The 113,053-nt window shown below is 64.3% G+C and carries 116 protein-coding genes (2 of these 116 cut by a window edge); 48 read left to right on the plus strand and 68 right to left on the minus strand.

Translation table 11 applies throughout. The features are described from left to right. The 3 genes in view from P9A17_RS28345 to P9A17_RS28355 are tightly spaced (at most 32 nt apart) and all read left to right on the plus strand, a layout consistent with a single transcriptional unit that may run on beyond the window. Positions 1-1,201, plus strand: the 3' portion of a protein-coding gene (locus P9A17_RS28345) for an acyl-CoA dehydrogenase family protein (RefSeq protein ID WP_278042105.1). Its footprint begins 98 nt before the window's first position; only the last 1,201 of its 1,299 coding nucleotides appear in the window; its start codon lies beyond the left edge, outside the window; the stop codon is at positions 1,199-1,201. A 32-nt stretch (positions 1,202-1,233) separates the two neighbouring features. Next, positions 1,234-2,217, plus strand: a complete 984-nt coding sequence (locus P9A17_RS28350) for a phosphotransferase family protein (RefSeq protein ID WP_278042272.1) — start codon at positions 1,234-1,236, stop codon at positions 2,215-2,217. A gap of 5 nt (positions 2,218-2,222) precedes the next feature. Continuing rightward, positions 2,223-3,188: an NADPH:quinone oxidoreductase family protein gene (locus P9A17_RS28355; RefSeq protein ID WP_278042273.1), complete on the plus strand. Its 966-nt coding sequence runs from the start codon at positions 2,223-2,225 to the stop codon at positions 3,186-3,188. A 6-nt stretch (positions 3,189-3,194) separates the two neighbouring features. Here the strand turns inward: P9A17_RS28355 and P9A17_RS28360 are convergent, their stop codons facing one another. Further along, positions 3,195-3,698, minus strand: a complete 504-nt coding sequence (locus tag P9A17_RS28360; protein WP_278042106.1) for a hypothetical protein — start codon at positions 3,696-3,698, stop codon at positions 3,195-3,197. Then, a complete protein-coding gene (locus P9A17_RS28365; RefSeq protein ID WP_278042107.1) occupies positions 3,695-4,336 on the minus strand; it encodes a TetR/AcrR family transcriptional regulator in 642 nt (213 codons plus the stop codon). The genes P9A17_RS28360 and P9A17_RS28365 overlap by 4 nt, the downstream gene beginning before the upstream one ends. 208 nt (positions 4,337-4,544) lie before the next feature. Here P9A17_RS28365 and P9A17_RS28370 point away from each other — a divergent pair, with 208 nt between their 5' ends. Beyond that, a complete protein-coding gene (locus P9A17_RS28370; RefSeq protein WP_278042108.1) occupies positions 4,545-5,456 on the plus strand; it encodes a phytanoyl-CoA dioxygenase family protein in 912 nt (303 codons plus the stop codon). Between the two features lie 5 nt (positions 5,457-5,461). Here the strand turns inward: P9A17_RS28370 and P9A17_RS28375 are convergent, their stop codons facing one another. The 7 genes from P9A17_RS28375 to P9A17_RS28405 are packed head-to-tail and all read right to left on the minus strand — an operon-like array spanning position 5,462 to position 13,066. Further along, on the minus strand, positions 5,462-6,610 hold the full coding sequence (locus P9A17_RS28375) for an acyl-CoA dehydrogenase family protein (protein ID WP_278042109.1): 1,149 nt from the start codon (positions 6,608-6,610) through the stop codon (positions 5,462-5,464). Between the two features lie 8 nt (positions 6,611-6,618). Further along, positions 6,619-7,764, minus strand: a complete 1,146-nt coding sequence (locus P9A17_RS28380) for a thiolase family protein (protein WP_278042110.1) — start codon at positions 7,762-7,764, stop codon at positions 6,619-6,621. 5 nt (positions 7,765-7,769) lie between these two features. Beyond that, positions 7,770-8,564, minus strand: coding sequence for an enoyl-CoA hydratase-related protein (locus tag P9A17_RS28385; protein WP_278042111.1), 795 nt, complete (start codon positions 8,562-8,564; stop codon positions 7,770-7,772). Next, entirely contained in the window at positions 8,557-9,789 is a 1,233-nt protein-coding gene (locus P9A17_RS28390; protein WP_278042112.1) for a CaiB/BaiF CoA-transferase family protein, read from the minus strand. Before P9A17_RS28390 ends, P9A17_RS28385 begins: the two co-directional genes overlap by 8 nt. Before the next feature lie 4 nt (positions 9,790-9,793). After that, positions 9,794-10,549 carry an SDR family NAD(P)-dependent oxidoreductase gene (locus P9A17_RS28395; RefSeq protein ID WP_278042113.1) on the minus strand — a complete coding sequence of 252 codons (756 nt, stop codon included), beginning with the start codon at positions 10,547-10,549 and terminating at the stop codon, positions 9,794-9,796. 2 nt (positions 10,550-10,551) lie between these two features. Further along, on the minus strand, positions 10,552-11,730 hold the full coding sequence (locus P9A17_RS28400; RefSeq protein WP_278042114.1) for an acyl-CoA dehydrogenase family protein: 1,179 nt from the start codon (positions 11,728-11,730) through the stop codon (positions 10,552-10,554). 40 nt (positions 11,731-11,770) lie between these two features. Continuing rightward, complete coding sequence (locus tag P9A17_RS28405; RefSeq protein WP_278042115.1) at positions 11,771-13,066, minus strand: amidohydrolase family protein; 1,296 nt, start codon at positions 13,064-13,066, stop codon at positions 11,771-11,773. 263 nt (positions 13,067-13,329) lie between these two features. Between P9A17_RS28405 and P9A17_RS28410 the strand changes: the two genes are divergently transcribed. Genes P9A17_RS28410 through P9A17_RS28440 form a run of 7 tightly spaced genes read left to right on the plus strand, consistent with a single transcriptional unit; the run spans position 13,330 to position 19,129 of the window. Further along, entirely contained in the window at positions 13,330-13,872 is a 543-nt protein-coding gene (locus P9A17_RS28410; RefSeq protein ID WP_278042274.1) for a carboxymuconolactone decarboxylase family protein, read from the plus strand. Positions 13,873-13,877: 5 nt separating this feature from the next. Beyond that, positions 13,878-15,221, plus strand: a complete 1,344-nt coding sequence (locus tag P9A17_RS28415) for an aromatic ring-hydroxylating dioxygenase subunit alpha (RefSeq protein ID WP_278042116.1) — start codon at positions 13,878-13,880, stop codon at positions 15,219-15,221. Next, the gene (locus P9A17_RS28420; RefSeq protein WP_278042117.1) at positions 15,214-15,543 is read left to right on the plus strand and encodes a hypothetical protein; all 330 of its coding nucleotides are present in this window, start codon (positions 15,214-15,216) and stop codon (positions 15,541-15,543) included. The genes P9A17_RS28415 and P9A17_RS28420 overlap by 8 nt, the downstream gene beginning before the upstream one ends. 2 nt (positions 15,544-15,545) lie before the next feature. Further along, positions 15,546-16,793 (plus strand): amidohydrolase family protein, encoded by a 1,248-nt coding sequence (locus P9A17_RS28425; RefSeq protein ID WP_278042118.1) that lies wholly within the window; start codon positions 15,546-15,548, stop codon positions 16,791-16,793. Further along, positions 16,774-17,205 (plus strand): nuclear transport factor 2 family protein, encoded by a 432-nt coding sequence (locus P9A17_RS28430; protein ID WP_278042119.1) that lies wholly within the window; start codon positions 16,774-16,776, stop codon positions 17,203-17,205. The genes P9A17_RS28425 and P9A17_RS28430 overlap by 20 nt, the downstream gene beginning before the upstream one ends. Continuing rightward, entirely contained in the window at positions 17,202-18,326 is a 1,125-nt protein-coding gene (locus P9A17_RS28435) for an acyl-CoA dehydrogenase family protein (protein ID WP_278042120.1), read from the plus strand. The genes P9A17_RS28430 and P9A17_RS28435 overlap by 4 nt, the downstream gene beginning before the upstream one ends. 2 nt (positions 18,327-18,328) lie before the next feature. Continuing rightward, the gene (locus P9A17_RS28440; RefSeq protein WP_278042121.1) at positions 18,329-19,129 is read left to right on the plus strand and encodes an acyl-CoA dehydrogenase family protein; all 801 of its coding nucleotides are present in this window, start codon (positions 18,329-18,331) and stop codon (positions 19,127-19,129) included. Positions 19,130-19,374: 245 nt separating this feature from the next. Here the strand turns inward: P9A17_RS28440 and P9A17_RS28445 are convergent, their stop codons facing one another. Next, positions 19,375-20,157, minus strand: a complete 783-nt coding sequence (locus tag P9A17_RS28445; protein WP_278042122.1) for an enoyl-CoA hydratase — start codon at positions 20,155-20,157, stop codon at positions 19,375-19,377. A gap of 162 nt (positions 20,158-20,319) precedes the next feature. Here P9A17_RS28445 and P9A17_RS28450 point away from each other — a divergent pair, with 162 nt between their 5' ends. The 4 genes from P9A17_RS28450 (at position 20,320) to P9A17_RS28465 (ending at position 24,916) form a co-directional block, all read left to right on the plus strand. Then, positions 20,320-21,039: a TetR/AcrR family transcriptional regulator gene (locus P9A17_RS28450; protein ID WP_278042123.1), complete on the plus strand. Its 720-nt coding sequence runs from the start codon at positions 20,320-20,322 to the stop codon at positions 21,037-21,039. A gap of 236 nt (positions 21,040-21,275) precedes the next feature. After that, on the plus strand, positions 21,276-22,478 hold the full coding sequence (locus tag P9A17_RS28455) for a cytochrome P450 (RefSeq protein WP_278042124.1): 1,203 nt from the start codon (positions 21,276-21,278) through the stop codon (positions 22,476-22,478). A 73-nt stretch (positions 22,479-22,551) separates the two neighbouring features. Continuing rightward, entirely contained in the window at positions 22,552-23,388 is an 837-nt protein-coding gene (locus P9A17_RS28460) for a mycofactocin-coupled SDR family oxidoreductase (RefSeq protein WP_278042125.1), read from the plus strand. A gap of 85 nt (positions 23,389-23,473) precedes the next feature. Further along, on the plus strand, positions 23,474-24,916 hold the full coding sequence (locus P9A17_RS28465; protein ID WP_278042126.1) for a wax ester/triacylglycerol synthase family O-acyltransferase: 1,443 nt from the start codon (positions 23,474-23,476) through the stop codon (positions 24,914-24,916). Between the two features lies 1 nt (position 24,917). Here the strand turns inward: P9A17_RS28465 and fadD12 are convergent, their stop codons facing one another. Then, the gene (fadD12, locus tag P9A17_RS28470) at positions 24,918-26,540 is read right to left on the minus strand and encodes an acyl-CoA ligase FadD12 (protein WP_278042127.1); all 1,623 of its coding nucleotides are present in this window, start codon (positions 26,538-26,540) and stop codon (positions 24,918-24,920) included. A 5-nt stretch (positions 26,541-26,545) separates the two neighbouring features. Beyond that, a complete protein-coding gene (locus P9A17_RS28475; RefSeq protein ID WP_278042128.1) occupies positions 26,546-27,343 on the minus strand; it encodes a lysophospholipid acyltransferase family protein in 798 nt (265 codons plus the stop codon). Between the two features lie 62 nt (positions 27,344-27,405). Between P9A17_RS28475 and P9A17_RS28480 the strand changes: the two genes are divergently transcribed. Beyond that, positions 27,406-28,467 (plus strand): NAD(P)-dependent oxidoreductase, encoded by a 1,062-nt coding sequence (locus P9A17_RS28480; RefSeq protein ID WP_278042129.1) that lies wholly within the window; start codon positions 27,406-27,408, stop codon positions 28,465-28,467. Here the strand turns inward: P9A17_RS28480 and P9A17_RS28485 are convergent. The 19 genes from P9A17_RS28485 to P9A17_RS28575 are packed head-to-tail and all read right to left on the minus strand — an operon-like array spanning position 28,464 to position 49,063. Beyond that, positions 28,464-29,270, minus strand: coding sequence for an SDR family oxidoreductase (locus P9A17_RS28485; protein ID WP_278042130.1), 807 nt, complete (start codon positions 29,268-29,270; stop codon positions 28,464-28,466). The two genes, P9A17_RS28480 and P9A17_RS28485, sit on opposite strands and share 4 nt — an antisense overlap. Positions 29,271-29,280: 10 nt before the next feature. Further along, the gene (locus P9A17_RS28490) at positions 29,281-31,689 is read right to left on the minus strand and encodes a CoA transferase (protein WP_278042131.1); all 2,409 of its coding nucleotides are present in this window, start codon (positions 31,687-31,689) and stop codon (positions 29,281-29,283) included. Then, positions 31,690-32,649, minus strand: a complete 960-nt coding sequence (locus P9A17_RS28495; RefSeq protein WP_278042132.1) for an enoyl-CoA hydratase/isomerase family protein — start codon at positions 32,647-32,649, stop codon at positions 31,690-31,692. Then, a complete protein-coding gene (locus tag P9A17_RS28500; protein ID WP_278042133.1) occupies positions 32,642-33,787 on the minus strand; it encodes a M24 family metallopeptidase in 1,146 nt (381 codons plus the stop codon). The genes P9A17_RS28495 and P9A17_RS28500 overlap by 8 nt, the downstream gene beginning before the upstream one ends. Then, positions 33,784-35,034: a Xaa-Pro peptidase family protein gene (locus tag P9A17_RS28505; RefSeq protein ID WP_278042134.1), complete on the minus strand. Its 1,251-nt coding sequence runs from the start codon at positions 35,032-35,034 to the stop codon at positions 33,784-33,786. The genes P9A17_RS28500 and P9A17_RS28505 overlap by 4 nt, the downstream gene beginning before the upstream one ends. Then, complete coding sequence (locus P9A17_RS28510; protein ID WP_278042135.1) at positions 35,031-36,224, minus strand: amidohydrolase family protein; 1,194 nt, start codon at positions 36,222-36,224, stop codon at positions 35,031-35,033. The genes P9A17_RS28505 and P9A17_RS28510 overlap by 4 nt, the downstream gene beginning before the upstream one ends. Positions 36,225-36,265: 41 nt before the next feature. Beyond that, entirely contained in the window at positions 36,266-37,498 is a 1,233-nt protein-coding gene (locus tag P9A17_RS28515; protein WP_278042136.1) for a cytochrome P450, read from the minus strand. Position 37,499: 1 nt separating this feature from the next. Then, positions 37,500-37,694 (minus strand): ferredoxin, encoded by a 195-nt coding sequence (locus P9A17_RS28520; RefSeq protein ID WP_278042137.1) that lies wholly within the window; start codon positions 37,692-37,694, stop codon positions 37,500-37,502. Position 37,695: 1 nt separating this feature from the next. After that, entirely contained in the window at positions 37,696-38,370 is a 675-nt protein-coding gene (locus tag P9A17_RS28525) for a TetR family transcriptional regulator (RefSeq protein WP_278042138.1), read from the minus strand. A 32-nt stretch (positions 38,371-38,402) separates the two neighbouring features. Next, entirely contained in the window at positions 38,403-39,266 is an 864-nt protein-coding gene (locus P9A17_RS28530) for an SDR family oxidoreductase (protein WP_278042139.1), read from the minus strand. Then, a complete protein-coding gene (locus P9A17_RS28535; RefSeq protein ID WP_278042140.1) occupies positions 39,259-40,098 on the minus strand; it encodes an alpha/beta hydrolase in 840 nt (279 codons plus the stop codon). The genes P9A17_RS28530 and P9A17_RS28535 overlap by 8 nt, the downstream gene beginning before the upstream one ends. Continuing rightward, positions 40,095-40,685 carry an NAD(P)H-dependent oxidoreductase gene (locus P9A17_RS28540; protein ID WP_278042141.1) on the minus strand — a complete coding sequence of 197 codons (591 nt, stop codon included), beginning with the start codon at positions 40,683-40,685 and terminating at the stop codon, positions 40,095-40,097. Before P9A17_RS28540 ends, P9A17_RS28535 begins: the two co-directional genes overlap by 4 nt. A gap of 8 nt (positions 40,686-40,693) precedes the next feature. Then, positions 40,694-41,692 (minus strand): cyclase family protein, encoded by a 999-nt coding sequence (locus tag P9A17_RS28545; protein ID WP_278042142.1) that lies wholly within the window; start codon positions 41,690-41,692, stop codon positions 40,694-40,696. Then, positions 41,689-42,516 (minus strand): coniferyl-alcohol dehydrogenase, encoded by an 828-nt coding sequence (locus P9A17_RS28550; RefSeq protein ID WP_278042143.1) that lies wholly within the window; start codon positions 42,514-42,516, stop codon positions 41,689-41,691. The genes P9A17_RS28545 and P9A17_RS28550 overlap by 4 nt, the downstream gene beginning before the upstream one ends. A gap of 15 nt (positions 42,517-42,531) precedes the next feature. Further along, a complete protein-coding gene (locus P9A17_RS28555; RefSeq protein WP_278042144.1) occupies positions 42,532-43,851 on the minus strand; it encodes an LLM class flavin-dependent oxidoreductase in 1,320 nt (439 codons plus the stop codon). Beyond that, positions 43,851-45,656: an FAD-binding protein gene (locus tag P9A17_RS28560; protein WP_278042145.1), complete on the minus strand. Its 1,806-nt coding sequence runs from the start codon at positions 45,654-45,656 to the stop codon at positions 43,851-43,853. The genes P9A17_RS28555 and P9A17_RS28560 overlap by 1 nt, the downstream gene beginning before the upstream one ends. Then, entirely contained in the window at positions 45,647-46,564 is a 918-nt protein-coding gene (locus P9A17_RS28565) for a 3-carboxyethylcatechol 2,3-dioxygenase (RefSeq protein WP_278042275.1), read from the minus strand. Before P9A17_RS28565 ends, P9A17_RS28560 begins: the two co-directional genes overlap by 10 nt. Then, positions 46,512-48,200, minus strand: coding sequence for a bifunctional 3-(3-hydroxy-phenyl)propionate/3-hydroxycinnamic acid hydroxylase (locus P9A17_RS28570; protein WP_278042146.1), 1,689 nt, complete (start codon positions 48,198-48,200; stop codon positions 46,512-46,514). Before P9A17_RS28570 ends, P9A17_RS28565 begins: the two co-directional genes overlap by 53 nt. Further along, a complete protein-coding gene (locus P9A17_RS28575) occupies positions 48,197-49,063 on the minus strand; it encodes an alpha/beta hydrolase (protein ID WP_278042147.1) in 867 nt (288 codons plus the stop codon). The genes P9A17_RS28570 and P9A17_RS28575 overlap by 4 nt, the downstream gene beginning before the upstream one ends. Before the next feature lie 154 nt (positions 49,064-49,217). Between P9A17_RS28575 and P9A17_RS28580 the strand changes: the two genes are divergently transcribed. Further along, entirely contained in the window at positions 49,218-49,919 is a 702-nt protein-coding gene (locus P9A17_RS28580; protein ID WP_278042148.1) for a helix-turn-helix domain-containing protein, read from the plus strand. A gap of 20 nt (positions 49,920-49,939) precedes the next feature. Next, a complete protein-coding gene (locus tag P9A17_RS28585; protein ID WP_278042149.1) occupies positions 49,940-51,553 on the plus strand; it encodes an FAD-dependent oxidoreductase in 1,614 nt (537 codons plus the stop codon). A gap of 4 nt (positions 51,554-51,557) precedes the next feature. On the opposite strand, the gene P9A17_RS28590 is transcribed toward P9A17_RS28585, so the two are convergent. After that, positions 51,558-52,460: a GTP-binding protein gene (locus tag P9A17_RS28590; RefSeq protein ID WP_278042150.1), complete on the minus strand. Its 903-nt coding sequence runs from the start codon at positions 52,458-52,460 to the stop codon at positions 51,558-51,560. A gap of 105 nt (positions 52,461-52,565) precedes the next feature. Here P9A17_RS28590 and P9A17_RS28595 point away from each other — a divergent pair, with 105 nt between their 5' ends. Next, positions 52,566-53,330 (plus strand): SDR family NAD(P)-dependent oxidoreductase, encoded by a 765-nt coding sequence (locus P9A17_RS28595; RefSeq protein ID WP_278042151.1) that lies wholly within the window; start codon positions 52,566-52,568, stop codon positions 53,328-53,330. Continuing rightward, a complete protein-coding gene (locus P9A17_RS28600) occupies positions 53,330-54,073 on the plus strand; it encodes an SDR family oxidoreductase (RefSeq protein WP_278042276.1) in 744 nt (247 codons plus the stop codon). The genes P9A17_RS28595 and P9A17_RS28600 overlap by 1 nt, the downstream gene beginning before the upstream one ends. Before the next feature lie 162 nt (positions 54,074-54,235). Here the strand turns inward: P9A17_RS28600 and P9A17_RS28605 are convergent, their stop codons facing one another. From P9A17_RS28605 to P9A17_RS28620, 4 genes are read right to left on the minus strand one after another with little or no spacing between them, the layout of a single operon-like run. Continuing rightward, positions 54,236-55,000, minus strand: a complete 765-nt coding sequence (locus tag P9A17_RS28605; protein ID WP_278042152.1) for an enoyl-CoA hydratase/isomerase family protein — start codon at positions 54,998-55,000, stop codon at positions 54,236-54,238. Continuing rightward, on the minus strand, positions 55,000-56,091 hold the full coding sequence (locus P9A17_RS28610) for an acyl-CoA dehydrogenase family protein (protein WP_278042153.1): 1,092 nt from the start codon (positions 56,089-56,091) through the stop codon (positions 55,000-55,002). The genes P9A17_RS28605 and P9A17_RS28610 overlap by 1 nt, the downstream gene beginning before the upstream one ends. Then, complete coding sequence (locus tag P9A17_RS28615) at positions 56,078-56,893, minus strand: acyl-CoA dehydrogenase family protein (RefSeq protein ID WP_278042154.1); 816 nt, start codon at positions 56,891-56,893, stop codon at positions 56,078-56,080. Before P9A17_RS28615 ends, P9A17_RS28610 begins: the two co-directional genes overlap by 14 nt. Then, complete coding sequence (locus P9A17_RS28620) at positions 56,893-58,290, minus strand: AMP-binding protein (protein ID WP_278042155.1); 1,398 nt, start codon at positions 58,288-58,290, stop codon at positions 56,893-56,895. Before P9A17_RS28620 ends, P9A17_RS28615 begins: the two co-directional genes overlap by 1 nt. A 112-nt stretch (positions 58,291-58,402) precedes the next feature. On the opposite strand from P9A17_RS28620, the gene P9A17_RS28625 reads away from it, so the two are divergent. After that, positions 58,403-58,732, plus strand: coding sequence for a 2Fe-2S iron-sulfur cluster-binding protein (locus P9A17_RS28625; protein ID WP_278042156.1), 330 nt, complete (start codon positions 58,403-58,405; stop codon positions 58,730-58,732). Here P9A17_RS28625 and P9A17_RS28630 read toward each other — a convergent pair. The 4 genes from P9A17_RS28630 to P9A17_RS28645 are packed head-to-tail and all read right to left on the minus strand — an operon-like array spanning position 58,720 to position 62,799. Continuing rightward, on the minus strand, positions 58,720-59,781 hold the full coding sequence (locus tag P9A17_RS28630; protein ID WP_278042277.1) for a CoA transferase: 1,062 nt from the start codon (positions 59,779-59,781) through the stop codon (positions 58,720-58,722). The genes P9A17_RS28625 and P9A17_RS28630 overlap by 13 nt on opposite strands. A gap of 28 nt (positions 59,782-59,809) precedes the next feature. Next, entirely contained in the window at positions 59,810-60,766 is a 957-nt protein-coding gene (locus P9A17_RS28635) for an LLM class F420-dependent oxidoreductase (protein WP_278042279.1), read from the minus strand. 28 nt (positions 60,767-60,794) lie between these two features. Continuing rightward, positions 60,795-61,193, minus strand: a complete 399-nt coding sequence (locus P9A17_RS28640; protein WP_278042157.1) for a cobalamin B12-binding domain-containing protein — start codon at positions 61,191-61,193, stop codon at positions 60,795-60,797. Between the two features lie 16 nt (positions 61,194-61,209). Next, entirely contained in the window at positions 61,210-62,799 is a 1,590-nt protein-coding gene (locus P9A17_RS28645) for a methylmalonyl-CoA mutase family protein (protein WP_278042158.1), read from the minus strand. 133 nt (positions 62,800-62,932) lie between these two features. Here P9A17_RS28645 and P9A17_RS28650 point away from each other — a divergent pair, with 133 nt between their 5' ends. Genes P9A17_RS28650 through P9A17_RS28680 form a run of 7 tightly spaced genes read left to right on the plus strand, consistent with a single transcriptional unit; the run spans position 62,933 to position 70,592 of the window. Beyond that, a complete protein-coding gene (locus P9A17_RS28650; RefSeq protein ID WP_278042159.1) occupies positions 62,933-63,829 on the plus strand; it encodes an NAD(P)-dependent oxidoreductase in 897 nt (298 codons plus the stop codon). Further along, positions 63,826-65,325 (plus strand): fatty acid--CoA ligase family protein, encoded by a 1,500-nt coding sequence (locus tag P9A17_RS28655; RefSeq protein ID WP_278042160.1) that lies wholly within the window; start codon positions 63,826-63,828, stop codon positions 65,323-65,325. The genes P9A17_RS28650 and P9A17_RS28655 overlap by 4 nt, the downstream gene beginning before the upstream one ends. Next, the gene (locus P9A17_RS28660) at positions 65,322-65,624 is read left to right on the plus strand and encodes a hypothetical protein (protein ID WP_278042161.1); all 303 of its coding nucleotides are present in this window, start codon (positions 65,322-65,324) and stop codon (positions 65,622-65,624) included. Before P9A17_RS28655 ends, P9A17_RS28660 begins: the two co-directional genes overlap by 4 nt. A 2-nt stretch (positions 65,625-65,626) precedes the next feature. Further along, the gene (locus P9A17_RS28665; protein ID WP_278042162.1) at positions 65,627-66,934 is read left to right on the plus strand and encodes an MFS transporter; all 1,308 of its coding nucleotides are present in this window, start codon (positions 65,627-65,629) and stop codon (positions 66,932-66,934) included. Positions 66,935-66,946: 12 nt separating this feature from the next. Then, complete coding sequence (locus tag P9A17_RS28670) at positions 66,947-68,410, plus strand: adenylate/guanylate cyclase domain-containing protein (protein WP_278042163.1); 1,464 nt, start codon at positions 66,947-66,949, stop codon at positions 68,408-68,410. Between the two features lie 29 nt (positions 68,411-68,439). Further along, positions 68,440-69,276: a putative hydro-lyase gene (locus P9A17_RS28675; protein ID WP_278042280.1), complete on the plus strand. Its 837-nt coding sequence runs from the start codon at positions 68,440-68,442 to the stop codon at positions 69,274-69,276. Continuing rightward, positions 69,273-70,592, plus strand: a complete 1,320-nt coding sequence (locus tag P9A17_RS28680) for an MFS transporter (protein WP_278042164.1) — start codon at positions 69,273-69,275, stop codon at positions 70,590-70,592. The genes P9A17_RS28675 and P9A17_RS28680 overlap by 4 nt, the downstream gene beginning before the upstream one ends. On the opposite strand, the gene P9A17_RS28685 is transcribed toward P9A17_RS28680, so the two are convergent. Genes P9A17_RS28685 through P9A17_RS28695 form a run of 3 tightly spaced genes read right to left on the minus strand, consistent with a single transcriptional unit; the run spans position 70,589 to position 72,860 of the window. After that, complete coding sequence (locus P9A17_RS28685; protein WP_278042165.1) at positions 70,589-71,404, minus strand: SDR family NAD(P)-dependent oxidoreductase; 816 nt, start codon at positions 71,402-71,404, stop codon at positions 70,589-70,591. The two genes, P9A17_RS28680 and P9A17_RS28685, sit on opposite strands and share 4 nt — an antisense overlap. Further along, positions 71,401-71,814, minus strand: a complete 414-nt coding sequence (locus P9A17_RS28690; protein WP_278042166.1) for a nuclear transport factor 2 family protein — start codon at positions 71,812-71,814, stop codon at positions 71,401-71,403. Before P9A17_RS28690 ends, P9A17_RS28685 begins: the two co-directional genes overlap by 4 nt. After that, on the minus strand, positions 71,814-72,860 hold the full coding sequence (locus tag P9A17_RS28695; protein WP_278042167.1) for a zinc-binding dehydrogenase: 1,047 nt from the start codon (positions 72,858-72,860) through the stop codon (positions 71,814-71,816). Before P9A17_RS28695 ends, P9A17_RS28690 begins: the two co-directional genes overlap by 1 nt. An 88-nt stretch (positions 72,861-72,948) precedes the next feature. Between P9A17_RS28695 and P9A17_RS28700 the strand changes: the two genes are divergently transcribed. Further along, positions 72,949-73,863, plus strand: coding sequence for a helix-turn-helix domain-containing protein (locus P9A17_RS28700; RefSeq protein WP_278042168.1), 915 nt, complete (start codon positions 72,949-72,951; stop codon positions 73,861-73,863). On the opposite strand, the gene P9A17_RS28705 is transcribed toward P9A17_RS28700, so the two are convergent. The 4 genes from P9A17_RS28705 to P9A17_RS28720 are packed head-to-tail and all read right to left on the minus strand — an operon-like array spanning position 73,793 to position 78,665. Beyond that, positions 73,793-74,209: an OB-fold domain-containing protein gene (locus tag P9A17_RS28705; RefSeq protein ID WP_278042169.1), complete on the minus strand. Its 417-nt coding sequence runs from the start codon at positions 74,207-74,209 to the stop codon at positions 73,793-73,795. The genes P9A17_RS28700 and P9A17_RS28705 overlap by 71 nt on opposite strands. Positions 74,210-74,211: 2 nt before the next feature. Beyond that, the gene (locus tag P9A17_RS28710; protein ID WP_278042170.1) at positions 74,212-75,420 is read right to left on the minus strand and encodes a thiolase family protein; all 1,209 of its coding nucleotides are present in this window, start codon (positions 75,418-75,420) and stop codon (positions 74,212-74,214) included. A gap of 12 nt (positions 75,421-75,432) precedes the next feature. Further along, positions 75,433-77,655: an acyl-CoA dehydrogenase gene (locus P9A17_RS28715; protein ID WP_278042171.1), complete on the minus strand. Its 2,223-nt coding sequence runs from the start codon at positions 77,653-77,655 to the stop codon at positions 75,433-75,435. After that, the gene (locus P9A17_RS28720; protein ID WP_278042172.1) at positions 77,652-78,665 is read right to left on the minus strand and encodes an NAD-dependent epimerase/dehydratase family protein; all 1,014 of its coding nucleotides are present in this window, start codon (positions 78,663-78,665) and stop codon (positions 77,652-77,654) included. Before P9A17_RS28720 ends, P9A17_RS28715 begins: the two co-directional genes overlap by 4 nt. A 65-nt stretch (positions 78,666-78,730) precedes the next feature. Here P9A17_RS28720 and P9A17_RS28725 point away from each other — a divergent pair, with 65 nt between their 5' ends. The 3 genes from P9A17_RS28725 to P9A17_RS28735 are packed head-to-tail and all read left to right on the plus strand — an operon-like array spanning position 78,731 to position 81,604. Further along, entirely contained in the window at positions 78,731-79,342 is a 612-nt protein-coding gene (locus tag P9A17_RS28725) for a TetR/AcrR family transcriptional regulator (RefSeq protein ID WP_278042173.1), read from the plus strand. A gap of 37 nt (positions 79,343-79,379) precedes the next feature. Further along, a complete protein-coding gene (locus P9A17_RS28730) occupies positions 79,380-79,820 on the plus strand; it encodes an SRPBCC family protein (RefSeq protein WP_278042174.1) in 441 nt (146 codons plus the stop codon). Continuing rightward, positions 79,817-81,604, plus strand: coding sequence for a sulfatase-like hydrolase/transferase (locus P9A17_RS28735; RefSeq protein ID WP_278042175.1), 1,788 nt, complete (start codon positions 79,817-79,819; stop codon positions 81,602-81,604). Before P9A17_RS28730 ends, P9A17_RS28735 begins: the two co-directional genes overlap by 4 nt. 1 nt (position 81,605) lies before the next feature. On the opposite strand, the gene P9A17_RS28740 is transcribed toward P9A17_RS28735, so the two are convergent. After that, entirely contained in the window at positions 81,606-82,868 is a 1,263-nt protein-coding gene (locus tag P9A17_RS28740; RefSeq protein WP_278042176.1) for an amidohydrolase family protein, read from the minus strand. Positions 82,869-82,921: 53 nt separating this feature from the next. On the opposite strand from P9A17_RS28740, the gene P9A17_RS28745 reads away from it, so the two are divergent. Beyond that, positions 82,922-83,761, plus strand: coding sequence for a helix-turn-helix transcriptional regulator (locus P9A17_RS28745; RefSeq protein WP_278042177.1), 840 nt, complete (start codon positions 82,922-82,924; stop codon positions 83,759-83,761). A 3-nt stretch (positions 83,762-83,764) separates the two neighbouring features. Here the strand turns inward: P9A17_RS28745 and P9A17_RS28750 are convergent, their stop codons facing one another. After that, positions 83,765-84,400: a TetR/AcrR family transcriptional regulator gene (locus P9A17_RS28750; RefSeq protein ID WP_278042178.1), complete on the minus strand. Its 636-nt coding sequence runs from the start codon at positions 84,398-84,400 to the stop codon at positions 83,765-83,767. Between the two features lie 95 nt (positions 84,401-84,495). Here P9A17_RS28750 and P9A17_RS28755 point away from each other — a divergent pair, with 95 nt between their 5' ends. After that, positions 84,496-84,768, plus strand: coding sequence for a WhiB family transcriptional regulator (locus P9A17_RS28755; protein WP_278042179.1), 273 nt, complete (start codon positions 84,496-84,498; stop codon positions 84,766-84,768). A gap of 5 nt (positions 84,769-84,773) precedes the next feature. Here the strand turns inward: P9A17_RS28755 and P9A17_RS28760 are convergent, their stop codons facing one another. Beyond that, entirely contained in the window at positions 84,774-85,673 is a 900-nt protein-coding gene (locus P9A17_RS28760; RefSeq protein ID WP_278042180.1) for an alpha/beta fold hydrolase, read from the minus strand. Between the two features lie 214 nt (positions 85,674-85,887). On the opposite strand from P9A17_RS28760, the gene P9A17_RS28765 reads away from it, so the two are divergent. From P9A17_RS28765 to P9A17_RS28775, 3 genes are all read left to right on the plus strand, one after another. After that, complete coding sequence (locus P9A17_RS28765) at positions 85,888-86,139, plus strand: hypothetical protein (RefSeq protein ID WP_278042181.1); 252 nt, start codon at positions 85,888-85,890, stop codon at positions 86,137-86,139. 245 nt (positions 86,140-86,384) lie between these two features. Further along, a complete protein-coding gene (locus P9A17_RS28770) occupies positions 86,385-86,999 on the plus strand; it encodes a hypothetical protein (protein WP_278042182.1) in 615 nt (204 codons plus the stop codon). Positions 87,000-87,042: 43 nt separating this feature from the next. Continuing rightward, positions 87,043-87,453 carry a helix-turn-helix domain-containing protein gene (locus tag P9A17_RS28775; protein WP_278042183.1) on the plus strand — a complete coding sequence of 137 codons (411 nt, stop codon included), beginning with the start codon at positions 87,043-87,045 and terminating at the stop codon, positions 87,451-87,453. On the opposite strand, the gene P9A17_RS28780 is transcribed toward P9A17_RS28775, so the two are convergent. From P9A17_RS28780 to P9A17_RS28820, 9 genes are all read right to left on the minus strand, one after another. After that, positions 87,435-87,929, minus strand: coding sequence for a hypothetical protein (locus P9A17_RS28780; protein ID WP_278042185.1), 495 nt, complete (start codon positions 87,927-87,929; stop codon positions 87,435-87,437). The genes P9A17_RS28775 and P9A17_RS28780 overlap by 19 nt on opposite strands. Positions 87,930-88,172: 243 nt before the next feature. Then, positions 88,173-89,969 (minus strand): DEAD/DEAH box helicase family protein, encoded by a 1,797-nt coding sequence (locus P9A17_RS28785; protein ID WP_278042186.1) that lies wholly within the window; start codon positions 89,967-89,969, stop codon positions 88,173-88,175. 166 nt (positions 89,970-90,135) lie between these two features. Continuing rightward, the gene (locus P9A17_RS28790) at positions 90,136-90,291 is read right to left on the minus strand and encodes a hypothetical protein (protein ID WP_278042187.1); all 156 of its coding nucleotides are present in this window, start codon (positions 90,289-90,291) and stop codon (positions 90,136-90,138) included. A gap of 91 nt (positions 90,292-90,382) precedes the next feature. Beyond that, positions 90,383-91,420, minus strand: a complete 1,038-nt coding sequence (locus P9A17_RS28795) for an ImmA/IrrE family metallo-endopeptidase (protein ID WP_278042188.1) — start codon at positions 91,418-91,420, stop codon at positions 90,383-90,385. After that, a complete protein-coding gene (locus P9A17_RS28800; protein WP_278042189.1) occupies positions 91,410-92,075 on the minus strand; it encodes a hypothetical protein in 666 nt (221 codons plus the stop codon). The genes P9A17_RS28795 and P9A17_RS28800 overlap by 11 nt, the downstream gene beginning before the upstream one ends. Then, entirely contained in the window at positions 92,068-92,607 is a 540-nt protein-coding gene (locus P9A17_RS28805) for a sigma-70 family RNA polymerase sigma factor (RefSeq protein ID WP_278042190.1), read from the minus strand. The genes P9A17_RS28800 and P9A17_RS28805 overlap by 8 nt, the downstream gene beginning before the upstream one ends. Before the next feature lie 202 nt (positions 92,608-92,809). Then, positions 92,810-94,942, minus strand: coding sequence for a hypothetical protein (locus P9A17_RS28810; RefSeq protein ID WP_278042191.1), 2,133 nt, complete (start codon positions 94,940-94,942; stop codon positions 92,810-92,812). A 342-nt stretch (positions 94,943-95,284) separates the two neighbouring features. Continuing rightward, a complete protein-coding gene (locus tag P9A17_RS28815; protein ID WP_278042192.1) occupies positions 95,285-95,905 on the minus strand; it encodes a hypothetical protein in 621 nt (206 codons plus the stop codon). Further along, positions 95,902-96,861, minus strand: coding sequence for a NaeI family type II restriction endonuclease (locus tag P9A17_RS28820; RefSeq protein ID WP_278042193.1), 960 nt, complete (start codon positions 96,859-96,861; stop codon positions 95,902-95,904). Before P9A17_RS28820 ends, P9A17_RS28815 begins: the two co-directional genes overlap by 4 nt. Positions 96,862-97,094: 233 nt before the next feature. On the opposite strand from P9A17_RS28820, the gene P9A17_RS28825 reads away from it, so the two are divergent. Next, a complete protein-coding gene (locus tag P9A17_RS28825) occupies positions 97,095-97,289 on the plus strand; it encodes a YegP family protein (RefSeq protein ID WP_278042194.1) in 195 nt (64 codons plus the stop codon). Positions 97,290-97,373: 84 nt separating this feature from the next. Beyond that, positions 97,374-98,219, plus strand: coding sequence for an HNH endonuclease signature motif containing protein (locus P9A17_RS28830; RefSeq protein ID WP_278042195.1), 846 nt, complete (start codon positions 97,374-97,376; stop codon positions 98,217-98,219). Here P9A17_RS28830 and P9A17_RS28835 read toward each other — a convergent pair. Continuing rightward, the gene (locus tag P9A17_RS28835; protein WP_278042196.1) at positions 98,216-99,211 is read right to left on the minus strand and encodes a DNA cytosine methyltransferase; all 996 of its coding nucleotides are present in this window, start codon (positions 99,209-99,211) and stop codon (positions 98,216-98,218) included. The genes P9A17_RS28830 and P9A17_RS28835 overlap by 4 nt on opposite strands. Positions 99,212-99,296: 85 nt before the next feature. On the opposite strand from P9A17_RS28835, the gene P9A17_RS28840 reads away from it, so the two are divergent. The 3 genes from P9A17_RS28840 (at position 99,297) to P9A17_RS28850 (ending at position 101,267) form a co-directional block, all read left to right on the plus strand. After that, positions 99,297-99,767 (plus strand): very short patch repair endonuclease, encoded by a 471-nt coding sequence (locus P9A17_RS28840; protein WP_278042197.1) that lies wholly within the window; start codon positions 99,297-99,299, stop codon positions 99,765-99,767. A gap of 2 nt (positions 99,768-99,769) precedes the next feature. Continuing rightward, a complete protein-coding gene (locus P9A17_RS28845) occupies positions 99,770-100,846 on the plus strand; it encodes a hypothetical protein (RefSeq protein WP_278042198.1) in 1,077 nt (358 codons plus the stop codon). Positions 100,847-100,907: 61 nt separating this feature from the next. Further along, positions 100,908-101,267, plus strand: coding sequence for a hypothetical protein (locus tag P9A17_RS28850; protein WP_278042199.1), 360 nt, complete (start codon positions 100,908-100,910; stop codon positions 101,265-101,267). A 116-nt stretch (positions 101,268-101,383) separates the two neighbouring features. Here P9A17_RS28850 and P9A17_RS28855 read toward each other — a convergent pair whose 3' ends face one another. After that, the gene (locus P9A17_RS28855) at positions 101,384-102,625 is read right to left on the minus strand and encodes a hypothetical protein (RefSeq protein WP_278042200.1); all 1,242 of its coding nucleotides are present in this window, start codon (positions 102,623-102,625) and stop codon (positions 101,384-101,386) included. 521 nt (positions 102,626-103,146) lie between these two features. Between P9A17_RS28855 and P9A17_RS28860 the strand changes: the two genes are divergently transcribed. After that, a complete protein-coding gene (locus P9A17_RS28860; protein WP_278042201.1) occupies positions 103,147-105,462 on the plus strand; it encodes a hypothetical protein in 2,316 nt (771 codons plus the stop codon). Between the two features lie 704 nt (positions 105,463-106,166). Here P9A17_RS28860 and P9A17_RS28865 read toward each other — a convergent pair. The 4 genes from P9A17_RS28865 to P9A17_RS28880 all read right to left on the minus strand — a co-directional run bounded on the left by P9A17_RS28865 (position 106,167) and on the right by P9A17_RS28880 (position 108,482). Next, on the minus strand, positions 106,167-106,499 hold the full coding sequence (locus P9A17_RS28865) for a hypothetical protein (RefSeq protein ID WP_278042202.1): 333 nt from the start codon (positions 106,497-106,499) through the stop codon (positions 106,167-106,169). A 157-nt stretch (positions 106,500-106,656) separates the two neighbouring features. Further along, positions 106,657-107,439 (minus strand): hypothetical protein, encoded by a 783-nt coding sequence (locus tag P9A17_RS28870; protein ID WP_278042203.1) that lies wholly within the window; start codon positions 107,437-107,439, stop codon positions 106,657-106,659. 14 nt (positions 107,440-107,453) lie between these two features. Beyond that, on the minus strand, positions 107,454-107,699 hold the full coding sequence (locus P9A17_RS28875) for a hypothetical protein (RefSeq protein WP_278042204.1): 246 nt from the start codon (positions 107,697-107,699) through the stop codon (positions 107,454-107,456). Between the two features lie 192 nt (positions 107,700-107,891). After that, positions 107,892-108,482, minus strand: coding sequence for a hypothetical protein (locus P9A17_RS28880; protein WP_278042205.1), 591 nt, complete (start codon positions 108,480-108,482; stop codon positions 107,892-107,894). 108 nt (positions 108,483-108,590) lie between these two features. Here P9A17_RS28880 and P9A17_RS28885 point away from each other — a divergent pair, with 108 nt between their 5' ends. Then, complete coding sequence (locus tag P9A17_RS28885) at positions 108,591-108,956, plus strand: hypothetical protein (protein WP_278042206.1); 366 nt, start codon at positions 108,591-108,593, stop codon at positions 108,954-108,956. Positions 108,957-109,097: 141 nt separating this feature from the next. On the opposite strand, the gene P9A17_RS28890 is transcribed toward P9A17_RS28885, so the two are convergent. Both P9A17_RS28890 and P9A17_RS28895 read right to left on the minus strand, forming a co-directional pair. After that, positions 109,098-109,886, minus strand: a complete 789-nt coding sequence (locus P9A17_RS28890; protein ID WP_278042207.1) for a hypothetical protein — start codon at positions 109,884-109,886, stop codon at positions 109,098-109,100. Between the two features lie 186 nt (positions 109,887-110,072). Continuing rightward, positions 110,073-110,729, minus strand: a complete 657-nt coding sequence (locus tag P9A17_RS28895; RefSeq protein ID WP_278042208.1) for a hypothetical protein — start codon at positions 110,727-110,729, stop codon at positions 110,073-110,075. Between the two features lie 489 nt (positions 110,730-111,218). Here P9A17_RS28895 and P9A17_RS28900 point away from each other — a divergent pair, with 489 nt between their 5' ends. The 4 genes from P9A17_RS28900 (at position 111,219) to P9A17_RS33270 (ending at position 112,889) form a co-directional block, all read left to right on the plus strand. Next, on the plus strand, positions 111,219-111,560 hold the full coding sequence (locus P9A17_RS28900; protein ID WP_278042209.1) for a hypothetical protein: 342 nt from the start codon (positions 111,219-111,221) through the stop codon (positions 111,558-111,560). Then, a complete protein-coding gene (locus P9A17_RS28905; protein WP_278042210.1) occupies positions 111,557-111,949 on the plus strand; it encodes a DNA-binding protein in 393 nt (130 codons plus the stop codon). The genes P9A17_RS28900 and P9A17_RS28905 overlap by 4 nt, the downstream gene beginning before the upstream one ends. Positions 111,950-111,960: 11 nt before the next feature. Next, the gene (locus P9A17_RS28910; protein ID WP_278042281.1) at positions 111,961-112,158 is read left to right on the plus strand and encodes a helix-turn-helix domain-containing protein; all 198 of its coding nucleotides are present in this window, start codon (positions 111,961-111,963) and stop codon (positions 112,156-112,158) included. A 137-nt stretch (positions 112,159-112,295) separates the two neighbouring features. Beyond that, on the plus strand, positions 112,296-112,889 hold the full coding sequence (locus tag P9A17_RS33270; RefSeq protein ID WP_347403865.1) for a helix-turn-helix domain-containing protein: 594 nt from the start codon (positions 112,296-112,298) through the stop codon (positions 112,887-112,889). Positions 112,890-113,029: 140 nt separating this feature from the next. Here P9A17_RS33270 and P9A17_RS28925 read toward each other — a convergent pair whose 3' ends face one another. Further along, a protein-coding gene (locus P9A17_RS28925; RefSeq protein WP_278042211.1) for an Lsr2 family protein crosses the window boundary here: on the minus strand, positions 113,030-113,053 show its 3' portion. The gene runs 324 nt beyond the window's last position; 24 of the gene's 348 nt are visible here — the last part of the coding sequence; its start codon lies off the right edge, out of view; its stop codon occupies positions 113,030-113,032.

The raw sequence follows: 113,053 nt of genomic DNA on the forward strand, positions 1-113,053 counted from the left end.
GCATCAGCAGTTCGTGCCGCTGGAAGGCAAGAGGCGCGAGGCGATCGACCCCCTCAAGGCGGAGGTGCGGCGACGCGGACTCTGGGCCACGCATCTGGGCGCCGACCTCGGGGGTCAGGGCTATGGACAGCTCAAGCTCGCGCTGCTCAACGAGATCCTCGGCCGCTCGCAGTGGGCGCCGATCATCTTCGGCTGTCAGGCCCCCGATACCGGCAACGCCGAGATCATCGCGCACTACGGTACCGAGGAGCAGAAGCAGAAGTACCTGCGGCCACTGCTGGAGGGTGAACTGTTCTCCTGCTATTCGATGACCGAACCGCATGCCGGTGCCGACCCGACGATGTTCACCACGAGCGCGGTGCGCGACGGGGACGACTGGGTCATAAACGGGTGGAAGTTCTTCTCCTCCAACGCGGCCACCGCGTCGTTCCTCATCGTCATGGTCGTCACCAACCCCGATGTCAGTGCCTACCAAGGGATGTCGATGTTCCTGGTGCCCACAGACACGCCCGGCGTCAAGATCGAGCGCAACGTCGGACTGTACGGGGAGCGTGCCGACGAGGGCTCGCATGCACTGATCCACTACGACAACGTGCGCGTGCCTGCCGAGGCACTCCTCGGCGGTGAGGGGCAAGCGTTCGTCATCGCGCAGACCCGGCTCGGTGGCGGCCGCATCCACCACGCCATGCGTACCATCGGCATGTCACGCAAGGCTCTGGACATGATGTGCGAGCGTGCGCTGAGCCGGGAAACACAGGGCAGCCGCCTGTCGGACAAGCAGTTCGTGCAGGGATATATCGCGGACTCGTACGCTCAGCTGTTGCAGTTCCGGCTGATGGTGCTCTACACCGCGTGGGAGATCGACAAGTACAACGACTACAAGAAGGTCCGCAAGGACATTGCCGCGGTCAAGGTCGTCATGCCGACCGTCCTACACGACATCGCCTGGCGCGCAATGCAAGTACACGGAGCTCTGGGCGTCACCAACGAAGTCCCGTTCCTCGGCATGGTGACCGGGGCTGCGGTCATGGGCCTGGCCGACGGACCCACCGAGGTGCACAAGACCACCGTCGCCAAGCAGGTTCTGCGCGACTACCGGCCAGCCGAAGGCACGTGGCCATCCGAATGGATTCCGGCCAAACGCGAAGCCGCGCTGGCGAAGTACGCGGACTTTGTCGAACATGAGGTCGGCAACCTGTGAGCCAGATCGACACTGCCCGCCTCGCCGACTGGATGGACGGGGCCGGGCTCCCCGGCAAGGGTGAGCCGCTGGAGGCTCAATTCCTTTCCGGCGGCACACAAAACGTCATCTTCGATCTCAGGCGGGGCGAGCACCGGTGCGTACTGCGGATGCCGCCACCGGGAGCGCCGCCCGACCGCGACAAGGGCATCCTGCGGGAGTGGCGGATCATCGAGGCCCTCGACGGCACCGACGTCCCCCATACGGCAGCCGTCGGTGTCTGTGACGACGCCTCGGTCCTCGGCCGTCCGTTCTACCTGATGGGCTTCGTCGACGGCTGGTCGCCGATGGAAACCCACGGTCGGTGGCCGGAGCCGTTCGACAGCGATGCGTCTACCCGCCCCGGGCTGAGTTATCAACTGGCCGAGGGCATTGCGCTGCTGTCAAAGGTCGACTGGCGCGCGAAAGGACTGCAGGATCTCGGCCGCCCCGACGGCTTCCACGACCGCCAGGTCGACCGGTGGATCGGATTTCTCGAGCGCATCAAGAAGCGGGACCTACCCGGACTCGATGCGGCGACCGGCTGGCTGCAGGCCCACAAACCGCTCGACTTCATCCCCGGCCTCATGCACGGTGACTACCAGTTCGCCAACGTCATGTACAGGCACGGCGCGCCCGCGCAGATGGCCGCGATCGTCGACTGGGAGATGGGCACCGTCGGCGACCCCAAACTCGATCTGGGCTGGATGGTGCAGTCGTGGCCAGTCGGCGACGACCTCGGGGACATGACCTACGTCGACATGCGCGGTATGCCATCGCGCGACGATGTGGTCGCCCACTACGCCGACGTGTCTGGCCGTCAGGTCGACGATCTGGACTACTACCTGGTGCTGGCGAAGTGGAAGTTGGCGATCGTCCTTGAACAAGGGTTTCAGCGCGCCGGTGACGACGAGAAGCTGCTCGCGTTCGGTCCCGTGGTGACGAGCCTGATGGCCTCAGCCGCCGAACTCGCCGGGTCCACGGACTACCGGGGCTAAGCGTGGTGCGTGCTGCGGTGTGTCCGGCGTACGGGCCGCCGGATGTCGTGCGGGTCGAAGAGCAGGCCGTCCCCGCCGCCGGGCCGGGTCAGGTCGGGGTCCGGGTGGCCGCGGCGGCGGTGAACTTTCCCGATGTTCTCCTGGTGGCGGGCACCTACCAGGTGAGCGTGCCCCCGCCGTTCGTTCCGGGTAGCGAGTTCGCCGGCGTGGTCGACGAGATCGGGCCGGAGACTGTGGGTTTCGCTATCGGCGACCGAGTGACCGGGACAGGCATGGTCGGGGCGTTCGCCGAACGCGTCGTCGTCGACGCGGCCACGCTGGCACCCATTCCGGACGGCGTCGACGCGCGAGCAGCTGCCGCGTCCGGCGTCGCGCACCGCACGGCCTATCACACGTTGCGCTCGGTAGCCAGGGTCAGCGCGGGCGACGAACTCATCGTGCTCGGCGCCGGCGGCGGCGTCGGCCTCGCCGCCGTGCAACTCGGCGTCGCTCTGGGCGCGGACGTCACCGCGGTCGCCTCGTCTGCCGAGAAGCTCAGCGTGGCAGGCAAATACGGTGCGGCGCGGCTGGTCAATCACAAGGCGGGCGATCTCCGATCCGCGCTGCGCGAGACACTGCCTGACGGCGCCGACGCGGTGATCGACCCGGTGGGCGGCGACGTCAGCGAGCCGGCGTTGCGGTCACTTCGCAGGGGCGGGTGCTTCGTGACCGTCGGCTATGCATCAGGGGTCATCCCCCGGATCCCCTTGAACCTCATTCTGATCAAGGGGATCGCGGTGCTCGGATTCCAGTTCCAGGACATCGCGCCCGACGAATTCACCCGCAACGAAGGCGAACTCCGCAATCTGCTCGCCTCCGGGCGCGTCACACCGCACATCGGAGCGACCTATTCGCTCGACGAGACCGCGGCGGCGCTGCGGCACGTGGGCGAAGGCCGCGCGATCGGCAAGGTCCTGATCGACCTGAGCTGAGCCGTGTCAGCTGGCCGGGATCAGATCGGCGGCCACCGAGGCCATCATGCCGCAGCAGAACACTTCGGTCGGGCTGATGGCGTGGTCGACGGCCCCCTGAGCGGCGGCGAGGGCCTGCGCTTTGAAGGCCCGCGCCGCTGCGCTGAGGCGGTGCTCGACGGAGTCGACGCTCTTGTCCAGCTCAGCGGGCAGCGATGCACCCCACAGGGTTACCTCGGTCGCGCCTTGATCGAGAGCGCCGAGCACGCCCCGGCGAACCCGGTCGTCGCGGCCGAACAGGTCGGCGGCGACAGCCACGGTCTGGGGATGCGGACGCTCGTCCCAGGAGTCGAGCACCGATTCGAGGTCGAGGGTGTCGGCACCGAGGATCTGCAGCGGACGGACATCTTCGTCACTGCCGACGAGCACGGTGACGTCCCAGCCCGCCATGACCCGGTCATAGATCCAGCCGCCGGCGAATCGCACCGCGTCGAGCACGGTCGGAGACACGACGTCGAGGCGGTACCTCATGTCGGGTTGGACGGTGTTGCCAGATCGCGGGCCAGCGACTGCGCGTATTCCTTGAATGCTTCGGTCAGCGGGATTGAGGGATCGAGCAACCATAGTGTCTCCATTCCGTTGATGAAGGCGAGAATCTCCGTGGCCTTGGTGGCCGCGTCGAAGTCGGTGCGGTACAGACCTTTTGCCTGTCCGCGGGTGATGTTGTCCTTGAGGATGTCTGCGGCATCGCGGTAGCGCTTCTGCAGTCGATCGTGCAGGGGTGCATCGGGCGAGATGTTCTCCACCAGCAGGACGATGAACGTTCCGACCAACTCGGGCGATCGCTGGAATCGTTCGGGCACCCGGGCGAGCTCGGTGACCAGGTCCCCCGACCGGTCTGCATGCATGTCGTCGTCGAGGTCGCGCGCATCCACGACGGCGTTGAGGAGCTGCTCTTTGGACTCGAAATGGTGGAGCAGTCCCGCGGGCGTCACGCCGGCCTCCTTGGCGATCTGCGCCAGTGACGTGTTCCGCCAACCATTGCGCGCCAGAAGTCGCTCGGCCACGGCCAGGATCCGCTGTCTGCGGTCCTCACCTTTGGCGAACAACGTCGCGTACGGCCGTCTGGACGATCCCAGATCGGACCCGGTGGATTCGGGGGCTGACACTCGACTCCTCAGGGCTTACTAACCAACCTAGTGAACACACAGTAGGTAGGTTTGATCGCTGTGACAAGGGTCTCACTGAACAAATTTCGGTCAAAGTGTCACGCGGCCGCCTGACCAGCACAGAGGCCGCATCGACGAGGTGGTCTATACCGTAACTCGGCCGTGACGCCGTTTTACCTGGTCAATACATGTAGGTCGCGATACTTGGATGCCCCGACCTGGAGAGACGCTGATGCCCGAGCTGAACCACGTGCCCGCCGACACCACGCCCGAGGAGATCTCCGACCGCCTGCGCCGCGACGGTTACGTCATCGTCGACAATCTGGTGCCGACGGAACTGATGGACGCCATCGACGACGAGCTGGCGCCGTACTTCGCCGCCACACCGCTGGGATACAACGCGATGATCGGCACCAAGACCCGCCGCACCGGAGCGCTCGTCGCGCGTTCCGCCTCCTGCCGAACATTGATCCAGAACCCGACCATGATGGGCGTGTGCCGGGACTTCCTCGGCCACGCGTCGGCGTTCCAGCTGATGCTGACGCAGGTCATCTCGATCGAGCCGGGAGAATCGGCACAGTCGTTGCACCGCGACCAGAACGCGTTCGATTTCTATCCGTTCCCCGACGACTACCACGTGCAGTGCAACACCCTGTGGGCGCTGTCGGACTACACGGCCGAGATGGGGGCGACCCGTGTGGTGCCGGGCAGCCAGTTCGGCGACAAGAAGCCCACCGACTACGACGAATCACAATGCCTCCAGGCCGAGATGACCCGCGGTTCGGTGCTGATCTATTCCGGCAAGATCGTGCACAGCGGCGCGGCCAACCGGTCCGACAAGGTGCGCCGCGCCATCAACGTCAACTACTGCGTGGGCTGGGTGCGGCAGGAGGAGAACCAGTTCCTGTCGGTACCACCCGAAGTCGCACGCACGCTCGACGACGATCTGCTCAAACTGATCGGCTATCAGGAGGGCGCGTGGGCGATGGGCTACTTCCGAGATTTCGAAGATCCGCTGCGCGCCGTCCGCGGCGAGACGATCGGTTACGGCTTCGACGGCAGCAGGCTCACCGGCAACGCCGGCGCGGCGTTCGAGGACCAGCTCGCCAACAGCGAGTAAACCCCCTACAGGCCAAGCGACTTGGCGATCATCACCTTCATGACCTCGCTCGTGCCCGCGTAGATGCGCGCCACCCGGGCATCGGTGTACAGCCGGGCGATGGGGTATTCCATCATGTAGCCGTAGCCGCCGAACAGCTGCAGGCAGCGGTCGACGACCCGCTGCTGCATCTCCGTGCAGAAGAGCTTCGTCCTGGCCGCATCGGCGCCGGACAGCTCGCCCTCGACATGCAGTGAGACCGCGCGGTCGAGCATCGCCTGCGCCGCCTCCACCTCGGTCGAGCACGCGGCCAGCTCGAACTTCGTGTTCTGGAATGACGCCACCGGAGTGCCGAATGCCTTGCGGTTGCGGGTGTAGTCGATCGCAGCGGCGATTGCCGAGCGCGCCTGAGCCACCGAGCCCACCGCGACCGTCAGCCGCTCCTGCGCCAAGTTGTGTCCGAGATAGCCGAACGCCTCGTCGACCTCGCCGAGCACGTTGGCCGCGGGAACACGGACATCGACGAACGAGAGCTCCGCGGTGTCCTGCACCTTGCAGCCCATCTTCTCCAGCTCACGGCCGCGGGTGAAGCCCTCCATCCCGTCCTCGACGACGAGCAGCGTCAGACCCTTGCGCCGGTTGTCCGGGTCGGTGGACGTGCGTGTGACGACGATGACGAGGTCGGCCTGCATGCCGCCGGTGATGAAAGTCTTTGCGCCGTTGACTATGTAGTCGTCGCCGTCGCGGACGGCCGTCGTGCGCATCCCGGCGAGATCGGATCCCGTACCGGGTTCGGTCATCGCGATGGCGGTGAGCAGCTTGCCCGATGCGAGCCCGGGGAACCAGCGGTCGCGCTGTTCGGCGTTCGCATAGTGCAGGAAGTACGGCAGGATCACCTCGAGTTGCGTGCGCACCGTCGACAGCGTGACGAGCGCGCGGGCAGCCTCCTCCTGCAGCACGACGTTGTACCGGTAGTCGGGTTGGCCGCCGCCGCCGTATTCCTCGGGGATCGCGACTCCGAGGATTCCCAGGCCGCCCATCTGCTCGAAGACGCCGCGCGGCATCCTGCCACCCTTCTCCCACTCGGGATAGTGGGGCACGACCTCCTTCTCGACGAAGTCGCGGGCGAGTTCCCGGAATGCCTCGTGGTCCTCGGTGAAAAGATCTCTGCGCACGCTGTCCCCTACTTCACGAGTTCGACGAGAGTGGCATTGGCGGTGCCGCCGCCCTCGCACATGGTCTGCAGCCCGTAGCGAATCCCGTTGTCCCGCATGTGGTGGATCATCCGCGTCATGAGAACTGCACCGGATGCGCCCAGCGGGTGGCCGAGGGCGATGGCTCCACCGAGCGGGTTGAGCTTGGTTTCGTCGGCGCCGGTGTCGGCGAGCCACGCCAGCGGAACCGGCGCGAACGCCTCGTTCACCTCGTAGACGCCGACCTCGTCGAGCGTCACGCCTGCCTTGTGCAGCACCTTCTCGGTGGCCGGAATCGGGCCCGTCAGCATCAGTTTCGGATCGGCGCCGGTGACCGCACCTGCCCGGTAGCGCACCAGCGGGGTGAGCCCGAGGTTGACGGCGTTCTCGGCGGTCATCACGAGCAGCGCCGCCGCGCCGTCGGAGATCTGCGACGAGTTACCCGCGTGGATCACACCGTCGTCGGTGAACGCCGGCTTGAGTCCGGCGAGCTTCTCGACGGTCGTGCCACGCCGGATGCCTTCGTCGTCGGAAACCACACCGCCATCAGTGAAGACGGGCACGATCTGGTCTTTGAAAGCGCCGGCGTCCTGGGCGGCCGCCGCCCGCTCATGCGACTGCGCGGAGTACTCGTCGACGCGCGTGCGAGAGAAGCCCCACTGCTGGGCGATCATCTCCGCGGAAATGCCCTGATTGAACGAGAAATCGTCATAGCGGGCAAGCACTTTCGGGCCGTACGGCATTCCGGTGGCGCGGGCGGAGCCGAGCGGGACCCGGCTCATCACCTCGACGCCGCCGGCCACGACCACGTCCTGCTGGCCCGACATCACGGCCTGCACGGCGAAGTCGAGCGCCTGCTGGCTCGATCCGCACGCACGGTTCACCGTCGTTCCCGGAATGTGCTCGGGCCAGCCGGCGGCCAGGACCGAGTACCGACCGATGTTGCTCGACTGGTCCCCCACCTGGGACACGCAGCCCCACACCACGTCGTCGATGATGTCGGGATCCACGCCGGTACGATCGGCGAGCTCGTTGAGCACCAGCGCGGACAGGTCAGCCGCGTGCTGGTCGGATAATCCCCCGTTGCGCTTGCCGACAGGCGTCCGTACCGCCCCGACGATGACGGTTTCTCGCATGACCTCTACTCCTTGTCCGCGTCGTACAACGACCACGACCCGGCGAATTCCGGGTCTCTCTTGGCGGCGAACGCCGCATAAGCCTCACCGGAATCCGCTGTCGCGAAGTTGCCCGGTTGTGCGCGAGCCTCATTGGCCAGCGCCTCACGCAGCGTCGCGTTGGCGCCGTCGTTGAGAAGCGCCTTGCTCTGCGCGAGCGCGAACGGCGGCCCGGCCGCCAGCCGGCCGGCGAGATCGTCGACAAAAGCGTCGATCTCGTCGCCGGGCTTCACCCATGTGACCAGGCCGAGTGCGTGCGCCTCCGCGGCGCCGACCATATCAGCCAGCAGCACGAGGCGTTTGGCCTGTTGAAGGCCGACGATCTTCGGCAGCAGCCAGGAGCCGCCGAGGTCCACGGACAGCCCGCGCTTCGAGAAGATCTGGCAGAACTTGGATTCCGGGGTGGCGACCACCAGGTCACACCCCAGCGCCAGATTCCATCCAGCGCCGACGGCGACACCCGTCACCTTGGCGATCGTGGGTATCGCCAGTTCGTGCAGAGCCAGTGCCACGTCGGTGAGACGATCCAGTTTGTAGCGAGGGTGGATCTGCTCGCCGGTCCCGATGTCGGCTCCCGAACAGAACGCACCGCCCGCGCCGGTCAGCACCAACGCGCGAATATCGGTGTCCCGTTTCAAATCCCGCAAAGAATCAGCGAGGTCCACCCACAACTTCGCATCCAGGGCGTTCTTACGATCCGGACGGTTCAGCGTCAGCGTGCGTACACCGTCACGGTCCGACGACAGCAGGACCTCACTCATAGGCAGGCCCGATCGCGCCGTCGGCACGCAACTGCGCCAATTCCTCTGCAGTCACTCCGAATTCCGTCAGCACCGCATCGGTGTGCTCGCCGAGTCCGGGGATCGCGCCCATCGGCTGTTCGAAGTCACTGATCACCGGCGGTGGCCGCAGCGCCTGGATGTCGCCGCGCGGGGTGCCGACCGTGCGCCACCTGTCGCGGGCGGTGAGGTGCGGGTGCTCGACGACCTCGCTGGGCTTGTTGTATCGGGAGTTCCCGATCCCGGCGTCGTCGGCCTTTGTCTGGATGTCGGCGAGATCATGCTGGGCACACCAGCTTCCGATCGCCTCGTCGAGAATCTCGCGATGGGTGCAGCGCTGCGGATTGGTGGCGAACCGCGGATCGTCGGCGAGGTCGGGGCGGTCGATGATCTCGCGGGCGACCCGTTGCCACTCACGGTCATTGGTCGTGCCCAGCACGACCGTCTGCCCGTCGCGGGTCGGAAAGGCCCCGTAGGGTGCGACCGCCGGCGAGCCGACACCGAGCGGCTCCTGATCAATCCCCGAGTGCTGGGTGTAGGTGAGCGCATAGCCCATCACGTCGGTCATGACGTCGAAAAGCGACAGCTCGACGTGGGGCGCATTTCCCGGATCGGGACGCGTCGCGCGCCCGTACAGCAGAGAGACGATCGACATCGCCGCGTACAGCCCTGTGGTGAAGTCGGCCATCGCGGGCCCCGGCTTCGCCGGCATCCCCGGATATCCGGTCACCGCACACGATCCCGACTCCGCCTGCACGAGAAGGTCGTACGCGCGTTTGTGGGAGATCGGGCCGCCGGGGCCGTAGCCGTCGATCTCGACCGGGATGACGCCGGGATGGCGCGCGGCGAGATCGGCCGGGGCGATGCCGAGTCGCGCGGTGGCGCCCGGCGCGAGGTTGGAGACGAACGCGTCGGCGCGGTCCAGCAGTCGGTGCAGCACGTCCAGGCCGCCGGGCGCCTTGGTGTTCAGCGTCACCGATTCCTTGCCGCGGTTGCACCACACGAAGTGGGCGGCCAGCCCACCGGGACCGTTGACGACGTCGTCGTACGCGCGGGCGAAGTCTCCCCCGTTGGGGTTCTCCACCTTGATGATCCGCGCCCCGAAATCAGCGAGCACCCGGGTACACATCGGAGCTGCCACGGCCTGCTCCATGGCGACCACGGTCACGCCGGCGAGCGGCCCGGCACCTGGCTTTCGTCCTGTCACGTACTCACATCACCATACCGCCGTCGACCGGCAGCACCTGGCCCGTCACATACGACGAAGCGTCCGAGGCCATGAACAGAAAGGCGCCGGCGATCTCGGACGGTTCGGCCCAGCGCTTCATCGGAATGCGGTTCATCATGTTGGCCGCGAACTTCTCGTTGGTGCGGATCGTTTCGGTCATCGGCGTCGCCGCCAGTGGTGCCAGCGCGTTGACCGTGATGGCTTTGGTCGCCAACTCCCGGGCCAGTGATTTGGTGAAGCCGATGATGCTGGCCTTGGCCGCCGAATAGTTGACCTGTCCGAGCGTGCCGGTCAGTCCCGCGGCCGACGTCACGTTGACTATGCGGCCCTTGCCGTCAGTCGGGATGTAGGGCAGCGCAGCCTGGGTGACGTTGAACGCGCCCATGACGTGAATGTCGAACAGCAGCCGGAACGACTCCTGCGTCGTCTTCTCGAACATGGCCGGCTTGGTGACACCCGCATTGTTGATGACGATGTGCAGGGCCCCGTCGCCCAGCGCAGCCGCCTGGGCGGCCGCGGCGTCGGCGGAGTCACGGTCGGACACATCGAGTGCGGCGGACTCCGCCCGTCCACCGTTTGCCGAGATCTGTTCCGCCACAGCGGCGGCCGCGTCCTTGTCGAGATCGGTGACGAGGACCGTGGCCCCCGCGTCCGCCAGGGCGGCAGCCACCGCGGAGCCGATACCGCCGGCCGCTCCCGTCACGAGTGCCGAGCGGCCGGACAGGTCGAAATAGGTCATGATCAGTAGCTCCGGGGCAGGCCGAGGACGTGCTCGCCCAGGAAGTTCAGGATCATCTCCTGGCTCACCGGGGCGATCTTCATCAGACGCGACTCACGGAAGTAGCGCGACACGTGGTACTCCTCGGAGTAGCCCATGCCACCGTGCAACTGCAGCGCCCGGTCGGCGGCGCCGAACCCCGCGTCGGCGCACAAATACTTGGCCGTATTCGCTTCGCGCCCACAGGGTTTGCCGTTGTCGTAGAGCCAGGTGGCCTTGCGCAACACCAGTTCCGCGGCGTCGAGGCGTGCCAGCGAGTCGGCCAGCGGGAACTGCAGGCCCTGGTTCATGCCGATCGGCCGGTTGAACACGACACGTTCGTTGCCGTACTTGACGGCCTTCTCCAACGCGACGCGGCCGATGCCGAGAGCCTCGGCGGCGATCAGCATCCGCTCGGGGTTCAGCCCGTCGAGGATGTACTTGAAGCCCATGCCCTCTTCGCCCACGCGGTGCTCGACCGGGACCATCAGGTCGTCGATGAAGAGCTCGTTGGAGCTGACCGCGTTGCGGCCCATCTTCTTGATCGGCCGGATGTCGACGTGGTCGCGGTCGAGGTCGGTCATGAACAGCGTCATGCCGTCGGTCTTCTTGGCACCGCGCTTCGCCAGCTCGTCGGGGGTCTCGGTCCGGGTCAGCAGCAGGATCTTCTCGGACTCCAGGGCCTTGGAGATCCACACCTTGCGGCCGTTGACGCGGTAGTGGTCGCCCTCGCGCTTGGCGAAGGTCGTGATCCGCGAAGTATCCAGTCCGGCACCAGGTTCCGTCACACCGAAGCAGACGTGCAGATCACCGTCGACGATGCGCGGCAGCGTCGAGGCCTTGAGCTCGTCCGAGCCGTGCTTGACCACCGGCTGCATGCCGAAGATGGACAAGTGGATGGCGCTGGCGCCGTTCATCGCGGCTCCGGAACGCGACACCTCTTCGAGCAGCAGCGTGGCCTCGGTGATACCGAGGCCGTGGCCGCCGTACTCCTCGGGGATCGTCATGCCCAACCAGCCGCCCTTGGAGATGGCGTCGTAGAACTCCTGCGGGAATTCGTGGGCCTGGTCCTTCTCCATCCAGTAGTGGTCGTCGAACTTGCTGCACAACTCGGCGACCGACTTGCGGATCAGTTCCTGGTCCTCGGTCAGCTCAAAGCTCATGCCCGACATCGATGTCACTCCTTATGGATCTTCGCAGTTGTCAGTCTTTGTTGCCCGTGAGTTCTTTGGCGTTGGCGGCGAAGTCGGCGAACGTAGCGCCGGTCTTCTCCTTGTGGGAGAGCGCCTGGATCGAGACGTCGTGTCCTTCGGCGGCCTTGCGCAATGCCCCCACTGTCGCCTGCTCCTTGGCGATGTGGGCGAAGGGATCCCAGTTGTACCAGCGCATCGCGTTTTCGAACGTCATCTTGTTGATCTCGGCATCGGGCACATCGTTGGCCTTCAGCACCTCGTCCAACTGCTCGGGCGCACCCGGCCACATCGAATCGGAATGCGGGTAATCGGCTTCCCAGCAGATGTTGTCGATCCCGATCTGATGCCGCGTGGTGACACCGACGGGGTCGGCGATGAAGCACGTCAGGAAGTGATCCCGGAACACCTCAGACGGCAGCTTGCCCTTGAAATCCTGACCCGTCCACGTCGAATGCATCTCATAGGTCCGGTCGACGCGCTCCAGGAAGTACGGGATCCACCCGGTACCGCCCTCGGACAGGGCGATCTTCAGATCGGGGTATTCCTTGATCGGGCGTGACCACAACAGGTCCGCCGCCGCCTGGACGATGTTCATCGGCTGCAACGTGATCATCACATCCATCGGAGCATCAGGGGCGGTGATCGCCAGTCGCCCCGACGACCCGATATGCACGTTGAGAACGGTGTCGGTGTCCACCAACGCATCCCACATCGGCTTCCAGTGGTCGAAGTCGTGGAAACTCGGATACCCCATCGCCGACGGGTTCTCAGAGAACGTCAGCGAGTGCACACCACGCTCCGCGTTGCGGCGGATCTCCTTCGCGCACGCTTCGGGATCCCAGATCACCGGAAGCGTCATCGGGATGAACCGCGCCGGATACGCCCCGCACCACTCCTCGACATGCCAATCGTTGTAGGCCTGCACCAACGCCAGCGAGAACTCCGGATCCTCGGTCGCAAACAACCGACCCGCAAAGCCGGGGAACGACGGGAAACACATCGACCCCAGGATGCCGCCGGCATTCATGTCCTTGACCCGCTCATCAACCTGCCAACAGCCCGGCCGGATCTCATCAAGACCCTGCGGCTCCAAGCCGTACTCCTCCTTCGGCCGCCCCGCCACCGCATTGAGCGCCACATTCGGGATCACCACGTCGCGGAACTGCCAGGTATCCGAACCATCCTCGTTGTGCACCAGACGCGGCGCCTCATCCAGATACTTCTTCGACAGATGGTTCCTGAACATGTCCGGCGGCTCGACGATGTGATCGTCCACGCTGATCAAAATCATGTCGTCGCGATTCACGGCCACTCCTCTCGTTCACACTCCCGTGCGCAGCGGGCATGTGATTCGGGGCTGTTGTTCTCCTACTAAGGAAACTAGCTTCTCCATCAGTGAGAATCAATGTGCGCAATCTACATCTGGCCTGGCAGGCAGCGGAGATGGGGTTCACCGGCCGACGCGCTGACCGGCGGATCTGACCTCGCACGTTGACGATTGTGCGGAAAAGTGGAAATCTATTGGCGAAATATGAGAACCTGATTCTCATGAGCGAGAGGAGTCAGTCGGTGCGCGTTGCGCCACTACCGGCCGACGAGTGGGATGACACGGTCGGCAAGGCTCTCACCGGCCTCATGCCGCCCGAGCGGCACAACCCGGAAGCCACTGGGAACCTGGTCGCCACGCTGGTGCGCCATCCGAAACTCACCAGAGCGTTCCTGCGCTTCAACTTCCACCTGCTGTACGGTTCGACGCTGCCCGCACGGCTTCGCGAGCTCGCCGTCCTGCGCGTCGCACACCTGACCAAGTGTGAATACGAGTGGCAACACCACGTGGGCATGGGACGCGAAGCCGGACTCACCGACGATGTCATCGCCGGCATCGAACGCGGTGAACTCACCGACGAACTCGACCGGGCGGCGATGGCGGCCGTCGACGAACTGCAGCACCAATCCGTCGTATCCGATGCGACCTGGACAGCCCTGTCCGCCCACCTCGACGAGCGCCAGCTGATGGATCTCGTCTTCACGATCGGTTGCTATGGCTCACTGGCCATGGCCATCAACACTTTTGGCGTAGAACCCGACTCCAACATGGAAACAGAGAGGTAGAGACCGTGGCATTCTTCAAGAAGCCCGACGTCGGCAGCTGGACCGAGAACTGGCCCGAACTCGGCACGGCTCCGGTCAACTACGAGGACTCGATCGACCCGGAGCACTGGAAGCTAGAGCAGCAGGCCATCTTCCGCAAGACCTGGCTCCAGATGGGCCGCATCGAGCTCATCCCCAAGAAGGGTCGCTACATCACGCGCGAGCTTCCCTCGGTCGGGCCTGGCGTCTCCATCATCATCGTCAACGACGGCGAGGAGATCCGCGCGTTCTACAACCTGTGCCGCCATCGCGGGAACAAGCTGGTGTGGAACGACTACCCGGGCGAAGAGACTTCAGGCACCTGCCGCCAGTTCGTCTGCAAGTACCACGCCTGGCGGTACGACCTCAAGGGTGACCTGACGTTCATCCAGCAGGAGGGCGAGTTCTTCGACGTCGACAAGACCGACTACCCGCTCAAGTCGGTGCGCTGCGAAGTGTGGGAAGGCTTCATCTTCGTCAACTTCGACGACAACGCGGAATCGCTCGAGGACTATCTCGGCGACTTCGGACGGGGACTCAAGGGATACCCGTTCCACGAAATGACCGAGCACTACAGCTATCGCTCGGAGGTCAAGGCCAACTGGAAGCTGTTCATCGACGCGTTCACCGAGTTCTACCACGCGCCGATCCTGCACATGAAGCAGGCGGAGAAGGCCGAAGCCGAGAAGCTCGCCAACTTCGGGTTCGAGGCTCTGGCCTACGACATCAAGGGCGACCACTCGATGGTGTCGTCGTGGGGCGGAATGTCCCCGCCGAAGGACATCAACATGGTCAAGCCCATCGAGCAGATCCTGCACAGCGGCCTGTTCGGACCGTGGGACCGGCCCGACATCAAGGGCATCCTGCCCGACGAGCTGCCGCCGGCCATCAATCCCGGCCGCCACAAGACCTGGGGCACCGATTCTTTCGAGTTCTTCCCGAACTGGACGCTGCTGTTCTGGGCGCCGGGCTGGTACCTCACCTACAACTACTGGCCGACGGGCGTGGACAGCCACATCTTCGAGGCGGACCTCTACTTCGTGCCACCGAAGAACCTGCGTGAGCGCCTCTCGCAGGAGCTGGCCGCGGTGACGTTCAAGGAGTACGCGTTCCAGGACGCCAACACTCTGGAGGCCACGCAGACGCAGATCGGAACCCGGGCCGTGCTCGACTTCCCGCTGTGCGACCAGGAAATCCTGCTGCGCCATCTGCACATGACCGCACATCAGTACGTGGACAGGTACAAGGAGTCGCTCGCCAACGGCAACGGTTCGTCCAACGGCAAGCATGCCGCCGCCTCCTCCGAGACGAAGGATCCCGCAAATGTCTAAGCTGCCCGAGGAATTCGCAGACCTGGAACGGTTCAGCGACTGGTGCCTGCCCACCGAGGAGGAGCGCTACAGCAAGCGTCTCAACTCCACGATGGACGAGATGCAGGAGCTCTACGACGCCGGCATGGCACGGCTCGAGGACATCATGGTCTACGTCGATGCGCGCTTCCCTCTCAAGGGAATGCCCGAGGACGCCAAGGCCCTGGTGCATCTGGGACAATCGATCGTCATGGTCAGCTTCCCGATCGAGGTGTGGAAACAGCCGCGCGTCCTCGACAGCGGCGCGGCGTACATCCAGCTCATCAAGGAGCCGGTGGTCTAAGGGTGCCGCCTCCAACACCTGTCACGCTCAAGGCCGCGGGTTACGTCGACGTCGACGCCGGCGAGATCGTCCGGCCGGCAGTGATACACGTTGCCGACGGTCGCATCACCGGTATCGGCGGTGAACCGCCCGACGGATCGGAAGTTGTCGATCTGGGTGAGGCGATTCTGCTGCCCGGTCTGATGGACATGGAGGTCAACCTGCTCATGGGAGGGCGCGGGGAGAACCCGGGCCTGTCCCAGGTGCAGGACGATCCCGCGACGCGGGTGCTGCGCGCGGTGGGCAACGCCCGGCGCACGCTGCGCGCAGGCTTCACGACCGTCCGCAATCTCGGATTGTTCGTCAAGACAGGCGGATACCTGCTCGACGTGGCGCTGGGCAAGGCGATCGCCGCGGGCTGGATCGACGGTCCGCGGATCGTCCCCGCCGGTCACGCCATCACGCCGACCGGCGGCCACCTGGACCCGACGATGTTCGCCGCGTTCATGCCCGGCGCCCTTGAGCTGACGATCGAAGAAGGCATCGCCAACGGCGTCGACGAGATTCGCAAGGCGGTGCGCTACCAGATCAAGCACGGCGCCGAGCTGATCAAGGTCTGTGTGTCCGGCGGCGTCATGTCGCTGACCGGAGAAGCTGGGGCACAGCACTATTCGGACGACGAGTTGCGCGCGATCGTCGACGAGGCGCATCGGCGTGGGTTACGCGTTGCGGCACATACGCATGGTGCCGAAGCGGTCAAGCACGCGGTCGCGTGTGGCATCGACTGCATAGAACACGGCTTCCTGATGGACGACGAGGCCATCCAGATGCTGGTCGACAACGACCGGTTCCTGGTGACGACGCGCCGTCTTGCCGAGGCCATGGATGTGTCGCGAGCACCGAAAGAGTTGCAGGACAAGGCTGCCGAGATGTTCCCGAAGGCGAAGACGTCGATCAAGGCGGCCTACGAGGCGGGTGTCAAGATCGCAGTCGGGACCGACGCTCCGGCCATCCCCCATGGTAAAAACGCCGACGAGTTGGTCACGCTGGTCGACTGGGGCATGCCGGCCGCCGCGGTGTTGCGCGCAGCCACTGTTGTCGCCGCCGATCTGATCAACCGCAGCGACTCGCTCGGTCGGCTGGCCGAGGGCTACATCGCCGACATCATCGCGGTGCCCGGCGACCCGCTCGCCGACATTGGCGTTACACGGGATGTCAACTTTGTAATGAAGGACGGTAAGGTCTTCAAGAATGACACCAACACGAACTGAGGACCTGGTCGAGATCCAGCAGCTCCTCGCCAAGTATGCGGTGACGATCACCCAGGGTGACGTCGACGGGTTGGTGGAGGTTTTCACCCCCGACGGAACCTACAGCGCATTCGGCGACACCTACACGCTGAACCGATTCCCCGTGCTGGTCGACGCCGCGCCCAAGGGTTTGTTCATGACCGGAACAGCGCTTGTCGACCTCGTCGAAGGCGCCGACACTGCGAGTGGAACGCAGCCGCTGTGCTTCATCGAGCATTCCAAGCACGACATGCGAATCGGCTACTACAAGGACACCTACCTGCGCACCGAGGACGGCTGGCGGTTGAAAACCCGTGCCATGACGTTCATCCGGCGCTCCGGCGAGCACGACTCCGGACGCCCCCACGCGATCGGAAGGCCTGAAGCGGGATGACGAACCCTCTCTTCGAACCCGCAGCGTTTCGCACGGCGCTGCGGACCTGGCTCGACGAGAATGATCTGACCGCACCCGACGACCATTCGCTCGCGGGACACATCCGGCAGTTCGCACGCGTCCAGCGCGCACTGTACGACGCGGGCTGGGGCCGCTACGGCTGGCCTGAGCACGCCGGCGGTCTCGGCGGCCCGGCGATCCTGCGGGCCATCGTCGGCGAAGAGGTCGTCGGCCGACGCCTGGCCGAACCGGGTCCGTACTCGATGCTCGAGGTGCTGACGCCGACGATGATCGACTACGCGAGCCCAGAGCTTGCCGCCGAGATGGTCCCGAAGCTGCTGAGCGGCGAAGAGCAGTGGTGCCAAGGCTTTTCGGAGCCGGGCTCTGGCAGCGACCTTGCCTCGCTCACCACGCGCGCCGTCCGAAAAGGCGACAAATGGGTCATTAACGGCCAAAAGGTGTGGACGAGTTTCGCGCAGTTCTCACACCGCTGCGTACTGCTGACCCGCACCGGCGACGCGGACACCCCGAACCACAAGGCCATCACGGCGTTCTTCGTCGACGTCGACACCCCAGGCATCACCGTCCGCCCCCTGCGCACGATGCACGACGTCGACGAATTCTGCGAGGTGTACTTCGACGACGTCGAGGTCGATGACAGCCGCATGCTCGGCGAGCAGGGCGACGGCTGGCAGCTGGCCATGGATCTCCTCCCCTATGAACGGTCGACCTGCTTCTGGCAGCGCATCGCCTACCTGTACTCACGCTTCGACGCACTCGTCGACGAAGTCCGTGGGCACGGGCAGGCCATCGACTCGGACATGGGCGAGGCATATCTGGCTCTGCACACGTTGCGCTGCCGATCCCGAGCCACCCAGCATCGGCTGGCCGACGGCCAGAAGCTCGGACCGGACACGTCCATCGACAAGGTCCTGCTGGCCAGTGCCGAACAGCGCCTCTACGACACGGTGCACGATCTGCTGCCGGGCGTCATCGAGCTCGACGACACCGAATGGCGCACCGAATACCTGTACTCACGCGCGGCCACGATCTACGGCGGCACCGCCGAAGTGCAGCGCAACATCATCGCCCGCCGCCTGCTGGACCTCGGGAAGGAGTGACCATGGATCGCGAATCCCTGCAGATGCTCGAAGCGTCGCTACGTAAGACGATGCTGTCGGCGTCAGGTCCCAAGCTCGACGCGGCGCTGGCCAATCTGGGTTGGGCCGACATGCTCACCGAGGTCCCCGACCTCGCCATCCCGCTGTACTTCCGGCTGCTCGGCGAAACCGGTTCGCACGCTTCGATTCTTGTCGATGTCGTCCTGCACGCCACCGGCAACACGATCGGCGACACCGTGGAACTGCCGCTGCCGTACGCGGGCAACGCGTGGGTGGTGTGGGACCGGATCAGTCCGGAGAGCCTCGACCCCACGCTCGGCGGGCTGCCGCTGCGGCGCGAGGAGGAGGGCTACCCGATCCGCGTGGCCGAGGCGCGCGCCGCCGTCGGCTGGTGGCTTGTCGGCTGCGCGCGGGCGATGCTGACCCTGGCCCGTCAGCACGCGCTCGACCGGGTGCAGTTCGGCAAGCCCATCGCCGGGTTCCAGGCAGTACGACACCGGTTGGCCGAGACCCTGGTGGCGATCGAGGGCGCCGAGGCGACGCTAACCTTGCCGAGCGCCGACAACCCCGACTTGACGGCGCTGCTGGCCAAAGCGGCCGCGGGCAAGGCGGCGCTCACCGCAGCCAAGAATTGTCAGCAGGTGCTCGGCGGCATCGGATTCACCGAGGAGCACGATCTCCAACTTCACGTGAAGCGGGCCCTGGTCCTCGATGGATTGCTCGGCAGTTCACGGGAACTCACGCGCCGGGCAGGCGCGGGCCTGCGTGCCCGCGGCTCCGTCCCCCGCCTGGCCCAGCTGTAGAAGTTTCGTCACACCGCGAGCGCGCGTGTCTGCACGCAGACGCGCCGCGGTCGCCGGCATTTCGCGCTCTATCGTCGCACCGCGAGCGCGCGTGTCTGCACCCAAAACGCCGGTTTTCCTTGGCATTTGACGCGCACTCGCCGCACGCGAGCGCGCGTCAGGTGTCAGCATTCTCGGCGCGCCGCTGTGCAGACACGCGCGCTCGCGGTGCAAGTAATGCTCTCACCGACGCGCGGCGAGGCTACCTACTTGATGTTGGCTTTCATCTCTTCCAGGTTCACCAGCACCGGCCACCCGCCGACGCTCAACGCGTTGCCGTGGCCGGTCTGGTGCACGTCGAACACCGACTGGATCGCGGCGTAGAAGCCCTGCACATCGAGTGTCTGATTCACAGCGCGCTTGGCCTGACGCAGCGCGAACGGTGGCATCTTGGCGATCTGCTCCGCCAGCGCCCGCGTCTCCGCGTCGAGCTGATCGCGCGGCACCACCCGGTTCACCATGCCCGTGGCGGCGACCTCGTCGGCACTCATCGCCCGGCCGGTGAACAGAATCTCCTTGGCCTTACGGGGCCCGAGTTCCCAGGTGTGTCCGTGATATTCGACGCCGCCGATGCCCATCAGCACCACCGGGTCGGAGAACTGCGCATCGTCGGCCGCGATGATCAGATCGCACGGCCAGCACAGCAGCAGACCGCCGGAGATGCACCGGCCCTGCACTGCGGCAATCGATGGTTTCGGCACGTTGCGCCACCGCAGCGTGTACTCGAGGTAGCGCTTGGCCTCGTGCTGGATGATGAACTCGAGGGTGATCTTGTCCGGCACCGGACCTCCACCCCGCAGATCGTGGCCGGCAGAAAAGTGCTTGCCGTTGGCCCGCAACACAATGACCGACACCTCGTTGTCCTCGGCCGCCCGCGTCCACGCCGCGTCGAGTTCGTCGAGCAACTCGGGATTCTGCGCGTTGGCGGCCTCGGGCCGATTGAGCGTGATGGTAGCGATCCGGTCGGCGACCTCGTAGTCGATGTACACGGCGGTCCTCAATTTCGGGCGGACGGGCGGGATGCCTGGCGCGTCAGTGCCGACGAACGGCGAGATCTGGGCCTTCTGTTATCACCAAAATGAGAATACTATTCTCGTGATGAGGAAGTTACAATCTCTGACACGTTGGCCGAGAGGGGGTCGAGGACCGCTATGGCAAGGCGTTCTCCGGTACAGTCAGTTCATGTTCTCCCCAGTCGGCCTGCATCCGAGCCACCGGTGACGAATCCCAGCGAAGAACCCGCTTGGAAGCAGCGCGCGGTCGAGCGTTCGATCAAGACCGCGAAATTACGGGCAGCACAGCGCGTGCAGCGATTCCTCGACGCCGCGCAAGCCATCATCATCGAAAAGGGCAGCACCGACTTCACCGTCCAGGAAGTCGTCGATCGCTCGCGTCAGTCACTTCGCAGCTTCTACCTGCAGTTCGACGGTAAGCACGAACTTCTTCTCGCGCTGTTCGAGGATGCGCTGAGCCGGTCGGCAGACCAGATCCGCGCCGCCACCTCCGGCCAGGAAGACCCCATCGAACGCTTGAAGGTCGCGATCCAGCTGCTTTTCGAGTCGTCCCGACCGGACCCGGCCGCCAAGCGGCCGCTGTTCACCGACTTCGCACCGAGACTGCTTGTTTCGCATCCGTCCGAGGTCAAAGTGGCGCACGCTCCGCTGCTTGCCCTGCTCACCGAGCTGATGGAAGAAGCCAGCGCGGCCGGCCAACTGCGCGAAGGCATCAACCCGAAGCGGATGGCGGCGATGACGATGCAGACCGTCATGTTCGTCGCACAGTCGAGTGGCGACGCCGACGAAAACCCTGCTCACCCCATCACCGCCGACGAAGTGTGGGACTTCTGCGCTCACGGTTTCTCCGCCGAATAGCCTGAGAACCTCCCTCTCCTTGTTCTAGAATCATATTTGCGCGAATTGCTATTCGCGTTCTCGCTGCTGTCGACTTGTCGATGCTGCCCACCATTGGAGAAGGCAGTTCTCTCATTCGAGAGGCGTACTTGCACTGAGCGAGTCCGCCATTGACACTCAAGCACCGGCGATGACAAAGTTGTGAGACAAATTGCAGCCCGATGTCTTACGAAGACTGATCCAGCGAGAGGGACACCGTGACGATCAGCGCCGATGTTCATGATGCCGCCACAGCGGACGAGTTGTACTACGACCCGTACAGCGTCGAACTGAACATGAACCCCTACCCGGTGTTCGCACGCATCCGCGAGGAAGCACCGCTGTACTACAACGAGAAGCACGACTTCTACGCGCTCAGCCGATTCGACGACGTGAACAAGGCAGTCATCGATCACGAGACGTTCATCTCCGGCCGCGGTGCGTTGCTGGAAATCATCAAGTCCGGCATGGAGATCCCCCCGGGGACGCTGATCTTCGAGGATCCACCGATCCACAACATCCACCGCAATCTTCTGTCGCGGATGTTCACCCCGCGCAAGGTGCTCGCCCTGGAACCGCAGATCCGGGAGTTCACCGCGCGCTGCCTGGACCCGCTCGTCGGCACCGGACGGTTCGATTTCGTCAACGACCTCGGTGAACAGATGCCGATGCGCGTCATCGGGATGCTTCTCGGCATTCCGGAGGAGCATCAGCGCCGCGTCACCGACCACGGCGAAGCGACCCTCCAGAGCAAGGAAGTCAACCTGATGGCCACCGGCGAGGTGTTCGCCGAGTTCATCGACTACCGCACCGAACATCCGTCCGACGACATCATGACCGACCTGCTCAACGTCGAGTTCACCGACGAGACGGGTACCGTACGCCGCCTGACCCGCGATGAGCTCCTCATGTACCTGACGGTCGTCGCCACCGCCGGCTCCGAGACGACCACCAGGCTCATCGGTTGGGCCGGAAAGACATTGGCCGAGAACCCGGACCAGCGCCGCGAACTCGTGGAGAACCCGGATCTGATCCCGCAGGCGATCGAAGAGATCCTGCGCTGGGAGCCGCCGGCGTTGCAGATCGCCCGCTACGTGACACGGGACGTCGAGTACTACGGACAGACGGTTCCCGAAGGTTCGGCGATGCTGATGCTCGTGGGCGCCGCCAACCGTGATCACCGCCGCTTCCCACCCGACGGCGACGTCTTCGACATCCACCGAGAACTGCGCTCGCACATGACCTTCGGCGCCGGGACGCACTTCTGCATGGGCAATGCCCTCGCACGCCTCGAAGGGCGGATCGCGCTCGAGGAGATCCTCAAACGATTCCCCACGTGGGAGGTCGACTGGGAGAACGCGGCGCCATCGCAGACAACGGCGGTGCGCGGCTGGGATTCCATGCCGACCTTCACTTCCTGAACCCGAATACTTCCCAAACCTCCCGACACCGAACGACATCACCCACAACCCACCGACGAAGGACTGAAAAACCATGGCAGGACGTGTAGAAGGCAAAGTCGCGTTCATCACCGGCGCCGCCCGCGGGCAGGGTCGGGCGCACGCCGTTCGACTGGCCGAAGAGGGCGCCGACATCATCGCCGTCGACATCTGCAAGCAGATCGAGAGCGTGCTGATCCCGCTGTCCACTCCCGAAGACCTCGCGGAAACCGCGGACCTGGTGAAGAACGCCGGCGGCCGCATCCACACCGCCGAGGTCGACGTCCGTGACTACGACGCCCTGAAGTCCGCTGTCGACGCGGGTGTCGAGGAGTTCGGCAAGCTCGACATCATCGTTGCCAACGCCGGCATCGGCAACGGTGGCCAGACGCTCGACAAGACCAGCGAACCCGACTGGGACGACATGATCGGCGTCAACCTGTCCGGTGTGTGGAAGACCGTCAAAGCCGGTGTCCCCCATATCCTCGCCGGTGGCAACGGCGGTTCGATCATCCTGACGAGTTCGGTCGGCGGCCTGAAGGCCTACCCGCACACCGGTCACTACGTCGCCGCCAAGCACGGTGTGGTCGGCCTGATGCGCACGTTCGCCGTCGAGCTCGGCGCCCAGAACGTCCGCGTCAACTCGGTGCACCCGACGAACGTCAACACTCCCCTGTTCATGAACGAGCCGACGATGAAGCTGTTCCGGCCGGACCTGGAGAACCCGGGCCCCGACGACATGAAGGTCATCGGACAGCTGATGCACACGCTGCCGATCGGATGGGTGGAGCCCGAAGACATCGCCAACGCGGTGCTGTTCCTGGCATCCGACGAGGCGCGCTTCATCACCGGCGTCACCTTGCCGGTCGACGGTGGCAGCTGCCTGAAGTAGCGGGTCCCGAAACTCGCGCCGTCTGCGGCGACGCATTCGCTGAATCCACCGTGATCAACTGTCGCGAGTGGTTGCATGGTTGACCATGAAGCGTCTCAATGGCATGGACGCCATGCTGTTGTACAGCGAGACCCCCAACCTGCACACCCACACACTCAAAGTGGCGGTGATCGACGCCGCGCACTACGACGGCGAGTACGGATTCGACGCGTTCCGCCAGACCATCGCGCGGCGCCTGCATCTGCTTGAGCCACTGCGGTACAGGCTGATCGACATTCCGTTGCGGCTGCATCATCCGATGTGGCTGCAGGACTGCCCCGTCGACCTCGACTACCACCTGCGCCGGGTGCGGGTGCCCGCGCCCGGCGGGCGGCGCGAGCTCGACCGTGTGATCGGCGAGATCGCCAGTACGCCGCTGGACCGCGACAAGCCACTGTGGGAGTTCCACTTCGCCGAGGGCATGGCCGACGGCCGCTTCGCGCTGATCGGCAAGGTGCACCACACGCTGGCCGACGGCGTGGCCTCGGCGAACCTCCTTGCCCGCCTGATGGATTTGGTCGGAACCGCACAGGACGAGAGGGAAGAGCCGCCGGAAACGTGCGAGGAACCATCCCCCAAAGAACTGCTGTGGGAGGCGCAACTCGACCACTTCCAGAACATCGCCGAGATCCCCGTCCTGGTTGCCGACGCCGCGCGCGGAATGTCCCGACTGCGCAAGCGTGCCAAAGAGCGGGAGGGGCATCCGGATCTGGCGAAGCCGTTCAATGCCCCACCGACCTTCCTCAATCACGTGGTGTCACCGATTCGCACCTTCGCCACGGCAACGCTGTCACTGGCCGAGGTCAAGGAGACGGCGAAACACCTTGGCGTGACGTTCAACGACGTCGTGCTCGCCGTCGCCGCCGGTGGTCTTCGCGAGCTGCTGTTGCGCTATGACGGTCGCGCGGACCGCCCGATCATGGCGACGGTCCCCATTGCGACGGACAAGTCGACCGACCGGATCACCGGCAACGAGATCGGCGGCATGATGGTGTCGCTTCCGGTGCACATCGACGATCCGTTGGACCGCGTGAAGCTGACGTCTGTGGCGACCGCTCGCGCCAAGGAGAACAACGACCTCCTCGGGCCCACGCTGCAGGGCAGGCTGCTCGAGTACCTGCCTCCGCCGTTGGCACCCGCGCTGTTCAAGGCGCAGGCCAAACGCGCCGACCACAACCGATTGATGAACGTGGCGATCTCGAATGTGCCCGGACCCAAAGAGCGCGGTCACGTCGGAGGCGCGCCCGTCAGCGAGATCTATTCCGTCGGTGTGCTTTCCGCGGGCAGCGCCTTCAACATGACGGTGTGGAGTTACGTCGACCAGCTCGATATCGCGGTGCTGTCCGACGACTGCACCTTCGACGATCCCCACGAGTCGACCGATGCGATGGTGCACGCATTCGACGAGCTCCGTCAGGCGTGCGGACTGCCACCGGCCGCCACGGTGGACACCGCGATGCCACCGGCGTGGGCGGGCGGGCAGCCGTGATTCAGGTTCCGCGCAGCTCGTTGCGCAGGATCTTGCCGGTGCTGCCGCGGGGCAGTTCGTCGAGGATCGCGATATCCCGCGGCACCTTGTAATTGGCCAGATTGCCACGCACATGGGCCTTGAGGTCGTCGACGGTCGCCGCACCGCCGTCGGCCAGCACGACGAAGGCGGCAAGACGTTGACCGTATTCCGCATCGTCGACTCCGAGCACGGCCGCCTCCGCCACCTCGGGGTGAGCGACGAGTGTCTTCTCCACCTCGATCGGATAGACGTTCTCCCCGCCGGAGACGATCATCTCGTCGTCGCGACCGACGACGAACAGTCTGCCCGCCTCGTCGAGGTAGCCCATGTCACCGGAGGCCATGAAACCGTCGTGAAAATCTTTGGTGGCACCTGAGGTGTAGCCGTCGAAAAGCGTTCCGCTGCGCACGAATATCTGACCGACCTCGCCGGGGGGCACTTCGCGATGTGCCGCGTCGAGGATCCGGAGCTCGGTGCCGTCTGCCGGTTTGCCCGCGGTGTCGGGAGCCACGCGGAGGTCAGCAGGGGTCGCAGTCGCGATCATGCCGGCTTCGGTGGCGTTGTAGTTGTTGTAGATGACTTCGCCGAACTGGTCCATGAACGCCGTCACGACATCGGGGCGCATGCGCGATCCGGATGCCGTCGCGAAGCGTAAAGATCTGCCGCTGTAGCGGTTACGCACGTCGTCGGGCAGGTCCATGATCCGGTCGAACATCACGGGGACGACGGCCAGCCCGGTGGCCTGGTGGCGGTCGACCATGGCGAGCGTCGCCGCGGGGTCGAACTTGCGGCGCGTGACGATGGGGCATGCCAGCAGCGCGGCGAACAGGAGCTGGGAGAAACCCCACGCATGGAACATCGGGGCGGCGATGACGATCGGTTCTTCGGCCCGCCACGGCGTCCTGTCGAGAACCGCCTTGAGGTCGCCGGCACCACCACTGCCCGCAGAACGCTTGGCACCCTTGGGGCTTCCGGTGGTTCCCGACGTGAGCAAGATGACGTCGCTCTTGCGGGTCGCCGGCTGCGGCCGCTGGCCCAGGTGTTCGTCGATGAGGGACTCCAGGGCCGGCTCCGAGCTCTCGGAGTCGACCCATGCCAGAATCCGGACCGCACCCGGGGTGTCCTGCAGCGCCCGATCGACGGTCGCCGAGAACTCCTGGTCATAGATGACGACATCGGCGCCTTCGCGCTCGATGACTTCCGCCATCGCCGGGCCGGCGAACGACGTGTTCAGCAGCAACACGTCCGCACCGATGCGGTTGGCGCCGACGAGCGCCTCGACGAATCCCCGGTGATTGCGGCACATCACCGCCACGGTCGCCGGCGAGCCGGCAATTGAGCCCTGCGGGTTATGTTTTTGCTTCTGCAACGCGACACCGAGTGCGTCACACCGGTCATCGAGCTGCTTCCAGGTCAACGTGCCGAGCTCGTCGATGATGCCGGGGCGGTCCGGGCAGCGCTGCGCAGCGGCGGCGAACCCTACCGTCGCCGTCAGACCGGCACGACGCATCGCCAGGCCCATCCGCAGGTAGCGGTCGGGGCGCATCGGCGCGATCAGCCGCGCCCGCCAGAGTGTCGCGAGCATTCCCAGCTGATCAGCCATGGGGCTCAACCTATTACAGGGAACCGGCGCTTGCGGGAGAGTTCGTCGAGCGCCTTCTGCATCACGGATCGCACGTAATGGTCGACCTCGTCGACGTCCGGGTTCTCGCCGAACGTGGCGGTGATGTCGATCGGCTCAAGGACCCGGGTGACGATCTTGGACGGCAGCGGCAGGTTGGGTGGGAAAATCACCGAAAGGCCGAACGGGAAGCCGATGCTGACCGGCAGGATCTCCATCCGGGCCTTCGTCAGACCGATCCGGCGGGCGATCGAGTCGCCGCGCGCCAAGAACATCTGCGTCTCCTGCGCCCCGATCGACACCATCGGCACGATGGGCACACCCGCGTCGATCGCGGTGCGGACGTAGCCGGTACGGCCGGCGAAGTCGACATGGTTGGCACTGAACGTCGGCCGGTAGGAGTCGTAGTCGCCACCGGGGAACACCAGCACCACCGCACCGTCCCGCAGGGCCTTGCCCGCATTCTCGCGACTGGCCTCGATCACGCCGGTGCGGCGCAGCAGGTCACCGAGCGGTCCGATGAACACTCCGTAGTGGGCGAGTGTGTACAGCGGTCGGTCGAAGCCGAAGCGCTTGTAGAACTCCGGGGCGAAAACCAGAACGTCCGGGGTGAGCATGCCGCCGGAGTGGTTGGACACCAACAGCGCCCCGCCGGTTTCGGGCATGGAAGACAGTCCGCCCACCTCGGCACGGAAGTATCGTCTGATCCACGGACCGACCAGGTTCGTGATCTGACGGGTGAATCCGGGGTCCCACTTGGCCGTCTCGGCGCTCTCGTCGGACATGATTTCGGATATGCTACTCTCCGATTAAGAGAATGTCATATCCGCAGGTAGGAGACTTCCATATGCCGGGTACTGTGCTCGTCACCGGAGGCTTCGGCCTCGTCGGGTCAGCCACCGTGCGCAGGTTGGCCGAACTCGGCCGGGCCGTCGTCATCGCCGATCTGCACACTCCGGCCAACGAGCAGGCTTCCGGCTCCTTGCCTCCCGGCGTCAGCGTTCGCTGGGCTGACCTCACCAACGCCGAGGAGACAGCCCGACTCGTCGCCGACGTCGCCCCCTCGGTCATCATCCATCTCGCCGCGATCATCCCGCCGGCGATCTACAAGAATGCGAAACTCGCCCGTCGCGTCAACGTCGATGCGACCGCGACGTTGGTCAAGATCGCCGAAGCGCAGCCGACGCCTCCACGCTGGGTGCAGGCGTCGAGCAACGCCGTCTACGGCGCGCGCAATCCACACAAGGCCACCGGTCCTGTGACGGCGGACATGCCGATGAAGCACTCCGACCTTTACAGCGCGCACAAGGCCGAGGCCGAAGCGATCGTGCGGGCATCCTCGCTGGAGTGGGTCGTACTGCGTCTCGGGGGCGTCCTCAGTGTTGACCCCAAGGCCATTCCGTTCAACGCCGACGCCCTCTACTTCGAGAGCCTGCTGCCGACGGACTGCCGCATGCACAGCGTCGATGTCCGCGACGTCGCGTGGGCGTTCGCCGCGGCCACCACCGCCGACGTTGCGGGCGAGATCCTGCTGATAGCAGGTGACGACTCTCATCGGCAGGAGTACGGCGACATCACCCCGGCGCTCGCAGGCGCCCGGGGCCTCAAGGGCGGCCTTGCGCCGGGCCGCAAAGGGAACCCCGACGACGATGACGCGTGGTTCGTCACCGATTGGATGGACACCACCCGTGCGCAGGAAGCCCTGCAGTTCCAGCACTATTCGTGGCAGGACATGATCGACGAGGCCACCCGCCAGGCAGGACCGGCGAGGTACGTGCTACCGCTCGCGGCCCCGGTCATCCGCGCGATTCTCAAGCGGCGCGGCGCCTATTGGAAGCAGCCCGGGCGCTATGCCGACCCGTGGGGCGCGATCAAGCGCAAGTTCGGCGATCCAGCACCGGACTCCTAGGCGGGCCCCAGTTTCGGCGCGCCGGTTCGCGGGTGGAAATACCAACCGCCTGCGGCTTCTGTTCCACCGTCGACATGGATGGTCTGCCCTGTGATGTAGCCGGCCATATCCGAGGCGAGAAAGACTGCTGCCGAGGCAATCTCGTCGACATGCCCGGCCCGTCTCATCGGAATGCCGGCACCGATGTCCGCGGACAGCACGCCGTCGGCGAGACTCTGCAGCCCTTCGGTCATCGTCAGGTCCGGAGCGAGCGCGTTGACCCGGATGCCGTACGGCGCCAACTCGAACGACGCCGTCTTGGTGTAGTTGATCACCCCGGCTTTGGCGGCCGCGTACGCCGCGTAGCCGGGTGCCGCACGGTTGCCCTCGATCGACGTGACGTTGATGACGCTCCCGGGTGTGCCCGCGTCGACCAGGCGACGAGCGACCCGTTGCGTGCACAGCAGCACATGCCGGAGATTGCTGCGGTACAACGCATCCCAGCCGTTCTCCGACGTCTCCAGCAGCGGCGAGTTGAAGGTGCCGCCGGCGTTGTTGACCAGGATCGAGACCGGGCCCAGCTCCCGCTCTGTGCGTTCCAGTGCCGCATCGACCGCCGCGGCGTCGCGCACGTCGGTGGTCACCCCGAGGCCGCCGATGCCGTCGGCGGCCTCGGTGCAGGTGCCGGGATCGTGTTCCCAGATCGCCACCGACGCCCCGAAAGCGGCCAATCCCGCAGCGATTCCCTTGCCGATGCCGGCTCCCCCACCCGTGACGACGGCGACACGGCCGGTGAGCAGGATGTCCGACGGGGCGATGGCCATGACTGGCAGGCTAGCGTGCGGGGGCCGTGCCGATGACCCCGTCGGCTTCGAGCCGACCGATCTCCTCCTCGGTCAACCCCAGCTCACCGAGAATCTGGTGATTGTGCTGCCCGAGCAGCGGGGCGGGGGCGGTGTGTACCCGGTCCGGCCCGCGGGTGCTGCGGAACGGCAGCGTGCTGTGCGGGGTGGCCGGATTGACAGGATGTTCGACCGCTTCGAAAAACGCGCGTGCCGCCAGCTGCGGAATCTCGGTCTGGCGGTGCGGTTGCAACACCTTGGCCACCGGAACGCCGTTGCCCCAAAGGGTCTCGACGATCTGGTCGCGGGAGCGTTCAGCACACCAGGCGGACAGGTGCCGGTCGATCAGATCATGGTGCGCCCGCCGCCCCTCCGCCGCAGCCAGGTCGGCGGTGGCCCACTCGGGGTCTCCGAGCGCATCGCAGAGCCCGGACCATTGTTCGTCGGTCGCCACGGCGATCGCCACCCAGCTGTCGAGGCGACCGAACTCGTCGATCTCGTTCGACAGGTACAGGTTCTGCGGGGCGGCGACCGGCCCGCGATTACCGTCCCGCTGGAGCAGCGCCCCGTAGGCGGAGTACTCGATCACCTGCTCGGCGGCCACGCTGAGGGCGGCATCGACCATCGCGGCTTCGATCATCGTGCCCTCGCCCGTGCGCCTGCGATGCTCGAGCGCCAGCAGAATCGCATTGAGTGCGTGGATGCCCGCGTTGGGGTCACCGACCGAGTAGGGCTCGAACGGGTTCAGATCGGGATAGCCGGTGAGCCAACTGATTCCGGCCGCCGCCTCAATGACATAGGCGAACGCCGGATTGTCCCGCCACGGGCCGTCCAGGCCGAAGCCCGGCATCCGGACCATGACCACATCCGGCCGGATCTCCTTGATGACGTCGTACGTCAGCCCCATGCTCTCCAGCACTCGGGGCGTGAAGTTCTCGACGACGACGTCGGCCGTCCCGATCAGGCGCTTGAGGAGATCCCTGCCGGTGTCGCTCTGCAGGTTCAGCGTGATGCCACGCTTGTTCGTGTTGAGTCCCGAGAAGATCGGCGACTGCTCCCACCACTGGTCCTCGGTGACGGGGATGCCTGCGATCAGCCGCGTGCCGTCGGGGTGGCGGGTGGACTCGACGTGGATGACGTCGGCACCGAGCATCGCCAGCAGATGCGTGCAGCTCGGGCCGGCCCAGAACGTCGTCATGTCGACGACACGCAACGCCTCGAACGGCAGCCCCTCTTTTCGCGGAATAGGGTTCCTGGCTGCTGCCGAGCCGGTATCGCGACCCGGAACGCTATTCCGGTAGTGGTCGGTGTGCTCGCCGAGGCGGGGCGCGGGTTCGGGCTCACGCAGGGTCGCGGCACTGAGGCGATAGGGCGCAGCCGGCTGGGTGAATCCGTCGCGCGGATTGACGACGAACGCCCCGCGCTCCACATACTGGTCGAGATCCTCGACGTTGGCACCGTTGGCCACCGGCGCGTTCGGAATCCTGAATGCGGTTGCCAGATCCCGGATCTCGTCCACAGTCTGGTCTGCAACCCAGGCGTAGAGTTCTTCGGCCCTCTCGTTGGCCTGCTGGGTGATCGACAGCGGTGACTCCTCGTCGATCCATTCCACATGACCCGTCATCGCACACAGGTCGAACCACTGCTGCGCCGTCCCACAGCCGATGTCGATCAAACCGTCCTTGGCGCGGGCAATGCCGGGCACCGTCAGTCGGCGGGCGTCGCGCCACGGGCGTCCGAGCATCTCGAAATAGCTCACCGGGTAGTAGGTGAGCCCGAGAATCGCCGTCTCCAGCATCGACAGGTCGATCAACTCACCGCCGCCGCGGATGCGGGATGCGAGCGTGGCGGCGCTGGCGTACGCACCGGCGAGATATTCGCCGACCTGGCCGCCGACGTACACCGGGGCCCGGTCGGGGGCTCCGCGGCCGAGGCCCACGACTCCCCCCGACCATGCCTGCAGCGTGAATTCCGTTGCAGGGCGGTCACACCAGGGACCCTGCAGACCGAAGGCGGTGATCGCCGCGACGGTCAGGTGCGGATGACGCTCGAGGATCGCGCCGGGCGTGAAGTCGGGATGGTCCGTCACTCCCGGTGATCGCGACCAGACGACCGCATCCGCTCCTGCGAGCAGCGCGTCGATCAGTTCTGCATCGACGCGCGGGTCTGCCGCGACGGAGTGTTTGGAACACGCCAGATACGAAAACAGTGCGCCGTCCTCACCGTCGGCGATCCCGGCACCGGAGGCCGACCAGTGGCGCAGCGGATCACCGTGTGGCGGTTCGACTTTGACGACAGATGCGCCACCATCGGCAAGGAGCTTGGTGCAGTAGCCGCCGGCGATGCCGCTGGACAGGTCGACGACGGCATAGCCGGACAGGGGCGGCTCGGACAACGCCATCTAGTCCTGTTTGGCCCGGTTGCGCTTGCTCAGACGGAACTCGGGCGGGAACTTGCTGTCGTTGTCGTTCACCGCTGCCGACAGTCCGCTGTCGATCGACTCGAACATGTCCAGATCGTCATCGCTGTCGTTGGCCACGCCGTTACCCATCGACTCGAAGAACGCGCTGAGCAGGCTGCCCATGTATTCACCCTGCTGTTGCTTGAACACCTCGAAGAACAGCTTCTGCTGAAACACGGTGTCTACCGGACGGTTTCGCGCACACGCGAGGGCGTACTTCTCCACCTCGGCCTCCAGCTGATCGCGTGCCACCACCTTGTTCAGGAAGTTGCAGTCGTACATCTCGGCGGCAGTGAACGGGCGACCGGTGAATACCATCTCCTGGAACTTGCGTAGACCCATCATCTGCACCCAGGTCCACATGCGCGGACCCCAACCGTGGTATCGGAACGACGGGTGACCGAAGAGCGCATCGTCAGACGAGATCACCAGATCCGCGTCGGCACACTGGTAAAAGTGCCAGCCATAGCAGTAGCCCTTGGCCTCGACGATGCTGATCTTCTTGAAGTCCTGCAGCGCGCGGTTGCCCGCCTGAGAGTTGGCATACCAGGCGCTGATGGTCGCACCGTTGCGGAAGGTTCCCTTCGGGGGGTACGTGACCTCTCCGACACCGTCATCCTCCAACCGGAGTTCGGCCAGCCGTACCGCAGGATTGTCGTTGCCCTCCATGAACTCCGGGAGGTCGGCACCGCTACCGAGGTTGTCGCCCACCCCACGGATGATGACAACCTTGACGTCATTGTCGGCGTTAGCCGCCCGCAGGATGTCGGCATACCGCAGTCGCGCCATCGACGTCGGGGCGTTCAGGAACTCCGGACGGTTGAACGTGATCGTGGCGATCTTCGTCTTCGGGTTCTTCTCGTAGAGGATGATCTCCTCGGGCGTAGGCCGCTCAGACATTGGCCGTGCCGATCGCAGTCCCCGCGAACGACGGGCTGGAGGTCAGCACCTCGGGGCCGTCGTCGTTGATCAGAACCGCGTCGCGGCTGAATACGGCTCCGACACCCGGCTCCCAGACATACGACGTGACCGCGAGAACGGTTCCAGGGTCCAATCTTTCGGCCGCAGACGTGGCAGGCAGATCTGGTGAGACCACCGGCGGGTCGAACCCCAGCCCGAGTCCGTGGGCCACCGGGATCGGTGGCAGCGATTCTCCGGCAGCCTCGTATGCGTTGAGCAGGTCAGCGGCGGGCGCACCGGGCCGACAGGCGTCAAGGAGTCTGTCCCACAGGTCATTCGAGCGCCGATACAGCGCCTGCACCTCGGGGGTGTCCTCGCCCACCGGCCAGGTACGCCCGACCTCGCCGACATAACCGTCGGCCAGCGCGCCGGCGGCGAACGCCACCAGGTCGCCCTCACCGATCCTGCCGTCACGTCGGCCGACCCGCCACGAATGTTCGGGCGAGGTGATCCAGACACCGTCCTGGGTGGCCGACGTGCTGAAGCCGCCCGCCGCCATCGCCTCCATGAGGACACCGTTGAGCGCCTGCTCAGTGATTCCGGCCTCGAGGCCGGAAACCGCTGCGGCAAGGCCGCGTTCGGCAACTGCCAACGCCCCGCGCAGCACCCGAAGTTCGTCGGCCGTCTTGCCGCGCCGCGCGGCCTTCATCGCGGCCTCCCCGTCGACGAACTCGGCCTTCGGGAACGCCATCGGCAGCAGTTGCGCGAACGTCGGGGACATGGCGTCGGTCCCTACGCGGGCCGCGGTCTCGGCTCCGTCGATGTTCTTGAGGACCTCGATCAGCGTCATCGGGTTCCACGCCAGGCCGTAGAGGTGATCGTGTCCGATTTCGTCGGGGATGCCCTCGTCCCAGCTGCTGTTGAGGTGGATGTCGCCGGTTGTCCGGACCAGCACGCAGATCGGCGCGAACGGCCGGGTGCCCGCGACCCAGAGTTGCGGGGCGCCGGTGACGTACCGGACGTTGGCCTGGCGGCCCAGGACCAGGATGTCGAGGTCTGCGGCCGCCATCTCGGCGAGCACCCGCTCGCGTCGTCCGGTGCGCAGGGCCAGATCGTCGGGAACGATCTCTTCACTCATGAGCTTCTCCCATAAGGCGCGTAGGGGTAGTCCGTGATCGGCTGGTACCCGTCTTCGGTGATGACGACGATCTCCTCGCTGCGGTAGCCGCCGGTGCCGTCCTCCCAGATGACGGGCTCGAGCACCAACAGCATCCCGGCGGGGAAGACGAAGTTGTCGTCGAACTCTTCACCGAGATCCGTTCCGATCATCGGCATTTCAGCGGCATTGGTACCGATGCCATGACCGAGGTAGAAGTGCGGCAACCACGGTTTGGTACCCCCGTTGGCTGCGATCGCCGCGCGAGCGAGGTCACCGGAGGTCGCACCAGCCCTGGTCACCGCGAGCACTGCGTCGAGGATGTGGCGCCATTTGGCGAACTGGTCCTGCTGCTTGGCCGTGGGCTCGCGCCCGACCACCCAGGTGCGGCCCCAGTCAGAGCAGTAGCCCTCGTAGGTGATGCTGATGTCGGTCCACAGCACGTCACCGTCGGCCAGTTCCTTCTCCGTCGGCAGCAGCGGCAACGCCAGATCGCCCGTCGTGGTCCACACCGCGCCGCTGTTGCGCGTCGTCGGCATGACCTGCCAGATGGCTTCGATCATGTTCGTGGTCGCACCGAGTTCGAAGGCGCGGCGGACGAAGTGCGCCGACAGATCCATCTGGCGGACACCGGGGGCCAACGACGCCTGTACGTCGGCGACCGCTTCCTCGGTGATGCGGCACGCCTTTCGGACCGCGGCGATCTGATCGACCGTCTTCACCAACTTGGCCGGGCCGATCACCTGCGCAGCGTCCGAGGGCGGGCCGGCAGGAAACAGCCGACCGGCAGCTCGCCGCATCGCACCCGTCAGTTCGTCGACCGCGGCGGTCGACCCCGGCGGGACCAGATCGGACAGCACGCGGGCGAAATGGTCTACGCCCTCGTCGAATTCGAGGTACAGCGGACCGTGGACGTGATCGGTCGGAACCTCGGTCTCGAAGGCGCTGCCCTCCTGAAAAGGCATGAACAGGTGCGGATGCTCGTCGTCTGCCAGCACGACGGCCACCGGACGCTCGACATGGGACAGCCCTGCGTCGAGAAGCGGCCAGCTCGCGCCTGTCGCGTAGACGACGTTGCCGTTGCCGAGCAGAACCAGCGCGTCGACACCCTTGGCCTTCATCGACTCTCGCAGGCGCGCACCGCATTCGCGATACATCCGATCGCGGTCGGGCAACTCGGGGATGCCGAGCTGCGCCAGGCCGCTCGACGTGGCGAAGGTAGTGGTCATGCTATTCCCAGGAACTTCTGCACGTTGGTGCTGACGATCTTGACCGCAGCTTCGGGTCCGACCGCCTCGACCACCGAAGCGAGTGACTTCTCCGAGTAGCCGAAGGTGCTCTCGTTGTGCGGATAGTCCGAGGACCACATGACGTTGTCGACGCCGATGCGGTCGATCAACTGCAGGCCCAGCGGGTCGACCATGAACGATGCGCTCATGTGGTTGCGCCAGTAGTAACTCACGTCGTGCTGCAGTTCGTGGTTGAACATGTGGCGATAGGACGCAAGCATGTGCTCGGCATCCTGCAATGCCGTCGGCACCCAGGCGATTCCACCTTCGAACCACCCGATCTTCAGCGACGGGTGTCGGTCCAGGATGCCAGAGAACACGTACTTGGCGAACTGCTCGCGGAACGAGTCGACGTTGACCATCATGCCGACGACCACGCTGTTGTGCTGGCACGGCGTCTTGGGCGGCGTCTCACCGATGTGGTGGCTGACCGGAATGCCCGAGGCTTCGATCTCGTCCCATACGGCGTCCATCTCGGTGCTGCCGTAGTCGTAGATGTTGCCCTCGTCGTCCTTGCCGGGATTCAAAGGCAGCAGAAATGTCTTGAGGCCCAACGACTTCAACTCTTCGAGCGTGCTGCGTGTGCCCTTCGGATCCCACCAGTTGATCAGTCCCACACCGTAGAAATGCCCGTTGGAGCGCTCCTGCAGGTCGGCGATGTGCTCGTTGTAGATCCGGAACACCCGCTCGCGAAGTCCCTTGTCCGGGTAGTGGAACAGCGCGAGAACGGCGTTGGGGAAAGCGAGTTCCCTGTCGATGCCGTCTTCCTTGAGCTCACGGATGCGGGCCTCGATGTTGTTCGACGCGGCGCCGGCGAGGTCGTCGTACTGCATCAGCACGCGGCCGAAGTCACCGCCGGTCCAAGCCTTGCCCTTCATGCCGACCATGTACGCGCCGTCCTCGTACCAGATACGCGGTGCGGCGCCCTTGAGCTCCTCGGGGAAGCGCTCGTAGAAGATGTCGTCGGCCACCGAGATGTGGTTGTCGGCGGAGAAGATCACGGTGTCGGCGGGAAGACCGACGACGCCGCCCGTGGAATGGCCTTGACGGTTCTTGGGGGCGCCGAAGCCCTCGGGCGGGTACAGGGTGGTCGGGGGGTGGGCGGGCGGCTGCACTGTTGGTGTAGTCATTTGGGCCTCCAATCGGGCTGTAGGAGTTGAGGTCTCGGGTACTACCAGGTCACGGGAAGTTCGTAGACGCCGTAAGCGAGGCGGTCGTGCTTGAACGGCACTTCGTCGATCGGGATCGCCAGCTTCAGGGTCGGGATGCGGCGCAGCAACGTGTGGAACACGATCTGCAGTTCGGCGCGAGCCAACTGCTGGCCCACACACTGGTGCCGTCCGTAGCCGAAGCCGAGTTGCTGCCCCGCGTCACGGGTGAGGTCGAGCTTGTCGGGCTCTGGGTAGGTCACCGCGTCCCAATTGGCGGGCGCGAGGTCGAGGATGATGCCCTCCCCCGCGCGAATCGTCTCACCACCGATCTCGATGTCTTCGGTCGCGACACGGCGCTGACCGTTCTGGATGATCGACAGGTAGCGCATCAGTTCTTCGACCGCGTTCGCGATGAACTTCGGATCCTCCGAATCCCGCAGCAGTGCGGCCTGTTCGGGGTTGTCGAGCAGAGCGCAGATGCCGATGCCGATCATGTTGGCTGTGGTCTCGTGGCCCGCGATCAGGAGTCCGGTGCCGAGCTGCGCGGCCTCCTTGACGCTGATCTCTCCGGCGGTGACGCGCTCGGCGAGGTCGGACACGGCGTCCTCGGCGGGGTTGGCCTGCTTCTGCTCGACGAGGTTGATCAGATATTGGTGCAGGCTCATCGCACCCTTTTGCATGGCGTCGGCGGCGGCGAAGCGCGCAAGGCCGGCGTTGGCGTGTTCCTGGAAGAACTCGTGGTCCTCGTAGGGCACGCCGAGCATGTCGCTGATCACCCGGGTGGGTACCGGTAACGCCAGTTTGGCCACCAGGTCGGCCGGTTGCGGTCCGGCGAGGATCTCGTCGATGCACTCATCGGTGACCTCCTGGATCACCGGGCGCAGCGCCTCGACGCGACGGAACGTGAACGGCTTGGACAGCATCCGGCGGAACCGGGTGTGCTCCTCGGCATCCGACGTGAACACCGAGCGCGGGCGCTTGTTCACCGTGGAGAGCATGTGTTCGTTCCAGTGCGGGAAGCCGTCACGCCGATCGTCGACACTGACGCGCGGATCGGCGAAAAGTGTCCGCGCCACCTCGTGTCCGGTGATCAGCCACGGGGTCGTCCCGTTCCAGATCCGCACCCGGGAAAGGGGTTTGGATTCGTTCATCTCGAGCATCTGCCGGGGTGGCGCGAACGGGCAGCCGCTCTCCCGCTCCATCGGGTACTCGGGCGCGGCGGAGACTGCCTGCTCGTCGAGCGTGTCTGTCATTTCACTCCTCGATCTGGATGGCCAGGGCTGGGCAAGCGGCCGCGGCGTTTCTGGTCTCTTGGGCGTACTCAGGCCCAGGCTCGGGGATCAGCAGTTCGACGACACCGTCATCGTCGCGTTGGTCGAAGACCTCCATCGCGTTGAGGACGCACTGACCCGAGGACACGCACTTGTCCTGGTCGACGGTGACCTTCATGTCACGGAATCTCCGTGACGGGTGCCTGCCAGAGGCCGACGATCGCATCGATGAGGCCGGATCCGACTGCACCCCAAGAGGTTCGGGGCAGATCCGCTCCGTCGGCGAAAGCCCTTTCGAAATCGGCGCAGGTGTGAACCAGCAGATTCCTGGCCATGATGTTGCGCTCGACGACGACGGCCATGGGGAGCTCGGGCAGGCAGCGGGTGATGCCGTCGACCACCCGGACCAGCGACGGCGACGCGAGCGCATCCCTGACGACGATCTTCTGATACGCAGGATCCGCCAGGGCCTGAGCGGCGAACCGCGCGTACCACGTCGGATTACCCAGCTGCGCAAGGTGTTCGGTGAGCGAACACACCAGACAGGTGATCCAATCGCGCAACTCGGCCGAGTCGCCGGAGCGCGCCACCATCCGTTCGAGGAGCAGTTCGATCGACGCGCGGTGCTTCTGCTCGATGGCGCGGACGAGATCGGTCTTCGTGCCGAAGTGGTAGCCGACCGCGGCGTTGTTCCCCTGCCCGGCGGCTTCGCTGACCTGCCTGTTCGAGACGGCGTACACCCCGTGCTCGGCATACAGCCGTTCAGCGGCCTTCAGGATCGCCTCTTGGGTGGTCGTGGCGCGGTCGGCGCGCACCGTCCTGGCTGTCGTCACCCCTACAGTGAACCCGGTCACACCGACTAAGTCAAGCGACTGATTTAAAGGTATCACCGCTGGTTGTCGCTGGTCTCCGCCGTCGCATCGTCCGGATTTGCGGCCTTCGGCGCCCTGCGGACGATCACCTTGCCCGCCACCGTGCCCCCGTCGACGGGCAGTACGGTGCCGGTGACATAGCGCGACCGGTCGGTGGCCAGGTACAGCGCCGCTTCTGCCACGTCGTCGGCCGTGCCTTCTCTCTTGAGCGGCCTGTCGTCGCGCATCTGCTGCCGGATCCTGGCCTCGAAACGCTCCAGCTTCTCGCGGTCCTCGTCCGTAGCCGACGACGCCAGGATCGGAGTGGGGATGTTGCCCGGGGCGAGGCAGTTGACCCGGACCTCATAGTGCGCGAGCTCGATCGCCGCGCATTTCGTGAAGTGGATGATGGCTGCCTTCGACGCCCGGTACGTCGAGACTCCCCCGCCGGCCTGGATACCGCCGATCGAACCGAGATTGACGATTGAACCGCCACCATTGTCGGCCATGTGCCGCGCGGCATCGCGGGTGCCCGCCATCACCCCGAGCAGGTTCACGCGCATCACGCGGTCGAACTCTTCGAGGTCCTCGTGGAAGAGGCCCTTGCGCAGCGGGCTGGAGATGCCTGCGTTGTTCACCATCACATGCAAACCACCGAACGTCGACACCGCTGCCTGCACCAGCTCGGCCACCTGAGCCTGGTCGCCGACATCGGTGTGGAGGTAGACCACCTTCGCGCCGCCTGAATTCAGTTCCACTGCCAAGGATTCACCGAGATCGTCACGAACATCGGCGATCACCAGATGCGCACCTTCGGCGGCGAACCGCTCGGCGATACCGCGGCCGATGCCCGACGCACCGCCGGTGACGATCGCGACCTTGCCGGCAAGTTCAGTCATTCGTAACCCCTTCGAAGAACTCGAGCAGCAATTCGTTGACGACGTCGGGCTTCTCGATCTGCGGGCAGTGCCCCGCGTCGTCGACCACCGCAGACCGGCCGTGTTTGACCTGTCCGGCGATCTCGGCAGCCCAGCCTGCGGGCAGAAGCTTGTCCGCCCCGCCCTCGACCACCAGCGTCGGGACGGTGATGCGGTCGTATGCTCGCGCACTGCTCGGTGTCGCGGGAGGTTCCAGGCCAGGCCGCCGAAACCTCGCTGCCGCCAACGACTCCCACGCTCCCGGTGCCACGCTCGACTCGTAGCGACGGCGCACGTAGTGTCCGTCGTCGGAGAACGACTCGTCGGCGAACAGCGCGGTGACGATGCGGCGCATGCCGTCGAAGGTGGCGTCGTATTCGTAGAGCGCGCTGACATGCTCGTTGCGCTGGATCTCTCCGCCCCCGCAGATCGTGACCAGGCTGCGCACGGGCAGCACCGGTGCATCCGACGTGGCGTCGACGAGGAGGTTGATCGCTCCCATGGAGTTCCCGACGAAATGCGCCGAGGCGACGCCCATCACCTCGCAGAACCGGGCGATGTGGCGGATCCGCATCCCACGGCCATCGGTGAAGTCGACGACCTTGGCCGAATCCCCGAAGCCGAGCATGTCCGGCGCCAGCACGCGGTATCTGGTCGCCAGCGCTCCGATCGTGTGCTCCCACCCGATCCTGGCATTGGCCCCGAACTCCCCGCCGTGCAGCAGGACGACCGGATCCCCTTGTCCCGCTTCCAGATATCCGGTGACAAGACCGTCGACCGGCACCGATCTCGCTTCGAGCGCGGGCGCGCTCACGTCGTCTCTCTGTTTGTCTGGGCGAACGCGAGGACCTGGGTGGCCAGTAGTTCGAGCTGATTGGCCACGACTTTGCCCTGGTCGGTTTCCGCGAGGGCTCCGGAGGGATCCCAGATCGGATCGGCCGAGTTGATCGCGACGCCCAGCGGCGTCGGCCACGCGCGCAGTGCGTGACCGATACTGCGCAGCTGCGTCAACGTGCCGACTGCTGCCTGCCAACCGTAGGCGCAGCTGATACAGCCCCACGGAGTGTTGTCGAGATAGACGCGTGGATCCTCGCGGAGGTCTTCGATGTAGTCGAGGGCGTTCTTCACCAGGCCGGACACCGCACCGTGATAGCCGGGAGAGCCGACGACGACGGCATCGGCGTCGCGCAGCGTCTTGACCAGTTCGAGTGCGCGCGGGGTGCGTTCGAGTTCATGTGGCGCGTACATCGGCAGGTCGAGCTCCTCGGCCGCGAACAGCCGAGTGCGACCGCCCTGCTTCTCCACTGCCTCAAGGCAGTACCGCAGCGCGCGCTCGGTCGACGAGTTGGCCCTCAGGGTTCCGCCGAGGCCGACGATGAACGGTTGGTTGGTATCGGTCACTGGTCCACTCACTTGATCGCAATAGGGCTGACAGGGGCTCCCACCGCACCGACGACCTTCAGCGGCGGTGCGACGAGCTGGAATTCGTAGATGCCGTCGGCGGCGCAGTCGGCGGCGAGCGGGCCGAGATCCCAGTACTCACCGAGCATCAGACCCATATCCCGCAGGCACAGCATGTGCATCGGCAGAAACGTGCCGTCGACACCGTTGGCAGGGTTGGGGTCCTCGACCATCAGGTTGTCGGCGGCGACGGCGGCGACTTCGTGCCGGTGCAGCCAGGAGGCGCACGTCCAGTAAAGTCCCGAGCCCGCCTCGGCGCCGTCCCCGGTGGCCAGGAAGCGCGTCCACCATCCGGTGTGCACGACGACGATGTCCCCGGAACGGATCTCGACGTTCTGCTTGGCGACGATGTCGTCCAGTTCGTCTGGGGTGACCGGATTTCCGGGCTCACAGAACACGTCGGCACCCCGGTGGGCCACGACGTCGAGCAGGACTCCGCGCGACGTGATGCCCTTGCTGTCGACCTTCTCGATGCCCAGATGGTAGGCGCCGAAGCTGGTCACCGAATCCGCCGGGAATCCGTTGTAGAGCTTGTCCTCGTAGTAGACGTGCGACATCGCGTCCCACTGGGTGGCCGCCTGCAACGGCATCACGATGAGGTCGTCGTTGAACCGGAAGGGGTTGTCGGCGAAGAACGCACTGACATCTGCGGCGACCGCGTTGCGGAGCCATTCGGGGCCGTACTGGACCAGCGTCGAGGCGTCGCCGCCGTCGACCGTCATCACGTGCACCGGGTTCTGCCGGAACTTGAACGCTCCCTGCGGGCCTCCCGCGCTGAAGTCTCCGCCCAGCGAGATGACCTTGCCCTGCTTCACCAGACCGGCCGCCTCGGCGACCTTCTCCGGCGTGATGAAGTTCAGCGTCCCCAGCTCGTCGTCGTCCCCCCAGCGTCCCCAGTTGCGGACCTCGTCCCCCGCCTTGCGGAAGTCGCTCATCGTGCCGGTCATGAAAGGTCCTTTGCTCGTAACTGGTCGAACTCGCGCTCGGCCACCGTGCCGCCGTCGACCCAGATGACGTGACCGGTGATGTGCCGGGCTGCCGCGCTGTTCAGGAATGCCAGCACGCTGGCCTGTTCATCGGCGTCCGCGTGGCGGCCCAGAGGGTTGCTGAAGGCGTCCAGGAAACCTTGCCCGTAGGCGCCCCGCAGCTGGTCGAGAATAGGCGTGTCGGTCACCCCGGGAGCGGTGCAGTTGACGCGGATTCCCTTGGTTCCCAGCGCCGTCACTGCACGCATGCCGTAGAGGATGATCGCCTCTTTGGACAGCCGATAGCCGCCGTCGGCCAGCGCGTCGGGGTGGTGTTGACACCACTCGACGCCCTCGGCGAACGATCCCGTGTCGAGCAATCCCAGCGTCACCGACGCATTGGCGAGGTACTGCGATGCCGCCAGTGAGGACACGTTGGCGATCGCCGAACCCGGTGGCATCAACGGGATGAGCGCCTCGGTGAACCGCCGCATGCCGAGAAAATTGATCGTGACGACCCGCAGCGGATCCTTGATTCCCGAGGACACCCCGGCGACGTTGAACAGCGCGTCGACCGGGCCGTCGAGGGTGGCCACCGCGTCGGCGATCGACCCTTCGTCGGCCAGGTCGACAGCGTGAAACTCCGCGACACCGAAATCCGCGGCCGGTGGCCGGACATCGAGGCCGACAACGTGGGCCCCAAGCCCGCTCACCAGTTGTGCCAGCGCCGCACCGATACCCGACGCGCAGCCGGTCACGACTACGCACCTGCCGTCATAGCGGAACAGTCCGTCGCTCTGAACCACGGTCGTGAGTGTCGCTCAGCCCGCGGCCTCTGTGGACGATTTCGCGTCCTTTTCGGCTTGCGCGGCCTTCACCCGGCCCTCGTTGATCTCGGCCATGGCCTCGGGGATCTCGCCTGCGGTGAACTTGCCACCGCGGCCGGTGGGCAACCCACCGAAGGCATAGGTCTCGTCGAACAGCGGCGCATCCCAGGACTGCCGGCGTGCCTCGACCTTCTCGATCACCGGTTCGAGACGCTTCGCCTTGTCCTTCACAGCTTTCGCGTCGCGCTCGATGAACTCCGGCAGGATCTCCTTGCCCATGATCTCGATGGACTCCATCGTGCCCTCGTGGCTACGCGGATTGAGCAACAGGATGATCTCGTCGACACCGCTGGCCTCGTAGCCGCGCAGGAACTCGCGCACCGTCTCCGGCGAACCGATGGCACCGCGGCCGGGACCGTAGGCCAGGGTCGGATCCTCCTTGACCGCGTTCTGGTAGAGGTCCCAGACACCGGTCCGGCCCGGTGTGTGCATGCCGTTGATGTAGTAGTGCATGATCCCGAACGAGAAGAAGCCGCCGCCCGTTCCGAGTCGCTTGAGCGCCTCCTCGTCGGTCTTGGCCACCATCATCGACAGGTCGCCGCCGATGGCCAGCAGATTCGGGTTGATCGCCGGAGTGACGGGCGTGCCCTTCTCCTCGAAGTCCCGGTAGTAGCCGTCGACGCGCTCCTTGAGTGCTTCCGGGCCGGTATAGGCGAAACTCAGTGCGCCGATGGCCTTCTCGGCAGCCATGCCGACCGACGACGGCCGGGTGCAGGCCACCCACACCGGCGGGTGCGGACTCTGCAACGGCTTGGGGACGACGTTGCGGGCCGGCATCTCGACGTGCTCGCCCTTGAAGCCGGTGAACGGCGCCTCGGTCATACAGCGGATCGAGACCTCCAGTGCCTCTTCCCACATCGTGCGTTTGTCGGCGGGGTCGATGTTGAAGCCACCGAGTTCGGCGACCGACGACCCTTCGCCGGTGCCGAATTCGACTCTGCCGTTGGACAGGTGATCCAGTGTCGCCACGCGCTCGGCGATGCGTGCCGGGTGGTTGATCGGCGGCGGCAAGTGCATGACGCCGAAGCCCAGGCGAATGTTCTTGGTGCGCTGGCTTGCCGCGGCCAGGAACATTTCCGGCGCCGTCGAGTGGCAGTACTCCTCGAGGAAGTGGTGCTCGGTGAGCCACACCGTGGAGAACCCTGCTTTGTCGGCGAGCTCCACCTCGTCGAGACCGTGCTGGAACAGCTGGTGTTCGTCGTTTTCACCCCATGGGCGTGGCAGCGGGAACTCGTAGAACAGGGAAATCTTCATTACTGGTTACCTCCTTGAAGGTCCGGGGCTTTCAGGGCTTCCGATGGCTGACTGAGTAGGTGGGCTTCGGTTCTGGAGCCGGCGATGTGTTGTGCGGCGACATAGCCGAACGCCATCGCCGGTCCGATGGTGGCGCCGGCTCCGGCATAACTGCGGCCCATCACCGCGGCCGACGCGTTGCCCACCGCGTAGAGCCCGTCGATCGCGCTGCCGTCGGGACGCAGCACACGGGCGTCCTCGTCGGTGCTCAATCCGCCGGATGTGCCGAGATCGCCGAGGATGATCTGGAACGCGTAGTAGGGCGGCTTGCCGAGGGGGTGCAGGTTGGGGTTCTGCAGCGTCTGATCGCCATAGTAGTTGTCATAGGCGCTGTCGCCGCGGCTGAAGTCGTCGTCGTGTCCCTTGAGCGCCAGCGCGTTGAATCGTTCTGCGGTGTTGCGCAATTCGGCACCGGGAACGCCTATTTCGCGGGCAAGTTCCTCCCACGTGCTGCCGGTCTTGACGACTCCGGACTCCAGCCATGCCGCTGGCACCTTCCATCCCGTCGGCACGGGGGCGAAGGGCACCTTCGGAATCGGCAAGTGGCCGCCGACGACATACCGGTGGAACGACCGGATGTCGGTGATGAGCCAGCACGGGATGTGGGTGACGCCGGTACGCTCGCCGTCGATCATGGCGTGAGCGAAGTCCATGTAGGGCGCCGCCTCGTTGATGAAGCGCTTCCCCGCACCGTTGACGATGAACTGGGCCGGCATCATGCGCTCGTTCAGCATGAACTGCAGCCGGCCGTCAGGCCAGCAGATGGCGGGGAACCACCAGGCTTCGTCGAGCAGTTCCGTTGCTGCGCCCACCTTCTCGCCCGCCCGGATCCCGTCGCCCGTCGACGCCGGATTGCCGAAGCTCCAGTCCTTGTCCGGTCCCGCCATCTCCGCAACGCGGGCCAACTCGGGAAGATGTTGGAGGCGCCACTGCATGTCGTGATCGAAACCACCGCTGGCGAGTACGACACCACCGTGTGCCCTGACCCGCAGCGCTTGGCCCTCCTTTTCGATCACCGCGCCCACGACCCTTCCGTCGACATCCGTGATCAGTTCCGTCATCGGGGAGTTCAGCCACAGCGGGATGTTCTGCTGTTTCATGGCAAGCCGGAGCCGGGCGACCAGCGACTGACCGATGGCGGCCATCCTGTCGCCGAACACCCTGGCCCGGAACATTCGCCAGATGAGCTTCAGCAGCACGGCTTTCCCGCGCCACGACTGACGGACCTGGTAGAACAGCCGAAGATCCTTGGGGGCGAACCAGATCCCCTTGGGTGCCAGCGCCAGTGGGGCGAGCAGGTTCTGCTCCTCGTCGCCGAGCACCCGGAGGTCGATCTCGGGCACGTTGATCGTGCTGCCCAGGGCCGAGCCGCCGGGCGCCTCGGGATAGTAGTCGGCGTATCCCGGCTTCCACACGAATTCCAGCCACGGGCTGCGCTTTTCGAGGAACTCCATCATCTCGGGTGCAGCATCGACGTACTTGCGCAGCCTGGCATCGCTGACCAGCCCGCCGGTGATCTCCTTGAGGTAGGTGAAAACCTCGTCGGGGTCGGGTACGTGACCTTCTCTGCGCTGCGAGGGTGCACCCGGAACCCAGATCCCGCCGCCGGACAACGCCGTGGAGCCGCCGAACCGTGACGACTTCTCCACCACGAGGGTGTCGAGGCCCGCGGCGTCGGCTGCGAGGGCGGCCGTCATGCCGCCGCCCCCGGATCCGATCACCAGGACGTCGGTGACGTGGTCGAAGGGTTGGTCGGTCAAGGACACACCGCCGTTCGGATGGCGAAACCGGCGATCAGTTCCGGCGCTGCGCGGTAGAACCGGCTGCTGGTTTCGTAGTTGCCCTGTGCGGCGAGCGCCGCGAAGGCAGCCACCCAGGTTCTGACCTCGTGCGCGGAGTTACCCGCCTGCGCGGCAATCCATGCGTTGTCCCAGGCGTCCACGTCGGCGAGCCGTCCGCTGTCGAGGAGGTCGAGGAACGCGTGGTCCCAGTCCGGGTTGAGCGGCGCGAGTTTTCCCTGTCCCGAGGCGAACTCGCGCGCAGCCTCCATCACCGCGGTCTGGCGGGCCTGGCGCGCTTCGGTGCTCATCGGCGCCCCGCGGACGATGCGGTCCAGAGCCGCCGGTGGTGCGGTGGCGAGCGTCGGGACCGGCGGATCGTGTGAGAGCCCACCCGAGCCGATGATCAGTACCCGCTTCCCGAGCGTGGCGAGGTGAGAGCCGACGGCGGCGCCGAGCCGGCGGACCCGCCGGATCGGACCGAGCGGGGTAGCCACCGAATTGATGAACACCGGGATCACCGGCTTGGCCGTTGCATCCCCGAAGAGCTTCTGCAGAGGCTGCACGGTGCCGTGGTCGACGTCCATCGCCGCCGAAATCGCCACGTCGACATCGGCATCGAGAACGGCACGCGCACAGTGGGTGGCCAGATCTGCCGGGACGTCGAGCGGGCCCTGGTAAGTGCCGTAGTCGCCGACACCGGCGGCTTCGGTGCCGATGCAGAACGGCGGCATCGCGCGGTAGAAGAACCCGTTGTAGTGATCGGGCGAGAAGATGACGACGAGCTCAGGGTCGAACGCGGCGACGAAGTCCCTGGCGGCCCCGATGGCGCGTTCGATGTCGTCAAGGAGTTCCCGAGACGGTCCCGGAAGGTTCAGCAGCGGGCTGTGCGACATGCAGCACAGCGCGATCTCGCTGTTGGCCATCGGTTACTCCTTCCTGGGTGAGGTACAGCGCCGAGAACAGCGCGTCGGAGACTTCCGGCGCGCGCTGCGCGATACATGCGCTGGCGATGCAGCGGTCGGGACGGACGAACAGCACCGATTCGGTGTAGACGTCGAACCATGCTTTGAGGGCGCCGGTGAGGTCGCCGACCACAGTTACGTCGGGGTCGTCGTGGCCCGGCCAACGCAACTGGCTCATCGGTCGCACCTCGATGAAGCTGGCGCCCAACGTCTTCCACTGCGCGAAGGCTTCCTCACCGAGCACGGCGCGCAGGTTGTTGCTCCAGCACAGCACGGCGAATCCTGATCCGAGGATCTCGTCGAGCAGAACGTTCTGCGCATCGCGGGTATCGACACGCGGCTGGATGAACAACGTTCCTGTCGGCGAATTGGCCAACGCATGCGTGCCGTGGTGGACCGCCCCCTGCTGATAGCGCGGCATCGGCTTGAACCGCATCTCCAGCACGTAGCGCTTGAGCGTCGGCACCGCCGACGCCGCGTGAATCACCCGGTCCCGCAGAGCGGCGACCCGCCGATTCGTCGGGGAGATGACGCGGCCGACCATCGTGGACAGGTCGATCATCGCCCGCGCGTGCTTGCGCCGCTCGACGTCATAGGAGTCCAGCAGTGCGTCACCGGCGTTGCCGTTGACGACCGCGGCCAGCTTCCAGCCGAGGTTGGCCGCGTCGCGGATACCGCTGTTGTAGCCCTGCCCCTGCCACACCGGCATCAGGTGGGCGGCGTCACCGGCGAGCATGAGCCGGCCTTCGCGAAACGATCCGGCGATGCGGGAGTGATGCGTGTAAACCCGATGCCGGATCATGTCGACCCGCTCGGGATACGGAATCAGCTGTGCCAGCATCCTTCTGACGAATGCCGGATCGTCGGCCTCTTCGTCCGTTTCGTCGGGGTGGATCATGAACTCGAAGCGCCGGATGCCATGAGCGATGGAGATCGAGACGTAGGGCCGCTTCGGATCCGCACCGACCTCGCTGTTGGGATGCCCCAGCGGGTCGTTGGCGATGTCGACCACCAGCCAGCGCGTCGACGACGTCGTTCCGTCGAACGACACGCCCATCAGGCGGCGGGTCGCGCTACGGCCGCCGTCACAGCCGACGACATAGCGTGCCGAAACGGCCGCCTGCCCGCCGTCGAACTCGACGGTGACGCCGTCGGAGCTTTCGACGCAGTTGTACATCCGGTGCCCGAATCGGACCTCGACGTTGTCGAATCTGTCCAGTCCGCCGAACAATTCGGCGTCGACCATCGGCTGGACGAAGCCGTTGCGTTTAGGCCAGCCGAACCGCGCGTCAGGTGGTGCCATCTCGGCGAGCAGGTTTCGCTTGCCGTCGAAGAAGCGAAGAATCTGATTGGGCACGGTGTGCGGCAGGACGCGGTCGACGAGACCGATCGCCTGGAATGTGCGCAATGACTCGTCGTCGAGTCCGACGCCTCGGGGATAGTCGATCAGCTTGTCGCGCTCATCGACAACCAGGGTCCGGACACCTTGCAGGCCAAGAATATTCGCCAATGTGAGCCCTGCAGGCCCTGCGCCGACGATGACGACGTCGAAATCTGTTGCTGTCACGCGCGCCCCAGCAGGAAATCCAGGTGCAATCGGTCGAACGTCTTCGGATCCTCGTACTGCGGCCAGTGCCCGCAGCCCGGCATCACCTCGAAGCGCGCACCCGGGATCATCGACGCCATCCGACGGCCCTCTTCGACGTCAGCCGTCGGATCGTCGCTCGTCCAGACCACCAGCGTGGGCGCGGTAATAGCGCCATATTCCTTCGGGCCGAGGAGGTTCCGCGCGCGGATCTCTGGATCCTGTAGCGCCATGATGTCCCGCATGGCGTTGACGAATCCCGGCTGCCGATAGACGCGCTGGCGGCTGGCGACGATGTCATCGTAGTCCTTGGACTTGTCGGCCATCAGCCATTTGATGCGTGCCTGCACGGTCTCCCAGGTCGGATTCTCGGCGGCCGCCATCGACAGCGTGATGATCCGCTTCATCACCTCGGGATCGGCCTGCGACCCGCCCGCGGTGTTGAGCACCAGGCGTTCGACACGTTCGGGGTGATCGGAGGCGATCCGCGCGGCGACCCACCCGCCGAGCGATTCGCCGCTGATATGGGCGCGCGGCGCGTCGATGGCGTCCAGGAATCCGGCGAGGTGCTTGACGTAGTGCGCGACTTCGAGTGGATGGCCGGGCTTGTCGGTGTATCCGTGGCCGAGCATGTCGATCGACCAGGTGGAGAAGTGCTCGGCGTGGGCTTCGAGATTGCGCACGTAAGCCTCGGCGTGACCGCCCGAGCCGTGCAGGAAAACCAGCGGAGGATTGGCCCGGTCACCGGCGTGCAGGTAGCGGGTGCGCACCCCGCCGACATCGAGATAGCCCTGTGAGAACGCGACGCCCTGCAAGTCGCTCCATACGCTCTCGAACTCCGTCACCCCTGCGCCCCTTCCTTGGAGACTCGGCCTGAAACCCTTGACGGCGAGAATTGGATTCTCGTATTTTGTAAGCAGTCTGCTCATTTATCGCACATACATGTGCACTATAGTCAGAGCATCACTCTCACAAGAGCGTCTGTCAAGGAAGGTCCGTATGCCTGATCCCGGAAACCCGAACGCGGGTTCCGGCGCCCCCGGATCCCAGACCTTGGCCCGTGGGTTGAACGCGTTGCAGTTGGTCGCGAGCTCGCCGACCGGGCTGACGGTGGCGCAGGTCGCCGACGACATCGGGGTGCACCGCACCATCGCCTACCGCCTGCTCAGCACGCTGGCCCAGTACCGATTCGTCGTCAAGGGTGAGGACGGCCGCTACCGATCCGCGGCTGCACTCGCGGTGCTCGGTGCGTCGTTCGACAACAACGTGCGCCAGCTGAGCGTTCCCACGCTGCGCGGCCTCGCCGACGAACTCGGCACGACGGTGTCCCTGTTGGTCGCCGAGGGCGACCAACAGGTTGCCGTCGCCGTGATGGTTCCGACGAACGTCTACTACCAACTCGCATTCCACGAGGGCAGCCGGTATCCGCTCGACCGCGGGGCCGCGGGCCTCGCCTTGCTGGCCAGCATGCCGCCCCGACCGATGGAGCGGGAGCTCGTCCAGCAGACGCGCCAGCAGGGCTGGGTGATCACCCACGGCGAGATCGAGCCGAACACCTATGGGCTGGCAGTGCCCGTCCGGCGCAAGTCGCCGTCGCCGCCTACCTGCATCAACCTGATCTCGCACCGTGAAGATGTCGTCATGGACGGACGCGACTCAGTCATCAAGGCGGCCAACGAATTGTCGGCGATCCTGAGCTGACGAACAGAAAGGGGACAGCGGTGTCCGACTGGGATCACGAGGTCGATGTCGTCGTTCTGGGCAGTGGAGGTGCGGGGCTGACCGCAGCACTGGCCGCGGCGGTCAACGGTGCCACAGTGGAGGTCTACGAGAAGGCCGCGACGGTGGGCGGGACGACCGCCGTCTCCGGGGGGATCGTCTGGATTCCCGCACACAACCGCGCCGCAGACGCCGAGTTGACCGCCGACGACGCGATGGCCTACCTCCGGGCGCAATCGCTGGGCTTCATGGACGACGAACTCGTCGAGACCTTCGTGACGACCGGCGGCGCCATGCTCGACTTCGTCGAACAACACAGCGATCTCGTCTTCGAAGTGGCCGCCGGTTTCCCCGACTACAAACCCGAACTGCCAGGCGGAAAGCCAGGCGGCGGACGATCGTTGAACGCCAAACCTTTCGACCTCGCGCGGCTCGACGAGTGGAGCGACCGGATCTCCTCGTTCCCCGCCGACTTCAGCAACGTCGGAATCGACGCCGAAACCCGCGCCCGCATCCACGCCTCGGTCGACAGCGAATCCGGAAACTTCTGCGTCGCGGGCACCGCCCTTATCGCAGGTCTGCTGCGAGGTCTCCTCGACCTCGGAGTCACCCCACACACCGGGGCACGCGCGATCGAACTCGTCTCCGATGCACTGGGCATCACCGGTATTCGGATTCAGCAGGGCGACAACGACTTTCTCGTGCGCGCCCACAAAGGCGTGATCCTGGGCACCGGCGGTTTCGAATGGGACAAGCAACTGGTCGAGGCACACCTGCGCGGACCGATGCGAGGTGCCGTGTCTCCCCCGAACAACACGGGCGACGGCCTGCGGATGGCGATGGCTCACGGCGCAGACCTCGCCAATATGGGTGAGGCCTGGTGGGTGCCGATCGTGAAGATCCCCGGCGATACTTTCGAAGGGCAACCGCGAAGCAGAAGCGTTCGGCTCGAGCGCACGCGTCCGCGCAGCATCATCGTCAACCGGGCGGGTAAGCGATTCCTGAACGAGGCAGGCGAATACAACTCGATGGCCGGGCCGTTCCATTACCTGGACCCCAAGCTTGGCTACGCCAACGACCCGGCGTGGATCGTCTTCGATTCCCTGCACCTCAAGCACTACGGTTTCCTCGGCGTCGAACCGGACGGACCTGTGCCGGACTGGTTCTGCCAGTCCACCGATCTCGACGAACTCGGCGAGAAGACCGGGATCGACCCCGTGGGCTTGGCCGCCACCCTCGCAGCGTGGAACGCGAACGTCGCCGACGAGCGCGACCCCGACTTCGGGCGCGGCGCAAGCGCTTACGACGGCTACTGGGGGGACAACTCGGCGTCCACGACGGCGGGGCAGACCCTCGGCCCCATCGATGCGGCACCGTACTTCGCGGTGCCCGTGTCCGTCGGCGCCATGGGCACGAAGGGTGGTCCGCGCACCGACCGCGACGGGCGCGTCCTGCACGTCAGCGGCGCCGCCATCACCGGCCTGTTTGCGGCGGGCAACGCGATGGCGGGGGCCACCGGAAAGGCTTACGGCGGCGCGGGCGGTACCATCGGCCCCGCCATGGTGTTCGGATACCGCGCCGGCTACACCGCAGCCACAGGCAAATCGGTGTCCTGAGACCTCAGCTGTCGCCGCGACGGCCTTCTCGCGCGGACGCGGTGTCCGTCGCGAACAGCCCCTCGGCGGCGGTGTAGGCATCCTCGCCGCCGTCGGCCACCGAGGTCGCCAGCCGATCCAGATCGGGATGGTTGTGCAGCAGCGTCTGCGCCAGCGAAAGGATCTGGGTACGTGCCCGCGCCGCCCGCCGCTCCCGGGTATCGGAACGATGATGGGCATCGATGACACCCACCAGCTCGGCTAGCCCATCACCCTGGGCTGCAACGAGTTTGAGGATCGGTGCATGGGTCTCGGCGCGCAGGTCGCGCACTGTCTGATCGGCCCCGTCGCGGTCTGCCTTGTTGACCACGACGATGTCGGCCACCTCCAGGAGCCCCGCCTTGGCGGCCTGAATCGCATCACCGGCACCGGGATTGAGGATGACCACCGTCGGGTCGGCGATCGCGGCGATCTCGATCTCCGACTGCCCGACGCCGACCGTCTCCAGGATCACCAGGTCATAACCCAGCGCCGAGAGCAGTCTGATCGCCGCGGGCACGGCGGCGGCAAGGCCGCCGAGATGACCGCGGGTGGCGACCGACCGGATCAGCACGTCAGGATCGTTGATATGCGCGACCATCCGGATCCGGTCGCCCAACAGCGCACCGCCGCTGTACGGCGACGACGGGTCGACGGCGAGCACCCCGACGCGGAGCCCCGACGCGCGGTAGGCACCGACGAGAGCTCCCACCGTCGTCGACTTGCCGGCTCCCGGAGGGCCGGTGACACCGACGACCCGCGTCGGGATCACTGACCCCAATGCGTCCAGTACCTCTGCGCGGCGTGGACTTTCCACGGCGCTCAGCAGACGCCCGGTTGCTCGCATCGACCCGCCACGAGCGGCCGCAATCAGCTCGTCGATGGTCACTCCAGACAGATTACGCAGGGCACTTCCCTCAGTCACAGCCAACCGTTCCATTGTCGAGAATGATATTCTCTCTTGAAGAGAGTCATCGTTTCAAGGAGGATCCGTATGGAGATCGCCGGAAGTTCTGCCCTGGTCGTCGGTGGTGCAGGCGGGCTCGGTGAGGCGACGGTGCGCAGGCTCGTCGCCGCCGGGGCCAAAGTGGTCGTTGCCGACCTGGCCGATGACAAGGGCAAGGACCTGGAATCCGAGCTCGGGGTGCGATACGTCCGCACCGACGCCACGTCCGAGGAGTCGGTCAACGCCGCGATCGCCGAGGCGCAATCGCTGGCACCACTGCGCATTTCAGTGGACACCCACGGCGGTCCCGCCAGCGGTGGCCGGTTGATCGGCAAGGACGGCTCCCCGCTGGACCTCGAGGGGTTCAAGAAGACGATCGAGTTCTACCTGACCGCGGTGTTCAACGTCATGCGCCTGTCAGCAGCAGCCATCGCAAAGACCGAGCCACTCGACGAGGGCGCACGTGGGGTCATCATCAACACCGCATCCATTGCAGGCTACGAAGGTCAGATCGGCCAGCTGCCCTACTCTGCAGCCAAGGGCGGCGTCCTGGGCATGACGCTCGTCGCCGCGCGCGATCTGTCCCCGCTGGGCATTCGCGTCGTGACGATCGCCCCGGGCACGATCAACACCCCGGCCTACGGCAAGGCTGCCGATCAACTCGAGCAGTACTGGGGTCCGCAGGTGCCGTTCCCGAAGCGGATGGGTCGCTCCACCGAGTACGCGCGCCTGGCACAGAGCATCGTCGAAAACGATTACCTGAACGGCGAAATCATCCGCCTCGACGGAGCTTTGCGGTTCCCGCCCAAGTGATCCGTCCGCTCGACGGCAAGGTCGCGTTCGTCGCAGGCGCCAGTCGCGGGATCGGCGCGACGGTCGCCGCCGCGCTCGCGCGCGCGGGCGCGTCGGTCGCCGTGGCCGCGCGCTCCGAAGAGCAGGGCAAGCTGCCGGGCACCATCGGCTCCGTCGCCGAACGCATCACCGCCGAGGGCGGTGACGCCATCCCTGTCGCCTGCGACGTCACCAGCGAGGACTCCGTCGACGCCGCTGTCGCGACGACGGTGGCCGAGTTCGGCGGCATCGACATACTCGTCGCCAACGCCGGCGTATTGTGGCTCGGCCCAATCGAATCCACGCCCCTGAAGCGTTGGCAGCTGTGCCTCGACGTCAACACCACCGGCGTCTTCCTGGTGACGAAAGCGGTCATCCCACACGTGCGGGCACGCGGCGGCGGATCACTGATCGCGGTCACGACGACCGGCGTCACGATGACCGACCACGGCGCGAACGCCTACTGGGTGTCCAAAGCCGCGGCCGAACGGCTCTACCTCGGCCTGGCGACCGACCTGAAACCGGACAACATCGCCGTCAACTGCCTGAGTCCGTCACGGGTCGTCCTGACGGAAGGGTGGCAGGCTGGCGGCGCCGGAATGCAGATTCCCCCCGAGATGGTCGAACCGCCGGAAGCCATGGCCGATGCCGCGGTATTCCTTGCGGCGCAGGATGCTTCGGGTATCACCGGCACGATCCAGCGTTCCGAGGAACTGACCCGGTAGCACCCCTTGCACCGCGAGCGCGCGTGTCTGCACGCCGACACGCGGGCTATCGCGGCATTGTTCGCACGTTCGCCGGCGACGAGCGCGCGCCGGGCGTCAGCCCTGGCGGCGCGTCGCTGTGCAGACACGCGCGCTCGCGGTGCAGGTCTCGCGGTCCAGGTGTCAGTTCTTGGCGATCAGGCCGTCCACGATCTTGTTGAACTCCGGCGTCCCGAACGACACGTACTCCGCCAGGTTCGCGTAGTCCAGCGAGGCCATCACCGACTTCTCGAGCTGGATGTTCATCAGCCTCTTGGTGGCCTCGACAGCCTGCTGGGGTAAGTCCAGAAGCTTCTTGGCGCACGCGATGGCCTCGGCGAGCGGATCCTCGACGACGTGGTTGGCCAGCCCGAGTTCCACCGCGCGCTCCGCCTTGATCCGGACACCGGTGAGTGCAAACTCCTTGGCCTGCAACAAACTGATCTGTGACCCCCACACGAGAGGACCGCCGTCCGCGGCCACCAGACCGATCGAGACGTGTGGGTCGGCGAAAAACGCCTTCTCGGCGATGTAGACGACATCCGACAGCGCCGCCAGGCTGCACCCGAGACCGACGGCAGGACCGTTGACCGCGGCGACGACCGGGATGCGGCATCGCACCATCCCGATGACGAGGTCACGGCCGTGCTTGATCGTCTTCTGACGCAGGGCTTCGTCGTTACGCAACTCGTCGAGATAGTGGAAGTCACCGCCCGCCGAGAAGGCGCGCCCCGCACCGGTGATCACCGCCGCGCGCGCACCGGCATCCTCGTTCAGCGCCTCCCAGATCTTGGCCAGACCGACATGAAGGTTGTCGTTGACGGCGTTCAGATCGTCGGGCCGATTGAGGGTGATGATGCGCAGAGCGCCATCGGCCTCGACCTTGATTTCGTCTGGCATGTCATACATTACGAGGCTCCCAGTCCGAGGATGCGTTGCGCGATGATGTTCTTCTGAATCTGTGACGTGCCGCCCATGACGCTCTGCGCACGGCTGTACATATAAGCGCCGAACAGCTCGTCGTCGCCGGTCCCGACAGTCCTGAGCGCGGCATGGCCTACCGACTGTTCAACCCATGTCATCAGCAGCTTGTCCAGCGAGCCGTTGGGGCCGTGGGTCAGCCCGTCCAGTTGCTCCGACAACCGCCTGCGCACGTGCAGTCGCAGCATCTCCGTCTGCACCCAGGCCCACTGGAGCTCCTCCGGCGGCGCGCCGTCGAGACCGGAAGCCATCTGCCGCACCGTTTTTCCGTAACGTGCGGAGAAGCCCAAGGTCGACGGTTCCCGTTCGTGGCTGACAACCGTCATCGCCAGTTTCCAGCCTTCGCCGGGGGCACCGACCATGTTCTCAACCGGAACCCGGGCACCGTCGAACGAGACCTGGCCGAATTCCTTGGTCACGCCGCTGATCATCTTCAGCGGGCGCTGCTCGATCCCGTCCTGGTGCATCGACACGATGAATGCCGAAATGCCTTTGTGCTTCGGCACATCCTTGTCGGTGCGGGCGAGCACCAGGCACCAGTCGGCGTCGTCGGAGTAGCTGGTCCAGATCTTGTGTCCGTGGATGACGTACTCGTCGCCATCCCGGACCGCCGTCGTCGTCAGCGACGCAAGATCCGATCCGGCGCCGGGTTCGGAGAAACCCTGGCAATAGCGCTCGCTGCCGTCGATCATGCCGGGCAGAAAGCGTTGAGCGAGTTCCTCACTGCCGTGATGGCTCAACCCGACGACGAGGTAGCCGAGGCTCGGCCGCGCCGGCGCACCGGCCTTGGCGATCTCCTCGTCGACGATGACGTCGTACACCGGCGGCAATTCCTGCCCGCCGTAAGCCTTCGGCCAGGACGTGCCGAAGAACCCGGCCTCGAAGAGCGCGCGATGCCACTCCCCCGCCTTGGCCCAGTACGCGTCACCGGACGTCGGGAACTTACCCTTCTGGTCCTTCAGCCACGCCGCCAACCGTTCCCGGAACGCGGCCTCATCGGGAGAATCACGAAAGTCCAATGGTCAGCTCCTCCAGCTTCGCGGGCCAGGCCTCGGTGGCGGCCAGCACCCGGCGCAGGTAGATGTGCGCCAGGCATTCCCAGGTGTTTCCGATGCCGCCGTGTACCTGAATCGACGTCTCGCACACCGTCATCGCGGCACGTGCGCAATAGATCTTCGCGATGCGTGCCGCCTCGATCGCCTCACGCACCGGCATCTCGTCGACCGCCCACGCAGCATGGCGCGACACGCTGATCGAGCCCTCGATCAGCGCCAGACTCTCGGCCAGTAGGTGCGCGACGGCCTGGTAGGAACCGATCGCCGAGCCGTACTGTTCACGCACTTTCGCATACTCGGTCGCCAGAGCGTGCGTGCCGCGGGCCGCGCCGACGATGTCGGCAGCCGTCGCCGCCAGAGCCAGCGCGTGCCAGCGGCCGGAATCCTCGTCGGACAGCTCGGCCAACTCGCTCGGCGACTCCGTCACGCCGGCAAGGCTTCTCGTCAGATCGACGGATTCCGGGACCTCCTCGGGTGCGGACACCGTCCGCCCGAGCCGGGTCTGCAGGTCATCGATGAGGACTGGTCCCAGGTAGGGCACGTCCACCAGCCCTCTGCCGAACTCCTCGGCAACGATCGCGATTTCGACCGCCGACGCGCCGTCGGCGCGCAACGTCCGGAAACCCGTAGCGTCGACGGCCTTTTCGAGCCGGGCAATCCTGGTGACATCGTCGAGGTCGGCCACCGATCCTGGACCGAGGTCTCCTGCCACCTCGGCCGCGGCGTCGCGCAGCTGCCGCTGCTCACTGGTCAATCGGACGTCCATCAGTTCCCTCCGCTCATCGCGCGCTCCCGTAACACTCGCCGCAACACTTTTCCCGACGGAAGGCGCGGTATTTCATCGACGATCACGACCCGGCTCGGCCGCTTGTAGGACGCCAGCGTGTCCCCGACCAGCGTCACAAGCTCATCGGGTTCGACAGGCTGGTTGACGGTGACGGCCGCGACGATCGCCTCGCCATCGGCGGCCGGGACGCCGAACACGGCGCAGTCCTCGACGGCCGAATGACCGTGCAGCACACCTTCGACCTCAGCGGGTGCGACCTGGAACCCGCGGACCTTGATCATCTCCTTGGCCCGGTCGGTGATGCGCAACCAACCGTCCTCGTCAAGGCTGCCCACATCACCTGTGCGGTACCAACCGCCCGAAAAGGCCTGCGCTGTCCAGTGTTCCGGAAGGTATCCGGCCATGGCCGAGCCGGAGCTGACCTGGATCTCGCCTTCCTCACCGGGCGGCAACGCCTCGCCCGTCTCCAACGAGACCGTGCGGATACGCACCTCGGCGACGGCACGGCCGACGGTGTCGAGCCGCAGTCCGTCCAAGTCGTTACACGAGATCACCGGCAACTCGCTGGCACCGTAGGCAGTCACCCACGAGACCCCGGTACGCGCCGAAACCGCTTCGGCCACACTCTGAGTCACTGGCGTGGCGCACCACATGATGTAGCGCAGCGAAGACAAGTCGTGATCTTCGAGACACGGATGCGCCGACAGTGCCAGCGCGATCGGTGCGACGGCCATCTCGATGGTGATCCGGTCGGATTCGATATGGCGCAGCATCGTGTCGATGTCGAACCGGCGATGCAACCGGATCCACGCGCCGGTGTCGAGCGCCATGATGATGTTGAGCAAGCCGAGGATGTGCGACGGCGGCGTCATGACCTGCATCCGATCGGCGGACGTCAATCCGAGCGCATCGCGCCAGTGCCGGATCGCCACCGCCAGCGAAGCATGCGTGTGGCGAACCGCTTTCGGCATGCCCGTCGTTCCTGAACTGAACACGAACACCGCGTCGGCGTCCGGATCTACGGCCTCGGCGAGGTGGCGGCCGGGAAGGATCTCGTCGTCGAGCGACAGCATCGGCATGGCCCCGGCGAGCACCGGATGATCGCCGACCGCGTGCTCGGGACCGGTCAGTGACAGCGCGTGTGCGACCTCCGCGTCCTTCCACGCCGGGCTCAACAGCACCGCCGCCGCTCCCAACCGCCAGATGGCGCGCAGGGCGATGACGAATTCCGGCCTGTTCGACGACATGACGGCGACGCGGGATCCCGGGGTGACACCACGTCGAGTCAGCGTCGATGCCATACCACCGGCCAGCGCGTCGAGGTCGGCGAGGCTGTAGTCCCGATCTTCGAAGGCGAGCGCCGTCGGCTCACTCACGTCGCGCGCGCCCCTTCCGGAAGTGGTGGATGATGTTCGCGAGAAGATTACCGCTTGTCTAGGAGAATAGTATTCTCCTATTATCAGAATGACAATGTCGAGAGAGGGTCATATGACCGACCCGCAGACACCGGGATCGGGGTCCGCAGTGACAGAAGCCGCCGTCACAGGCACCATCACCATCCAGCTGGATGGCAGCACCGCGTCGGTGGCGCAACGCCCCGGCGAAACGCTGCTGGAGAGCGCGCGCCGCGCAGGCATGGGGCCGCCGTTCTCGTGCGAAGCCGGCAATTGCGGGACCTGCATGGCCCTGCTGACCGACGGTAAAGCGACGATGCGCGTCAACGACGCGCTGACCGAGGATGAGGTGGACGAAGGGTACGTACTCACGTGCCAAGCAGTTCCCGACACCCCGGACGTGACGGTCAACTACGACGAGTGAGCGGCCACGGCGTCGGCGTGCGCGTCGAGCGCCGGGGCCGGCCGGTATTCCGGCTCGTAGCCGCCGATCTTGATGGGACTGCCCACCAGCCGGAAACTCCCCGCGGTGACCAGCGCCTCCGGTGTCGCCTGAAGGGCTTCCGGCAGGGTGCGCACCGCAGCGACAGGAAGTCCCAGCGGCCGCAACCGCTCCTGCCAGTTCGCCGCCGTGTCTGTCGCGAGGACAGCGCTGACCAGCGCCAGCACCTCGTCGCGACGGGCCGCGCGCTCGGCCAGCGTGGTAAAACCCTCGATACCCGCCTCTGCGGCGAACGCAGCCCAGAACGCATCGTGCGTGATGAACAGCGCGAGGTATCCGTCGGCGGTCAAGAACAGCTGCGCCGGAACGTAGAACGAGTGTGCGCCATAGGGATACCGCTTCGGTTTTTGTCCGTCGTTGAGGAACGCCGCCGCCCGATAGTTCAACTGCGAGAGCATCACGTCCTGCATCGAGACGTCGACCTGCCCGCCGCGGCCCGCCACGATTTGGGCCAGCAGGCCGAGCGCCGCGGTGAGGCCCGTCGAGTTGTCCACCGACGAATAGCCCGGCAGCGTCGGCGGCCCGTCCGGATCGCCCGTCATCGCCGCCACGCCCGTCGCTGCCTGGATCACGTAGTCGAACGCCGGATCGTCGCCGCCGTCGAGCCCGAAGCCCGTCAGCGCGACGCAGACGATTGCCTCGTTGAACGCTTTGAGCGACTCGTAGGTCAAGCCCAGCCGCTTGATCGCCGACGGCTTCATGTTCACCAGCAGCGCATGCGAATTCGCGACCAGCTCACCGAGCTGCTGCCTGCCTTCCGGGGAGCGAAGGTCGATGACGACGCTCTGCTTGTTGCGGTTCAGGCTCGCGAAATAGCTGTCGCTGACCTGCCGGGAGATCTCTCCGCCGGGTGGCTCGATCTTGATCACCTCGGCGCCCAGATCGGCGAGCATCATCGTCGCGTACGGCCCGGCCAGCATCACGCCGACTTCGAGAATGCGAATGCCCGCGAGCGGACCTGTCGATGTCACCTGCGCCCCCGGCTCTTCGCGCAAGCGCTCATCGCACGGCCTTGGCGAGCTCGCCGATCACTTCACGCGTCCGGTATTTCGACGCCACAAGCTCATCGCGCGTCTCCCCGATCGGGAGCAGACGCACCGACAAATCGGTGACACCTGCATCGGCGAACTGCTTGAACCGCTTGAGAATTGATTCTTCGTCGCCGGCAGCGCAGAGGTCACCGACATTGCGGGCCTCGCCGCGGTCGAGCAACCGCTGGTAGTTCGGTGACGTCTCCGCCTCGGCCAGGATCCGGTTGGCCCGCTCCTTGGCGGCGTCGATCTCGGAGTTCGCACACAGACACACCGGGATGCCCGCCACGATGCGCGGCGCCGGACGGCCGGCGTCCGCCGCGGCCTTGTTGATCTTCGGCGCGATGTGCTCGCCGATGGCCTTCTCGTCGGCCATCCACAACACGGTGCCGTCTGCCTGCTCACCCGCAATCTGCAGCATCACCGGTCCGAGCGCGGCGACGAGCACCGGAACCGGCTGCTCCGCACCGAGAACCGTCGGGTTGTGCACTGTGAACGAATCGTTCTCGACGTCGACGTCGCCAGGCCCGGCCAGCGCGGTGTTGAGCACCTGCAGGTAGTCGCGGGTGTAGGCGGCGGGCTTGTGGTACGGGATGCCCAGCATGTCGCGCACGATCCAGTGATGTGACGGACCGACGCCCAGCGCCAGTCGATTGCCCGCCATCGCGTGGATCGACAGTGCCTGGCGGGCAAGGGCGATCGGGTGCTGCGCCTGCAACGGCACGACAGCGGTGCCGAGTTCGATGCGCGAGGTGTGCGCGGCCATCAACGCGACCATCGTCAGGCAGTCGAAATCGTTGGGCACCTGCGGCATCCACGCGGTGTCCAGACCGGCCGATTCGGCCCACTCGATGTCGGAGAGCAGCTTGGCGACCTTGCGGGCCATATCGCCCCGCTCGGCCCCGATCATGACGCCGAGCCTCATTGCCATGCCTCCTTCGGCGAGTGTGCGTTCACTGGTCGACCTTGTCGGTCAAAGCGCGCACGTCGCGCACCAGGTCGTCGAGCGAGGTGCCCGTCGGGAATACCGCGGCCGCACCGGCATCGAGGAGCTTCTGGACATCACCCTGCGGGATCGTGCCACCGACCACGACGGCGATATCGCCGGCATCGGCTGCGCGCAGCGCGTCGACCGTCCGCGTCGTCAGCGTGACATGGGCCCCCGAGAGAATCGAAAGGCCCACCAAGGCAACGTCTTCCTGCAAGGCAATCGACACGATGTCCTCGATGCGCTGCCGAATCCCGGTGTAGATCACCTCGAAACCCGCGTCGCGCAGTGTCCGCGCGACGATCTTGGCGCCCCGGTCGTGGCCGTCCAGGCCGGGCTTGGCCACCAGAACACGCGTGCTCACTAGAACAGCTCCTCCTCTAGAAAACGACCGGCTGCTGGAACTCGCCCCACACCGACTTCAACGTCGACACCATCTCTCCCACTGTGCAATACGCGTTCGCGCAGTCGATCAGCTTGTGCATCAGATTGTCATCGCCTTCGGCGGAGCGGGCCAGCGCCGCAAGGCTTTCTTTCACCGCCACACCGTCACGCTCGGCCTTCACCTTGGCGAGCCGGGCCAGCTGCTTGTCGCGGCCCTCGGCATCGAGTTCGTACGTCGCGAGATCCGGTGCCGGTTCCTCGACGACGAACTTGTTCACCCCGACGACGGGCCGCTCCCCGGATTCGACTTCCTGATGGATCTTGAAGGCCTCGTCGGCGATCAGGCCCTGCAGGTAGCCGTCCTCGATGCAGCGCACCATGCCGCCGTGGGTCTCGAGATCATGCATGATGTCGATGATCTTCTCCTCGGTGGCGTCGGTGAGCGCCTCGACGAAGTACGAACCGCCCAGCGGGTCTGCCACTTTCGTCACCCCGGTCTCGTACGCCAGGATCTGCTGGGTACGCAGCGCCAGCGTCGCCGACTCCTCGCTGGGCAGTGCGAAGGGCTCGTCCCAGGCTGCGGTGAACATCGACTGCACGCCGCCGAGCACCGCGGCCAGCGCCTCATAGGCGACGCGCACCAGGTTGTTCTGTGCCTGAGGCGCGTACAGCGATGCACCACCGGCGACGCACCCGAAGCGGAACATCGATGCTTTGTCGGTGGTGGCGCCGTAGCGCTCGCGAACGATCGTCGCCCAGCGCCGGCGTCCGGCGCGGTACTTCGCGATCTCCTCGAAGAAGTCGCCATGGGTGTAGAAGAAGAACGAAATCTGCGGGGCGAACTTGTCGATCGTCATGCGGCCGCGTTCGACGACCGTGTCGCAGTACGTGACGCCGTCGGCCAGCGTAAAGGCCATCTCCTGCACCGCGTTGGCGCCCGCGTCGCGGAAGTGGGCGCCGGCGACTGAAATCGCGTTGAACCTCGGCACCTCGGCCGCACAGAATTCGATCGTGTCGGCGATCAGGCGCAGCGACGGCTCGGGCGGCCAGATCCACGTACCGCGCGACGCGTATTCCTTGAGGATGTCGTTCTGGATGGTGCCGGTGAGCTTCTCGCGGGGCACGCCTTTCTTCTCGGCGGCTGCCACGTAGAACGCGAGCAGGATCGCTGCGGTGCCGTTGATCGTGAAACTGGTGCTGATCTTGTCCAGCGGGATGCCGTCGAACAGGATCTCCGCGTCGGCGAGCGTGTCGACAGCGACACCGACACGGCCGACCTCCTCGCCGAACTCGGCGTCATCGGAGTCGTAGCCACACTGCGTGGGCAGATCGAGCGCCACCGACAGGCCGGTGCCGCCCTGGCCGAGGAGGTAGCGGTACCTGCTGTTGGACTCTTCGGCGGTGCCGAAGCCCGAATACTGCCGGAAGGTCCACGTCTTGCCCCGGTATCCGGAGGCGAAGTTGCCGCGGGTGAAGGGATACTCACCGGGCGCAGGCGGATCCGCCGGGCGGTCGCCCGGGCCGTATACGGGTTCCAGCGGGATTCCAGATGGGGTCTCGACCCGAGGCACGACTTGCTCGCTCATCAGTGGATAACGTACTTGCAAAAAATGAGAATGCCAATACCGTTTGAGGGAAAGATGCACGCAGCAGTATGCGCGGGGTCGCCCATAGCGGGCCCGAAGCCCCGGTACACAGCGATTATGGGATTCGCCTAAAATGAGAACGGCACTATCTAGCGCCGATGAGGAGGGCCGAGGATTGGCTGAAAGCAGCGTGACCGGGCAACTGGTCTTCGCCGACCGCACCGTTGTCGTCTCGGGAGGCAGCCGCGGCATCGGTCTGGCCATTGCGCTGGGTGCCGCCCGGCACGGCGCCAACGTCGTGCTGCTGGCCAAGACCGCCGAGCCGCACCCCAAGCTTCCCGGCACGGTGCACACCGCCGTAGCCGAGGTCGAGGCCGCAGGCGGCAAGGGTGTCGCGGTGGTGGGCGACGTCCGTAAAGAAGAAGACGTCGCACGCGCGATCGACACCGCGGTCGAACAATTCGGCGGCGTCGACATCGTCGTGAACAACGCCAGCGCGATCGCCACCGAACCCACCGATCAACTGTCGGCCAAGAAGTTCGACCTGATGATGGACATCAACATCCGCGGCACCTTCCTACTGACCAAGGCGGCGCTACCCCATCTTCAGAAATCTCCGGCCGCGCACGTGCTGACGCTGGCCCCACCACTGAACCTGACCCCCAGGTGGCTGGGCGCGCACCCGACCTACACGCTGTCCAAGTACGGGATGACGCTGCTGTCGCTGGGTTGGGCCGCCGAATATGCGGATACCGGAATCGGATTCAGCTGCCTGTGGCCCGAGACCTACATCGCGACCTCGGCGGTGACGAACCTCGCCGAAGGCGATGCGATGGTGAAAGCCTCGCGAAGCCCCGAGATCATGGCCGATGCGGCAGTTGCGATCCTGTCGCAGTCACCCCGCGGCGTGAACGGCCAGACCTTCATCGACTCCGTGGTCCTGGCTGACAGCGGTGCGACCGATCTTTCCCGCTACGGCGGCGGAGACGATCCGATCCTCGACATCTTCGTCGACGCACGCACATCATGAGCATCTCGCTGCTGCTGGAGATGGCCAGCGACACCGACCCGGACCGGACAGCGGTGGTCTCCAACGATCTTCGGCTCACCACAAGTGAATTGAGTGCACTGGCCGATGGCGGTGCGGGCGTGATCTCGGCGTCGGGAGCACAGCACGTCGCCTACGTGGGTGCCGGCGGGGCGCTACTGCCGCTGCTGTTGTTCGCCTCGGCGCGGGCCGCCGTACCGGTGACACCGTTGAACTACCGGCTCGCGGCCGACGGGCTGCGCGCCCTGCTGGACCGCCTGCCCGATCCTCTGGTGGTGGTCGACGACGAGTACCGCGACGCTGTCGGCGACGGCTACCGGACGATGGGCTCCGCCGAGTTCCTCGCGTCGGCCCGTACCTCCGAGGCCGCAGCGGAATTCGCCGATCCGGACAGTGTCGGCGTCGTGCTCTTCACCTCCGGCACCACGTCCAAGCCGAAAGCCGTCGAACTCACCCACACCAATCTGACCAGCTACATCATGGGCACCGTCGAATTCGCCTCGGCCAACCCCGACGACGCCGCGCTGATCTGCGTGCCGCCCTACCACATCGCAGGCGTCAGCGCCGCGCTGTCGAACCTGTATGCGGGACGAAAGATGGTGTACCTCACCCAGTTCGATGCCGACAGATGGGTCAGGCTGGTCTCCGACGAAGGGGTCACGTCAGCGACTGTGGTGCCCACGATGCTCGATCGCATCGTCACAGTCCTCGAGACCGAACAGACCACCTTGCCGACGCTGCGCACGCTTGCCTACGGCGGATCCAAGGTGCCCCTGCCGCTGGTCCGCAAGGCGCTGTCACTGTTGCCAGCGGTCGGATTCGTCAATGCCTACGGACTCACCGAGACCAGCTCGACCATCGCGGTGCTCACCCCGGACGACCACCGAGCTGCGCTGGCCGCCTCCGAGGAGTCTGCGCTGCGCCGCCTCGGCTCGGTCGGCCAACCGGTGCCGGGTATCGAGGTGGAGATCCGTGGCGAGGACGGCACCGTTCTGGGCCCGGGTGAGACAGGCGAGCTCTTCGTCCGCGGTGAGCAGGTGTCGGGGAAGTACACCGACATCGGATCCGTGCTCGACGAGAACGGCTGGTTTCCCACCAAAGACGTTGCGCACCTTGATGACGAGGGCTACCTGTTCATCGGCGGGCGCTCCGACGACACCATCATCCGCGGTGGCGAGAACATCGCGCCCGCCGAGATCGAGGACGTCCTCGTCGAACATCCCCACGTGCACGACTGCGCCGTCGTCGGCGCCGACGATCCCGAATGGGGTCAGATCATCGTCGCCGTCGTGGTACCCCAGCCGGGCGCCACACCCGACGTCGAGGATCTTCGCAGCTACGTCCGATCCCAGCTGCGTGGGTCCCGCACACCGGACCGGGTGGTGTTCCGCCAAGAGCTGCCCACCAACGCGACGGGCAAAGTGCTGCGCCGCGAACTCGTCAACGAACTGAACATGACGTCAAAGGAGCCCGCATGATCAAGAACGGCACCCGACTGCAGAGCCAGGTCTGCGACACCCAGGTGATCGTGGTTCGCAGCGCCGACAGCCTCGACGACCTGCGCGTCGGCGGAGCGCCCGTCGTTCCCGTCGGCGAAAGCACCGATGCGGGCCTGTCGCTGGACGACGCGATGGCCGACGGCAACCTGATGGGGAAGCGCTACGTCGACGACGGCGGCGCCGAGGTCCTCGTGACGAAGGCAGGCAAGGGCACGATCAGCGTGGGCTCGACCCCGTTGGCACTCAAGGAAGCCAAGCCGCTGCCGGCCAGCGACTAGCTATGACGGCCTCGCCGCGGCGGGTCGCGTTCGCGAGCTTCATCGGCACGACCGTCGAGTTCTACGACTTCCTGATCTACGGCACCGCCGCCGCTCTGGTCTTCCCGAAGCTGTTCTTCCCCAACGCCTCTCCCGCGACGGGCATCCTGCTGTCGTTCGCGACGTTCGGTGTCGGGTTCTTCGCCCGGCCGCTGGGTGGAATCGTGTTCGGCCACTTCGGCGATCGGCTCGGGCGCCGTCGGATGCTGGTGTACTCGCTCGTCGGGATGGGTGTCTCCACCGTCCTGATCGGCTGTCTTCCGACCTACGCCCAGATCGGCATCGCGGCTCCGATCCTGCTGACCCTGCTGCGTCTGGCGCAGGGCTTCGCGGTCGGCGGTGAATGGGGCGGAGCGACGCTGATGGCCGTCGAGCACGCCTCGGCGGATCGCCGCGGCTTCTACGGTGCCTTCCCCCAGATGGGCGCGCCCGCAGGCACTGCCGCGGCCACTCTCGCGTTCTACCTGGCGGCCAAGCTGCCCGACGAACAGTTCCTCTCGTGGGGCTGGCGGATCCCGTTCCTCGTCAGCGCCGTACTCATCGTCATCGGGCTCGTCGTGCGGCTGACGATCACCGAGAGCCCGCATTTCGCCGAGCTGGAGCGCCGGTCCGAGGTCGCGCGCACACCCATCGTCGCGGCGTTTCGCCGACACTGGCGCCAGATCCTGCTCGTGGCCGGCGCCTACCTGTCTCAGGGCGTCTTCGCCTATATCTGCGTGGCCTACCTCGTCTCCTATGCGACGACGGTGGTCAAGATCCCGCGCGACTGGGCGCTGTTCGGCGTGTTCGTCGGCGCTGTGGTGGCCGTCGCCACCTACCCGTTGTTCGGCTCACTGTCCGACCGATTCGGGCGCAAGCCACTGTTCCTGCTCGGCGTGGTCGCGATGGCGCTGGCGGTGGTGCCGACGTTCGCACTGATCAACACCGGCAGACCCGGCTTGTTCGTGCTGGCGCTGGTGCTGATCTTCGGCCTGGCAATGGCACCCGCGGCGGGTGTGACCGGTGCACTGTTCTCGATGGCCTTCGATGCCGATGTCCGCTACAGCGGAGTCTCGATCGGTTACACGCTGTCGCAGGTGCTCGGCTCGGCCTTCGCCCCCACCATCGCGACAGCGCTATACAGCGCAACCAAGACCAGTGATTCGATCGCCGCATATCTGATTGCCGTGTCGGTGGTCTCGGCTGTCGCGGTCTGTTTCATGCCGGGCGGGTGGCGACCGTCTCCCGACACGACCCGTGCCGAAGCGGGGCACATTCCGGGACGCGGCTGATACGTTCGGCCCGTGAGGCCACGCCGCCTGCTGCTGAAGTACGCCGCCGGCCTCACGACGGCCTACCTGCTGACGGTCGCCGAAGTCGTGGGAATCGTCGTCGCACTGGCAGGCCGCGGCGTCGTCACGCTCGGCAACATCGTCACCCTGTCGGCGGTCGGACTGATCGGCGTCACCACGGTGGCCCTCGGCGCCGTCCTGATCCTGCGGCCGTCGTTGCGGTGGCTCAAAGCCGGCCGCCGTCCCACCCCGGCTGAGATCCGAACGACGTCACGGATCACACGGCGCCAATCCGCCATCACGCTCGCACCCTGGCTCCTGACCGCCGCGGTGCTCGTTCCGCTCAATCTGCACGCGGAGGCAACGGTGTTCGTCGTGCTGACGACAGCGCTGCTGTTCGGGGCCATCGCGACCGTGTGCACGGGCTTCCTGTTCACACTGCGGACGCTGCGGCCGGTGCTGGCCGCGGTGCCCGCCGATGCCGAACGACCGCCCGCGCCTGGCGTGCGGGCACGGCTGCTGATCATGTGGGTGGTCTGCACGGCGCTGCCGGGATCAGCGATCGCCGTCCTGTTGGTCATGAGATACCGCGAATGGCTGCTCGACGAGTCATCGCCGATCGAGCTCGCGCTACTCGTCCTGGCGCTCGTGGCGGTGGTGCTGGGTCTGCGCGCGATGATCCTCGTGTCGATGTCGATCTCGGACCCGGTCAACCAGGTGGTCGACGCGATGGCCGACGTCGAGAAAGGCGAGATCGACCGCACCATCGACGTCTACGAATGGTCCGAGATCGGGCGATTACAAAGCGGTTTCAACCGCATGGTGGCCGGCCTTCGGGAACGCGACCGGCTGCGCGACCTGTTCGGTCGTCACGTCGGTGAAGAGGTCGCGCGTCGCGCCTTCGATCAGGCCCCGGACCACGAGGCGTCGTCGGGCGACGAACGGGACGTCGCCATCCTGTTCATCGACCTGGTCGGCTCGACCGAACTGGCCGCCGCACGTGAACCGCATGCCGTCGCACAGATCCTCAACGACTTCTTCCAGATCGTGGTCGCCGAGGTCGACAGGCGACACGGCCTGATCAACAAGTTCCAGGGCGACGCCGCGCTCGCGGTTTTCGGTGCGCCGCTGCGCATCGCCGACCCGGCAACGGCGGCGATGGCAACTGCACGGGCGCTGCGCTCGGAATTACGCAGACTGCCAGTCGATTTCGGTATCGGTGTATCGGCGGGTCCGGTGTTCGCCGGCAACATCGGCGCCGAGAACCGCTACGAGTACACCGTCGTGGGTGACGCCGTCAACGAGGCGGCGCGACTCGCCGACCATGCCAAGGACTTCGACAGCAGAACCCTGTGCTCGGGCACCGCACACGACCGGGCGAGCCCCGCTGAACGGGCGCTCTGGGCCGGCAACGGCCAGACGACATTACGGGGCCGTGCGGGCGTCACCGACATCTTCGCGCCCTCGGCACGTTAGTTCCTGCCCCTAGGTGGGAATGCATGCGTATGCGTTCCGCAACGGCACCGGCCGCGACGACCGCATCCGCGGCTCGCGCCGACATCCGTGTCGGCGCGCACACCGGGCCGACCAGCGGGCTGGCCGACGGCTGTGCGCAGGCCAACCTCGTCGTCCTCCCGCAAGATCACGCGCTCGATTTTCTGCGCTTCTGCGTGCGCAACCCGGTGCCGTGCCCCGTGCTCGACGTGACCGACACGGGCTCACCGCGCACGCGCCTCGCCGACGACGCCGACCTCCGCAGTGACATTCCGCGATACCGCGTGTTCAGCGACGGCGTGTGCATCGACGAGCCGTCCGACGTGGTGCAGTACTGGCGCGCAGATCTCGTGGCGTTCGTGCTGGGTTGTTCGTTCACATTCGAGTGGGCACTGGCCGCGGCCGGGGTACCGCTGGCACATCAAGACCAGGGCGTCAACGTGCCGATGTACGTCACGAACCGTGCCTGCGTGTCCGCAGGTGTGTTCAGCGGACCCCTGGTGGTGTCGATGCGGCCGGTGCCTCGACACCTCGTCGACCTCGCCGTCAGCGTGACCGCACGGTTTCCCGCGATGCACGGGGCGCCCGTCCACATCGGCGATCCGACGGCGATCGGCATCTGCGACCTCGCCGCACCAGATTTCGGCGACCCCGTGCGGGTCGAACCCGACGACATCCCCGTGTTCTGGGCGTGCGGGGTAACTCCTCAGGTGATTGCCGAGCGGGCCCGGCCGCCGCTGGCGATCTTCCACGCACCCGGCCACATGTTCATCACCGACCGACCGCACGGCCACTACGACAGTGCCTCGCGCGAGCAGATCACCGATCAGCCAGGAGGGCACGCATGACCACCGACCAGGACACTCGCAGCCAGACCGGAGCCGAGCCGGGCGCTGTCGGCAGAGCAGTCCGCGGAGCCGCCATCGGCAACACCGTCGAATGGTTCGACTTCGCGATCTACGGATTCCTCGCCACCTACATCGCCGAGAAGTTCTTTCCGCCCGGCGACGAAACCGCCGCGCTGCTCAACACTTTCGCGATCTTTGCGGCGGCGTTCTTCATGCGCCCACTCGGTGGCTTCTTCTTCGGCCCGCTCGGCGACCGGATCGGCCGGCAGAAGGTCCTGGCGATCGTCATCCTGTTGATGTCCGCCTCGACCCTGGCGATCGGCCTGGTGCCCAGCTACGACACAATCGGCGTTTTCGCGCCGATCCTGCTGCTGCTCTTGCGCTGCCTGCAAGGCTTTTCCGCAGGCGGCGAGTACGGCAGCGGGGCGTGCTTCCTCGCGGAATATGCATCGGACAAACACCGCGGATTCGTGGTGTCGTTTCTCGTGTGGTCGGTGGTCGTCGGGTTCCTGCTCGGCTCGATCACCGTCACCGGCCTGGAGACGATGCTCTCGGAGAGCGCCATGGACTCCTACGGGTGGCGAATCCCCTTCCTGATCGCCGGTCTTCTCGGAGTGGTGGGCCTCTACATTCGCCTCAAGCTCGGGGACACACCGGAGTTCACGAAGTTGCGCGACGCCGGCGAGGTGTCCGAGTCGCCGCTCAAGGAGGCGATCACGACGTCGTGGCGGCCGATCCTGCAGATCATCGGCCTCGTCGTGGTTCACAACGTCGGGTTTTACGTCGTTTACACCTTCCTGCCAAGCTATTTCACGAAGACGCTGGAGTTCAGCAAGACCGACGCGTTCTTCTCGATCACCGTCGCCAGCCTGGTGGGGATCGTGTTGATTCCGCCGCTGGGTGCGCTGTCCGACCGGATCGGTCGCAAGCCGCTGTTGATCGCCGGCTCTGTCGGATTCGCGGTGTTCGCGTACCCGCTGTTCCTTCTCCTGAACACCGGATCGCTGACCGCGGCCATCACCGCCCACGCCGCGCTCGCCGCCATCGAGGCGGTGTTCGTGTGCGCATCGTTGGCCGCGGGTGCAGAACTGTTCGCCACCCGCGTGCGCTCCAGCGGCTATTCAATCGGTTACAACGTCTCGGTCGCGATCTTCGGCGGCACCGCTCCTTATGTCGCGACGTGGCTGGTGTCGAGGACCGGGAACGACATCGCTCCGGCGTTCTATGTGATCGGCGCCGCGGTCGTCACTCTGCTGACGGTGTTGACGATGCGCGAAACAGCAGGGCGACGGTTGCGAAAGCTGTTGTCGGACTAATCATTTCCCATTGAGGCCGCACTTGCCTGCATGATGAACCGGACCGCGTCGTTACGGGACACCGAACCGAGCATCTGCGCGCCCGCGCGCATGGCCTCCCCCACGATCCATGTCGGCCCATTGGTCAGGTTGTCGAACGCCTCGGAGATCACGTCGTCGACCGGTACGGCGTCCTTCGGGCGCTCATCCGTGGTCGCGATCGTGCCGCGGGTGTGTTCGAGGCGGCGCAGTGCGGGCGTGTCCGTCTTGCTGAGGATCAGCCCGAGAACGTCGATGCCTTTGTCGTGCAGTTCAGTCCACAGCGCTTCGGCGAACACCATGTCGAAGGCTTTCGTCGCGCTGTAGGCCACCATGTTGGGGCCGCCGGCGAAGCCGGCCCCTGAGCCGAAGATGACGATGCCTCCGCGAGCGCGCGACACCATGCCCTGGGCGTAGTGGTGGCTCAGCTGCACCGGTACGAGACAGTTGCGGCGCAACATCGCCTCGGCGGAGCTGACAGGTTGCGCGAGAAAGGGTTTGAAGTCCGGGTCGGCGCCGGCACAGTAGACAAGCATGCCGATCTCCAGATCCTGCGTTCCGTCGATCACCGTCGACGCGGCATCGTCGGACGCGAGATCGACAGCCAGCACCCGGGTTTGGACCCCGAAACGATCCGAAAGAGAGGACGCGAGCTCGGCCAGAACCGATGGCCGGCGCGAGAGAAGAACCACGTTGACACCGCGACCGGCGAGCGCGGCGGCGAACGCCGACCCGACGCCGTCGGATGCGCCGGCGACCAGCGCCCAGGGGCCGTATTTCTCGGCGAAGCTCATCCCGCCGTGACCGTCCTGACGATGACGGTCGTGAACCGCCGTCGCCTGATCCGCCAGCCCGCGTCGGTTCGGACCAACTCGTCGTCGTAGAAGCCGGCAGCGTTGACGCCGGAGGTGTTGTCCTGCGACATGATCAGCGCGTCGACGTAGGCGCGCGCGGTGGCGGTGTCACCGTCGACCGTCGCGGTCTGGTTGGTGATCCTGTGCAAAGTGTGGCCTGCCATGTCATGCGCGGCGACCATGAAGTCGACCACGGCATCGACACCGTGCCACACACCGATGTCGCCGTAGTCGAGTTCGCAGTCGTCGGTGAACACCGTGCGGAACAACGGCCAGTCACGACTGTCGATCCCGGTGGCATAGCGCACCAGCACATCGCTGATGTCGCGACGATCGTCTGGCTCAGTCATCAGCAGTCTCCGTTCGGGTGGACGACGATCCGCGGCGGACCGTCCGACGTGCGCGCCAGGTCGAGTGCGTGGGGAACGTCGTCGAGGGTGATCGCCTTGCCGACGCAGGGCAGCGGATCGAGGCGGCCCGCTGCGATGGCGTCAAGAGTGCCGTACCAGTCCTGCGGCATCGGACCGCCACCGAACTGGATCGTGACGCCGGCCCGGGTGGCGGCGGTGATATCGAGACTGTCGCCGGTGTACCAGCCGCCTGCGCAATAGATCCGGGTTCCCATGTCGGATTCCTCGACCAACTTCTGGATCAGGCCAGCGGCACCAACGCACTCGAAGACCGCCAGAGCTCCCCAGAGGTTGCGCGCGGCTCGAAGCTCCCGCCACACCTCGAACGGTGAGCGCTGCGAGGGGTCCACGATGATATGCGCACCGAAACGTGTTGCCAATTCTCGGCGCTCGGGCTTGTAATCGGACACGATGATCGGCTCGACACCACGAGCTGCCAGCGCCGCCACCGCCGAGAGCCCGATTGCGCCGGCCCCGATGACGAGCGGAACCTCGCCTGGTTGCACATGCGCGGAGCGTACATAGAACTCGCCGACCGCGAATGCATCGACCAGAGCCACTGCGTCACTGGCTACTTCGCCGGACACCGCCCTGGCGATCGATTCGGCGACGACGACGAGTTCCCCGAAACTGCCCTGCGCTTCGGGATGCTGTCCGATGATCCGTGCGCCCCCGGCACCGCCGTCGACGAGCCGGATCGGGATCGACGTCACCCGGGTTCCGGCCGGGAACTGGTCGGTGCAGCCCGGCCCGTGGCCTATCACCTCGCCGACGAATTCATGACCGAGAACGATGTCGCGGTCGGCGTCGTAGAGCGAGCGCCCGGTCGGGTCGTCGATGCCCATTTCCGGGTGATCCATGAAGTGCACGTCGGACGCGCAGATCGCGGTGCTCAACGTCTTGAGAAGCAACTCTCCCTGCCCCGGAACAGGATCCGCGATGTCCTTGACCTCGAGACGACCATGCCTCAGAGCTACCGCGCGCATCCCGACTCCTTGCATTTCTCGAATATTCGAGATAGTTTCTCGATGCTCTTGCGCAGACTATAGGAAGTGCACCAGGGAGGGTCAAGGAATGGCCGGCTCCGCGCCCACCGATCGCGTGGTCGACATCGTCGAATTGCTGTCACGGCCAGGCCACGAAGCTCTCCGGTTCTCCGACGTCGTTGCGCAGCTGGCACTCACCCAAGCCACCGCGCATGCCATCCTCGCGACTTTGTGCGAGCGCGGCTGGGTCTCCCGCGACCCGACGACCAAGACCTATTCGCTCGGCCCCGCGCTTGCTGCCGTCGGCGCACGCGCGGACCTGACCCGGCCACTCGTTCACGCCGCACGGGCGGTCATGCAACGACTCCACGATGAAACCGGCTACGCAAGCTCCATTCTGGAGCGCCTCTCGGCATCCCTGATCGTCGCGGCACACGTCAGCGCCGACGATTCGACTCCCGCACTCGGCCCCGGTGACCGGATCCCCTACACCCCTCCGTTCGGTGTGGCGCTGGCTGCATGGGATGCCCCCGACGGCAGGCAGGCGTGGCTCCGCCGTGGCGGCAACGCCCCGGAATTGGTCGAGCGATTAGAGGCGGTGCTGACCAAGGCCCGTGGACGCGGCTTCGACATCGACTGGACCACACCGGCGATGGCGCAGGCCGCGGAGCTTGTCGTGCGGCTGCAGCGTGACGGTGTGCCGGCTCAGGTCGCCGACATCATGGACCGGCTGCTGGTGGAATGCACCGCGGTGGGGCTGCTCCCCGACGACGACCCGGCTCGGCGCAATCAGCCTGTCGCCACGATTGCCGCACCAGTGTTGGATGAACACGGCTTCGCAGCACTGATCCTCGCAATCCATCCGTTGAAGCCGTTGTCCGCCAGGGAAATTCGGTCGCTCGGGGTGCGGGTCAATAATCTCGCGGCCGAGCTCAGCGATCGGCCGGTTCGTACCTCAACATCGTCACCTCGTGCTCGGGGTAGTCGCAGAACACCGGCTTGACCCGCATGCCGATCGCGATGTCCTCGGGCTCGATGTTGACCAGCTCGGTCGAAAAGCGCGGACCCTCATCCCACTCGACGATCGCCAGCAGTTGCGGCACGGCATCGGCGAAATGCGGGCCGACCGGACGCCGGGCCACCGTGAACGAGTAAACCGTCCCCATCCCGGAGATCTCGCGCCATTCGAGGTCGTCGGCCAACGTGCGCGGGGCCCGGACCCGTGGATAGAACACGTACGACTCCGACGACGGCGAGTACTGGATCACCACCCGGTGCTCGGCCAGGCCGTCCCAGAACGGCGCACTAGTCGGGGTTTTCACCGGCATCGGACGTTGCAGACCTGTCACGGTCAGTCTCCCTCCAGGACGAGAGTGGTCTGTTCGGACAGGATGCCGCCGTTGCCCGACACGAATGCCCGGTCGCATTGTGCAACTTGGGCGGCACCGGCTCGTCCCATGATCTGCCGAGTCGCGTCACAGACGTGGTGCATGCCGCCGGCGTTGCCCGCCTGCCCGAATCCGAGTTGTCCACCAGCGGTGTTGAGCGGGAAGTCGCCTCTGAACGTCAGATCGTGCTCAGAGACGAACTCCATGCCCTTGCCCTTCTCGCAGAAGCCGGCGTCCTCGAGGCTCAGCAGCACGGTGATCGTGTAACAGTCGTAGATGGAGACCATGTCCATCTGCTCGCGTGTCAGACCCGACATCGCGAACGCGGTGTCGGCCGCGCGCGCGATGGGTGTCTGCAGCAGATCCTCTGCATAGGTCGGCGTCTTGTACGGCACCTGCTCACCGAATCCCTTGACCCACACCGGCCGGTTCTTCGCCTTGGCGGCGACCTCGGCGCTGGCCACCACCACCGCAGCACCGCCCACGCACGGCATCACGATCTCCAGCATGTGCAGCGGGTCCGCGATGACGGGGCTCGCCAGCACATCCTCGATGGACAGCGGCTTGTCCTTCCAGATCGCCCCCTCGGTGTGATTGGCGTTCACACGTTGGTCCACCACGATCTTGGCCATCGCGCGTTCGTCGTAGCCGTACACCGACGCGTACCGCTGTGCGACCTGACCGTACGGGCCGTTCTGACCGAGATTGCCGTAGGGAATCTCGAATTCGGCTTGCGGCGAACCGAACTGATTACTCGATGCACCGAAGAATACGGCGTCGATGAGCGGCTTGGCCTTCTTCTCCGACGTCGGGGTGAGATAGCGGGCGGGAATCGCACACAGCACCACATCGCAGATGCCGAGTTCGATGGCGGCCGCCGCACGCCACACCATCCCGACCGCACTGGCACCGCCGAGGTCGACGAGCTCGGCGAAACCGGCCCGCACGCCCAGGTATTCGGCGACCGTCGACGGCACGAAGATCTCCGATTCGGCCAGGTGCGATGTCACGATGCCGTCGACCAGCTCACCGGACAGCCCCGCATCGTCCAGCGCCGCCGAACCGAGCTCGGCCCACTGCTCCAGCGTGAATGGGGCAATGCCGGCCTTGCTCAGGCGCTCCGGTGGCAGTTCCACGAAGCCGACGATCGCGGCTTCACCGCGCAAACCCATGTGCTGCTCTCCTCACTTGCGGGGCAATCCGAGAATCATCTGAGCGATGATGTTGAGTTGAATCTCTTTGGTACCGCCGCCGATCAACTCAGCGGGCAGATGAAAGTACGGTTCCAGGATCGCTGGTTCGGAATCTTCGACGAGGGCTGCCGGCGCCGTCAGTTCCAGGGTCGCCTTGAAGATGCGCCGAAGCATGACGTTCATCGCGACCTTGGCGATACTCGATGCCGGTCCCGCGGCCTGCCCGTCGAGCAGGCGCATGACCTCACGCACCGCGAGGACCTTGATCGCGTTGGCGTAGGCATCGGCCTCGCCGAGAGCTGCCAGCACCCGGCCACGATCGGGTCGGTCCTGTTCGGCGAGGCCGCGCAGAATGCTGGCCCGGTCGAAGTTGACGTAGCCGCTGATCGCCACGCGCTCCTGCGCCATGGTGGCGATCGCGAGGTTCCAGCCGTCCGTGGGACCGCCAAGCAGCATCTCGTCGGGAACGAACACATCCGACAGAAACACCTCGTTGAAGTGCGACTCGCCGGTGGCCTGTCGGATCGGTTGCAGCTCAATGCCTTCGGAGCGCATGTCAACGATGAAGTAACCGATACCCCGATGTTTGGCCGCGTCGGGATCGGTGCGTGCGAGCAACGCGCCGTAATCCGCGGTGTGGGCCGACGACGTCCAGATCTTGTGACCGTTGATCCGCCAGCCGCCGTCGACCTTGGTGGCCCGGGTGGTGAGGGAGGCGAGGTCGGACCCCGCGCCGGGCTCACTGAACAACTGGCACCAGCCGAGGTCCCCGCGTTGCGTGGCGGGGATGAACTTCTGCTGGAGGTGCTCTGGCGCCGAGCTGATGAGTGACGGCAGGATCCATTCGGAGATACCCAGGGATGGTCTGACCAGGTCGGGTCGCCGCGCGAACTCGTCGTCGATGATCAGCTGCTGCAGCTGAGTGGCTTCCACACCCCACGGTCGGGGCCAGTGCGGGGCGATCAGGCCGGCGTCGGCGATCAGCGTGCGCTGTGGCCCGGTGGCGAGGTTCGGGTAGTCGCCCTGGCGGCCGGGCCGGTCGTTGCGCAGGGTGAGCGCCTCGTCGAGCACCGCCGCGACCTCGAGCCGGAAGTCGGCGTCGAGATCACCGAGTTTGACCGATACGTCGCGGGTTTCGGTGCGCGTCAGGTCACCGAGCGCTTCTGCGAACCGCCCGGCGGGTCCGATCGATGCGGCAAGACTCGTCGCTTTGCGCCAGTAGAGGTGCAGGTCGTGCTCCCACGTGTAACCGATCGCACCGAACATCGTCAGGGTGTCCAGGACGAGGTCGGGCGCAGGAGCGATCGCCATCAGTGCCGCGCTCGACGCCGCGATCCGGTGCTGCGCAGAGCCTTCCGACAGCGACCGCACCGCGTCCCACGCGGACGAGACCGCCAACTCACTGTTGACCAGAAGCATTGCCGCCTGGTGCTGCAGCGCCTGGAACGTACCGATCGGTTTGCCGAACTGTTCGCGCGTGCGCAGGTGCTCGGTCACCGCCTGCACACACCATCGGATGGCTCCTGCTGCGGCACTGGCGGTCAGCGCTAGCACCACGCTCTGCGCGCGGACGTCGTCGATGCCCTCCAGCACGAACTCTTCCGTGCACGCGTAGTCGTAGAGGGTGACGACGCCGATATCCACGGTCTTGTCGGTTCCGTTGCGCGCTGCGACCTCGACGCCGGCCTGCGATGTGTCGAACACCAGCCATCGCGTGTCATCACCGAAATCCACGGCGGCGACGATCAGCTGCGCCGAGCACGCTCCCGGTGTCGCGCGGGACTCCCCGCTGACGGACCAGCCCTGGTCGGTGGACACAGCCCGAAAGTCGTTGTCATCACCGAGGATCACGGTCGATGCCACGCCCGCGGACATGCATTGCAACAGATTCCGGCGCGCTGGGGATTCGGCGGCCAGAAGTACGATCGCGCTCGCCGTCACGGTTTGCAGTACCGGTCCGGGCAACAGCGCCAGCGCGGCGGCCTCCAGGATGCACGCCGTGTCGACGAGCGTGCCACCCTGGCCGTCGACATCTTCGGGAAGGTGCACGGCATGAAAGCCGTTGGCGACGAACTCGTCCCACCATTTCGGCAGGTCTCCGGCGGCCAGCGCGTCGAACGACTCGCGAGTCTGGCCGATCGGCGCGTGCCTCGCCGCGAACTGGGCGACAGCATCGGCCAGCTGGAGTTGCTCGGGCATCAGGCCGATCGTCATCGTGCTCCCTCGACAGCGGGGCGACGCCGGCCCCTGAAGAAGTGCGCGGCGGCCACGATCGCCTCGGACGTCGGTTGTGGCTCCCAGCCGAGCTCGCGCTGCGCCTTCGAATGATCCAGTGGTGTCATGATGTGCATCAGACGGATGTTCAGCGGTGTGAGCATGGTGTCCTTATTGCGGAGTTGTGCGATCGCTGCGCTGACATGGCCGGCCGCAGACATCGCCCGGATCGGGATGCCGAACCGCGGCGGCGCGACATCGACCGCCGCACAGCCGATTTCGTGGACCTCGCGGGTACTCATGAACCGTTCGGAGACGATGTACCGTTCGCCGACCCTGCCGCGCTCACCGGCGAGAATCATGGCGCGCGCAGCGTCCTCGATACCGACCACCTCGGCGTCGTAACCGTCGATGTAGAACGGCAGCTTGCCCCGGACGGCGGATGCGAGCATTCCACCGTGCGGTGTGGGCAGGAAATCGCCGGGGCCGTAGGTGTTGGCGACGCACATGGCAACCCCGGGCAACGCCTTCTCGGAGCAGTAACGCAGCACCATCTCTTCGGCAGCCACTCGCGACCTGATGTATTCACCGCCGGCGTCGAGCCAGTTGTGGGTCGTGGCCTCGTCGGCCAACCCGCCGTCGACCACGCCGATCGTTCCGATCGAACTCGTGAAGACGAAGCGGAACAGGTCGGCGTCGGCGGCGACATCGAGGACGTTGCGGAGCCCGTCGACGTTGGTCCGCCACATCGGTCCGGGATCGCGCAGCCAGGGGCGCGCGTCGACGACGCAGTAATAGACGACGTCGCACCCGGCCATCGCATCGCGCAAGGCCTGGGTGTCGAAGATGTCGCCGTAGCGGATATCCACTGGCAGACCGTCGATCCCCAGCGTCGAACTCGTGGTGCGGATGAGCACCCGCACGTCGGCGTGCCCGCGGGCGATCAGCTGCTTGGTCACGTGGGAGCCCAGGAAGCCACTGGCGCCGATCACCAGCTTCGTTCCCGCCATCGACACAGACCTCCGCAGACCGCAAGACGAGACGCAACGTCTCGTCTTGTGGCACACTACGGGCGATGCCCCAGCGTGTAAAGCCGGACGGGAAGCCCCCGACGGCCCCAGAGGTCGCTGCGCCCCGACGGCGCAGCGAGAGGTCACGCATGGCGATCGTCGGTGCCACTCGGAAGCTGTTGATGGAGCGCGGGTTCGACAAGCTCACCATCGAGGCCGTGGCTGCCCGCGCCGGAGTCGGCAAGCAGACGATCTACCGATGGTGGCCCACCCGGCATGCGCTGGTCGCCGACGTCATCCTCGAAGACGCCGACCGGATCCTGCGCCCTATCACGCCGACCGACGATGTCGCCGCTGACGTGTGCGCATGGTCGATGACCCTCGCCACCGCCCTGACGACGGCGCGCGGCAACGCAATGCTGCGCATCCTCACCACCGCCGGAATGGAACATCCCGACACCGCGGAGCGGCTCCACAGCGGCTTCAGCATGCCGTTGCACGACACGGTGCGAAATCGGTTGGCATCGGCGGGATTCAACGAGCAGGCGGTTCAAGACGCCGCTGATGCGATCGTCGGCGGCATCGTCTACGCCATTCTGAGCGAGGGCCGTACCTTCGCCCCGCACCGCGCCGAATCCATCACCCGCACCGTCCTCGCCGGGCTCTCTCGGCCATGATCTAGCGGTCTCCCCCGCGACCGAGTTGGATGGGGTGATGACCGAGGCCAGCCGCACTCGCGACGTCGCAGCGAGGCCTGCCGCAGTGTGGGCAGTCCTCGCCGACTTCGGGTCTCTCAGCACGTGGGCGGACGGTGTCGATCATTCCTGCCTGCTCAACGATCGCGCGGCCGAGGTCGGACTGACCCGACGGGTGCAGTCGGGCCGCGACACCTTCGTCGAGACGATCACCGCATTCGACCCGCCCCAACTGCTCACCTACGACATTCACGGGGTGCCCAGGGGCTTTTCGGCCTCGAACCGCTGGAATCTGCACGCCCGGGGTGATCGCGCCACTACCGTGACCCTGACCAGCACCGTCACGATGAACTCACGTCTCCTGCGCCCGATCGGCGAACGCGTCTTCGCACAGCTGATGACGCGCCGCTCGGAAGCACTGCTGAGCTCACTGGCATTCACACTCGGAGGCAGGTCATGACACCGCAGCGGCCCGACATCGTCATCGTCATGACCGACGAGGAACGCGCCACGCCTCCGTACGAGTCGACAGCGGTCCAGACGTGGCGTGACGAAACACTGAGCGGCAGAAGATGGTTCGACGAGAACGGGGTCAGCTTCGAGCGTCATTACACCGGCTCGCTGGCCTGCGTGCCCAGCCGTCCGACGATCTTCACCGGCCAGTACCCCGACCTGCACGGCGTCACGCAGACCGACGGCATCGGCAAGTCCTACGACGACTCCCGGCTGCGGTGGCTTCGCCGCGGCGAGGTACCGACCCTCGGCAACTGGTTCCGCGCAGCCGGCTACGACACCCATTACGACGGCAAATGGCACATCTCGCACGCCGACCTCGTCGACCCCCGCACCGGGCAATCTCTGGACACCAACGACAACGACGGCGTCGTGGATCCCGCGGCGGTCCGTCGCTACCTCGACGCGAATCCGCTCGACCCGTACGGGTTCTCGGGCTGGGTGGGCCCGGAACCTCACGGCGCGAAGCTGTCCAATGCAGGTATCCGGCGTGACCCGCTGATCGCCGACCGCGTCGTGGAGTGGCTCCGGAACCGCTATGCCGCCCGCCGAGCGGGCGATGAAGATGCGCTGCGTCCCTTCCTTCTGGTGGCCAGCTTCGTCAACCCGCACGACATCGTCCTGTTCCCGGCCTGGGCGCGCCGAAATCCGTTGCGACCCTCTCCACTTGACCCCCCGCCGGTGCCCGCTGCACCCACCGCGGACGAGGACCTCTCGACGAAGCCGGCCGCGCAGATCGCTTTCCGCGAGGCCTACTACTCCGGCTACGGCCCTGCCGCGTCGATAGAACGCACGTACCGGCATGACGCCCAGAAGTACCGGGACCTCTACTACCGTCTCCACGCCGAGGTCGACACCCCGATCGACCGGGTGCGTCGGGCGGTCGCCGACGAGACGTTCGACACCGTCCTGGTCCGGACGGCCGACCACGGGGATCTGCTCGGCGCGCACGGCGGCTTGCACCAGAAATGGTTCAACCTCTACGACGAGGCGACCCGGGTGCCGTTCGTCGTCGTCCGGGTGGGCCGCAACGCGACCACGCCGCGGACCGTCTCGGCGCCGACGTCGCACGTCGACATCGTGCCGACGCTGTTGTCGGCGGCAGGCGTCGATGTCGACGCGGTCACTGCGGTGCTCTCGAAGTCGTTCTCCGAGGTGCATCCGCTTCCCGGTCGCGATCTCATGCCGGTCGTCGGCGGCGCACCTGCCGACGACGACCGCCCGGTCTACCTGATGACGCGCGACACCGTTCTCGAAGGCGATACGGGTGCCTCAGGTGTCGCGCGCATGCTCAAGTTGACGAGCAGAGTTCCTGCGCCACTGAGGATCCGCATCCCGGCGCACACGGCCTCGAACTTCGAAGGGCTGGTGCTGCGCGTCGACGACAGCGCCGCACCCGGCGGTGCCGGACACCTGTGGAAACTCGTGCGCTCGTTCGACGACCCGGGCACGTGGACCGAACCGGGAGTGCGCCACCTGGCCGCCGACGGCGGCATGGGCGGCCCCGCGTACCGAAGGGACCCGATCGACGACCAGTGGGAGCTCTACGACCTCACCGATGACCCGATCGAGCAGCAGAATCGGTGGGCCGACCCCGAATTGCTGGAGCTGCGTGCACATTTGCGGACACAGCTCAAACATGTTCGGGCCGAATCGATTCCGGAACGGAATACACCGTGGCCCTACGCCGAACGCCGGCCACCCCGGCGGGCCAGACCTAAACTGAGCTGAATCAGGCTCTGGCGAACTGCTTTTCGTCGTAGAGGCGGGCCCACTCGGCACGCGGCCGGATCGACACGTCGACGTCGGCGCCCTTGACGCGCAGAGCGCCCGCCGTGGCCTGCTCCTTAGGCGTGAGTTTGAACGGATCCCAGCCAAAGAACCGACAGGAATTCTCCCAGGTGATCTTGTTGATATCGGAATCCGAAGCGCCCGCAGCGTTCAGCTCGGCCAGTACCTGCTCGGGTGCGTCCGGCCAGAAACAATCCGAGTGGGGGTAGTCGCACTCCCACGCGATGATGTCGATGCCGATCTCGTGACGCAGTTTCAGAGACGTCTTGTCGGTCACGTAGCAGGCCAGCGAATGCTCGCGGAACACGTCGCTGGGCAGCTTGTCGCCGAAGTCGCGGCGGAGCCACTTCTGATTCGTGTAGTGACGATCGCTGCGATCGAGATAGAAAGGAATCCAACCGATTCCGCCTTCGGAGAAGGCGAATTTCAAGTCGGGGTAGTTGCGCATGGCCGGACCCCACAGCAGGTCCTGCGCGCACATGGCCGAGACCTGGGTGGCCAGAATGATCAGATTGTCGATCGGGGCATCCTTGGCCATCGAGATGGCGCCGAACCCGGTGCCGATGTGCAGGCACATCACCACGTTCTCTTCGGAGAGCGTGCGGAACACCGGACCCCAATAGTCCTCGTCGAAGTAGCTCGGCAGACCTTCGAGGTGCGGCAGTTCGGGCATCGTGACGGCACGACACCCCTTCGCGGCGACGCGGCGGATCTCGCGACACATCGCCTCGGGGTTCCACGTCGGAAGGATCGCGATCGGGATGAAGCGGTCCGGGTAGGACCCGGCCCACTCGTCGATGTGCCAGTCGTTGTAGGCCGACACCATGACCAGCGTCGACTCTTCCCGGTGCATGTTGAGGTGGCGGGCGGAGAATCCGGTGAACGTCGGGAAGCACATCGAGGCGAGGATGCCGTTGCGGTTCATATCGCGGACGCGCTCGTGGACGTCGTAGACGCCCGGGCGCATCTCCGCGAAGCCGGCGGGGTCACGACCCCATTCCTCAGCCGGCCAGGAGACGACGGCGTTCAGACCGCTCACTCCCTGGGGGCGCCCCTGGTACATCCACTGATCGACGCCCTTGTCGTCGGTCACGACAATCGGCGCCTCCGGCTTGTACTTCTCCGGCACGTGATTGAGGAACATGTCGGGGGGCTCGACGACGTGGTCGTCGATGCTGACCAGGATCAGGTCGTCCTTATTCATTTCTGCTCCTCGCGTGCGCGGCGTTCATTAGTTCAGTAGTACCGTCTGAAGGCGTGACCGTCTCCGCGTCTTCGGACAGACTCTTGTCCGAAGCGGCCAATGTGGCCAGGCCGGTCATCGAACTGCGCCGCGGCGGCTGCGCGCTCGGCGGCAGCTACCTGTACGAGGGCGACGCGTTGATCACCGGGTGGCACTCGCACGAGGTCCATCAGATCGAGTACGCGCTGCACGGTGTTGTCGAGGTCGAGACGGGCACCGCGCACTATCTGCTGCCGCCTCAGCAGGCGGCCTGGATCCCCGCCGGCCTTGAGCACCAGGCGGTGATGAACCCTGACGTCAAAACGGTGGCCGTGATGTTCGACAGCACGCTGATCTCCGACGGCGGGGACCGGGCACGAATTCTGGCGGTATCGCCGCTGATCCGGGAGATGATGATCTACGCGTTGCGCTGGCCCATCGACCGCGCGCGCGGTGACGAGATTTCGGACAGCTTCTTTCGCACGCTGGCGGCGCTGGTGTCCGAGGCCCTGGACCATGAGGCGCCGCTGAGCCTGCCGACGTCCGACAACCCGATCGTGGCCGCCGCGATGGATTACACCAAGCAGCACCTCGACACAGTCACGTCTGAAGACGTCAGTCGGGCCGTCTCGGTGTCCGAGCGCACGCTGCGCCGGCTCTTCGCAGACACCCTCGGGCTTTCCTGGCGGACTTATCTGCTCCACGCGCGGATGCTTCGTGCGATGGCGCTGCTCGCCGCACCCATGCAGTCGGTCCAGGAAACCGCGACCGCCGTCGGCTTCGACAGCGTGAGCTCATTCACGCGCGCGTTCGCGCACTTCTGCGGGGAGACTCCGTCGGCCTACCGCAAAAGGGTTGCCGGCAGCGCGGATTGAGCGCTAATCGGCGGCGGGGCGGCGGAACAGTCCTTCGCGCAGCAGGGAGTCGACAGCGCGCTGCCAACGCTCGAGCTGGGCCGGCGAGGTGAGCGGTTCGGCGAGGTGCCGGTCGAGATGCGCCTTGAGACTGATCGCGCCGAGCGCCAGCACCAAGCCGTTGATCGCCGCCCAGGTGATGTCGATGTCCGGGCGCACTTCGCCTCGGTCGATGCGCTGCTGCCACCGCGCGACACCGACGGCGAGCAGGGTGTCGAAGATCCTTGCGCCTACCGCACTGCCGTCGGCGAGTGCGCGTCCGACGTAGGCGGCCATGTCGGGATACTCGGAGAAGAGGTGGGTGACCCGGCTGCCGATCTCGGCCACCGAATCGACGGGAGGCTCGGGCAGCGGCCGAGACATCGTCGTCACGAGCAGGTCGACGACGTAGTCGTCGACAGCCTTGGTCAAGCCCGCTTTTGTGGCGAAGTGGTGCTGAACCAGCCCGAGCGAAACGCCCGCCCCCGCGGCGACTCCCCGCATCGTCGTCGCGGCGGCGCCGTGCTCGCCGAAGCTTCGCAGCGCGGCGGCTCGGATTCTCTCGATGTTGCGCGGTTCACCGGCGCGCAGCCGGCTGGGCTCAGGTACCACAGTGGCCACGGTAGACAACGTCACTCCCAGGCACGTTCGACAATACAGTTGTATCGCCTTTACGATACAAGCGTATCGCCGAGTACGGAAGGGAACGGGGGTCTATGTATCCGCTATCGATCGACGAGGAAATGTGGACCGCGCCGTGTACGCGTGATCCCGACCGCTGGACCAACACTGCCGATGACGGCGCCAAAGCCCTGTGCCGCGCCTGCCCCCGCCGTTGGCAGTGCGCACGGGAAGCGTGCGTGACCCCGGGCGCCGTCGGTTTGTGGGCAGGCATCGTGCTCCCCGAAGGGGGTCGCAACAGGCAGTTCGCGCTCAAACAGCTGCGATCATTGGCCGAGCGCAACGGATTCTCTGTCAACAAGCGGTGATCCGATCAGACGATCGGAGATCTGACAGCGGCGGGTGAACGCGCGTCGCTCGTTGTCGTGATGAAGTCGTCGAGCAGGTCGACGACGTCGTTCGGCTTCTCCACATGCGGAAAGTGCCCGACACCCGGGAGCACTTCCAGTCGACAACCGGGCCGGTGCTCATCGAGCGCGTAGCCGTGATCGACGGGAATGATCCGGTCCTCGTCGCCCCAGATCACCAGTAGAGGCAGTTCGGACGTCAGGTGAAGGCGATTCAGCGCACTCACCGCCTGCCCCCGATAGTCGACGACCGACCGCAGCGTGCGCAGGAACGCATGGCGGGTCTGCGCGTCCGACAGTGACGAGTACGCGCTCCACATCTCCGCGCCGCGGGGCGACTGGATGTTGGCCGCGGAGAACCACGTGCGCATCCTGTTTCCGAGCCTGACCACCGGCGGCGGCGCGATGACAGGCATCAGAAGTTCGGCACCCGCCGCCGACAGCAGCCTAAGGGTCCAGCCGACATCCTGGCCGAGACCGCCGCTGCTGATCAGCACCAACCTTCGGCAGTAGTCGGGATGCTGGTAGACGAACTGCATCGCCACACCCCCACCGAGAGACTGACCGACCACGGTCACCCGGGAGATGCCGAGTTCGTCGAGCAGGTCACGCAGCCACACCGCGAAGGCGCCGAGCGAATAGTCTCCCCGCGGCTTGGCGGAGTTGCCGTGGCCGAGCAGGTCGGGTGCGACGACGCGATACCGCTTGGACAGCTGCGGAATCACCGCCCGCCAGGTCTCGGAGCTGCCCGCCATGCCGTGCAGCAGCAGTAGCGTCTCCTGATCATCTCGGCCGGCGTCGGCGGGCCCGGCGTCCCGGTAAGCGACGCGGTCGCCGTGCAGGTTCAAATACTGCAGATCGCTCATGAGAAGTGAATCCCCCGTTGTCGGCGAATTACTCGCCATGGTCGCAGAGGACCACCGCATCCGGCGTTTGCAGTGGTCAGATCCACCACCATCGGACGCAGTGAGTGGCATCACCGGGTCTGAGCCCATTGCTTCAGGTTTCGGATATCGACGGAGGGGTAACTACCGCCTAGCCCAGCGACGTCCGGTCGCTCATCGAGAAGGAGAACCTCCCATGGCCAACATGGCCGAAGGAACCCCCACCTCGGACGATCCGTTCCACGAGACGGTCGCAACCACCGGACTCTTTCTGATCATCACGGCGATCATCGCCGTGGCATTCGCGGTCGCCAGCTGGGGGCTGTCGGAGGGCCTGATCGCATTGTTCGCCGGCGCCGTCGCGCTCGTGAGCTTCACGGCGAGCATCCTGTGCTTTACGACACAGGCCGGCGATTCGGCCCCAGCAACCACCGAAGTGTCCGCTTAGACTCTCCACGTGCACGACCATTAAAGGTCCGTGCCGTTCCTCCACAGCTGTCCACCTCCGAGCTGTCGGCGACGGCATCGGCTGCAGTCGATTGCAACCGAATCGCCGACTGCTCGGGTCCATTGCGTAAACGTTCAGTGTCGGCAATCGATTGGGTGTGCTCAACTTAATTAGCTGTGCGTAATATACGGTGACGTCAATAGCGCCGCGGTGGAACACCCAGGCACGGAATCGAAGAGGTGTGCATGGAACTGGCGGGCACCTACCTCGTCAACACCTCCGACCTCGACGAAGCCGCGACGATCCTCGGCCCCGAATACGGCCGGATGACCATCACACGCTCAGCAACCGATTCGCAGCCCTGGCTCAGGATCTGGCGCACGCTCGTCGGCTCCATGACCCTCGACGACCTCGACATGACGTCCGACGCCTGTTTCGAACTGGCCGAACCCGAGGGCATTGTGTTGTGCCGGATCCGCGCCGGAGCGGTCGAATTCCACGTCGACGACTGCCACATAGCCTTCGAGCGCGGAGATTTGGTGGCGGTCGCCGCCGACGGCGCGAAAATGATGGTCGTCATGAGAGATGCCCGCTGCGATCTCATTTCGTTCTCCCCGTCGCTTCTCGCCGAGATGGGCAAGCTGGAGGGCGCAACCCCCTGCGGGACCCCGCTCAATCGCTTTTCGGTGCCCGCCAGCCAGTCAGCCGGTCAACAGGTGGCCGACGTCATCGACCACATCCGCAGATTCATCGCCAACAATCCGCTCGTGGAACGGAAGTCGCTGGTGTCGGGAAGCGCAGCCCGCTATCTGATCGCGACGATATTGGCGGCATTCCCCGCCGAAGTGCTCGAATCGTAGGAAATGACCAAAGTTCCTGCAGCACGGCAGTTTTCGACCTTGGGTGGTGCGGATCCTGCATACTTACTGCAATCAGATCACCGCTGCTCAGCGGCTTGAGAAGATCATCAAACAAGCCGAAGAGGGCGATCGACCGCCCCGAACTGCACCGCTTCCCCGACCGAACAAGCAGTTCCGACATGATGATGTCGGTGCCATCCTGACCGCCTGGCACGACGGCAACAACATCGCAGCCATCAGCCGCACCCTCGGTTTCGACTACGGCACTGTCCGCAAGTACCTGCTCGCGGCTGGCATCGACACTCGCTCCAACCCCGCACCCGACGAGCGCGACCGCACCATCCTTGAGCTTCACGCTCAGGGCAAGACAAACCGCGAGATCGCCTCGGTTGTGGGTTGCAGTCACTCCACCGCCTGGCTGGTGATCAAGAAGAGTCAGGCGGCAACGTCGTGACTCTCGGACTTGTCGTCAGGCTGCTCCGAGGCGGACCGGTTGGCCCGGTCGGCATCAGCCAGCTCCTTGGCCAGCGCCAGCACCGCCTTGGCCAGTCGGTCGATATCCGGCTGCGGGTGCACCAACGACTTCACCGTGATAACTCGATCCTTCGATAGCCGCTTCTTCTTGCCCTTTCCCACGACGATCGGCTCAGCGACCCGCGCCTTGACGCTGGCTTCATAGGCGGCATGGGCTGCCCGAAGTTTCTTTAGGGCCCGACCGGCACGCTGCGGCAGCGACGGATGCAGCGCCGTGATTTTCTGCCGATACTCCAACAGCTCCTCGTCCGAGAACCGTTGGGTAGGCACGTAATAGTCATGCAACTCCCGCTGCTCACCGGGCCTCAGCTCAACCCAACTCGGCTGCGACTCCACCCACACCTGCTTGAGGTACCGATGCTGGGCGCAGTAGGTGGAGTGGGTGAGACGAGGCATCGTGTTGCGTGTTCAAGCTGCGCAGTGCTTCAGACCGCAAGCTCGCTTTCGATCGACGTTAGCGTTGTACGGGCGATCTTGATGAGCTGGAGGGCGCACTCGGGACAGTAGTGTGATTTCTTGCGGTCTTCCTTCACGATCAACATCTTCGCGCCCTTGGGTAGGGCGTGGTCCTTGTTGCGTCTGCAGGAGTGCGCCCTGCCAGACTCGCTGACCGTCACATTCTTCAGGAGCAATTTCTGGTTACTCATTGAAAAGTCTCGCTTCTACGGAGGCACGGATCTTGTCGAGGCTGCTGAGGACATCGGTGAGTTCAGCTGCTGAGTATTCGGAGCGTGGTTTTTTCGATCCGATGTGCTTTTTGATCTCTTTGTCGAGTTCTGACTTGGCGGTGACAAAGTTCTCGCGGCGTCGTGACTTATCGAGATCACGCCCGACGTGCGAGAGGCCATGAGAGGCCAGCAAGCTGCCAGCGATGGTTTTTACTTGCTCATCAAGTTGCTTCCTGTCGGCTTGCCGTTGCGCCTGCCGCGAGGGGGTGAGCCTGTTGAGTCGTTCATACTGCTCGGTCGTGACGCCGGCGTCCTGCAAGACTTTGAGCGCCTGCGCAATGTTGGGGTCGTTGGAAAGCAACTCGATGCTCTCGAGTTGAACGTCTTCCTGGGCGGTGATCACGGGGATTGGCTCTGCGTCGGCCCCGCGGGGTCCACCCTCACCGGTGCCGGTCCCTTCCGGTTCGACGAGATCTTCGTCTACCAAGTTCATCAAGAACTCTTGGTCAGCATCAGCGAAGTCACGGAAGTCGTTCCATACGCCCGTGATGTTTCCGCCGACGTGGAACACGACGATGCCTTCATTGAGCTCACTGTGTGGATCAGAGTCCGGGATGATCCTCATGACCCGGCCAACGAACTGCATAAATGGACTCAGGTTGGAGAAGATGCTGAAGACTGCGGCAACTGTCAGGAAGGGATGATCGAATCCTTCGCCCAGCTTGCGCACTTGGACGATCACGTCCAGTTCGTGATTATCTAGCTTCTTGTGGACGCGCTCGTTCGCCTTGCTGTCCTGCTTGCTGTGGACGAAATCGGCACGCAAACCCCGAGCGCTATACGCGGCAACGATCTGCTTGCAGTGCTCCATATTGAGCGCCGACGCGATGATCTTCAGCCGGTTTTCGCCGGTCACTTTACGACGTTGGTTGAGTTTATTGATCGACGCGTCAACGATCGTAGATAGCGTCTCTTCGGAGCTGACGATGCTGCGCCGGAAGTTCGCGTCGGTCTCACCGAGCCGACGGACTTCATCCAGCTCAACGGTTACTTCTTCTTCACCTTCACGTCGAACATATCTTAGCGATTTGGGGCTCAAACGATGGCCGGAGATCCTTTTGACGTACCCATTCTTTACTGCCTGCGAAATCGGGTAGACATAGATGATCTGACCTGCCATCAGTCTTCCGTCAGCTCGCGATGGCGTCGCGCTGACATTAATGATTCGCGCGTTTGGAAACTTCTCGCGCAGAACATCCCAGCTTTCGGCGACGTTGTGATGGGCTTCGTCGAATTGGATTAAGTCGAAGTAGTCGGGGTCAAAACCAGCAAGCCACTTATTGCCGTCACGCTGGAGCTGATGGATGTTGGTGACAACAATATCTGCGTCATCCAAATCGGTCATGTTGGTCTTTGTTCCACGGATCTCCGCCACCTCAGGGTAAGGACGGCCGCCGACGACCCCACGCTTGGAATAGAAGTAGTCGGGATCGGTCGGCGTCAGATCGTCCAACAGCTGCTTCGCGATATTGAGATTCGGTGCAATCAGCAGGGTTCGTCGTGAGCTGAGTGCGAACGGCGCGATCGCAAGGAGCCCCGATTTTCCACAACCGACCGGGAGGACGATACCGACCTCGCGCCCATCTTCAGCGTCGAAATCGTGGTTTACCAACGCGGCATAAGCAAGCTTTTGAGGTTCGCGGAGGGCAGAGTTTTTTTCTATTACGGGCGTTACAGTTTGAAACAGATTATCTTTGGTCGCGGTCATATGGTTGCCTTTATCTAAACTTCGTTGTTCTTGATACTTATTATGCGCCCGTCGTCTGGCGCTTCAAATAGTGGAGTGCCAAAATGTATAAATCACATCATGCGTTATTGCCACACAACCAGCGGGCGGAACGCCGGGCGACAGAAGTGCCGCCCGGCGCCCGGTATCACTTCTCATTCCGCACGCCCTTGTGCTGCTTTGGGCTGCCGTTGATGATGCGGCCAGTCTTCGTGTCACGCTTGAACCACGTGCCCCTACTCTTGAATTCGCTGCGAGATTTGACCGCACCGACGCGTCGGCCTTTTCCGGTGTTCTTTGCCATCGTTCCTCACCTCCATCCCGACAACCCAAGACCGCATACTCGCGGGGGTCCTCATTACGTAGTCGGGATAGCGTGCGCCAGAGTTAGGACGCTACAAGCGGCAGTCTGCGCAGAGCCCATCGACGAGAAGGTGGGGAAGATACTTCATGAAGCAACTGCCAGCGCAGAGAAACTCGCGCTTAGCGTTTCGTTCACAGCGGCATTCCCCGCACTGCGGGCAGAACGCGGCGTTGCAATTCGAGCAGGGATAACCTCGGCGTTGAAACGAGGATCCACAACAGTAGCCCTCACGAGTAGGTCTGTAGTCAAACTCGTGATCAAGCCCCGGATGAAATTGCTCTATCTGCCAAAGGTCCGAATCGCTTAAGACAGCGACGATTCGCTTCGTATCACTTGCTGCATCGACGTAAAATTCGGCTTGGGCATCCCACGGAGTCGACCATGTTAGACGTCGCGAGAGGGACGATCCGGGCGCCAAGCGAAGTAGCGGGTGGCGTCCTGGCAACACTTGGCCACGCCATGGAAACACTGTCGGCCATCCGCGGATAGGGTCTGGATTAACACTGGCGTGGGTCACTACCGCAGTGCCGCGGTCGATAATCGCAATAGCGCCAAGACCAGGAATATAGTTCGCGAGCGCAATGGCGCAGACCGGGCGGCTCGCCTGGCTAACCTCAAAAAGTTCGAAAAGGTGGCTGGCTTTGATGGGTCCGGCACCTACCACCGCTTGAGATACCGGATCAGGCAACAGCATGTGCTGTGCAATGCGATCGCACACCGTTTCAAGCAGCCGACCTGGATCTTCTTGATCAGCTATCCAGTCGATAGAGTCAGGTGAATTCTCGACGAGCCAGTGACCCAATTCATGAGCAAGGGTGAATTGCTCGCGTCGACTATAGGGGGTCGGTGCGTAAATGATGACGCCGTCCTCCATGAACGAAAGACCGTCACATGCGCCACCACCGGTTCGACTGCTCGTAAGATGATCCACTTGCCTTAGCGTCATTCCAAAATCAGCTGTCAGCACTGCGGACGGTTCAGCGGCGAAGCGAACACGAACGTCTTCCGAGACAGATGAAATCGCCCGTTCGACACAATCATTAATACTCTCGCAGGCATTATTCGTCACTGGAATGCTCGACTGCGCTGACCAATGTCTCCAACGAACTGAGCAATTGCTCGGTGTCAGGACGTTCTCCGCGGTGAACGGTTGCCATCACCCGGGTCTCTAGTGCCGCAGCCGCAACGCTAGAGGAGACACGTTGAACGACAGCCCAACGTTCCACTAATTGCTGAAACATCGGATGGCTCCGAATGCTTGCCAGGACGTCGTGGTTGGCCATTCCAGGCCGAGGTCCAACCAACCTATCGACCGACTCTCCAAGAACATCCGCGACGGCCTGGATAACGGCCGGCGGCACATCGATAGCGGACCTGGTCTCCCACCGAAATACATCTGCGACTTGAAACTCCCACCCCCGACCACGCAGTTGTTCTGCGAGCTCACTGGCGGTCAGGCCTGAACGCCGCCTCGCGAGAGCGAGTGCCTTCGAATCCAGGCTGCACTCTTCGTCCGGCACCAAGCCGAGCACGGCCGCAGCAGGATCATCAGCCAGTGGCGGCGCACCATTAGCTGACAGCCACAGGAGGTCAGCGGTGTCTACCAACGCTTCAATCTCTCTGCGTTCTTGTGCATCTAGACCAGCACCCCGCAAAATACTCTGGCGCTGCATCGGCTGCGCGATCAGCTCTGTCAACAACCGATCACGCTCCACTTCATCCACGGCTTCCTCCCTCCCTTCCATCCATCTCTGCTCGTAGCAGCTTTATTGCACGACCGAAGATTTGACTTACACGCGGCGGGCTCACTCCGAGGTGAGCCGCAACCTCATCCCTGGAGTGCCCCAGAGCTGCGATCTCCCATACGACTTTTCGTTCGCGATCCCCTAGAACTGCCAAGCAGTCCCAGGCGATTGCAGCCTGCTCTGCATCATCAAGCCGGGAGGCGACGTCTTCGGCAACATCTGTGTCGTCACTTTGGTCGTGCAGTTCTTGATCTAGTTCGGGCCCAGCATGCTGGACAGCCGCCGAACGAAGAATGTCGAGGGCCTTCCTTTTTGCGGCGGTTACAAGGAATGCCTCCCAGTTCCCGACATTTTCCGGCGGAGAAGCCAGGATCGAGACCACGGCGTCACTAACAGCGTCGGCTGCCTGTGCTTCGAGACCGCGATCCCGGAGCACCGAAGCAGCGACCCTATACATAGCATCTCGATGGCGAAGATATAGAGCTGCCAGATCGGGGGGTGCCGATGTCATGAGCACCTCCTATCAGCCAGCGCGCCGCTAATTGACACTAAGGTATTTCGTCTGACCGAGGACCTCACCATCATTCCCTCTGCATTGCAGTCGGGACAGCTTGAATTTGGGTTAGCCGGCGAACGCTGGATCGAGCAGCGCCCCCTGTGCCCATCAGGGCCGTTGGCCATTTCGATCACGTTAGTGTGGGAAAGGCGAGCCATCATGCATCGACCTCATCCGTGTAGTCATCACCGAGTTCCTCGAAATCTGCGTCGTCGACGATGGACTCTTCGGCGGGCTCCCACCCGACCACAGCTGTGAATACCGCCTGTAACGGATCCCTCGCCGATTCCCATTCCGCATGCGTAGCGAACACGGAGAGGTCGGGCCTGTCTTTGAGCAGGTTGGCGATCTCATTCCGCATGTTGGCTAACGTTTCCGCAGCGGAGGTCATGCGGTACCTCAAGCCGACCATGCGGTCATGGTCGTCCTCAGCCGGCTGCTGGTCGTCGGATGAATCATCGTCTGGCTGACGCAGCCCGGCTATGTCGCGGACACGGTCGAAACTGAGGCGCTCGCCTTCCTCCGTCACCTCAACGCCTACCTCCGGGTGGGAACGCTGGGGGAACCGTATGCGGTAGGCGTCGTCGGGAATCTCCGAGGTCTTCGTGTACGAATTCACCGCTTGGCGCTTGCTGCGGAAGCTGTCAGCCGCGTGAGCAAGCAACCATAAGCCGCGGTGCGTACTGGCGAGCGCCTCGATCACAAGTGGGGGTTGGCTCCGCCTATACCCGCCCTCTGCCGTGGAGCCGGAGGCTGCAAGAATCTGCCCGTCGGCTACGAGCGCGGTACCACCTGCAACTTGGAGAGTCGCGACGGCCGCACTGTACAAAGGGTCCTGTTTGTCGAGTGCGATTTCTACCAAATCGGCGAACCGCCGCGGAAACAGCGGCGACCAAGAAGTACCGATCAAAGAATGCGGAATAGGCCCGCCGGCGGCCCACGCGCGCTGTGCATTCCCGTAGGAAACTGGCTTCCAAGCTGACCAGCCGCGATTGATCAGATTGAAGATTCTGTCAGCGTAGGCGCGTTTATGAATCTGCGGCTCTCCCAGAAGATTTCGCAGATTTCGTTTGATGACGCTGAAAGCTTCTGGCTGGGTCAGTTCAGCGGCCAGCCAAAGCGCCCGCGCAAGACCCGGATCGATCTGACAGTCTCCGCTGCCATCACCCGAATCCATCAGTTCAACAAAATCGAACCGAAAGTCTTCGATGCCGGTGGCAACTTCCGCCACCGTCTGCGAGAGACTTCCCTCCGCGGCCGCCCTCTGCACGGCATGAGTACCGGCGTTGGCCCCAATTGCGCTGGGCGCCCATGCTTTCGAGAGACTGTGCTGCTGGTCCACGGCGGAGTTGACAGCATCTGGAAACTCGAATGGGCGTGCGTCGCCCGTCAGAGGAGATCCCACCCGACGGAAACTCACAATGATGCTGGCTGGCAGGCGGAGCGTCTGCCCGTACCGTGTCAGGTCAGGATCACTGGTGTCGCCTGCAGCAGCTTGATATTTGCCGCGCAGGCTACTAAATGTCTCCGTCCGACCCTTTCGATAGGCCCCCGATACCCCGTCCGTGCCGCCAGAACCCTTCTTGCTCAACAGCATATTAACGACGGCCCCCGGTAGCTGAGCGCTCGTGACCTCGCCGCCCAACATGGCCCACCAAGACATCACCACCCGGGTAAGGCCATCAACTACCACCAGAACGTCGATCTCTTCGTCTGAGTCTGCGATGACGATCGTTGCGGCGTAACTCAATACGGGTTGGGAAACCCCGTGCGAGAGAATGGATCCACGCAGATCTCGACCAGCCTTGAGTGTTCCTGCAATTGCGTTCTTGGTGTACTCGCGCAGATGCGCATGGCTCTGAAACTCGACAATCATGGCGGCGCCAGCATTACCGTTCTGGTCCACAACTCCGTAGGTCCTCGGTGGCGCCAGAACTGAAGGGACATCGGCAGTGCGCGGCTGGATCAGTGGAAATAGGAAAGGTAAGCTAACGTCCGCACGCAGGAACGTAAGCGCGGACTCGCCAGCGAATTGCTCGGTCAGCCCCCCTGCTTGTGCCGTCGAGATTGCCGCGGCGGGATCGGCTACGGCGTGTGCAATTGACCAGCAGTCATTTTTCGACAAACGATTCCAGTGTTTTGCGCCGTAGCTGACCAATTTGCGCCGTTCGCCGAGATCGGGCTCCGGAATGGACTGTCGAAGGTTTACGACCTGGACGCGCGAGTCTTCCTTTGCGCCTTTGAAAGGCACGGTTACTTCGTAAGGATCGAAGATTGTCATGACAACCATTCACAGCAGACCTTGCCGTTACCCCGAACACCTGTCGAGTGGCTCAGCTGTTAAGTCAGCTGCCGCGGCGCTACCTTCTTCCGCGGAACACCGACGCGAACCCCAGCAGTGTTGGTATCTTCCGCGTCCCCGAGCGACCCACATCTGGTGGATCCTGGTTCGGTTTCAGTAAGGCAGACGAACTGCCAGCAAGAACCGTGGCCTTGCCCAACACCCCGCTGCACGCGAAAGTGATGATTCAGCGTATCAGACGTCACACGGCCTGTACGCACTTCAAGCTGCGAGCGTGTTAGCCAGCCGAGAACCGGGCGGTGGTCCTTATGCCGAAGTCGCACCTACTGCTCAACCGGTTCGCATCAGATTGGTCGCCAGCAACATTAAGTTCGTGATCGAGCCCCCTTGGACGACAAGAAGATCTTGTCGAGCCGGGTCAATGTCGAATACGCAACCCGCCTGTCTTGCAGGCGTTTCGAGAGCTCGTGCGTGAGGCTCATCGGTCGCGAACAGCACGACCGGTCGGTCGGACCAAGGATGCGAACCGGCGTGTCCGCGACAGCTCGCTGCGGGTACAAATCCACTGGCAGCCAGAGCGAATACGGCGCCGGCGACGCCCAACTCCAGGCCGCCAAGCGGTGCAAGGTCCAGCTCATTGAGGACGGGCCGAATGATCGACAGTTCGTGAGGTGCCGCATCGAGATCTTCCTCGTCTGGATCCCACTGCTCGATACATTGGGCGAGGCGCTCGAAGTCCCCAGCAGTGGACGCCAAGCTATCAACCAGGGTCACTAGTGCCTGTTCTTGATCGATTATCTCCAGCGCCTCCGAACGCGGAATATCAGCAATCAGCCATACATCGCGAAAGAAACCAATCCCTTCCTCGTCCATGTCGTCCGCATCGGGCATCCAGAAAGTCGCTTCGCTCGGTATCCGCCAGTCGCCCGAGATGAAGGTATCCGGAATCATCTGTTCCCCCTACCGACTTCCGGTGCCGGCACTATCTCATCTCCGGACCGTGCGACCGCCCACACGTCGCCCGCGACCTCTGCTACCGGGTCATCGCGGTGCGGTTGCGCTGGAATCACACGGGCCGCAACCAATTCACCTTTCCGAGGCACAGGCAAACCCAGTGCGCGCGCCACGAGTGGATCATTCTCCTGATGCCCTAGGACGAGAATCCCCTCCGCGCGCAGCGCACTCCGCGCGCCGCCGTTCCCGCGGGCTCGTTTCATGAAATCGTCCTGCTGGGCAACGGTTGCGAGTTCGGCCCTACGAACGATCTGGCCGTGTACCCGCCGGAACAACTCGTTGACCCGCGCTTGACCATGTTGCGAACCGCGTGCTGATTTCGCGGCGAATATGGCATCCCGCGTCACAGCGTCAAGTTGATGAAACAGGTTAGGCGCCAACCCGGGATGATCAACCCATAACCGACGAATCCGGCCGCGGCCTACCAGTGACAGCGACGTCTTCGCATCGCGGTTCTGCGTACCGCGGGTGTTCTCCGGCGTCACCCGCAGCAGTCCGGCCTGCCATGCTGAGGACTCATCGTTGGCGCTCACGAGCAGTGCGATCTCGCCAATCACCTCGGGCGGCAGCATCCAGCCGAAGGGCTTCATCGAGTACTTGCAGTCGACCTCGACGTCAGCGATCCGGTAGTCGGTCTTGTCGCCGTCCTCAAAATCAAACTCGCGGTGCAGGTTGATCTCGACGAGTGTCCCCATGTGGGTCTTCTCCGTCTTGTGCAGATCAGCGAAGTTCCATCGGCCTGTGTGCTGGCCGTCGTAGAGCTGGTCGAAGGTATCGCGTATAACGGTGGCCACCCGGTCGCCAGTCGGATCAAGGCGGTAGAGCGCTGCCTCGACGGCGTCGAGATCTGGATCTGCGCCGCGCGGCGGCGCATCAGCGAACGGAACGGTCATGGTGGCCCCCCCACTACAACTGTGAACTGGCTGGGGGCAGGCTATTCCACGCATCCGACAGATATCGGCAACTGGCAGCGCGCGTCGCGGTGTCAGCGCACTCTGCACAAGACTGCCCAGGGTGCTTATGTCCGAACCTGGCCGCTTGGCGGCGTCACTCCGCTGTCGGTTGTTGCTGCTACACCGGTATGCGAACGGCTGCAGCAGGACAGTCGCCAACCAAGGAGCACAGCATGGCCAGCGACGAAAGCCGCTTCGTCATCCGAAAAAGTTCGGACGAGCAGTACTACTTTTTCCTGAGGGCCCGCAACGGCGAGATCCTCGTGACAAGCGAGATGTACAAACAAAAGGCCGGTGCGGAGAATGGGATCCGGGCCGTCAAGGAGGTTGCTCCCGATGCTCAAATCATCGACGTGAGCGATAGTTGATCGACCCAACACCCCGGGAAGACACCCGCGACTTCGAGTCGAGTCAATCAAGGGTTCGTCGGTATAGACCGATACCCTGCGGCAATGACTGACGGAGCACTTCCGCTGCCGGCGCCCGATAGCGACGAACTCGCTGCGATACCGCTATCTGCCGAACTTCGCAGCATCTATCGCTTCCTGCACGAGCGTCGCGACGATCCCCCCACAAAGGCCGAGATCATCGACCACCTGGGCGAGTTGTCGGGCGAAACGCACTCGCAGCGGGATCGACGGTTGCGGGAACTGTATCCGTACTTCCGGATCGATAAGACACGAGGGCGCAGGCCTCGCTACATCCTCGTGTCACGAAAGCCGCCGCTAGTTGGCAACCAGCCGATCAGTAGAAAGACACGTGCTCAGGTGCTCCAGCCGCAACGGTGCGCCATGTGTGGAGCGAGGCCCCTCCAAGACGGCATCAAATTGGTTGTCGATCACAAGATCCCGCAGGAGTGGGGCGGAACGAACGACATCGAGAACCTCCAGCCGCTGTGCGAAGAGTGCAATGGCGGCAAGAAGGATCACTTCCGAACCTATGACGAATTCGCCGAGCAGATTCGCCAGGCGGCAACCTACGACGAACCGCAACGCCGCATCGGCGAGCTGTTCCTCGCATTCGGCGTCGGCGTCGAAGTGCGCTCGGATGTGCTCGAGACTGTCGCCAGCGCCAAGGAGTACCAGGAGGATTGGCAACGTCGCATGCGTGACCTGCGCTTCATTGGCTGGGACTACGAGCACCGAAAAAAGAAGGAAGGCGGGCGCGTCCGTACGTACTACCGCCTGACGAAATCGGCACCGTGGCCGCCCAACATCATCGCCGCGATCCAAGCGGAAGCCGCGAGGCGCGGCCAGAAATCGAGCCTCGACGCTGAGGAAGCGCCAGAGGATGTCTAAGCGCTGGCGAGGGCACGCAGTGTGCTGCCGCTCCGCCGTCGACGCACCGCCTTACCTGTAATTGCTGAACGGATTTGCAGCCCGACAGCCTCAGCCACCGGTGGCGGGAACGCATTCCCGATCTGTCGGTAGGCCGCCGTCTTGCGGCCGAAGAAATGCCAGTAGGACGGGAAGCCCTGAATTGCCGCCGCCATTTCCAGCGTGAGGCGAGGCGTGTGGCCGATCGGCGTCAGCTCATCGGGCCCCTGATTTGCGAGCCCCTTACCGTCCACACCGAGCTCCAGCCATGCCGCGCGAGCACGCGTCGGCCCGAGGTCCGGTCCCCCGTGCTTGCGTGAGCCGCCGACAATCGTCGGCCCAATGCCCTGGGCACGTTCCGCCCACTCCTCAGCACCAGGCCAGCCGTCGCGAGCCATCAGCGGAAGGAGAACATCGCCGACCGTCGGCGGCGTGCCGATCGGTGCAGGCCACTTGAAGCGATCGAAGTACTCGGGCTTCGCCGCGACCAGGATGAATCGGGGGCGCAGTTGCGGGACACCGAACTCACTGGCATTCAGCACCTGCCAATCCGACCGATACCCGAGTTCCTCGAGCTTGCCGCGAATCGAATTGCGGTACGTCTGAAACTTCACGGTCGACAAGCCGCGGACGTTCTCCAGCATGACCGCTTTGGGCTGCGCTTCCTCAACGAGCCGTAGGGCCTCGGGAAACAGGTCTCGTTCATCATCTTCGCCGAGCTGTTTCCCGGCGATCGAGAAAGGAGGGCAGGGCACGCCGCCGGCAAGAAGGTCAATTCCGCGGTAGTCGCGACCATCGATGTCCCGGACATCACCCTCGTAGACGTTCCACTTGGGCTGGTTCAGTCGCAGCGTCTGGCAGGCGTCGGGCTCTATTTCGACGGCAAGTTCGTGATTGAACCCCGCAAGGTGAAGACCGAGCGACTGACCGCCGGCCCCCGCGCAGATCTCCAAGCAACTCAGGCCCGCCGCCATGACACCTCCCAATCGAACATTTGTTCGACGAATCTACTGACGTGCACCACCCGCGGTCAAGCCGCTTCGGAAGTACCGTAGTCGGGTGCCCGCCGCTGACCGTGCCACCACGCCGGCGGCCGCCAGAGATGCCGCCTACGTCACCACCCCGGGCCGATCGCGGAATATGGCGGCTATCCGCCGAGTCAACACGAAGCCAGAAATCGCACTCCGCTCCGCACTTCACCGCGAGGGCTGCCGCTTCCGCAAGGACTACGCGGTGCGCATCAACGGGAAGCTTATCCGGCCCGACATCGCGTTCCCGAAGCGAAAGGTCGCCATCTTCATCGACGGCTGCTTCTGGCACTGCTGTCCTGATCACGGTCGGCAGCCCAGCGTGAACGGCGAGTACTGGTCGCCAAAGCTTGCCGGCAACGTGGAACGCGACGAGCGGCAGACGAGTGCGCTCGAACAAGCGGGCTGGCGTGTGGTCAGGTTCTGGGAGCACGAGTCCGTTGACCAGATGGTCAAGTCGGTCATCGGTCTGCTGCAATCAGCACCACGGGCTTCGGGGTAAGCATGAAAGAGGAATCTGAATTTCCAAGTCCGCTCATCGAGCGACCGATTACATTCAACTATGGCTACCGGATGCGCTGTCCCACAGGCCATTTAACGCTCATTACGGCCGAGCAGTTCGATGCAAGCGCCGACACTCCGTGTGGCACTTGCGGCGAAACCCTCGCGCTATCGGCCGAGAACATCGTAGTCCGGGATCCCGATGACCCTGCGCTGGCTCCAGAGGGCATCAGCAGTCTCGTGTGGTATCACACGTCAACACACGCGAACTGGCCTCCGCCAGACTACGCAGAAAGTATCGCAATCTTCCTCGCACCATCCAGAGCCGTGCTGCCACCTGAGGTATTTGCCGACATGCTGCAACGCGAGCAGACCAAGGCGCTCCACGTTGGAACGTACGAGTCGACAATCGAAAACATGTTTCGGCGCCGCCAATTTCAGGATGATACTGAAAGCCAGTTCTATCTTTACAGGGTTATGCTCAACCTTAGCGCCGACGAGATAGACCCTGAAATTCGCCACGAGAGTCATGACGAAGCAAGCCAGCTAACCCTCGACGACCTCGGAAAGTGGAAGGCCGTTCGGTACGTCAACGTTGAGGAGTCGCCGGGCTCGATATCGCTAGCCATTAACCCGAACGCGATTGCGGCTGTCCAGATGATCCCGCTGCCCGCGATATCACTCGGACCGAGCACCGAACCCGAAATCGTCCGACTTGCAGAGCAACTCGACGACGAGCTACGGGATATCGGTGCACAGCTCGACCAACTGCCGGAGCACGATTTCACTACCTCAGTACTACTGCGACGAGCCAACGACGAACAGGCGCTTCGCAGGGAAGTGCTCTCGTCGCGCCGGTATGAAATATGGCAACAGTTCAGATCGGAACTAGTTAAAACCTACCTGCCGGGCGTTAATCCCAGTGTGCAGGAGAACTTTATCGATGTGCTCGGTATCAACTGGGATGAATCGCTCGCGTTCTTCCATGATAGGTTTCGCGCCGAAGCCGCCGTTATTATCAATGGGCAGAGGATAGTTGACGCCTTGGCGGGTCAACCCTGGCTACCTCGCCATCCATGAAGGCGATCCACCCACGCAGACCCCTTTGCCTAGCAGTCAAGGTTAGGTAACCTAAAGAGTGATGGAGCGTCACGGCCAACCACTACTTCCACCTGAAGGTGAACCGCACAATACCCGCGGTGCGGATGACGCAGGGCCTATCGAATGGACAAGTGAGAAAGTTCGTTCAGATATCGCGGCAGATCCCGATGTCTCGCTGCTCGCTTCAGGTTTCATCGGCAACGTTCCCGTTGCAACCGCTGCAGCCTTTCGCAGCTACGTAGAGAACTGGATGATGGGGTCGGGTACGGTCACCGAGGCGGATGGCGCCTTGATTCATGACTCCTATACCGAGCGCTTCATTTTCCCTGTTGTCGGCATGGTCGGTGCCGAACCTGTCTACGCGCTCGAGGGATACGGCACTTTTGAGCGAACTTTGTGACGGCTAGGCCGACTCGTCAGCCGTAGGAAGCGATTCGTCAGTCAACTAGTAGAAGTTACGCCCTCCTCAAGATCGAATTCGATTTCAAGACAGCGCCATTCGGGAACTGACTATTGTCACTCTTTCGGATCAGACGCCTCGACGACAGGCGCTGCTGCCGCTTCCGAATTCATTCGCTTGCGCTTCGAACGCTCGACGGCCCACGCCTCCGCCCGCCGCCGTATGGGCCGCAGCGAGTACACCACGGCGCTTCCCGCAACAGCCGCGACTGCCAGCGGAAGCACAACTCCGCTACCGGCGGCAGTAGCCGCAGTTCCGGCCAGAACCCCACCCCCGGCAGCGACCGACTTCAACCCAGTGACAACGCCCGCCGTCGCGGCGATCCCCGCTGCATAACTTGCACTCTGCTCAACCGCATCGAGTCCCCGACGCGAAGCGAACTCGTGGCTCCCCATCTCTTTCCGGTACAACCGAGACGCATCGGAAGCGGCCCCCATCGCCATACCCGTGAGGGCCGAGACACCGGCTTTCTGCGTGAACTGGCGCGTGGGACTGACTGCCCACTTTCCACTGCGCGACAGTTGTCGCAGGCCGGCATTACCGCGGCGCTTGATCGCCGCAGTGGAAATCTCCGACGCCTCCACCCGCATGCGGCCTGCGACGCGCGTCGTCGCTCGTCTCGCTTGATCCTTTGGCAGCCGCAAGGTGGCGCGAGTCGCTGACCCCGCCTTGCGGGCGTTCAACTTGTCCGCTGCCTTCACGACGCCGGAGGCGCTCAGCTTGTGCTGGATGCCTCCGGCAAAGCGCCGATTGATAAAACGACTGGCATCGTATCCAGGGGCATGTGCCTTGCCCCGCAGTTGAAGGACACGGCGCATAGGAAGGTTCTTCAGGTTGTACGCCCGGACATCAATCTGCTCGAAGAAGTGCCCGCGAAACTGCCCGAGCGCGCCAGACTTTCCGTCTGGCCCCGCCTGGTCAAGCGTCTGTCGAGCAATTCGTTTGAGCCACTGACTATCTGCGCCCGCGACCGGGATTCTCCGGATTCGCTCCAGAACGACACGAGCATCTCGTGCCTGGCTAAGCAACCATCGCGCTCTCGTGCCGGCCACGGCAGAAGCAACCGCGCCCGCGTTACCGGCGACCGCGGGCGGGGGGATGTCATCATCCGCATCGGCGAGCCGCGTCAGCAATACATCGAGGGGTTGCAAACCATCCGCCACTTCACGCAGGACCGCGATGTCCTCTGGCGTGGGCAGCCAGCCAGCGGCTAACGGAGCCGCGGTGAGCTGCACGATGGCCGACTGCCCATGCGGCGGAAGTAACTCGACAACCGCCTGCCATTCGGTTGGTCCCATAAACCTCTCCCCAGATCATGATCCCCATGTCGAGCGAAGTCTCTCACCCGGTCAGACCGCCATGACGCGAACGTCCCGAAGCTGTCGTCGAGGTGCGCGGATGACCGGCAGCTTCGTGGCCAATTGACCACGACAAGGCCCACTGGCACAGGGAAACCCGCCCCCTCGGCGATACGGGGCTACCTCAGCACGCCCAGCAAATGCAAGATTCAACTCGCGCACCCAGCACGAACCTCCACCGACATCATTCATGAACAGTCGTAGCCAGGCGTGTAGTGCCACTAGATAACTAGAACTGCGAACATGCTGTGAGTGAGCTGCGAGCCCATTGATCTTGTATGTGCCACCAAACAACCTCGTTGACAGCGCAAAATGTTCCTGTACTGCAAGTACGGTTCTCGTCCACTGCGCTATGCCGTTTGAGCTGACACACCCTTGCGCATCTGCTATAACCTACTTTTGACAGTGTCGATAGTTTGCTAAAAACGCATCGACAGGTATTGCTGTACGGGGGGATCGTAATGGCAGGGAAGCATTCTGCACGTCGTTCACGCCAGAAGAAATCACGCCGCACGGTGCCGTACAGCTGGCTAGGTGCTGGCGTCATCGGGCTCGGGGTGGGAGCAGCACTTGCGTCTGGAGCGGGTATTGCCTACGCCGACGACGCTAGCGATTCGCCTGGGCCGACGACTTCATCCGCTAGTAGCCCCGGCGAACGAGCGACTTCCGCCACTGGCTCGACTTCCGAATCAGCACAACATCCGTCGCGAGGGCACAAGCGGTCGAAATCACGAGACAACGACGATCCAACCGACGCGTCTGACTCGCCTAGTTCGTCGCCGATCGCCGATGATTCCTCTGACACCGAAGATGTCGCACCGCAGGATGCCGACAAAACGGCGGAACCTAAGGGTTCATCGCCGGCACCTGGCGACACGACCGACAGTGAAGATGCCCTCCTGGAAGTAGGCGACGGCGATTACAGATTGGAAGCTGACCAGAGTGCGTACCACCTTGTGTCCGAAAGCGTCTCGTCCAACAAGAAGTCCGACGACACTACCGCCGACACGCCAACCCAGGTACTAGTTGCCACCGCCTTATCCCCGGGCGGATCCGTATCGTTGGCCGCGGCGCCGCCAGAAAGCATTCCGACGACGGTTCAACCGATAGTCCCTCCGGGATCGTTGGGCTCGTATGCCGATCTCCCCTACCCATCGTGGGTACACGGTTCTAGTTGGTACACCGGCTCTCCAAACGGCTTCGAGCAAGTTGCACGCGTAAGTACCTTTAACGACGAGCAGTACCTCGGCGTGTACAAGGGTGAGGTCACCCGCCCGATCGATGACCCTGACCCGCGCGCCGTTTACGTCGTGGAAGTTCTGGACGACTATCTCCGATATTGGGACCCCGTGGCGCTCAGAATACCGCCGGAAAAAAGAGACATATTGTCTATGACACGATTAAACCCCGGCGAAACAATCTCCGTCCAGGAACGCCGAGTAACCATCTATCATTACCCGGAAGGGTGGGGTAATACTGATCCGAGTACTTACAACTCAACAATTGCAGATCAAATTACAAATTTGTTTATAGTATGGATGGACGAGGACACAACAGCTCCGACAGCGCCCAACATCACCACTACGCACAGAACAACGACCACAGTTGATCTGAAGATTTCAGGCGGAACAGACGATGTCGGAATCGTCGCCTATGAAATTTTCCGAAACGGCGGTTTGATTCGCATTGTCGGTGTCGAAGATCCCGACCTCGGTGCGACCTACACTGATACGTTACTTGACCCGGCCACAACATATCTCTACACGGCGCGAGCCAGGGACCTGGCCGGAAATGAAAGCCCTGACAGCGAACCTCCGCTGTCTGTCACTACGAATGTTGATCCCGACGCCCCGCCCGACGTAACTCCGCCGACAGCGCCTGACATCGCCTCGACGGATCGGACCGTTGAAACGGTCGAACTCGTTGTTTCCGGCGCCACCGACGACGTTGGAGTCGTCGCCTATAAGATTTTCCGAGACGGGTCATTTCTCACCATCGTGAGTCCCGGCGAAAAATTCACTGACACTTTGCTGAGCGCGGCCACCAGCTACACCTACACTGCGCGTGCCCGCGATCTCGCGGGCAACGAAAGCCCTGACAGCGCTTCGCTCGTCGTCACGACGCTGGGCGCCCCAATACTGGATGTCTCGGCCCCTAGTGCGCCCAACATCACCACTACCGACCGGACCACCACAACAGTCGATCTGCTGGTCTCGGGCGGCGAAGATAATATTGGAATCGTCGCTTATAAGATTTTCCGCGATGGAGCGTTAATTACAATTGTGAACGTTGGCCAGGCGTATACCGACACGGGCCTCGTCTCTGAAGCGACCTATCGCTACACGGCACGCGCCGTGGACGCAGCCGGAAATGAGAGCCTCGACAGCACCCCTCCGCTGATCGTCACAACAAACACCGACCCCAGCCCGGGCCTCAATTATGGTTGTGATTCCACCCACTCGTGTCCGCCGCCGAATGGAAAAACTGAGACCTTCCTGGAAGATCTCAGCGACTTCGTCGACAGATTCACCTTCTCGCTAACTGCCACCAATCCAGTCCTTGGCTATCTGTTTGACATCACGGTGGGAACGTACGTCGGCATCCTCAACACCGCGTTCGATATCCTGCAGAACCTAGCGGCGATCGCGCGTGGTGATTCAACCGACATTCACGACGAGGTCGATGATCTGATAAGCGACCTTGTCGGGACGATACCGGGCTCAAGTATCGTTCATGGAGGCCTCTTACTCGACGGGCACGAATGGCCATGGCTGTAGTGCCTTGTGATGGCTCCCGGGATCAACTCCATTCTGTCGTTGATAGCTTCCCAGGCTCGATCAAGTCATGCTCGCATAGCAGATCCCGACCGTTTTCATGAGTTGATAGCGTCTTCGAGCCGATAGATATCCTCGTCGAGAGCTGAGCAACGACATTAGGCGAAGGAGTACGCAGATAACCCGTGAGAATCCCACCCCAAAGCGTCGCGGATGATCTTCGACTTGAACTATTTGGGTCGCGATCGCCGGCGTCAGCGGGCAACACTAGGACTCGTGACTGAGCGTCAGCCCGCATGATTGGAACCTCGTGATGCCAAGCCTCATGAAGGTCCAACTGCACCCGGCGCGCTGCCTGCTCAGTCTTAAGGTCATCGAGTTCCGCCATGACGTCGTCGAAGCGACGATACGTCTCGTCCGCATCAGCCTTCTTGACTAATTCCGCGTCAACCTTGTCGAGGTGGTCAGTCATACAGGCATACAGTTTTTGCAAATTCGTCTAGGCTCATATCTACGTCCAATTATCCTGCAAGGCAGGGTATTAGAGCAGTAGCGCAGTCGCACCCGCCCGGCCACCGCTGCCGACGACATGGTCGCACAGCTCGTCGGCCTGGCCACTGTTCGTACGAAACCTGCTAACGAGACACCGTTCGCCTTAAGGCATCCCCGAGAATCGTTGAAGCGCTTCTCGTATGACCGCATTGACCTCATCGAAACCGCGCCTCGTCACGCTGGACGTAGGTGACGCATCCACCCTCGGCATAGCTCGCGGGTCGATCGAACCCATCGCTACCGTCGTTCTCATAAACCCCGACGAACCAACCCAGCGGATACCCTTCAGCGTCGCTGCTCAGCTGGTCGTCGATATCCGCAAGAAAGTCTTCGGCGTCAGTGACCACGAGCCAATGTCCAGACTCCAAGCGGCCATGCATCACCTCGGAACCGCCACCTGTATTGACAATCTCGAGGAAGATTCCGAATTCGTCGCTCACCGCAGCGATCAGCTCGGAGAAGGTTTGTGGGCGGGGAGGGCGTTCCATCAATCTCAAGTATAGGTCATTGCGCGCAATCAAGAAGTGCCGAGGATCGGCCGCTTAGCGCCGATCACGTTGCTGTGCAGTGGTATTCAGAATTCTCTGCGTCTGCGACAAACATGAGATCGTGGTCGCTCGACAGCAATTCGCCAGGCGAAATGGCTTAGTTGCCGCGTCGACGCGGGCGATCGAGCGACTGTGTACGAGACAGGTGATCACGCTGTCTGGCCGATGACAGGACTCTTGCGGACGTCACTTTCGCGCCCGCTCTCCGGAAACACGGCGACGAAGCGATCAGCGATGGTGGCTGTGCCGGATCGGGACGCGCACTGATCTGCAGCACGTATCCATCTAGCGCATAACCGAATCGGTTCGGCTTATCGAAGCCGTCGCGCTTGAGCACCTGCCAACCCCAACTTGTCCAAAGCGCCCCAGTCTGATCGATGAGTGCAGGGATGTCTGTTCCCGCCGGCGGGTCGACATCGCGCCAGTCGGTCACCCTGACCGGCGGATCATCCCCGCTGGGATTGTCTTCGCAGAACGAGGTCCCGTCTCCCACGATGTAGCGGGTTCCGTCCAACGTGGTTCCCTGGGGCATGGCGTTGACGGTGTCAAGGAGATAGCGGTTCACCGTGTCCTGGGCTTGTCGTTGAGTTTCCGGGATGACGGGCGACGGCACGATAGGAGTTGGTTCCATTGGTCCTCCGGGTATTTCGGTAGCACCTGTCGGTACGGGCGGACCGAGTGATTCAGGTTCAGACGGCGAGCATGCGGCAAGCAGGAGCGTTGCCGCGGCGGCGATCGTGATGACGCGAATCAAGGCAGGAAGCTCGGCGATGCCGTTGGAGGCCTCGAACGCCGCTTCGGCCCGGCTGCGAGTGGCATTAAAGACCTCGCGGACGTCGCCGGCATCCCAGCGGTCAACGTCCTCAATGGGGACGGTCACGCGCCACTCGCTCGTTAACGATTGACGTCGGGCCGGATCTTGTTGCCCGCCGCGTCGACCGCGGCCCCGTTGACGTTATCGGTCGATACGTACGCTGCGGCACTCGTCCGCAGCCCTGTGCTGTGGTCGACCAATCTTCCGAACAACGTCGTGCTGTCGGCCTGCCACTTGGCGACGGTACTGGTCAACATCGCTGCTGAGCCCGCAGGAAGGCCCCGCTGCGCCCCCTCGATCTGGCCATCGGCGCTTGCATGCTTCACGCGGACGGTGTCGGCATGCATATCGACGGTCGCAGCAGATAGGTGTAAGTCCTCTGAAACCACACGAACGACGTTCGGCACAGCCCCTCCTTCTGTGCGGCAACAACGGCTCATCCGACGTTACCGCTCCCGGACAGACCCTCGTCGCGGCAATTCGCGCAACCGAAGTCACCACTTTGGCGAGGGCCCCGACTAGCCCAGATAGAACTGAATGCCGCGCGCGATTTCCGCCGCAGTCAGAGGTCCAAGTCGGCCGTTATAGGCCGGATAGTTGAACTCCGTCGGCGGCTTGAAGATCTTTAAGAAATGCTTCCACGGACCGATCTGAATAGGCTCTATGTCGAATCGATGAACGTTGTGTTTGGTCGAGTAGTATCTAGGGTTCGGCGCAGGCGTACTGTCGGCAACGTATTCCCATTTAGCGTCGCACGCTATGCCCTGGGTGGTGATAACCGGGCCGTCGATAAAGCCATCGGGAGCTTCTATTTCGCCAAACTCATGGCCGATCGGCCAGCCATCGGCAACGTGAGTGTAGTCGGTCCAGTACGTCGTAAGGGTGTGCTTGGTACTCACCTTCAAAAACCCACGCTTGACGGTCTCGTCCGTGGATATACCGCTCGTAAACGTATAAATCGGGAGCGGTGCAATTCTGTATTCGCGCATCGTTGCCACGAAGTCGGCAGCAAGCCGCTTCGCCTCAGCTACCGCTCGGTCGCGATCAGACTGGTAGGCAGCCTTGTCGCTCCGTAACCGAGCCAGCTCCTGCGCCACTGAATCGTCCATGGTTATACCCCCACCTGGTCATAGTGTCACGACAATATTTCGTATTATTCTGGCACGCAGTGGCAGTATCGCCCGGAGTCACTGTGCCTGCGTGGCTACAATCCGCGCATGCGCGTTCTCCTGCTTGCAGTCGTCCTATCGGTAACCGCAGGCGCCGGCTGTTCATCCGCCACCACTCCGGCATCGGACGACGAACAAGTGCGAGAGCTGTACGCCGAGTACCGGGATGCGGCGGTGAGCCAGGACGCCGACAAACTTCGCGAACTGCAATGCCCGGACGTAGATCTCGTGTCCATCGCACTAGAGAACGCAGAAAATTTCGGCCCTGTAACCTCGACCGAGGAGACTGATCAACAGGCCGACATGGCCCCTAAAGCAACGGCATGGCGATGGATCCACGCCACCAAGGCAACGGGCTCTCCTTCGACGTGGCTGGCCGTCAGGATCGACGACAAATGGATGATGTGCGGGTGATGTGCTGACCGGCTCGCCGTCGTTCCGGCCGGGAAATCGGTCAGCGCCTTCGTGTTCCACTCCGCACCGCCCATCCGTGCTGCCCTCGGCGAGGCGGTGCGAGTAGGCCGCCCTTACGTGTGCGACATCTTAAGTGCCGCGTTATCCGTACTGCGGGCACAAGTAGATGTTGGCTGCTTTGAGGAACTTCACGTAGGCCTCGTGCGCGTCCACGAGGTCACTAGCGTCGCGCTGCCTTACTTTTTCAAGGCGCGCGGCCTGGTATTCGTCAAACTTCTTTTTATCCTCCGCATCAGGTATGTCGAGTTCTCCGAACATTCCTGACTCGTATTGATTGATGAGCTTTAGTTTCCATGCTTCTGGATCCCGCCGCATTTCCGAGAGGTTCTCACGCATCTCATCGAAGTCGAGTGGCGCAGAGGACAGACGAGATGTAGAACCTTTCATTTCTTTGCACCACATCCTGCCAACTCCCCGTAGATAGTGGGGTGTGCCTGCGACGGCCGCTGCGGCATCTGCGTCAGTCACGTCCACACTGCTAAGCCGTGGGATCGCAGATGCCCAACCGATCTTCAACTTGCATACCTCGGCGGCAAAAGCCGCGTCGCCACTTGACGGGACATCATCGAAGATAGTAGTGATCTCAAAGTCCCGATCTTCTGACGGCGGACTTGACGTTGGAAGCAAAAGCTTGTATTCCTCGTCCTGCGTGAGCATCTCCCCCGTGTATGCACTGGGCAAACGGATGCTGATCTGGGAATCAACGATCTCTTCCGGCCTTGAATTGGCGCCAGTGGCGTCGACGCAGTCGTCGGAGGACAGAGCAGGGACGTCTTCAACACTTTCACCAGGCGATGGCTGTCCGTCAGAGCAAGCAGAAAGTACAGCCGCGGCGACAAAAATCATCGCAATGACTCGAGCCTTGATCATCTACGTTCCCCTGGGTCGATGTGCGGATATCTGAGTGCAGTTCACCGCTGATGCGGCATAGAAGTTGATGACAGTTGCTCTCTAGCAGTGCATTTCGGCGCTGATGAGCGATTCAGCAAATTTCTCGACAGTTTAGGCTCGCGGCCATTTAGACACTTCTGTCTGCCGTCGCGGAGGGCGACACATTCAGGCAGGAGGAAATTGTGTTGCGACCGCCACGAGCAGGTCTTCGGAGGATTGGTTTTCCATTCGTCCCTTGCGCAGGTCGAACTGAACCCAGTAGGCACCGGCGATCGCTAGTACGCCGGTAGATCCTTTATCGACGACGAACCCTTCACCGATGTCGGGATAGGTGCTCACTCCAGCACCGCCTCCAGCCGCGGCATTGACGTCTGTATATGCCTTTACCGTGGTGGCATAGACCTCCTGGGCTGAAGTACCACCGTAGTTTCGGTCCACGTCGTAGACCCCTACATTGCTGTAGGCATTGTCGGAATAGAGGTATCGAAGAACCGTGAGACTGTTGTCAGGTCCAAAGTCGTAGACGCAGACAGTCTTTGCGTAGCCACCGCTCGACGGGACAATATCCTCTGATTCCACTGATGCACCTGGGAACATTGGCGCGATCAAACGACCGAACTCTGCATCGCTCCAGGGGCAGGCGGGGGGCACGGCTGCCGGAATTGCCGACGCTGGTGTATCAAACTGCCCTTCCATGGGAGCGCCATCATGATCCATGGGCGCACCAGCGTCGCTGCTCGCGACTTCCGACGGAGCGGATTGTTCGCTACTACAGGCAGAAATAGTGACGAGCGCCAGCGCCGCACCGAGGCCGACGACCACGTTTTTCACTGTGTCCCTTCTCTGGGCAGAAGGGGCGAATCGTCTATTACCAGTGGTCTGCACAATACTCATAGCGTGCCTGCCCGAAGTCGTTTCAGTAGACACACCAACTCCTCGAAGTGACAGGTTCCGGGAACGGACGAATTGTATGCTCGCACGTGAATTACGGGGCAGGTAAGCCAGCGAGTCATCCGTTTAACTGACGGGGCATCATGCGCTAGCAATTCGTGATGGTGGGCCGTCGAGCGCCGTGCGGATGTGCGGGATACCTATGACGGGCGAGACCAACCTGCTGCTTTGCCCCCCAAGTATTGAAGTGACAGATTAGCTCCCAGCAGACGGTGACTGTCCTCCATTCTGCGAGGAGATGAAACCCGCTTCCCGCCGCGAGTGACCAGCTATGCAGTCGGCCGACTGCTTGCGGACCGTCTATGAGCGGGTCCCGCCGGGTTTGATCGCTGTTCACATGCCGCACATAGCGTTTCGTCCGTGGCGGCCGATGACGATGCGTCAAAGCTGCGCAGTTTGCGTGGCAGGATTAGAGCCTACGAATCATGGGCGAAAACCGAAGATCGGACCGCTCGGACGTGGCCTGCCCGAAAAGCCATGCTTGATCGGTTTGAGTGCGAGGTCGACCCGGATGGCGTGCTGTCACCTCAAGAACGCGCCAAGAGGGCCGAATGGGCACGTAAGGCGTACATGCAACGTCTGGCGCTCAAGTCGGCAGCGGCCCGACGGCGCCGCAAGACGATCTGTTCGCATTGCGGCAAGACTAAAGAACCCGAAGCATCGCGGTGCGCTGCATGTCTGCGCAAGATCCGCGAGTCGTGAATGAGCTGGCCCCCTGGCTGACCACGGCGCAGGTGGCCCAGCTCTGCGGTGTCGACCGTGCTGAGGCCTATCACCGATTAGTGCCGCAGCTCGACTTCCGACGCATAGGTGTCCGCGGCGGTGTTTCACCGTGGGGCCGGCTAATTCGTGTTGAGCGTGGTTCTGTCCTGAGGCTTTGCGGCCGCCCCGAGATTCCGGCTGCGGTGTTGCCACGCTGGGTGACCCCCAAGCAGGCCGGCGAGCATTACCAGGTGAGTCAGCATCTGATCCGACGGATGATCGCCTACGAACAACTTGACGCCCGCCGCATCGGCAGCAGCCGCACCATTCGTCTTGACCGCGGGTCGGTACTCGCACTGGGTCGTATTCACATCTGGAGACCATCGTGACGAGGCACTACATGACCGTCGCCGAGGCCGCTGAGTACCTCCAGATCAGTGACCGCACGGTGCGGCGCTTGATCAACGACGCCGAGCTGACCGGCTACCGGCTGGGCCGCTCGAAGCGGACCATCCGAGTCGACCGCAACGAGATCGACGAACACCTCATGCGCCCACTCAATGCACCGATGCGAGCACGCAAACGGCGCACCCCGTGAGTGGTGACCCCGGTTCCATAAAAGCCATGGCCCAATGCAGAAACTGCGGACACTTTGCGAGCATCCATCACGGCGGCGGTGGCGGTCGGCCTGGCGGATCATCCTGCACCGCAACCGATTGCGACTGCGGAAAGTTCGTGGAGCTTGACGGCGCCCGCGTTCCGCTGGGGCAGGGCAATCTGACCCCCGCTGAAGTCGCGCAACTCATCGAAGTGTCGGTGCACACGCTGAGCTACTGGCGGCAAAGCAACCAGGGCCCGAAACCATTAAAGGCCGGCCGCCGCACGCTCTACCGCCGTGCCGATGTTGAGGGCTGGCTGGCCGAAGTCGACGGCCGGAGACTACCCGCGAGCGTGTCGCCGTCGGACTGGTACCAGCTGGCCGTCGATGCAGCCGAACAAATCGACCCACGCCACACCGAACCCTGGAAGCTCGCAAACACCTATGCGTTGCTTGCAATTGCGGAGACCGTCGTCACAAAGCGAACTCGCACAGTCGCAGCACCAACAACCACCGCGCCCCCGTCGGCACTGGAACAACCGGAGAACGAATTTCTGACCATCGATGAGGTGTCAGCCATGACGCGAGTGTCGCCCGGCACGCTGCGGTACTGGCGGCACACTGGCGTCGGCGGCCCGCCGTCCTTCAAAGTCGGACGCCGAGTTCTTTACCGCCGCAGTGTTATTGAGGAGTGGTTGCGAGGAGCAGGGGGCGAAACAGGGTTTCCGTGAAGCACCATTCCACAAGCGCGACCACAACGACATGGCACTTGTTTAGTCAGGCCTGCCCTCTGCTACGACTGCTATTACGCGGTTCCATAAGTATGTTGGCCGCGAACCGCTTACTCCGGCGAGGAAGGGCACTTCGGAAGTTAGTGCGCGGTTTCGAACGCCTC

Origin of the sequence: Mycobacterium sp. 236(2023) (assembly GCF_029623955.1) — a bacterium.
GTDB lineage: Bacteria > Actinomycetota > Actinomycetes > Mycobacteriales > Mycobacteriaceae > Mycobacterium.

What these genes read in the sequence shown, in the direction of transcription:
- P9A17_RS28520 (WP_278042137.1), bottom strand. Translation starts at nt 37,694, where the DNA reads ATGAAGGTCACCGTCGACCAGGACAAGTGCGTGTCCTCGGGTCAGTGC.
- P9A17_RS28820 (WP_278042193.1), bottom strand. Translation starts at nt 96,861, where the DNA reads ATGACCGTTCCGTTCGCTGATGCGCCGCCGCGCGGCGCAGATCCAGAT.
- P9A17_RS28505 (WP_278042134.1), bottom strand. Translation starts at nt 35,034, where the DNA reads ATGACCACTACCTTCGCCACGTCGAGCGGCCTGGCGCAGCTCGGCATC.
- P9A17_RS28695 (WP_278042167.1), bottom strand. Translation starts at nt 72,860, where the DNA reads ATGCGCGCGGTAGCTCTGAGGCATGGTCGTCTCGAGGTCAAGGACATC.
- P9A17_RS28515 (WP_278042136.1), bottom strand. Translation starts at nt 37,498, where the DNA reads ATGACAGACACGCTCGACGAGCAGGCAGTCTCCGCCGCGCCCGAGTAC.
- P9A17_RS28855 (WP_278042200.1), bottom strand. Translation starts at nt 102,625, where the DNA reads ATGGGACCAACCGAATGGCAGGCGGTTGTCGAGTTACTTCCGCCGCAT.
- P9A17_RS28850 (WP_278042199.1), top strand. Translation starts at nt 100,908, where the DNA reads ATGGAGCGTCACGGCCAACCACTACTTCCACCTGAAGGTGAACCGCAC.
- P9A17_RS28675 (WP_278042280.1), top strand. Translation starts at nt 68,440, where the DNA reads ATGCGTTCCGCAACGGCACCGGCCGCGACGACCGCATCCGCGGCTCGC.
- P9A17_RS28450 (WP_278042123.1), top strand. Translation starts at nt 20,320, where the DNA reads ATGGCAAGGCGTTCTCCGGTACAGTCAGTTCATGTTCTCCCCAGTCGG.
- P9A17_RS28830 (WP_278042195.1), top strand. Translation starts at nt 97,374, where the DNA reads ATGACTGACGGAGCACTTCCGCTGCCGGCGCCCGATAGCGACGAACTC.
- P9A17_RS28655 (WP_278042160.1), top strand. Translation starts at nt 63,826, where the DNA reads ATGAGCATCTCGCTGCTGCTGGAGATGGCCAGCGACACCGACCCGGAC.
- P9A17_RS28760 (WP_278042180.1), bottom strand. Translation starts at nt 85,673, where the DNA reads ATGAGCGATCTGCAGTATTTGAACCTGCACGGCGACCGCGTCGCTTAC.
- P9A17_RS28350 (WP_278042272.1), top strand. Translation starts at nt 1,234, where the DNA reads ATGGACGGGGCCGGGCTCCCCGGCAAGGGTGAGCCGCTGGAGGCTCAA.
- P9A17_RS28490 (WP_278042131.1), bottom strand. Translation starts at nt 31,689, where the DNA reads ATGGCGTTGTCCGAGCCGCCCCTGTCCGGCTATGCCGTCGTCGACCTG.
- P9A17_RS28465 (WP_278042126.1), top strand. Translation starts at nt 23,474, where the DNA reads ATGAAGCGTCTCAATGGCATGGACGCCATGCTGTTGTACAGCGAGACC.
- P9A17_RS28615 (WP_278042154.1), bottom strand. Translation starts at nt 56,893, where the DNA reads ATGGACGTCCGATTGACCAGTGAGCAGCGGCAGCTGCGCGACGCCGCG.
- P9A17_RS28835 (WP_278042196.1), bottom strand. Translation starts at nt 99,211, where the DNA reads ATGGCGGCGGGCCTGAGTTGCTTGGAGATCTGCGCGGGGGCCGGCGGT.
- P9A17_RS28790 (WP_278042187.1), bottom strand. Translation starts at nt 90,291, where the DNA reads ATGGCAAAGAACACCGGAAAAGGCCGACGCGTCGGTGCGGTCAAATCT.
- P9A17_RS28680 (WP_278042164.1), top strand. Translation starts at nt 69,273, where the DNA reads ATGACCACCGACCAGGACACTCGCAGCCAGACCGGAGCCGAGCCGGGC.
- P9A17_RS28805 (WP_278042190.1), bottom strand. Translation starts at nt 92,607, where the DNA reads ATGACATCGGCACCCCCCGATCTGGCAGCTCTATATCTTCGCCATCGA.
- fadD12 (WP_278042127.1), bottom strand. Translation starts at nt 26,540, where the DNA reads ATGGCTGATCAGCTGGGAATGCTCGCGACACTCTGGCGGGCGCGGCTG.
- P9A17_RS28860 (WP_278042201.1), top strand. Translation starts at nt 103,147, where the DNA reads ATGGCAGGGAAGCATTCTGCACGTCGTTCACGCCAGAAGAAATCACGC.
- P9A17_RS28530 (WP_278042139.1), bottom strand. Translation starts at nt 39,266, where the DNA reads ATGACTGAACTTGCCGGCAAGGTCGCGATCGTCACCGGCGGTGCGTCG.
- P9A17_RS28810 (WP_278042191.1), bottom strand. Translation starts at nt 94,942, where the DNA reads ATGGTTGTCATGACAATCTTCGATCCTTACGAAGTAACCGTGCCTTTC.
- P9A17_RS28380 (WP_278042110.1), bottom strand. Translation starts at nt 7,764, where the DNA reads ATGCGAGAAACCGTCATCGTCGGGGCGGTACGGACGCCTGTCGGCAAG.
- P9A17_RS28660 (WP_278042161.1), top strand. Translation starts at nt 65,322, where the DNA reads ATGATCAAGAACGGCACCCGACTGCAGAGCCAGGTCTGCGACACCCAG.
- P9A17_RS28460 (WP_278042125.1), top strand. Translation starts at nt 22,552, where the DNA reads ATGGCAGGACGTGTAGAAGGCAAAGTCGCGTTCATCACCGGCGCCGCC.
- P9A17_RS28815 (WP_278042192.1), bottom strand. Translation starts at nt 95,905, where the DNA reads ATGATTCCGGATACCTTCATCTCGGGCGACTGGCGGATACCGAGCGAA.
- P9A17_RS28780 (WP_278042185.1), bottom strand. Translation starts at nt 87,929, where the DNA reads ATGCCTCGTCTCACCCACTCCACCTACTGCGCCCAGCATCGGTACCTC.
- P9A17_RS28725 (WP_278042173.1), top strand. Translation starts at nt 78,731, where the DNA reads ATGCCCCAGCGTGTAAAGCCGGACGGGAAGCCCCCGACGGCCCCAGAG.
- P9A17_RS28740 (WP_278042176.1), bottom strand. Translation starts at nt 82,868, where the DNA reads ATGAATAAGGACGACCTGATCCTGGTCAGCATCGACGACCACGTCGTC.
- P9A17_RS28510 (WP_278042135.1), bottom strand. Translation starts at nt 36,224, where the DNA reads ATGACTACACCAACAGTGCAGCCGCCCGCCCACCCCCCGACCACCCTG.
- P9A17_RS28545 (WP_278042142.1), bottom strand. Translation starts at nt 41,692, where the DNA reads ATGACCGGCACGATGAGCGACTTCCGCAAGGCGGGGGACGAGGTCCGC.
- P9A17_RS28785 (WP_278042186.1), bottom strand. Translation starts at nt 89,969, where the DNA reads ATGACCGCGACCAAAGATAATCTGTTTCAAACTGTAACGCCCGTAATA.
- P9A17_RS28385 (WP_278042111.1), bottom strand. Translation starts at nt 8,564, where the DNA reads ATGAGTGAGGTCCTGCTGTCGTCGGACCGTGACGGTGTACGCACGCTG.
- P9A17_RS28755 (WP_278042179.1), top strand. Translation starts at nt 84,496, where the DNA reads ATGTATCCGCTATCGATCGACGAGGAAATGTGGACCGCGCCGTGTACG.
- P9A17_RS28715 (WP_278042171.1), bottom strand. Translation starts at nt 77,655, where the DNA reads ATGACGATCGGCCTGATGCCCGAGCAACTCCAGCTGGCCGATGCTGTC.
- P9A17_RS28765 (WP_278042181.1), top strand. Translation starts at nt 85,888, where the DNA reads ATGGCCAACATGGCCGAAGGAACCCCCACCTCGGACGATCCGTTCCAC.
- P9A17_RS28885 (WP_278042206.1), top strand. Translation starts at nt 108,591, where the DNA reads ATGCGCGTTCTCCTGCTTGCAGTCGTCCTATCGGTAACCGCAGGCGCC.
- P9A17_RS28685 (WP_278042165.1), bottom strand. Translation starts at nt 71,404, where the DNA reads ATGAGCTTCGCCGAGAAATACGGCCCCTGGGCGCTGGTCGCCGGCGCA.
- P9A17_RS28475 (WP_278042128.1), bottom strand. Translation starts at nt 27,343, where the DNA reads ATGTCCGACGAGAGCGCCGAGACGGCCAAGTGGGACCCCGGATTCACC.
- P9A17_RS28665 (WP_278042162.1), top strand. Translation starts at nt 65,627, where the DNA reads ATGACGGCCTCGCCGCGGCGGGTCGCGTTCGCGAGCTTCATCGGCACG.
- P9A17_RS28735 (WP_278042175.1), top strand. Translation starts at nt 79,817, where the DNA reads ATGACACCGCAGCGGCCCGACATCGTCATCGTCATGACCGACGAGGAA.
- P9A17_RS28880 (WP_278042205.1), bottom strand. Translation starts at nt 108,482, where the DNA reads ATGGACGATTCAGTGGCGCAGGAGCTGGCTCGGTTACGGAGCGACAAG.
- P9A17_RS28645 (WP_278042158.1), bottom strand. Translation starts at nt 62,799, where the DNA reads ATGAGCGAGCAAGTCGTGCCTCGGGTCGAGACCCCATCTGGAATCCCG.
- P9A17_RS28700 (WP_278042168.1), top strand. Translation starts at nt 72,949, where the DNA reads ATGGCCGGCTCCGCGCCCACCGATCGCGTGGTCGACATCGTCGAATTG.
- P9A17_RS28730 (WP_278042174.1), top strand. Translation starts at nt 79,380, where the DNA reads ATGACCGAGGCCAGCCGCACTCGCGACGTCGCAGCGAGGCCTGCCGCA.
- P9A17_RS28430 (WP_278042119.1), top strand. Translation starts at nt 16,774, where the DNA reads ATGACACCAACACGAACTGAGGACCTGGTCGAGATCCAGCAGCTCCTC.
- P9A17_RS28625 (WP_278042156.1), top strand. Translation starts at nt 58,403, where the DNA reads ATGACCGACCCGCAGACACCGGGATCGGGGTCCGCAGTGACAGAAGCC.
- P9A17_RS28595 (WP_278042151.1), top strand. Translation starts at nt 52,566, where the DNA reads ATGGAGATCGCCGGAAGTTCTGCCCTGGTCGTCGGTGGTGCAGGCGGG.
- P9A17_RS28360 (WP_278042106.1), bottom strand. Translation starts at nt 3,698, where the DNA reads ATGAGGTACCGCCTCGACGTCGTGTCTCCGACCGTGCTCGACGCGGTG.
- P9A17_RS28720 (WP_278042172.1), bottom strand. Translation starts at nt 78,665, where the DNA reads ATGGCGGGAACGAAGCTGGTGATCGGCGCCAGTGGCTTCCTGGGCTCC.
- P9A17_RS28890 (WP_278042207.1), bottom strand. Translation starts at nt 109,886, where the DNA reads ATGATCAAGGCTCGAGTCATTGCGATGATTTTTGTCGCCGCGGCTGTA.
- P9A17_RS28605 (WP_278042152.1), bottom strand. Translation starts at nt 55,000, where the DNA reads ATGTATGACATGCCAGACGAAATCAAGGTCGAGGCCGATGGCGCTCTG.
- P9A17_RS28495 (WP_278042132.1), bottom strand. Translation starts at nt 32,649, where the DNA reads ATGTCTGAGCGGCCTACGCCCGAGGAGATCATCCTCTACGAGAAGAAC.
- P9A17_RS28395 (WP_278042113.1), bottom strand. Translation starts at nt 10,549, where the DNA reads ATGACCTATTTCGACCTGTCCGGCCGCTCGGCACTCGTGACGGGAGCG.
- P9A17_RS28865 (WP_278042202.1), bottom strand. Translation starts at nt 106,499, where the DNA reads ATGGAACGCCCTCCCCGCCCACAAACCTTCTCCGAGCTGATCGCTGCG.
- P9A17_RS28400 (WP_278042114.1), bottom strand. Translation starts at nt 11,730, where the DNA reads ATGAGCTTTGAGCTGACCGAGGACCAGGAACTGATCCGCAAGTCGGTC.
- P9A17_RS28480 (WP_278042129.1), top strand. Translation starts at nt 27,406, where the DNA reads ATGCCGGGTACTGTGCTCGTCACCGGAGGCTTCGGCCTCGTCGGGTCA.
- P9A17_RS28910 (WP_278042281.1), top strand. Translation starts at nt 111,961, where the DNA reads ATGACCGTCGCCGAGGCCGCTGAGTACCTCCAGATCAGTGACCGCACG.
- P9A17_RS28440 (WP_278042121.1), top strand. Translation starts at nt 18,329, where the DNA reads ATGGATCGCGAATCCCTGCAGATGCTCGAAGCGTCGCTACGTAAGACG.
- P9A17_RS28485 (WP_278042130.1), bottom strand. Translation starts at nt 29,270, where the DNA reads ATGGCCATCGCCCCGTCGGACATCCTGCTCACCGGCCGTGTCGCCGTC.
- P9A17_RS28825 (WP_278042194.1), top strand. Translation starts at nt 97,095, where the DNA reads ATGGCCAGCGACGAAAGCCGCTTCGTCATCCGAAAAAGTTCGGACGAG.
- P9A17_RS28555 (WP_278042144.1), bottom strand. Translation starts at nt 43,851, where the DNA reads ATGAAGATTTCCCTGTTCTACGAGTTCCCGCTGCCACGCCCATGGGGT.
- P9A17_RS28420 (WP_278042117.1), top strand. Translation starts at nt 15,214, where the DNA reads ATGTCTAAGCTGCCCGAGGAATTCGCAGACCTGGAACGGTTCAGCGAC.
- P9A17_RS28770 (WP_278042182.1), top strand. Translation starts at nt 86,385, where the DNA reads ATGGAACTGGCGGGCACCTACCTCGTCAACACCTCCGACCTCGACGAA.
- P9A17_RS28370 (WP_278042108.1), top strand. Translation starts at nt 4,545, where the DNA reads ATGCCCCGACCTGGAGAGACGCTGATGCCCGAGCTGAACCACGTGCCC.
- P9A17_RS28710 (WP_278042170.1), bottom strand. Translation starts at nt 75,420, where the DNA reads ATGGGTTTGCGCGGTGAAGCCGCGATCGTCGGCTTCGTGGAACTGCCA.
- P9A17_RS28435 (WP_278042120.1), top strand. Translation starts at nt 17,202, where the DNA reads ATGACGAACCCTCTCTTCGAACCCGCAGCGTTTCGCACGGCGCTGCGG.
- P9A17_RS28580 (WP_278042148.1), top strand. Translation starts at nt 49,218, where the DNA reads ATGCCTGATCCCGGAAACCCGAACGCGGGTTCCGGCGCCCCCGGATCC.
- P9A17_RS28690 (WP_278042166.1), bottom strand. Translation starts at nt 71,814, where the DNA reads ATGACTGAGCCAGACGATCGTCGCGACATCAGCGATGTGCTGGTGCGC.
- P9A17_RS28500 (WP_278042133.1), bottom strand. Translation starts at nt 33,787, where the DNA reads ATGAGTGAAGAGATCGTTCCCGACGATCTGGCCCTGCGCACCGGACGA.
- P9A17_RS28650 (WP_278042159.1), top strand. Translation starts at nt 62,933, where the DNA reads ATGAGAACGGCACTATCTAGCGCCGATGAGGAGGGCCGAGGATTGGCT.
- P9A17_RS28635 (WP_278042279.1), bottom strand. Translation starts at nt 60,766, where the DNA reads ATGAGGCTCGGCGTCATGATCGGGGCCGAGCGGGGCGATATGGCCCGC.
- P9A17_RS28845 (WP_278042198.1), top strand. Translation starts at nt 99,770, where the DNA reads ATGAAAGAGGAATCTGAATTTCCAAGTCCGCTCATCGAGCGACCGATT.
- P9A17_RS28565 (WP_278042275.1), bottom strand. Translation starts at nt 46,564, where the DNA reads ATGTCGCACAGCCCGCTGCTGAACCTTCCGGGACCGTCTCGGGAACTC.